The sequence below is a fragment of the Phycicoccus avicenniae genome (assembly GCF_018139485.1).
GTDB classification, from domain to species: domain Bacteria; phylum Actinomycetota; class Actinomycetes; order Actinomycetales; family Dermatophilaceae; genus Phycicoccus; species Phycicoccus avicenniae.
Window position 1 is genome coordinate 228,384 of the sequence record NZ_JAGSNF010000004.1, and the last position, 108,948, is coordinate 337,331.

90 protein-coding genes (1 of these 90 cut by a window edge) are annotated in these 108,948 nt (G+C 73.1%); 45 read left to right on the forward strand and 45 right to left on the reverse strand.

All coding sequences use genetic code 11. The features are described 5' to 3' along the window. The 10 genes from KC207_RS05055 to KC207_RS05100 form a co-directional block, all read left to right on the forward strand. Nucleotides 1-462, forward strand: the 3' portion of a protein-coding gene (locus KC207_RS05055) for a glycosyltransferase family protein (protein WP_211601809.1). 873 nt of this gene lie to the left of the window's left edge; the window shows 462 of its 1,335 coding nt (coding positions 874-1,335); the start codon falls outside the window, past its left edge; its stop codon occupies nucleotides 460-462. Nucleotides 463-492: 30 nt separating this feature from the next. Continuing rightward, nucleotides 493-780, forward strand: coding sequence for a 30S ribosomal protein S6 (gene rpsF / locus KC207_RS05060; protein WP_211601810.1), 288 nt, complete (start codon nucleotides 493-495; stop codon nucleotides 778-780). Between the two features lie 47 nt (nucleotides 781-827). Beyond that, complete coding sequence (locus tag KC207_RS05065) at nucleotides 828-1,391, forward strand: single-stranded DNA-binding protein (RefSeq protein ID WP_211601811.1); 564 nt, start codon at nucleotides 828-830, stop codon at nucleotides 1,389-1,391. Nucleotides 1,392-1,492: 101 nt separating this feature from the next. After that, complete coding sequence (rpsR, locus tag KC207_RS05070) at nucleotides 1,493-1,729, forward strand: 30S ribosomal protein S18 (protein WP_030526145.1); 237 nt, start codon at nucleotides 1,493-1,495, stop codon at nucleotides 1,727-1,729. A 17-nt stretch (nucleotides 1,730-1,746) separates the two neighbouring features. Next, a complete protein-coding gene (gene rplI / locus KC207_RS05075; RefSeq protein WP_211601812.1) occupies nucleotides 1,747-2,193 on the forward strand; it encodes a 50S ribosomal protein L9 in 447 nt (148 codons plus the stop codon). A gap of 335 nt (nucleotides 2,194-2,528) precedes the next feature. Continuing rightward, a complete protein-coding gene (locus KC207_RS05080; protein ID WP_211601813.1) occupies nucleotides 2,529-4,229 on the forward strand; it encodes a BCCT family transporter in 1,701 nt (566 codons plus the stop codon). A 114-nt stretch (nucleotides 4,230-4,343) separates the two neighbouring features. Next, nucleotides 4,344-5,741 (forward strand): DNA repair protein RadA, encoded by a 1,398-nt coding sequence (gene radA, locus KC207_RS05085; protein ID WP_211601814.1) that lies wholly within the window; start codon nucleotides 4,344-4,346, stop codon nucleotides 5,739-5,741. A gap of 130 nt (nucleotides 5,742-5,871) precedes the next feature. Next, nucleotides 5,872-6,951 (forward strand): DNA integrity scanning diadenylate cyclase DisA, encoded by a 1,080-nt coding sequence (disA, locus tag KC207_RS05090; protein WP_437179121.1) that lies wholly within the window; start codon nucleotides 5,872-5,874, stop codon nucleotides 6,949-6,951. 1 nt (nucleotide 6,952) lies between these two features. After that, complete coding sequence (locus KC207_RS05095) at nucleotides 6,953-7,867, forward strand: HhH-GPD family protein (protein ID WP_249138567.1); 915 nt, start codon at nucleotides 6,953-6,955, stop codon at nucleotides 7,865-7,867. Nucleotides 7,868-8,070: 203 nt separating this feature from the next. Beyond that, nucleotides 8,071-8,652, forward strand: a complete 582-nt coding sequence (locus tag KC207_RS05100) for an MOSC domain-containing protein (protein ID WP_211601816.1) — start codon at nucleotides 8,071-8,073, stop codon at nucleotides 8,650-8,652. Between the two features lie 144 nt (nucleotides 8,653-8,796). Here the strand turns inward: KC207_RS05100 and KC207_RS05105 are convergent, their stop codons facing one another. Next, entirely contained in the window at nucleotides 8,797-10,188 is a 1,392-nt protein-coding gene (locus KC207_RS05105; protein ID WP_211601817.1) for an LVIVD repeat-containing protein, read from the reverse strand. Nucleotides 10,189-10,363: 175 nt separating this feature from the next. Between KC207_RS05105 and KC207_RS05110 the strand changes: the two genes are divergently transcribed. From KC207_RS05110 to KC207_RS05130, 5 genes are all read left to right on the forward strand, one after another. After that, nucleotides 10,364-11,050: a DUF305 domain-containing protein gene (locus tag KC207_RS05110; protein ID WP_211601818.1), complete on the forward strand. Its 687-nt coding sequence runs from the start codon at nucleotides 10,364-10,366 to the stop codon at nucleotides 11,048-11,050. 34 nt (nucleotides 11,051-11,084) lie between these two features. Continuing rightward, nucleotides 11,085-11,912: an Fpg/Nei family DNA glycosylase gene (locus KC207_RS05115; RefSeq protein ID WP_211601819.1), complete on the forward strand. Its 828-nt coding sequence runs from the start codon at nucleotides 11,085-11,087 to the stop codon at nucleotides 11,910-11,912. A 234-nt stretch (nucleotides 11,913-12,146) separates the two neighbouring features. Further along, the gene (locus KC207_RS05120) at nucleotides 12,147-22,874 is read left to right on the forward strand and encodes an Ig-like domain-containing protein (protein WP_211601820.1); all 10,728 of its coding nucleotides are present in this window, start codon (nucleotides 12,147-12,149) and stop codon (nucleotides 22,872-22,874) included. Nucleotides 22,875-23,148: 274 nt separating this feature from the next. Next, nucleotides 23,149-25,665: an ATP-dependent Clp protease ATP-binding subunit gene (locus KC207_RS05125; protein ID WP_211601821.1), complete on the forward strand. Its 2,517-nt coding sequence runs from the start codon at nucleotides 23,149-23,151 to the stop codon at nucleotides 25,663-25,665. A 495-nt stretch (nucleotides 25,666-26,160) separates the two neighbouring features. Then, entirely contained in the window at nucleotides 26,161-26,664 is a 504-nt protein-coding gene (locus KC207_RS05130; protein ID WP_249138578.1) for an amino-acid N-acetyltransferase, read from the forward strand. A gap of 57 nt (nucleotides 26,665-26,721) precedes the next feature. Here the strand turns inward: KC207_RS05130 and KC207_RS05135 are convergent, their stop codons facing one another. The 3 genes from KC207_RS05135 to KC207_RS05145 all read right to left on the reverse strand — a co-directional run bounded on the left by KC207_RS05135 (nucleotide 26,722) and on the right by KC207_RS05145 (nucleotide 30,513). Further along, a complete protein-coding gene (locus KC207_RS05135) occupies nucleotides 26,722-28,791 on the reverse strand; it encodes a hypothetical protein (RefSeq protein ID WP_211601823.1) in 2,070 nt (689 codons plus the stop codon). Nucleotides 28,792-28,898: 107 nt separating this feature from the next. Beyond that, nucleotides 28,899-29,873, reverse strand: coding sequence for a non-homologous end joining protein Ku (ku, locus tag KC207_RS05140; RefSeq protein WP_211601824.1), 975 nt, complete (start codon nucleotides 29,871-29,873; stop codon nucleotides 28,899-28,901). 73 nt (nucleotides 29,874-29,946) lie between these two features. After that, on the reverse strand, nucleotides 29,947-30,513 hold the full coding sequence (locus tag KC207_RS05145) for an ATP-dependent endonuclease (protein WP_211601825.1): 567 nt from the start codon (nucleotides 30,511-30,513) through the stop codon (nucleotides 29,947-29,949). A 52-nt stretch (nucleotides 30,514-30,565) separates the two neighbouring features. On the opposite strand from KC207_RS05145, the gene ligD (KC207_RS05150) reads away from it, so the two are divergent. Together ligD (KC207_RS05150) and ligD (KC207_RS05155) are read left to right on the forward strand one after the other, a co-directional pair. Next, nucleotides 30,566-31,522 carry a non-homologous end-joining DNA ligase gene (gene ligD / locus KC207_RS05150; RefSeq protein ID WP_211601826.1) on the forward strand — a complete coding sequence of 319 codons (957 nt, stop codon included), beginning with the start codon at nucleotides 30,566-30,568 and terminating at the stop codon, nucleotides 31,520-31,522. After that, nucleotides 31,512-32,390: a non-homologous end-joining DNA ligase gene (ligD, locus tag KC207_RS05155; RefSeq protein ID WP_211601827.1), complete on the forward strand. Its 879-nt coding sequence runs from the start codon at nucleotides 31,512-31,514 to the stop codon at nucleotides 32,388-32,390. Before ligD (KC207_RS05150) ends, ligD (KC207_RS05155) begins: the two co-directional genes overlap by 11 nt. A 98-nt stretch (nucleotides 32,391-32,488) precedes the next feature. Here the strand turns inward: ligD (KC207_RS05155) and KC207_RS05160 are convergent, their stop codons facing one another. Together KC207_RS05160 and KC207_RS05165 are read right to left on the reverse strand one after the other, a co-directional pair. After that, complete coding sequence (locus KC207_RS05160) at nucleotides 32,489-34,579, reverse strand: glycosyl hydrolase family 28-related protein (RefSeq protein WP_211601828.1); 2,091 nt, start codon at nucleotides 34,577-34,579, stop codon at nucleotides 32,489-32,491. 119 nt (nucleotides 34,580-34,698) lie between these two features. Beyond that, the gene (locus tag KC207_RS05165) at nucleotides 34,699-36,540 is read right to left on the reverse strand and encodes a right-handed parallel beta-helix repeat-containing protein (RefSeq protein WP_211601829.1); all 1,842 of its coding nucleotides are present in this window, start codon (nucleotides 36,538-36,540) and stop codon (nucleotides 34,699-34,701) included. A 203-nt stretch (nucleotides 36,541-36,743) separates the two neighbouring features. Between KC207_RS05165 and KC207_RS05170 the strand changes: the two genes are divergently transcribed. Continuing rightward, a complete protein-coding gene (locus KC207_RS05170) occupies nucleotides 36,744-38,876 on the forward strand; it encodes a glycosyl hydrolase family 28-related protein (protein WP_211601830.1) in 2,133 nt (710 codons plus the stop codon). A 27-nt stretch (nucleotides 38,877-38,903) separates the two neighbouring features. After that, nucleotides 38,904-40,766 carry a glycoside hydrolase family 3 protein gene (locus KC207_RS05175; RefSeq protein ID WP_211601831.1) on the forward strand — a complete coding sequence of 621 codons (1,863 nt, stop codon included), beginning with the start codon at nucleotides 38,904-38,906 and terminating at the stop codon, nucleotides 40,764-40,766. A gap of 72 nt (nucleotides 40,767-40,838) precedes the next feature. Here the strand turns inward: KC207_RS05175 and KC207_RS05180 are convergent, their stop codons facing one another. The 3 genes from KC207_RS05180 to KC207_RS05190 form a co-directional block, all read right to left on the reverse strand. Beyond that, on the reverse strand, nucleotides 40,839-42,014 hold the full coding sequence (locus KC207_RS05180; protein ID WP_211601832.1) for an ROK family transcriptional regulator: 1,176 nt from the start codon (nucleotides 42,012-42,014) through the stop codon (nucleotides 40,839-40,841). An 82-nt stretch (nucleotides 42,015-42,096) separates the two neighbouring features. After that, nucleotides 42,097-43,881, reverse strand: coding sequence for a sulfatase-like hydrolase/transferase (locus KC207_RS05185; RefSeq protein ID WP_211601833.1), 1,785 nt, complete (start codon nucleotides 43,879-43,881; stop codon nucleotides 42,097-42,099). Nucleotides 43,882-43,911: 30 nt separating this feature from the next. Then, a complete protein-coding gene (locus tag KC207_RS05190; RefSeq protein ID WP_211601834.1) occupies nucleotides 43,912-45,075 on the reverse strand; it encodes an ROK family transcriptional regulator in 1,164 nt (387 codons plus the stop codon). A 281-nt stretch (nucleotides 45,076-45,356) separates the two neighbouring features. Between KC207_RS05190 and KC207_RS05195 the strand changes: the two genes are divergently transcribed. The 6 genes from KC207_RS05195 to KC207_RS05220 are packed head-to-tail and all read left to right on the forward strand — an operon-like array spanning nucleotide 45,357 to nucleotide 53,941. After that, the gene (locus KC207_RS05195; protein WP_211601835.1) at nucleotides 45,357-46,898 is read left to right on the forward strand and encodes an ABC transporter substrate-binding protein; all 1,542 of its coding nucleotides are present in this window, start codon (nucleotides 45,357-45,359) and stop codon (nucleotides 46,896-46,898) included. Between the two features lie 10 nt (nucleotides 46,899-46,908). Continuing rightward, the gene (locus tag KC207_RS05200; protein WP_211601836.1) at nucleotides 46,909-47,853 is read left to right on the forward strand and encodes an ABC transporter permease; all 945 of its coding nucleotides are present in this window, start codon (nucleotides 46,909-46,911) and stop codon (nucleotides 47,851-47,853) included. 5 nt (nucleotides 47,854-47,858) lie between these two features. After that, nucleotides 47,859-48,740, forward strand: coding sequence for an ABC transporter permease (locus KC207_RS05205; RefSeq protein ID WP_211601837.1), 882 nt, complete (start codon nucleotides 47,859-47,861; stop codon nucleotides 48,738-48,740). Further along, the gene (locus tag KC207_RS05210) at nucleotides 48,737-50,842 is read left to right on the forward strand and encodes a dipeptide ABC transporter ATP-binding protein (protein ID WP_249138568.1); all 2,106 of its coding nucleotides are present in this window, start codon (nucleotides 48,737-48,739) and stop codon (nucleotides 50,840-50,842) included. Before KC207_RS05205 ends, KC207_RS05210 begins: the two co-directional genes overlap by 4 nt. Beyond that, nucleotides 50,839-52,395: an arylsulfatase gene (locus KC207_RS05215; protein WP_211601838.1), complete on the forward strand. Its 1,557-nt coding sequence runs from the start codon at nucleotides 50,839-50,841 to the stop codon at nucleotides 52,393-52,395. Before KC207_RS05210 ends, KC207_RS05215 begins: the two co-directional genes overlap by 4 nt. A 58-nt stretch (nucleotides 52,396-52,453) precedes the next feature. Beyond that, nucleotides 52,454-53,941, forward strand: coding sequence for a sulfatase family protein (locus KC207_RS05220; protein WP_211601839.1), 1,488 nt, complete (start codon nucleotides 52,454-52,456; stop codon nucleotides 53,939-53,941). A 25-nt stretch (nucleotides 53,942-53,966) separates the two neighbouring features. Here the strand turns inward: KC207_RS05220 and KC207_RS05225 are convergent, their stop codons facing one another. From KC207_RS05225 to lysS, 5 genes are all read right to left on the reverse strand, one after another. After that, nucleotides 53,967-54,377 (reverse strand): hypothetical protein, encoded by a 411-nt coding sequence (locus KC207_RS05225; protein WP_211601840.1) that lies wholly within the window; start codon nucleotides 54,375-54,377, stop codon nucleotides 53,967-53,969. Nucleotides 54,378-54,427: 50 nt separating this feature from the next. After that, on the reverse strand, nucleotides 54,428-55,021 hold the full coding sequence (locus KC207_RS05230; protein WP_211601841.1) for a (2Fe-2S)-binding protein: 594 nt from the start codon (nucleotides 55,019-55,021) through the stop codon (nucleotides 54,428-54,430). Nucleotides 55,022-55,073: 52 nt separating this feature from the next. After that, nucleotides 55,074-55,412 (reverse strand): histone-like nucleoid-structuring protein Lsr2, encoded by a 339-nt coding sequence (locus KC207_RS05235; RefSeq protein WP_211601842.1) that lies wholly within the window; start codon nucleotides 55,410-55,412, stop codon nucleotides 55,074-55,076. Between the two features lie 127 nt (nucleotides 55,413-55,539). Further along, a complete protein-coding gene (locus KC207_RS05240; protein WP_211601843.1) occupies nucleotides 55,540-55,737 on the reverse strand; it encodes a hypothetical protein in 198 nt (65 codons plus the stop codon). Nucleotides 55,738-55,739: 2 nt separating this feature from the next. Further along, nucleotides 55,740-57,242: a lysine--tRNA ligase gene (lysS, locus tag KC207_RS05245; protein WP_437179122.1), complete on the reverse strand. Its 1,503-nt coding sequence runs from the start codon at nucleotides 57,240-57,242 to the stop codon at nucleotides 55,740-55,742. Between the two features lie 78 nt (nucleotides 57,243-57,320). On the opposite strand from lysS, the gene KC207_RS05250 reads away from it, so the two are divergent. Next, the gene (locus tag KC207_RS05250) at nucleotides 57,321-58,007 is read left to right on the forward strand and encodes a DUF2238 domain-containing protein (protein WP_211601844.1); all 687 of its coding nucleotides are present in this window, start codon (nucleotides 57,321-57,323) and stop codon (nucleotides 58,005-58,007) included. On the opposite strand, the gene KC207_RS05255 is transcribed toward KC207_RS05250, so the two are convergent. From KC207_RS05255 to KC207_RS05310, 12 genes are all read right to left on the reverse strand, one after another. Then, the gene (locus KC207_RS05255; RefSeq protein ID WP_211601845.1) at nucleotides 57,934-59,190 is read right to left on the reverse strand and encodes an NAD(P)/FAD-dependent oxidoreductase; all 1,257 of its coding nucleotides are present in this window, start codon (nucleotides 59,188-59,190) and stop codon (nucleotides 57,934-57,936) included. The two genes, KC207_RS05250 and KC207_RS05255, sit on opposite strands and share 74 nt — an antisense overlap. Nucleotides 59,191-59,224: 34 nt before the next feature. Next, a complete protein-coding gene (locus tag KC207_RS05260; RefSeq protein ID WP_211601846.1) occupies nucleotides 59,225-59,716 on the reverse strand; it encodes a CAP domain-containing protein in 492 nt (163 codons plus the stop codon). 158 nt (nucleotides 59,717-59,874) lie between these two features. Next, nucleotides 59,875-61,173, reverse strand: a complete 1,299-nt coding sequence (locus KC207_RS05265) for a fatty acid desaturase family protein (protein WP_211601847.1) — start codon at nucleotides 61,171-61,173, stop codon at nucleotides 59,875-59,877. An 83-nt stretch (nucleotides 61,174-61,256) separates the two neighbouring features. Continuing rightward, entirely contained in the window at nucleotides 61,257-62,414 is a 1,158-nt protein-coding gene (locus tag KC207_RS05270) for a ferredoxin reductase (protein WP_211601848.1), read from the reverse strand. Nucleotides 62,415-62,685: 271 nt separating this feature from the next. Then, entirely contained in the window at nucleotides 62,686-64,344 is a 1,659-nt protein-coding gene (locus KC207_RS05275; RefSeq protein WP_211601849.1) for an ABC transporter ATP-binding protein, read from the reverse strand. Then, nucleotides 64,344-65,351: an ABC transporter permease gene (locus tag KC207_RS05280; protein ID WP_211601850.1), complete on the reverse strand. Its 1,008-nt coding sequence runs from the start codon at nucleotides 65,349-65,351 to the stop codon at nucleotides 64,344-64,346. The genes KC207_RS05275 and KC207_RS05280 overlap by 1 nt, the downstream gene beginning before the upstream one ends. A 1-nt stretch (nucleotide 65,352) precedes the next feature. Next, entirely contained in the window at nucleotides 65,353-66,504 is a 1,152-nt protein-coding gene (locus tag KC207_RS05285; protein ID WP_211601851.1) for an ABC transporter permease, read from the reverse strand. 178 nt (nucleotides 66,505-66,682) lie between these two features. After that, nucleotides 66,683-67,783, reverse strand: coding sequence for a BMP family ABC transporter substrate-binding protein (locus KC207_RS05290; protein WP_211601852.1), 1,101 nt, complete (start codon nucleotides 67,781-67,783; stop codon nucleotides 66,683-66,685). 116 nt (nucleotides 67,784-67,899) lie between these two features. Continuing rightward, nucleotides 67,900-68,658, reverse strand: coding sequence for an SDR family NAD(P)-dependent oxidoreductase (locus tag KC207_RS05295; protein ID WP_211601853.1), 759 nt, complete (start codon nucleotides 68,656-68,658; stop codon nucleotides 67,900-67,902). Then, nucleotides 68,655-69,155, reverse strand: coding sequence for a cupin domain-containing protein (locus KC207_RS05300; protein WP_249138569.1), 501 nt, complete (start codon nucleotides 69,153-69,155; stop codon nucleotides 68,655-68,657). The genes KC207_RS05295 and KC207_RS05300 overlap by 4 nt, the downstream gene beginning before the upstream one ends. After that, nucleotides 69,152-70,558: an amidohydrolase family protein gene (locus tag KC207_RS05305; protein WP_211601854.1), complete on the reverse strand. Its 1,407-nt coding sequence runs from the start codon at nucleotides 70,556-70,558 to the stop codon at nucleotides 69,152-69,154. Before KC207_RS05305 ends, KC207_RS05300 begins: the two co-directional genes overlap by 4 nt. Next, nucleotides 70,558-71,355 (reverse strand): S-methyl-5'-thioinosine phosphorylase, encoded by a 798-nt coding sequence (locus KC207_RS05310; RefSeq protein ID WP_211601855.1) that lies wholly within the window; start codon nucleotides 71,353-71,355, stop codon nucleotides 70,558-70,560. Before KC207_RS05310 ends, KC207_RS05305 begins: the two co-directional genes overlap by 1 nt. An 81-nt stretch (nucleotides 71,356-71,436) precedes the next feature. On the opposite strand from KC207_RS05310, the gene KC207_RS05315 reads away from it, so the two are divergent. Next, nucleotides 71,437-72,975, forward strand: coding sequence for a gamma-glutamyltransferase (locus KC207_RS05315; RefSeq protein ID WP_211601856.1), 1,539 nt, complete (start codon nucleotides 71,437-71,439; stop codon nucleotides 72,973-72,975). A gap of 145 nt (nucleotides 72,976-73,120) precedes the next feature. Here KC207_RS05315 and KC207_RS05320 read toward each other — a convergent pair whose 3' ends face one another. From KC207_RS05320 to KC207_RS05330, 3 genes are read right to left on the reverse strand one after another with little or no spacing between them, the layout of a single operon-like run. Next, nucleotides 73,121-74,488 carry an MATE family efflux transporter gene (locus KC207_RS05320; RefSeq protein ID WP_211601857.1) on the reverse strand — a complete coding sequence of 456 codons (1,368 nt, stop codon included), beginning with the start codon at nucleotides 74,486-74,488 and terminating at the stop codon, nucleotides 73,121-73,123. A 60-nt stretch (nucleotides 74,489-74,548) separates the two neighbouring features. After that, nucleotides 74,549-75,775: an acetyl-CoA hydrolase/transferase family protein gene (locus KC207_RS05325; RefSeq protein ID WP_211601858.1), complete on the reverse strand. Its 1,227-nt coding sequence runs from the start codon at nucleotides 75,773-75,775 to the stop codon at nucleotides 74,549-74,551. Nucleotides 75,776-75,795: 20 nt separating this feature from the next. Next, on the reverse strand, nucleotides 75,796-77,784 hold the full coding sequence (locus KC207_RS05330) for a phosphatase PAP2 family protein (protein ID WP_211601859.1): 1,989 nt from the start codon (nucleotides 77,782-77,784) through the stop codon (nucleotides 75,796-75,798). Nucleotides 77,785-77,941: 157 nt separating this feature from the next. Here KC207_RS05330 and KC207_RS05335 point away from each other — a divergent pair, with 157 nt between their 5' ends. From KC207_RS05335 to KC207_RS05345, 3 genes are all read left to right on the forward strand, one after another. After that, complete coding sequence (locus KC207_RS05335) at nucleotides 77,942-78,217, forward strand: DUF2277 domain-containing protein (RefSeq protein ID WP_211601860.1); 276 nt, start codon at nucleotides 77,942-77,944, stop codon at nucleotides 78,215-78,217. 473 nt (nucleotides 78,218-78,690) lie between these two features. Beyond that, the gene (dnaB, locus tag KC207_RS05340) at nucleotides 78,691-80,055 is read left to right on the forward strand and encodes a replicative DNA helicase (RefSeq protein ID WP_211601861.1); all 1,365 of its coding nucleotides are present in this window, start codon (nucleotides 78,691-78,693) and stop codon (nucleotides 80,053-80,055) included. A 397-nt stretch (nucleotides 80,056-80,452) separates the two neighbouring features. Further along, the gene (locus KC207_RS05345) at nucleotides 80,453-80,623 is read left to right on the forward strand and encodes a hypothetical protein (protein WP_211601862.1); all 171 of its coding nucleotides are present in this window, start codon (nucleotides 80,453-80,455) and stop codon (nucleotides 80,621-80,623) included. A gap of 473 nt (nucleotides 80,624-81,096) precedes the next feature. Here KC207_RS05345 and KC207_RS05350 read toward each other — a convergent pair whose 3' ends face one another. Next, on the reverse strand, nucleotides 81,097-81,711 hold the full coding sequence (locus KC207_RS05350; RefSeq protein ID WP_211601863.1) for a class I SAM-dependent methyltransferase: 615 nt from the start codon (nucleotides 81,709-81,711) through the stop codon (nucleotides 81,097-81,099). A gap of 209 nt (nucleotides 81,712-81,920) precedes the next feature. After that, the gene (locus KC207_RS05355; protein ID WP_211601864.1) at nucleotides 81,921-82,250 is read right to left on the reverse strand and encodes a hypothetical protein; all 330 of its coding nucleotides are present in this window, start codon (nucleotides 82,248-82,250) and stop codon (nucleotides 81,921-81,923) included. Between the two features lie 91 nt (nucleotides 82,251-82,341). Between KC207_RS05355 and KC207_RS05360 the strand changes: the two genes are divergently transcribed. Beyond that, on the forward strand, nucleotides 82,342-83,283 hold the full coding sequence (locus tag KC207_RS05360; RefSeq protein ID WP_211601865.1) for a GlxA family transcriptional regulator: 942 nt from the start codon (nucleotides 82,342-82,344) through the stop codon (nucleotides 83,281-83,283). Here the strand turns inward: KC207_RS05360 and KC207_RS05365 are convergent. Together KC207_RS05365 and mraY are read right to left on the reverse strand one after the other, a co-directional pair. After that, on the reverse strand, nucleotides 83,259-84,014 hold the full coding sequence (locus tag KC207_RS05365) for a transporter substrate-binding domain-containing protein (RefSeq protein WP_249138570.1): 756 nt from the start codon (nucleotides 84,012-84,014) through the stop codon (nucleotides 83,259-83,261). The genes KC207_RS05360 and KC207_RS05365 overlap by 25 nt on opposite strands. A 44-nt stretch (nucleotides 84,015-84,058) precedes the next feature. Next, the gene (gene mraY, locus KC207_RS05370) at nucleotides 84,059-85,171 is read right to left on the reverse strand and encodes a phospho-N-acetylmuramoyl-pentapeptide-transferase (protein WP_211601867.1); all 1,113 of its coding nucleotides are present in this window, start codon (nucleotides 85,169-85,171) and stop codon (nucleotides 84,059-84,061) included. A 197-nt stretch (nucleotides 85,172-85,368) separates the two neighbouring features. On the opposite strand from mraY, the gene KC207_RS05375 reads away from it, so the two are divergent. Further along, nucleotides 85,369-86,052, forward strand: a complete 684-nt coding sequence (locus KC207_RS05375) for a Type 1 glutamine amidotransferase-like domain-containing protein (protein WP_211601868.1) — start codon at nucleotides 85,369-85,371, stop codon at nucleotides 86,050-86,052. Nucleotides 86,053-86,055: 3 nt separating this feature from the next. On the opposite strand, the gene KC207_RS05380 is transcribed toward KC207_RS05375, so the two are convergent. Next, nucleotides 86,056-86,385 (reverse strand): VOC family protein, encoded by a 330-nt coding sequence (locus KC207_RS05380; protein ID WP_211601869.1) that lies wholly within the window; start codon nucleotides 86,383-86,385, stop codon nucleotides 86,056-86,058. A gap of 308 nt (nucleotides 86,386-86,693) precedes the next feature. Here KC207_RS05380 and KC207_RS05385 point away from each other — a divergent pair, with 308 nt between their 5' ends. Next, nucleotides 86,694-87,074 (forward strand): hypothetical protein, encoded by a 381-nt coding sequence (locus KC207_RS05385; protein WP_211601870.1) that lies wholly within the window; start codon nucleotides 86,694-86,696, stop codon nucleotides 87,072-87,074. 18 nt (nucleotides 87,075-87,092) lie between these two features. Here KC207_RS05385 and KC207_RS05390 read toward each other — a convergent pair whose 3' ends face one another. Further along, nucleotides 87,093-87,677: a hypothetical protein gene (locus KC207_RS05390; RefSeq protein WP_211601871.1), complete on the reverse strand. Its 585-nt coding sequence runs from the start codon at nucleotides 87,675-87,677 to the stop codon at nucleotides 87,093-87,095. Between the two features lie 909 nt (nucleotides 87,678-88,586). Between KC207_RS05390 and KC207_RS05395 the strand changes: the two genes are divergently transcribed. The 5 genes from KC207_RS05395 (at nucleotide 88,587) to KC207_RS05415 (ending at nucleotide 93,181) form a co-directional block, all read left to right on the forward strand. After that, nucleotides 88,587-90,176, forward strand: coding sequence for an alpha-amylase family glycosyl hydrolase (locus tag KC207_RS05395; RefSeq protein ID WP_211601872.1), 1,590 nt, complete (start codon nucleotides 88,587-88,589; stop codon nucleotides 90,174-90,176). An 89-nt stretch (nucleotides 90,177-90,265) separates the two neighbouring features. Next, the gene (locus tag KC207_RS05400; RefSeq protein WP_249138571.1) at nucleotides 90,266-91,432 is read left to right on the forward strand and encodes a WD40/YVTN/BNR-like repeat-containing protein; all 1,167 of its coding nucleotides are present in this window, start codon (nucleotides 90,266-90,268) and stop codon (nucleotides 91,430-91,432) included. 107 nt (nucleotides 91,433-91,539) lie between these two features. After that, on the forward strand, nucleotides 91,540-92,055 hold the full coding sequence (locus KC207_RS05405) for a mycothiol transferase (RefSeq protein WP_211601873.1): 516 nt from the start codon (nucleotides 91,540-91,542) through the stop codon (nucleotides 92,053-92,055). 20 nt (nucleotides 92,056-92,075) lie between these two features. Then, nucleotides 92,076-92,834, forward strand: a complete 759-nt coding sequence (locus tag KC207_RS05410) for a VOC family protein (RefSeq protein WP_211601874.1) — start codon at nucleotides 92,076-92,078, stop codon at nucleotides 92,832-92,834. 32 nt (nucleotides 92,835-92,866) lie between these two features. After that, nucleotides 92,867-93,181, forward strand: coding sequence for a hypothetical protein (locus KC207_RS05415; RefSeq protein WP_211601875.1), 315 nt, complete (start codon nucleotides 92,867-92,869; stop codon nucleotides 93,179-93,181). Nucleotides 93,182-93,212: 31 nt separating this feature from the next. On the opposite strand, the gene KC207_RS05420 is transcribed toward KC207_RS05415, so the two are convergent. Both KC207_RS05420 and KC207_RS05425 read right to left on the reverse strand, forming a co-directional pair. Next, nucleotides 93,213-93,728, reverse strand: a complete 516-nt coding sequence (locus tag KC207_RS05420) for a GNAT family N-acetyltransferase (RefSeq protein WP_249138572.1) — start codon at nucleotides 93,726-93,728, stop codon at nucleotides 93,213-93,215. Continuing rightward, nucleotides 93,725-94,258 (reverse strand): DinB family protein, encoded by a 534-nt coding sequence (locus KC207_RS05425; protein ID WP_211601876.1) that lies wholly within the window; start codon nucleotides 94,256-94,258, stop codon nucleotides 93,725-93,727. The genes KC207_RS05420 and KC207_RS05425 overlap by 4 nt, the downstream gene beginning before the upstream one ends. Before the next feature lie 78 nt (nucleotides 94,259-94,336). On the opposite strand from KC207_RS05425, the gene KC207_RS05430 reads away from it, so the two are divergent. Genes KC207_RS05430 through idi form a run of 3 tightly spaced genes read left to right on the forward strand, consistent with a single transcriptional unit; the run spans nucleotide 94,337 to nucleotide 97,002 of the window. Then, on the forward strand, nucleotides 94,337-95,416 hold the full coding sequence (locus KC207_RS05430; protein WP_211601877.1) for an aromatic acid exporter family protein: 1,080 nt from the start codon (nucleotides 94,337-94,339) through the stop codon (nucleotides 95,414-95,416). 19 nt (nucleotides 95,417-95,435) lie between these two features. Next, nucleotides 95,436-96,425, forward strand: coding sequence for an aldose epimerase family protein (locus KC207_RS05435; protein ID WP_211601878.1), 990 nt, complete (start codon nucleotides 95,436-95,438; stop codon nucleotides 96,423-96,425). Continuing rightward, complete coding sequence (idi, locus tag KC207_RS05440; protein ID WP_211601879.1) at nucleotides 96,418-97,002, forward strand: isopentenyl-diphosphate Delta-isomerase; 585 nt, start codon at nucleotides 96,418-96,420, stop codon at nucleotides 97,000-97,002. Before KC207_RS05435 ends, idi begins: the two co-directional genes overlap by 8 nt. Before the next feature lie 33 nt (nucleotides 97,003-97,035). On the opposite strand, the gene KC207_RS05445 is transcribed toward idi, so the two are convergent. The 4 genes from KC207_RS05445 to arsB form a co-directional block, all read right to left on the reverse strand. Continuing rightward, on the reverse strand, nucleotides 97,036-97,854 hold the full coding sequence (locus tag KC207_RS05445; protein WP_211601880.1) for a hypothetical protein: 819 nt from the start codon (nucleotides 97,852-97,854) through the stop codon (nucleotides 97,036-97,038). Nucleotides 97,855-97,907: 53 nt separating this feature from the next. Continuing rightward, complete coding sequence (locus KC207_RS05450) at nucleotides 97,908-99,911, reverse strand: cation:proton antiporter domain-containing protein (RefSeq protein ID WP_211601881.1); 2,004 nt, start codon at nucleotides 99,909-99,911, stop codon at nucleotides 97,908-97,910. Between the two features lie 137 nt (nucleotides 99,912-100,048). Then, nucleotides 100,049-100,465, reverse strand: a complete 417-nt coding sequence (locus tag KC207_RS05455; RefSeq protein WP_211601882.1) for an arsenate reductase ArsC — start codon at nucleotides 100,463-100,465, stop codon at nucleotides 100,049-100,051. Further along, nucleotides 100,462-101,571, reverse strand: coding sequence for an ACR3 family arsenite efflux transporter (gene arsB, locus KC207_RS05460; RefSeq protein ID WP_211601883.1), 1,110 nt, complete (start codon nucleotides 101,569-101,571; stop codon nucleotides 100,462-100,464). Before arsB ends, KC207_RS05455 begins: the two co-directional genes overlap by 4 nt. Before the next feature lie 111 nt (nucleotides 101,572-101,682). Here arsB and KC207_RS05465 point away from each other — a divergent pair, with 111 nt between their 5' ends. Both KC207_RS05465 and KC207_RS05470 read left to right on the forward strand, forming a co-directional pair. Then, a complete protein-coding gene (locus KC207_RS05465; protein ID WP_367616030.1) occupies nucleotides 101,683-102,030 on the forward strand; it encodes an ArsR/SmtB family transcription factor in 348 nt (115 codons plus the stop codon). Between the two features lie 92 nt (nucleotides 102,031-102,122). Next, nucleotides 102,123-102,812, forward strand: coding sequence for an HAD family hydrolase (locus KC207_RS05470; RefSeq protein WP_211601884.1), 690 nt, complete (start codon nucleotides 102,123-102,125; stop codon nucleotides 102,810-102,812). Nucleotides 102,813-102,944: 132 nt separating this feature from the next. On the opposite strand, the gene KC207_RS05475 is transcribed toward KC207_RS05470, so the two are convergent. After that, nucleotides 102,945-103,844, reverse strand: a complete 900-nt coding sequence (locus KC207_RS05475; protein ID WP_249138573.1) for a trypsin-like serine peptidase — start codon at nucleotides 103,842-103,844, stop codon at nucleotides 102,945-102,947. A 163-nt stretch (nucleotides 103,845-104,007) separates the two neighbouring features. On the opposite strand from KC207_RS05475, the gene KC207_RS05480 reads away from it, so the two are divergent. Continuing rightward, entirely contained in the window at nucleotides 104,008-104,397 is a 390-nt protein-coding gene (locus KC207_RS05480) for a hypothetical protein (protein ID WP_211601885.1), read from the forward strand. Between the two features lie 10 nt (nucleotides 104,398-104,407). Here the strand turns inward: KC207_RS05480 and KC207_RS05485 are convergent, their stop codons facing one another. Beyond that, nucleotides 104,408-105,520 carry an aminotransferase class V-fold PLP-dependent enzyme gene (locus KC207_RS05485; RefSeq protein WP_211601886.1) on the reverse strand — a complete coding sequence of 371 codons (1,113 nt, stop codon included), beginning with the start codon at nucleotides 105,518-105,520 and terminating at the stop codon, nucleotides 104,408-104,410. A gap of 141 nt (nucleotides 105,521-105,661) precedes the next feature. On the opposite strand from KC207_RS05485, the gene KC207_RS05490 reads away from it, so the two are divergent. Then, nucleotides 105,662-106,507 carry an aldo/keto reductase gene (locus KC207_RS05490; RefSeq protein ID WP_211601887.1) on the forward strand — a complete coding sequence of 282 codons (846 nt, stop codon included), beginning with the start codon at nucleotides 105,662-105,664 and terminating at the stop codon, nucleotides 106,505-106,507. 80 nt (nucleotides 106,508-106,587) lie between these two features. Here KC207_RS05490 and KC207_RS05495 read toward each other — a convergent pair whose 3' ends face one another. Both KC207_RS05495 and KC207_RS05500 read right to left on the reverse strand, forming a co-directional pair. Then, the gene (locus tag KC207_RS05495; RefSeq protein ID WP_211601888.1) at nucleotides 106,588-107,382 is read right to left on the reverse strand and encodes a class I SAM-dependent methyltransferase; all 795 of its coding nucleotides are present in this window, start codon (nucleotides 107,380-107,382) and stop codon (nucleotides 106,588-106,590) included. Nucleotides 107,383-107,435: 53 nt separating this feature from the next. Further along, nucleotides 107,436-108,680 (reverse strand): DUF3754 domain-containing protein, encoded by a 1,245-nt coding sequence (locus tag KC207_RS05500; protein WP_211601889.1) that lies wholly within the window; start codon nucleotides 108,678-108,680, stop codon nucleotides 107,436-107,438. Between the last annotated feature and the right edge of the window lie 268 nt (nucleotides 108,681-108,948).

A 108,948-nucleotide genomic window follows, 5' to 3' on the forward strand; every position in this document is an offset into this window, starting at 1 on the left:
CTCGTCCTCGCGGCCGTCATGCTGCTCGTCCTCTCCCGGCGCCGGCCCCGTCCGGCGACGGCGGACCTCGCGCTCCTCGGGCTCGTCGTCGCCGTCGGCACCGGGTCGTCCGCGCCGGTGTCCGCGGCGCTGTGGCTCGTGCCCTTCGTCGCCCTCGCGGGCATCGGGTGGCGCGACCACCTGCTCTGGGCGGGTGTCGAGGCGGTGCACGCCGTCGCCTGGTTCGGCCTGCTCACGGGCGAGGACGACCCGGGCCGCGGGCTGCCCGCGGGGTGGTACACGCTCGCCCTCGTCGGCCGGCTCCTCGTCCTCGGCCGGCTCGCCTGGGTCGTGTGGTCCCGCGCGAGTTGGGGACCGGGCGCGCTGCCCGGTACGCTTGACCGGTTGCCCACCGTGCCTGTGGACAAGGCCCGGGCCGATGTGGGCGGCAATGCATACCCTCCTGTCACGGAAGGACCGTGACCGTTCAGACCGAAGGAGGCGGGGTAACGCATGCGTGAGTACGAACTCATGGTCATCCTCGACCCGGAGCTCGACGACCGGACCGTCCAGCCCCAGCTGGAGAAGTTCCTCAAGGTCGTCACGACCGACGGTGGCTCCGTCGACACGATCGACGTCTGGGGCCGGCGCCGCCTGGCCTACGAGATCAAGAAGAAGGCCGAGGGCATCTACGCCGTCGTCAACTTCACCTCGGAGCCGGCCACGGCCAAAGAGCTGGACCGCCAGCTCGGCCTCAACGAGCAGGTCATGCGGACCAAGCTCCTGCGCCCCGGCGCCTGAGCCTTCCGTCACCAGCCCACCGAGAAGACCCACGAAGGGGACCCGTCATGGCAGGCGACACCATCATCACGATCGTCGGCAACCTCACCGCCGACCCCGAGCTGCGCTTCACCCCGTCCGGGGCGGCCGTCGCGAACTTCACCGTCGCGTCGACCCCGCGCCAGTTCGACCGCCAGAACAACGAGTGGAAGGACGGCGAGACGCTGTTCATGCGCTGCTCCATCTGGCGCGACGCGGCGGAGAACGTCGCCGAGTCCCTCCACCGGGGCACCCGGGTCGTCGTGACGGGCCGGCTGAAGTCGCGCTCGTTCGAGACCAAGGAGGGCGAGAAGCGCACCGTCATGGAGCTCGAGGTCGACGAGGTCGGCCCGTCCCTGCGGTACGCCTCGGCCAAGGTCACCAAGGCCGAGCGCGGCGGTGGCGGCGGCTTCGGCGGTGGTGGTGGCGGCGGCTTCCAGCAGAACGACCCGTGGGCCACCGGCGGCCAGCCCCAGCAGGGCGGCGGCCAGGGCGGCTACGGCGGTGGCCAGCAGCCCCCGCAGCAGCCGCAGGGTGGTCAGCAGGGCGGCGGCTGGGGCCAGGCGCCGAACTACGACGAGCCCCCCTTCTGACCGTCGGCCGCACGGCCTGACGGCACACCACACGACAGACCCCATCCCTGGGAGACCAGGGCTCATCCGCCGGGAGCCCCCGGCAGAAGGAGAGCACCACGATGGCCAAGCCCGCCATTCGCAAGCCGAAGAAGAAGGCCAACCCGCTCAAGGCGGCGAAGGTCGAGAACATCGACTACAAGGACGTCGCGCTGCTGCGCAAGTTCATCTCCGACCGCGGCAAGATCCGCGCGCGTCGGGTGACCGGCGTCTCGGTCCAGGAGCAGCGCCTCATCGCCAACGCGGTCAAGAACGCCCGCGAGATGGCGCTCCTGCCCTACTCGAGCTCGTCCCGCTGAGCGAAGGAGCCAGAACGATGAAGGTCATCCTCACCCACGAGGTCTCGGGTCTCGGCACCGCCGGTGACGTCGTCGACGTCAAGGACGGCTACGCCCGTAACTTCCTCTTCAAGCGCAGCCTCGCCACGCCGTGGACCAAGGGCGGCCAGAAGCAGGTCGACGCGATCGCCAAGGCCCGCGCCAGCCGCGCCGTGAAGTCCCTCGAGGAGGCGCAGTCCATCAAGGGCAACCTCGAGGCCGACGCCGTGCCCGTCACCGCCCACGCCGGGAGCAGCGGCCGCCTCTTCGGCGCCGTCTCGACCGCCGACATCGCGGCGGCCGTCAAGGAGAACGGCGGCCCCGACCTGGACCGTCGCACGATCGAGGTCCCGACCCCGATCCGCCAGGTCGGCACGCACACCGCCTTCGTCCGCCTCCACCCGGAGGTCCGGGCGACGGTCGCGCTGGACGTCGTCGCCGGCTGACGGACGACACGTCCTCGACGAGGGCCCCGGACCGGCACGGTCCGGGGCCCTCGTGCGTCGCCGGATGTCGAGGGATTGTCGAAAGTCGTGACCTTCCCGTGACCTTGCTGCAAAAACCCTGTGCGACAGCGTGTCCCGGTTGCGCGAGTGCTCTTCGGGGATCCGGGGGTGGTGGGGGCGGCTGGTCAGGCGGTCACCCGCTGACCTACCGTGGGCGGTTGACCGAGTGCTGTCTTCCGACCTCGTGAGGAGAACGACCCGTGTCCGTCACAGACCGACCCGACGCGCGATCCGCGGAGCCCGATCCGCCGACGCCGCCCACCTCGGGTGACAAGATGATCACCGCGCCCAGGGTCTTCTGGCCCGCGCTCGGCATCCTCGTCGCCTTCGTCGCCTTCGCCCTGATCTTCCCCACCGCGATGGGCGACACCTTCTCCGCCATCAGCGACGCCGTCGTCGGTGACCTCGGCTGGTACTACATCCTCATCGTCAGCGGCTTCATCGCCTTCTCGATCTGGGTGGCCGTCGCCCCCATGGGCCGCGTCGTCCTCGGCAAGGACAACGAGAAGCCGGAGTTCGGCCTCGTCCCGTGGTTCGCCATGCTCTTCGCCGCCGGCATGGGCATCGGCCTCGTCTTCTGGGGGGTCGCCGAGCCGCTGAGCCACTTCGCCTCGCCCCCGCCCGGGACCGGTGAGAGCGCCGCCGAGCGCGCCCGCGCCGCGACGGACGTCACCTACCTCCACTGGGGCCTGCACGCCTGGGGCATCTACGTCGTCGTCGGTCTCGCGATGGCCTACGCGATCCACCGCAAGGGCCGCCCGGTCTCCATCCGCTGGGCCCTCGAGCCGCTCCTCGGCGACCGCGTCAAGGGCGTCCTCGGCGACGTCATCGACGTCATCGCCGTCGTCGGCACCCTCTTCGGTGTCGCGACCTCCCTCGGCTTCGGCGTCTCCCAGGTCGCCGCGGGTCTGGACTTCATGGGCGTCGTCGACGGCGCCGGGACGGGCCTGCTCGTCGCGCTCGTCATCGGCATCACCGCGATCGCGACGATCTCGGTCGTCACCGGTCTCGACAAGGGGATCAAGATCCTCTCGAACGTCAACATGGGGCTCGCCGGAGGGCTGCTGCTCTTCGTCCTGCTCCTCGGCCCGACGGTCTTCCTCCTCGGTGACTTCGTGTCCTCCGTCGGCAGCTACGTGTCGAACTTCTTCCGCCTGTCGTTCCAGACCCTCGCCTTCGAGGGCGAGGACGGCACCTCCTGGGTGTCCGGCTGGACGACGTTCTACTGGGGCTGGTGGATGAGCTGGGCGCCCTTCGTCGGCGTCTTCATCGCCCGCATCTCCCGCGGCCGGACGGTCCGCGAGTTCGTCGCCGGCGTGCTCCTCGTCCCGACGGTCGTCACCTTCCTGTGGTTCGCCGTGATGGGCGGGTCCGGCATCCACCGCGAGATCTTCGGCGAAGGCGGCATCATCGCCGAGGACGGCACCGTGTCGACCGACGCCGCGCTCTTCCAGCTGCTCGACGGCCTGCCGCTGTCCGGTCTGCTGAGCGTCGTCGCGCTCGTGCTCATCGTCGTCTTCTTCGTCACGAGCTCGGACTCCGGCTCGTTCGTCGTCGACATGCTCTCCAGCGGTGGCGACCCGCACCCGCCGGTGTGGAGCCGGGTCATGTGGGCCGTCCTCGAGGGTGCCGTCGCGATCGCCCTGCTCCTCGCGGGCGGTGGCGGGCTCGACGCCCTCCAGACGGCGGCGATCCTGCTGGCCCTGCCGTTCTCGTTCGTCATCATCGGCATGGTCGTCGCCACGACGAGGGCGCTGCTGCGCGAGAACGGACGGATGGACCGCGCCGAGCGCGGCCTGCTCGCCGACGAGATCGCCGGGCAGATCGCCCGTCGCTCGGACTTCCGCGACGCGGTGCAGACGCCGCCGGACGAGAAGGTCCCGGAGAGCGCTCTCGACCGGGCCGGCCACGACCGCCGGACCCCGGAGGGTGCGGCGCCGCCCGCCGCCACCCGGGACGCTCCCGAGAAGCCGTGACCTGACGGTCGCCCCACGTGGCCCCGCCGACGTCCTCGTCGGCGGGGCCACGTGCATGTCCGGGTGGGCCCGGCGGGTGGGCCGGCTGTCGGGGGCGCCACCTATCGTGGCGGCATGGCTCGGACGGCGACACGCAGCAGCTCCCGCGGTGCGGCGACGTTCCGCTGCACCGAGTGCGGCTGGCAGACCGCCAAATGGGTGGGCCGGTGCGGTGAGTGCCAGGCGTGGGGCAGCGTCGCCGAGGTGGGCACGGTCACCGCGCGGACGGCGGCCGCCCCGGTCACCCGGCCCGCGGTCCCCATCGCCGAGGTCGACGCCAGCCACGCGACGGCCCGGCCCACCGAGGTCGCCGAGTTCGACCGGGTGCTCGGCGGCGGGCTCGTCCCCGGGGCGGTCGTCCTCGTCGCGGGCGAGCCGGGCATCGGGAAGTCCACGCTCCTCCTCGACGTCGCCGGCCGCGCCGCCCGGTCGGGGGTCGCCGGCGAGCGACGTGTCCTCTACGTGAGCGGCGAGGAGTCCGCGGCCCAGGTCCGGGCCCGGGCCGAGCGCATCGAGGCGATGGCCCGCACCCTCTACCTCGCGAGCGAGACCGACCTCGCGACGCTCCTCGGCCAGGTCGAGCAGGTCGACCCCGAGCTGCTCGTCGTCGACTCCGTCCAGACCGTCTCCAGCGCAGAGGTCGAGGGCGCCGCCGGCAACGTGGCACAGGTCCGCGAGGTCGCGGCGTCGCTCATCGCGCTCGCCAAGGCTCGGGGCATCGCCGTGCTCCTCGTCGGTCACGTGACGAAGGACGGCTCCATCGCAGGACCACGCGTCCTCGAGCACCTCGTCGACGTCGTCGTCCAGTTCGAGGGCGACCGGCACTCCCGCCTCCGTCTCGTGCGGGCCGTGAAGAACCGCTACGGACCGACGGACGAGGTCGGTTGCTTCGACCTGTCCGACGTCGGGATCGTCGGGCTCGCCGACCCCAGCGGCCTGTTCCTCTCCGGCCGCACCGCCCAGGTGCCCGGCACCTGCGTCACCGTGACCCTCGAGGGGCGCCGGCCGCTCGTCACCGAGGTGCAGGCCCTCGTCACCCAGTCCTCGCTGTCCACCCCACGTCGGGCGACCAGCGGTCTCGACGCGGCGCGGGTCAGCATGGTCCTCGCCGTGCTCGACAAGCGGGCGTCGGCCCCGATCGGCGGCAGCGACGCCTACCTCTCGACGGTCGGCGGGGTCCGCCTCACCGAGCCGGCCGCCGACCTCGCCGTGACCCTCGCCCTCGCCGGGGCCATCACCGACCGACCGCTCCCGGACGGCACGGTCGCCTTCGGCGAGGTGGGCCTCGCCGGCGAGATCCGCCCCGTGACCGGGGCTCACCGCCGGCTCGCCGAGGCCGCGCGGCTGGGCTTCCGCCGCGCCGTCGTGCCCACCGGTGTGCTCGGTGCGGGGCCGGTCCCGGACGGCATCGACGTCCTCGAGGTCGGGACCGTCCGCGAGGCGGTGGGCCGCGCCCTGCACCCCGGCGGGTGAGCGGGCCCTCGCGGCGCCGGCCGCCGGATCGAGACCACGTCGTGACCTCGGCGGCGGTTAGGATGCGCGGGAGAATGGCCTGGCGTTCCTCGCCGGCCGCGGGGCCGAGGAGCGGTGAAGGAGCATGAGCGTGCCCGTCCAGTCCGACGACGAGCTGCTGCGCGCCACCCTGGCCGCGGTCGCCCCCGGGACCGAGCTGCGGGACGGTCTCGAGCGCATCCTCCGCGGCCGCACCGGCGCCCTCATCGTGCTCGGCCACGACAAGGTCATCGAGCAGATCGCGACGGGCGGCTTCCCCCTCGACATCGAGTTCTCCGCCACCCGGCTGCGTGAGCTCGCGAAGATGGACGGCGGGGTCGTCATCGACCGCGACGTCACCCGCATCCTGCGCGCAGCGACCCAGATGCTCCCGGACGCCGGCATCGAGACGAGCGAGTCCGGCACCCGGCACCGCACCGCCGAGCGGGTCGCGAAGCAGTCCGGCTTCCCCGTCGTCTCGGTGAGCCAGTCGATGCGCATCATCCAGCTGTACGTCGCCGGCCGACGCGTCGTCCTCGAGGACTCCAGCGCGATCCTGTCCCGGGCGAACCAGGCCCTCCAGACCCTCGAGCGGTACAAGGCCCGGCTCGACGAGGTGACCGGCACGCTGTCGGCGCTCGAGATCGAGGACCTCGTCACCGTCCGGGACGTCGCGAACGTCCTGCAGCGGCTGGAGATGGTCCGGCGGATCAAGGACGAGATCGCGGAGTACGTCGTCCAGCTGGGCACGGACGGCCGTCTGCTGAGCCTCCAGCTCGAGGAGCTGACCGGCGGTCTGTCCGACGACCTCGGTCTCGTCATCCGCGACTACCTGCCCGAGGCCAAGGCCGGGTACGCCCACGCCGAGGCCGTCGCCAACCTCGTCGCCATGGACAACACCGAGCTCCTCGACCCGGCGGCGGGCGCGAAGGCGATGGGCTTCACTGTCGTCGGCGACGCCCTCGACTCCTCGGTCAGCCCGCTCGGGCACCGCCTCCTGTCGAAGGTGCCGCGCCTCCCCGGCGCCATCGCCGGTCGGCTCGTCGAGCACTTCGGCTCGCTGCAGAAGCTCCTCGCCGCCAACGTCGACGACCTGATGACCGTCGACGGGGTCGGTGAGGGCCGGGCGAGGCTCGTGCGTGAGGGCCTCTCGCGGCTCGCCGAGACGAGCATCCTCGAGCGCTACGTCTGACGTGGCGGGCCTTCCCACCGCGCCGGCCGACCTCCACGAGCGGGTCCTCGACTGGTTCGCCGTCAACGCACGGCCCCTCCCGTGGCGGGACCCGGCCTGCACGCCGTGGGGGGTCCTCGTCTCCGAGGTGATGTCCCAGCAGACCCCGGTCGCCCGGGTCGAGCCGGTGTGGCGGACGTGGCTGGAGCGCTGGCCGACGCCCGCGGACCTCGCCGCCGAGTCGCCGGGCGAGGTCGTGCGGGCGTGGGGCCGGCTCGGCTACCCGCGCCGGGCGCTGCGCCTGCGCGACGCGGCGGTCGCCGTCGTCGAGCGGCACGCCGGCGAGGTCCCGGCCGACGAGGAGAGCCTGCGCGCGCTGCCGGGGGTCGGGGCGTACACGGCGGCGGCGGTCGCCGCGTTCGCGTTCGGCCGGCGCAGCGTCGTCGTCGACACCAACGTGCGCCGGGTGCTCGCGCGGGCGGTCGAGGGGCGGGCGCTGCCGTCGCCCGCCCTCACCGCGGCCGAGAGCCGGCTCGCCGCGACGCTCGTGCCCGAGGACCCGGAGCGGGCCGCCCTGTGGAACGTCGCCGTGATGGAGCTCGGAGCCCTCGTCTGCCGTGCCCGTGGGCCGGAGTGCGACCGCTGCCCCCTGCTCGACCGGTGCGCCTGGGTCGCCGCCGGCAGCCCTCCGGACGACGGGCCCGCGCGTCGAGGCCAGGCGTGGCACGGCACCGACCGGCAGGTGCGCGGCGCGCTGGTGCAGGCCCTGCGTGAGCAGGCCGACCCCGTGCCGCGCCCCGAGCTCGAACGGACGGTGACCTCCCGGCTCGGGATCGTCGGGGCCCCGGCGGTCGAGCAGGTCGACCGGTGTCTCGCCTCCCTCGTCGAGGACGGCCTCGTCGAGCCGGTCGAGGACGCCTTCCGCCTCCCCGCCTGACCGCCGCCCGCCGCCGGTCTCGACCATCCCGACCCGCGCGGAGTGGCGTCGAGATCGGGCAACACGCACAGGACGCGGCCCAGTTCCCTGCGTCTTGCCCTATCTCGACGGAGCGGTGGCGGGTGTCCGGACTCCGCACGGGCAGCACCGGGGTCCGTGGAACGTCGTGGCGTCTCCGGCCCGTCGCCCGGGACAATGACGGCATGACCGACACCGTGACCCACCGCACCGCCGAGGAGCTGGAGGCGTTCCTCCCGCAGCTGCACGCGGCCCCGCAGGACCGCGGCACCCTGGACCTCGTGGTCCGCCGCCCGCGGGTCGGCGAGCGGGAGGTGCTCGACGAGGGCGAGCTCGACCTCGAGCTGGGGCTCGTCGGCGACTCGTGGAAGGACCGGCCGAGCAGCCGCAGCGCCGACGGCGGACCCCACCCCGACATGCAGCTCAACGTCATGAGCACACGGATGATCGGCTTCCTCGCCGGCGACGCGGACCGCGTCCCCCTCGCGGGCGACCAGCTCTACCTCGACCTCGACCTCTCGCACGACAACCTCCCGGCGGGCAGCCGGCTCGTCATCGGCGACCCACGGGCGCGCGGCGCGGTCGTCGAGGTGACCGACCAGCCGCACACCGGGTGCGCGAAGTTCGTCGAGCGGTTCGGCGCCGAGGGGATGCGCTTCGTCAACGGCAGGGTCGGCCGACCGATGCGGCTGCGCGGCCTCAACGCGAAGGTCGTGGTCCCGGGGCGGGTGCGCCCGGGAGACCTCGTCGTCGTCGAGCGCCCCTGACCGGGGACCCGCGCCGGCGGTGCGGTCCCCGCACGGGGCCCTGAGGCCGCACCCGGCTGCGCAGGCCCGTGGCCGGCCCGCACACGACGACGGCCCGCCCCCGGGTGGGGACGGGCCGCCGTACGACGTCGGTCGCGGTCGCGGTCAGCGGTAGACCGGCTGCGCCTGCGGGTTGAGCTCCTCGAGCGTCACCTTCTTCGCCTGCTTGAGGCTGGGCTCGGTGATGTCGAGGACGTCGAAGCCCTTCTGGATGTCGGAGCTGAAGACGTGGCCGTTGTAGTAGTACGCCGACCACGTGCCACCGACGGTCGCCGGGGCGAGCGGACCGCGCTCGAACCACCCGAGCTCACGCGGCTTCTTGGCGTTCGTGAAGTCCCAGAGCGAGACCCCGCCCTGGTACCAGGACTGCACCATGACGTCCCGCCCGTTGACGGGCACGATCGAGCCGTTGTGGGCGACGCAGTTCTCGCTGTCGTCCTGGTGGCGCGGGATCTTGAAGTACGACGCGAAGGTTAGCTCGTTGTCCTTGCTCAGCGTGTAGATGGCGTTGGCGCCCCGCGTCGGGCCGATGTCGGCGTTGCACGTCGCCGCGCCGCCACCGCCGAGCTCGTCGGTGAAGACGACCTTGGTGCCCTTCTGGTTGAACGTCGCCGAGTGCCAGAACGCGAAGTTCTCGGTGTCCTGGACCCGCTCGACGACGACCGGGTTCACCGGGTCCGAGATGTCCATGATGATGCCGTCACCCATGCAGGCCCCGGCGGCGATGTCCCGCGACGGGAAGGTCGTGATGTCGTGGCAGCCGCTCGTCGCGGAGTAGCCGTGCCCCTCGGAGTCCGTGCCGCCGGGGTTGCCGCCGTCGGGGAAGAGGTTCGGGACGTTGACGACGGCCGCGGACGCCGGGTCGGCCTTGGGGACCTCGACGATCGAGATGCTGTCGTGGGGGGTCGTGCAGTCCGGGTAGCTGTCCCGGGGGCCGTAGCTCGAGACGTAGACGTAGTCCGAGTCCTCACCGGGCACGAGCGAGTTCGTGTGCGAGCCGCAGTCCGTCTCGACGGCGGTGACGTAGGCGGGGGCGGTCGGGTCGGAGACGTCGAAGACCTTGATGCCCTCCCACGAGTCCTTCACCGTCGCCGACTGCGTCGTCGAGGAGCACGAGTCGTCCGAGCGCGAGCTGTCCGTCGACAGGTAGAGCAGGTCGCCGGAGACCGTCACGTCGTTCTGCGACCCCGGGCAGTTGACCTGGCTCAGGGTCTGCGGGTCCGAGGGGTCGGAGATGTCGTAGATGACGAAGCCCTGGTAGTTGCCGACGTACGCCCGGTCCCCCTGGAAGGCGATGTCGGTGCCGAACTGACCGACGAACGGACCGGTGTGCGGCACGTTGGCCAGGTGCTCGATGTTCGCGCTGCGCCCGACCTGGTCCGGCGCGAGGTCGGTGCCGGACAGCCCGACCCCGTCCCCGGCGGAGGCCGCGCTCACCCCGCCCCCGAGCACGAGCGCCGCTCCGGCCACGGTGGCGGCGAGACGGAACCGTCGCATGTCCACTCCCTCTCCTCGTCGGCCGGCGCCAGGTGGTGGTGCCGGTCCGGTGGTCGCCCCACTGTGCCGTCGCCAGGGCCACCGGTCGGTCTGGCGTGGGTAAAGACTCGGCAAGGGAGTCGCCGGGGTCGCCCCGGGCCCCCCGTCCTGCCCGCCACCGACCTACAGTGACGCGATGCGCCCGTCCCGACCCTCCCTGGCGCCGGCCCGCGCCGCGGTCGTCGGCGTCCTGCTCGCCGCCCTCGCCGCCGGCTGCTCCGGCGACCCGGTCGCCACCCCGGAGCCCAACCCCGGCAGCGTGCCCGTGCTCCAGCCGGGACGCCCCGGCGAGCCGAACGCCACGCTCAGCGGGCCGGGGGCGACCTCGGTACCGGTCCCGACCGCCTCGAGCGAGGACGCGCGGTTCCTCCAGGAGATGATCGCCCACCACGCCCAGGCCATCGTCATGGTCGAGAGCGTCGGCGACCGGTTCGGCGACGACCGGGTCGCGAGCCTCGCCTCCCGGATCCGGGACGAGCAGGGGCCGGAGATCGAGGCGATGGCGACGTGGCTGCGCGGCCACGGCGAGGACGTCCCCCCCGAGGCGACGAACCCGCGGCTGTCGGACCACTCCTCGCACGCGGGGATGCCCGGCATGGCGTCCCGGGCCGAGCTGACCCGGCTGTCGGGTCTGTCCGGGGCCGAGGCGGACACCTTCTTCCTCGCGATGATGATCCGCCACCACGAGGGTGCGCTGACGATGGTCGACGAGCACGCCGAGGCCGCGGCGGACGAGCGCGTCCAGGAGATCTCGGCCGACATCGCCGTCGTCCAGACGAAGCAGATCGCCCAGATGCAGGAGATGCTCTCCGGGGGCTCCTGACCCGGGGCGGTCCCCGGCGCGGCAGGATGCCCCCATGCCCGAGGGACACACCCTGGCCGCGCTCGCCCGCGACCTCCACGCCGCCTTCGCCGGGACGACCCCGACGGTGACGAGCCCCCAGGGGCGCTTCGCGCAGGGCGCGGCCCGCGTCAGCGGACGGCCCTTCGTCGGCGCGACCTCCCGGGGCAAGCACCTCCTCCTCGAGTTCGGGGACGAGCAGTGGGTCCACGTCCACCTCGGCCTCATCGGGACCTTCACCGTCGACGCGGGTGACTGGACCGCCGAGGCGCCGGTCACCGGGGCCGTCCGGATGCGGCTCGCCACCCCCGAGCACGTCGCGGACCTGCGCGGCCCGATCGTGTGCAGCGTGCTCACCCCCGAGGAGGTCGCTGCGGTCCTCGCGCGGCTCGGACCCGACCCGCTCCGGCCCGACGCCGACCCGGAGCGTGCGTGGCAGCGGATCCACCGCTCCGGGCGCAGCGTCGCCGAGCTGCTCATGGACCAGGCCGTGCTCGCCGGGGTCGGCAACGTCTACCGGTGCGAGGTGCTCTGGCGGCACCGCCTCTCGCCGACGACCGCGGGCCGCGACCTACGGCCGGCCTCGTGGAGCCTGGTGTGGGACGACCTCGTCCGGCTCATGCCGCTCGGGGTCGCGACAGGACGGATCGTCACCGTCGAGGAGCAGGTGCTCGAGGTCGAGGCGGCGCTCGGACGCGGCGAGCGGCCGCGGCTCACGCGGCGGACCTCCTCGGTCTACAAGCGGGAGGGGCTCCCGTGCGAGCGGTGCGGGTCCCGCATCCGTGCCCGGCTCGTCGCCGGGCGCACGCTCTACTGGTGCGGCCGCTGCCAGCGGCGACGGTGAGTCCGGGTCGTCCGTTCGGCCGAGGCGTCCCTCGGCCGTCCGGTCAGGCTCGACGAGGTGGCCTGGGATTTCCTCCCGCGGAACGGCGCTGGGGATGCGGACCGGCCGATGTCTTCCTAGGCTGTGACCGCTCTCAGGAGCATTCACCCTGCTCACAGGTGACATCCAGCACGTGTTGCCGCTCCCGAACCCCCTGCATCAGGAGCCCCGGTGGACTCGCATCCTCCTCGACCCATGTCCGTGCGCCGCTTCCTCGGCGCCCTGCTCGCCGCGACGCTCACCGTCGTCGCGCCGGCGGGTGTCGCCGTGGCGTACGAACGACCGACCGTCGCCTTCTCCGGCGGCACGGCCACGATGCCCGGGTCGGGGCTGGCCCAGACGTGGACCGCGACCGGACAGTCGGCCCTGAGCACGACCTTCACCACCGTCGACTCGCGGGACGTCGTCGGGCAGTACTCCCCGAGTCTCGACGGCTCCACGCCCACGCAGTCGGTGACGACGTCGATGGCGGGCTGTCCCGTGAGCGGCGGCTGCACGAACCGGGGCACACTGTCCGTCGCGTTCGCGCAGCCGGTGACGGATCCCGTGATCCACGTGGCGGGCCTCGGCGGCTTCACCAGCTCGGGCACCAACGCGTCCGCCTTCCACGCGGTCCTCACGGCGACCACCCCGGGGGTCACGCTGACCCGGGTCGGCTCGAGCACGAACCTCCAGGTGACGAACGCCGGACGGACGGTCACCACGGTCAACGACTCGACGTCCGTCAACTGTGGCAGCACGGCCAACGGCGCCGCCGCGGTGGCGGGGTGCGGCTCGGTCCGGGTCAACGGGACGGTGACGACGCTCGAGTTCGCCGTCACCGGCGCCGCCGCCGTCACCTCCGGCACCGGTTTCGTGAGCAGCACCGCGGGGGACGCGTTCTTCGTCGTGGCGACGACCGGTGAGGACTTCGGCGACGGCCCGGCCTCCTACGACGGGTCGGACGCCGCCCGCGCGGCGGTGAGCGACGTCCGCCTCGGGACGCAGGTCACGGCGGACAACACGAACACCGCGAACTCCGCCACGAGCCCGCTCGCCTCCGCGAGCGCGACGAACGACTCCGGCGACGACGGCGTGACGATGGCGCCGATCACCCGCACCCAGACGTCCTACTCGCGCACGGTGGCGATCTCCGGCGCGAGCAAGGCGGGACAGGTCTGCGGGTGGATCGACCTCGACCGCAACGGGGTCTACTCGGCCGGCGAGCGGGCCTGTGCGCCGGTGTCCGCCGGTCAGACCTCCGCGACCCTCACGTGGTCCGGGCTGTCCGGCCTCTCGGCGGGCACGAGCTACGCGCGCTTCCGGGTCGGCTACACCGACGCCACCGCCTCGCCCCGCGGCGCCTCCCCCGCCGGCGAGGTCGAGGACCACACCGTCCAGATCGTCCAGCCCGCCCCGCCGACCGCGCGGCCGGACACGGCGAGCACCGCCCAGAACACCGACGTGACGCTCGACCCGGTCGTCAACGACGCGGCCGACCCGACGCTCACCCTCGTCCGCTCGAGCGTCCGTCTGCTCGACCCCGCGGACGGCCAGTACAAGACGTCCGTGACGGTCCCCGGGCAGGGGACGTACACCGTGGACACGGCGACGGGACGGGTCACCTTCGACCCGCTGCCCTCGTACACCGGGACGAGCACGGTCACCTACCGCGTCACCGACTCCGACGGCGGCACCGCGACCTCGACGATCGCCACGACGGTCACCGCCGTGACGCCGGTCCTGCAGAACGACACGCGCACGACCCCCTACGACACGACCACGACCGTCGGCGTGCTCGGCAACGACGCCCCCGGCGCGGCGAGCGCACCGCTGGACCCCACGACCGTCGTCCTGCGCGACCCCGCGACCGGCGCCTTCGGGCGGACCCTCACCGTCCCCCGGGAGGGCACCTACACGGTCTCCCCGACGACCGGTGCGGTGACCTTCGACCCGCTGCCGACGTTCTTCGGGACCGCGACCCCGGTGACCTACCGGGTGACGGACGCCAACGGGACGACCGCGACGGCGACCCTCACGGTGACCGTGACCGAGCCCGGTGACACGGTCGTCCGCCCGGACACCGCGGAGACCGTCCAGGACGAGCCGGTGACCCTGTCGCCGCTCGAGAACGACACGACGACGGCCGGGGTCTCCCTCGTCCCGTCCTCGATCCGCCTGCTCGACGCCGGCGGCGACCCCGTCATCACGCTCACCGTCCCCGGTGAGGGCGTGTACACCCTCGACCCGGCGACCGGGGTGGTCGCCTTCGACCCCGAGCCCGGCTTCACCGGCGAGGCGACGCGCGTCGGGTACCAGGTCCGCGACACCGCGGGCCGCACGGAGTCCTCGACGATCACCGTGACCGTCACGCCCGTCACGCCGCTCGCCCGTCCGGACTCGGCGACGACCCCCTACCTCACCCCCGTGACCGTGCCGCTCCTCGGCAACGACGCCGCGGGCGACCCCACCGCGCCGCTCGTCCTCGGCTCCGTCGAGATCCAGGACCCCGACTCGGGCGACTGGGTCACCGAGCTGACCGTGGACGGTGTCGGCACGTACACCGTCCAGGGGGACGGCTCCGTCGCGTTCGTCCCGGCGGAGGGCTTCGAGGGGACGACGGACCCCGTGGCCTACCGGGTCGCCGACGACAACGGCACCCTTGCGGAGTCGACCGTCACGGTCACCGTCGGCGCGGCCCCCGACGCGACCGACGACGAGGGCGCGACGATCCAGGACGAGCCGGTGACGGTCCCCGTCCTCGACAACGACGAGGCCGGCACCGACGCCACCCTCGACCCCGCGAGCGTCGTGCTCTACGACCCGGTCGCCGAGGCGTACGCCGACACCGTGACCGTCGAGGGCGTCGGGACCTGGACGGTCGACCCCGCCACCGGTGACGTCACCTTCGACCCGGAGCCGCAGTACACGGGGACCGCCTCGATCGGCTACCGGGTCACCGACAGCGACGGCAACACCGCCACCGCGAGCGTCTCCGTCGTCGTGGACCCGGTGGTGCCCGTCGCGACCCCCGACACCCGCACGACCCCGTACGAGACCCCCGTCGTCGTCCCGGTCCTCGGGAACGACGCCGCCGGCGACCCGAGCGCCCCGCTCGTCCCCGGCTCGGTCGAGATCCAGGACCCGGACACCGGCGCCTGGGTCACCGAGCTCGTGGTCGACGGACAGGGCACCTACACCGTCGACCCCGACACCGGGGCGGTCCGCTTCGTCCCCGCCCAGGGCTTCACCGGCGCCGCGACGGAGCTCGCGTACCGGCTGCTCGACGACAACGGCACCCGTGCCGCCTCCACGCTCCAGGTCACCGTGGCGACCCCCGACGTCCCCGTCGCGTCCCCGGACACCCGCACGACGGTGCAGGACGAGCCGGTGACGCTCGCCCCGCTGGCGAACGACACCTCCGACCCGCGCGCGCCCTTCCAGCCGGGCACGCTGCAGCTGCTCGACCCGTCGGACACGACGTACAAGGACACCGTGACCGTCGCCGGCGTCGGCACCTGGACGGTGTCGGCCGGCCGGGTCACCTTCGACCCCGAGCCGGACTACACCGGCGAGACGACGATCGCCTACCGCGCCCTCGACGAGGCCGGCCAGACCGCGGCGTCCACGATCACCGTCACCGTCACCCCGGTGACCCCCGTCGCGAGGCCGGACACCGCGACGACCCCGTACCTCACGCCGGTGGCCGTGCCGCTGCTCGCGAACGACGAGCCCGGCGACCCGTCGGCCCCCCTCGTCGTCGGCTCCGTGGAGATCCAGGACCCGGAGACCGAGGAGTGGAGCACGAGCGTCACGACCGACGAGGGCGTGTGGACCGTCGACGACGCCACCGGCGCGGTGATGTTCGAGCCCGCCGACGGCTTCGAGGGTCCGACGACCCCGCTGGCCTACCGGGTCGCCGACGACAACGGCACCCTCGCCGAGTCCACCGTCACCGTGACCGTCGGCGACGCCCCGGAGGCGAGCGACGACGCGGCGACGACGATCCAGGACGAGCCGGTCACCGTCCCCGTCCTCGACAACGACGACCCCGGCACCGGCGCCTCGCTCGTCCCGAGCAGTGTCGTGCTCCTCGACCCCGACACCGGGGAGCCGGCCGGCGGTGAGCTCGTCGTCGCCGGCGTCGGACGGTGGACGGTCGACGCCTCGAACGGTGTCCTCACCTTCGACCCGGAGCCGCAGTACCTCGGCACCGCCGAGATCGACTACCGCGTCACGGACTCCGACGGCAACACCACGTCGGCCACCGCACGCGTCGAGGTCACGCCCGTCACGCCGACCGCGAACCCCGACACCACGACGACCGGGTACCAGCAGCCCGTCACGGTCCCCGTCCTCGCCAACGACGAGGCCGGCGACCCGACCGCCCCGCTCGTGCCGGGGTCGGTCGAGCTGCGGGACCCCGACTCCGGCGACTGGGTCACGGAGGTCGTCGTGGCCGGCGAGGGCACCTACACCGTCACCGACGGCGGTGCCGTGGACTTCGTCCCGGACCCGGACTTCCTCGGGGCGGGCACCCAGCTCACCTACCGGGTCGCCGACGGCAACGGCACGCTGACGCAGTCGACCCTCCGGGTCACGGTGAGCGACCCCGACGCCCCCGTCGCGGACCCCGACTTCGCCGAAACCCTCCAGGGGGTCCCGGTCACCGTCACCCCGCTCGACAACGACGCGGCGGACCCGCGCACCGCGCTCGACGTCGCGACGCTCGCGCTGCTCGGGCCGGACGGCGAGCCCACCGACACCGTCACGGTCGACGGCGTCGGCACCTGGACCGTCGACGGCGGCGGTGAGGTCACCTTCACGCCGGAGCCCGGCTTCGTCGGCGACGCGAGCGTCGGCTACCGCGTCGAGGACGCGACCGGCCAGGAGGCGACGTCGGAGATCACCGTGACCGTCGCCCCCGTGACGCCGGTCGCCGCGCCGGACACCGAGCGCACCGACGCCTTCGTCCCGGTGACGATCGACGTCCTCGCCAACGACGCGGCCGGCGACCCGAGCGCCCTGCTGGACCCCGCGAGCGTCGAGCTGTTCGACGAGTCCACGGACACGTGGGTCACCACCCTCACGACGTCCGAGGGCACGTGGACCGTCGGCGGCGACGGGCAGGTCGAGTTCGTCCCCGCGGACGACTTCACGTTCGGCACGACCGCGCCGGTGACCTACCGGGTGGCCGACGGGAACGGGACCTTCGCGACGTCGACGATCACCGTGGACGTCGACCCGGTGCCCACGGTCGAGGACGACACGGTGAGCACGCCGCAGGGCGTCCCCGCCCGGGTCGAGGTCCTCGCGAACGACACCCCGGGCAACGGCCAGCCCTTCGTCTCGCCGGCGGTCGCCCTCCTGGACCCGCTGACGGGCGAGTACGTCGACGAGGTGACGGTGGCCGGTGTCGGCACGTGGACCGTCGAGCCGGACGACGCCGTGGTCTTCACCCCCGAGCCCGGGTACCGCGGGCCGGCGGCGATCGGCTACCGGGTGACGAACTCCGTCGGCAACACCGCCAACGGCACCGTCACCGTGGACGTCGCCGCGGTCGAGCCGGACCTCACGCCGGACTCGGCGAGCACGCCCTACGAGACGCCCGTGGTCGTCCCGGTCCTCGGCAACGACGAGCCGGGCGACGCCGACGTCGCGATCGACCCGACGACGGTCCAGCTGCGCGACCCCGCGACCGGTGAGTGGGTCACGACCCTCACGACCCGCGCCGGGACGTGGACGGTCGACCCGGAGACCGGGGAGGTCGGGCTCCTCCCGGCCCAGGGGTTCACGGGCTCGACCCAGGCGATCGCCTACCGGGTCGCGGACGCCAACGGCACGTTCGCGTCGTCGACCGTCACGGTGCTCGTCGGGACCCCCGACGTCCCCGTCGCCGTGCCGGACCCCGCGACGACGATCCAGAACGTGCCGGTGACGGTCGACGTGCTGGACAACGACCAGGCGGACGACCGTGCGCCGCTGCAGCCCGGCACGGTCCGGCTGCTGGACGTGGCGGACGGCACCTTCAAGACCAGCGTCTCCGTCGCGGGCGTCGGGACGTGGACGGTCGACCCGGCGACCGGTGCCGCGACCTTCGACCCGGTCCCGACCTACACCGGCACCGCGGGCATCAGCTACCGCGTCGCCGACGAGGCCGGCCAGGTGACGACGTCCACCGTGTCCGTCACGGTCGACCCGGTGACGCCGGTCCTCGCGCCCGACACCGCCTCCACGCCGTTCGCGACCCCGGTCAACATCCCGGTCCTCGCAAACGACCTGCCGGGCGACCCGAGCGCCCCGCTGCGCCCGCAGACCGTCCAGCTGCGCGACCGCGTCACCGGTGAGTGGGTGACGACCTACGAGCCCGAGAGCGGGCTGTGGCGGGTCAACGTCGTCGACGGCTCGGTGACGGTCACGCCCGCCGAGGGCTACACCGGCCCCATCCCGGACATCACCTACCGGGTGGCCGACGCCAACGGCACCTTCGCCACGTCGACGATCACCGTGACCGTCGGCTCGCCCCCGCAGGCCGCCGACGACCCCGCCGAGACGCTCCAGGGCGTCCCGGTCTCCCTCGACCCGCTGGCCAACGACACCCCGGGCACGGACGCCTCCTTCGTGCCGCCGGTCGTGCGGCTCGTCGACCCGATGGACGGCGCGCAGAAGGCCTCCGTCACGGTCCCCGGCGTCGGCACGTGGTCCTTCGACCCCGAGACCGGCCTCGTGACGCTCGACCCGGTCCCGACCCTCGTCGGCGACGCGAGCATCGACTACGTCGTCGTCGACTCCGACGGCAACGAGGCGTCGGCGACGATCACCGTCGCCGTGGGGGCGGTGACCCCCGTCGCGACGCCGGACACCGAGGACACGACCTACCTCACCCCGGTGCGGGTCGCCGTCCTCGACAACGACGAGCCGGGAGACGACAGCGCCCCGCTCGTGCCTGGGACCGTGCGGATCCAGGACCCGGGCACCGGTGCCTGGGTGACGTCGGTCTCCACCGACGAGGGCACGTGGACCGTCGACACCGCCACCGGCGAGGTCCTCCTCGCCCCGGCGGACGGCTTCTCCGGCGAGACGGCCCCGCTGGCCTACCGGGTCGCGGACACGAACGGGACGCGCACGGCGTCGACGGTCACGGTGACCGTCGGCACCCCGCCGGTGGCGGTCGACGACCGCGCCGAGACGATCCAGGACGAGCCGGTCACGATCGACCCGATCCTCGACGACGACCCCGGCTCGGGCACGACGTTCGACGCCGACAGCGTCGCCCTCGTCGACCCCGTGACCGGGCTGCCGACCGACGCGGTCGTCGTCGACGGCGTCGGGACGTGGAGTGTCGGGGACACCGGTCTCGTCACCTTCGACCCCGAGCCGGCGTACACCGGGACCGCGACCCTGCGGTACTCCGTGACCGACGGTGCGGGGAACACCGCGACGGCGCTCCTCGAGGTCGAGGTCTCGCCCGTCGTGCCGGTCCTCACTCCCGACACGGCGACGACGCCGTACCTCACCCCGGTCGTCGTCGACGTGCTCGACGACGACGAGCCCGGCGACCCGAGCGCGCCGCTCGTCCCGGCCGGACTGCAGCTGCAGGACCCGGAGACGGGCGAGTGGGGCACGTCGGTCACGACCGGGGCGGGGACGTGGACGGTCGACGGCGACACCGGCGAGGTGACCTTCGAGCCCGCCGAGGACGTCGAGGGCCCGCAGGAGATCGCCTACCGCGTCCCCGACGACAACGGCACCTACGCCGCGTCCACCCTCACCGTCACGGTGGGTGTCGCCCCGGTCGCCCGGGACGACGAGGACACGACGATCCAGGACGAGCCGGTGACCTTCGACCCGCTCGTCAACGACGACCCGGGCACCGGAGCGGCGTTCGAGACCTCGACGCTCGCGCTCGTCGACCCGGCCGGCGGCACCGCACAGGTCGTCGTCGTCCCCGGTGTCGGGCTCTGGACCACCGAGAACGGCCTCGTGACCTTCGACCCCGAGCCGCAGTTCCTCGGTGAGGCCGCGCTCGACTACGTCGTCGAGGACTCCGACGGGAACCCGGCGACGGCGACCATGGTCGTGACGGTCACCCCCGTGACGCCGACCGCCGAGCCGGACACCCGGTCCACGGCGTACGAGACGCCCGTGACGGTCGACGTGCTGACGAACGACACGGCCGGGGACGACACCGCCCCGCTCGTGCCCGGGTCCGTCGAGGTGCAGGACCCCGACACCGGGGCGTGGGTCACCGAGCTGACCGTCGACGGCGAGGGCACCTACGTCGTCGACGTGGGCGCCGGCACGGTCGTCTTCACGCCCGCGGACGGCTTCACCGGTGTCGGCACCGAGATCGCCTACCGGGTGGCCGACGACAACGGCACGCTCGCCGCCTCGACCCTGCGGGTCGTCGTCGACCTGCCCGACCCGCCGACCGCGGCCGCCGACACGGCGACGACCGTGCAGGACGTGGCGGTGACCGTCGGGACCCTCGGCAACGACACCGCGGGACCGGGCTCGGCCCTGCTCCCCGCCACCGTCGAGCTGCTCGACCCCGCCGACACGACGTGGAAGGACGCGGTGACCGTCGACGGCGTCGGCACGTGGACCGTGGACCCCGCGACGGGCGAGGTCACCTTCGACCCGGTCCCGACCTTCGTCGGCGACGCCGTCGTGGCCTACCGCGTCCAGGACGAGGTGGGCCAGACCGTGGCCTCGACGGTGACCGTCACCGTCGAGCCGGTGCGCCCCGTCGTCGTCGACGACACCGCGACGACACCCTTCGGGACGCCGGTCGAGGTCCCCGTCCTCGCCAACGACACCCCTGGGGACCCGAGCGCGCCGCTCGTCCCGGGCTCGGTCGAGATCCAGGACCCCGCGACCGGGGACTGGGTCGCGACGGTGACGACCGGTGAGGGCACGTGGACCGTCGACCCGGACACCGGCACGGTGACGTTCGAGCCGGCGGACGGCTTCTTCGGACCGTCGACGCCGCTCGGCTACCGGGTCGCCGACGAGAACGGGACCCGGGCGGGCGGCACGGTCACCGTGACCGTCGGCGCCGCGCCGGTCGCCGCGGACGACTCCGGGTCGACGATCCAGGACGAGCCCGTGACGCTCGACTTGCTCGGGAACGACGTGCCGGGCACCGCCGCGGACCTCGTGCCGGGCAGCGTCCGGCTCCTCGACCCGGCGACCGACACCTACGGCGACACCGTCACGGTGGACGACGTCGGGACGTGGACGGTCGACCCGGACACCGGTGCCGTCACCTTCGACCCGGAGCCGGGGTACACCGGCACGGCGTCGGTCGACTACCGCGTCGAGGACTCCGACGGCAACACCGCGGACGCGACCGTCTCGGTCGTCGTGACGCCGGTGGTCCCGGTGGCGGTCGACGACTCCGCCCGGACCCCCTCCGAGACGGCGGTCGACCTCCCCGTCCTGGACAACGACACGGCGGGTGACCCCACCGCGCCCCTGGACCCGACGACGGTCGAGCTCTACGACGTCGCCCGGGGGGCCTGGGTCACGACCCTCGTCGTGCCGGGCGAGGGGGAGTACACGGTGGACCCGGGCACGGGTGTCGTGTCCTTCACCCCGGCCGACGGGCTCCAGGGCGTCACCGAGGCGCTCGACTACCGGGTCGCCGACGGCAACGGCACCCTCGCCCGGGCGTCGCTCACGGTCTCGGTCGGTGACGCACCCGTCGCCGCGGACGACACGGCGACGACGTCGCAAGCCCGCCCGGTCACGGTTCCGCTGCTCGACAACGACACCCCGGGCACGGACGCGACGTTCGACCCCGCCACCGTCGTCCTCGTCGACCCCGACACCGACGAGCGGGTGACCACCCTCGTCGTCGACGGGGAGGGCACCTGGGAGGTCGACCCGGCGACGGGCTCGGTGACCTTCACGCCGGAGCCCGGCTTCACCGGGCGGACGACCCCGGTCGACTACGAGGTCACCGACAGCGACGGCAACACCGCCGGGGCGTCGGTCGCCGTCGAGATGACGCCCGTCGTCCCGGTCGCCACCGACGACACGGCGACGACGCCGTACCTCGTCCCGGTGACCGTCGACGTCCTCGCGAACGACCGGGGTGGTGACGGCGCGACCGCGCTCGACCCGACCACCGTGCGCCTCTACGACCCGGAGGCCGAGGAGTGGGTCACCACCCTCGTCGTCGACGAGGTCGGGACGTGGACCGTGGGCGACGACGGCACGGTGACCTTCACGCCCGCCGAGGGCTTCTCGGGCCCGGCTCCGGCGGTCCGGTACCGCGTCGCCGACGTCAACGGCACGACGACGACCGCCTCGGTCACCGTCGTCGTCGCGGCACCGCAGGGTGCCGCGGCGGAGCCGAACGTCGTCACCGGGCGGCCCGGCCAGCCGGTGACCCTCGACCCGCTGGCGAACGACGTGCCCAGCGACGGGGCGGCGTGGGACCGCTCCTCCCTGCAGCTGCAGGACCCCGTGACGGGGGAGTGGAGCCGTCGGGTCGTCGTCGAGGGCGTCGGGACGTGGGTCGTGAACGACGACGGCACGGTGACGTTCACGCCGGTCGAGGGCTTCTCCGGCACCGCGGCCGTCCCGTACCGGGTGACCGACACCGCCGGGGTCACCGTCGTGTCGACGCTCACGGTCGTCATGCCGGCCGGGCCGGGCGATCCGGGTGACCCCGGCGATCCGGGCGACCCCGGTGACCCCGGCGACCCCGGCGATCCGGGTGAGCCGGGTGACCCGGGTGACCCCGGTGACCCGGGCCGCCCCGGGGCCCCCGGTGCGCCGGGCCGCCCCGGCACCCCGGCACCGCCGATGGCCGGTCCGGGCCGGCTGGCGCAGACCGGGACCGACCCCGCCGGTCTCCTCGGCCTCGGGCTCCTCCTGCTCGTCAGCGGCGCGGGAGCGGTCCTGGCCGCCCGGCGGCGCGGAGAGGCCGGCTGAGACCGCAGCGACCGGGCCTCCGACCACCTCCCGTGGTCGGGGGCCCGTCCGTGTCCGGGCTGTGTCGGGCACCCCGCAGGGACCACGGTGCGAGCGTCGCCCGGACCCGTGTACGCCGAGGGCGAACGGGCGCGCCGACCGGAACATCGGGGCGCACGATGGACGTTGGCACCCCCGTAGATGCGCTCCGCCCGACGTTCAGCCCTCGACAGGGGCCCCGGGTCGTCGGACGGCGCGACTAGCATCGAGGGGACTCGACGTCAGGAGTAGCACCATGTTCGAACGGTTCACCGACCGGGCCCGCCGCGTGGTCGTCCTCGCCCAGGAGGAGGCCAGGGGGCTCAACCACAACTACATCGGGACCGAGCACATCCTGCTCGGCCTCATCCACGAGGGTGAGGGCGTGGCGAGCAAGGCCCTGGAGAGCCTCGGCATCAGCCTCGAGGCGGTTCGCGAGCAGGTGCAGGAGATCATCGGTCAGGGCCAGCAGGCCCCGACCGGTCACATCCCGTTCACGCCGCGGGCCAAGAAGGTCCTCGAGCTCAGCCTCCGCGAGGCGCTGCAGCTCGGCCACAACTACATCGGGACCGAGCACATCCTGCTCGGCCTGATCCGCGAGGGCGAGGGCGTGGCCGCTCAGGTCCTCGTCAAGCTCGGGGCCGACCTGTCCCGGGTGCGCCAGCAGGTCATCCAGCTCATCTCCGGCTACCAGGGCAAGGAAGGCGCCACCCAGGGCGCCGGTGCCCCCGCCGGTGGTCCGGCCGAGGGCACGCCGTCCGGCTCCCTCGTCCTCGACCAGTTCGGCCGCAACCTCACCCAGGCCGCGCGCGAGGGCAAGCTCGACCCGGTCATCGGTCGCGAGAAGGAGATCGAGCGGGTCATGCAGGTGCTGTCCCGCCGCACGAAGAACAACCCCGTCCTCATCGGCGAGCCCGGTGTCGGCAAGACCGCGGTCGTCGAGGGGCTCGCCCAGGACGTCGTCAAGGGCGAGGTTCCCGAGACCCTCAAGGACAAGCAGCTCTACACCCTCGACCTCGGTGCGCTCGTCGCCGGCAGCCGCTACCGCGGTGACTTCGAGGAGCGGCTGAAGAAGGTCCTCAAGGAGATCCGCACCCGCGGCGACATCGTCCTGTTCATCGACGAGATCCACACCCTCGTCGGGGCCGGTGCGGCCGAGGGCGCCATCGACGCCGCGAGCATCCTCAAGCCGATGCTGGCCCGGGGCGAGCTCCAGGTCATCGGGGCGACGACGCTCGACGAGTACCGCAAGCACATCGAGAAGGACGCCGCCCTCGAGCGGCGGTTCCAGCCGATCCAGGTCGCCGAGCCGTCGCTCGCCCACGCCATCGAGATCCTCAAGGGCCTGCGCGACCGCTACGAGGCCCACCACCGCGTGTCCATCACCGACGCCGCGCTCGTCGCGGCGGCGAACATGGCCGACCGGTACGTCAACGACCGCTTCCTCCCGGACAAGGCGATCGACCTCATCGACGAGGCGGGCGCGCGACTGCGCATCCGCCGCATGACCGCTCCGCCGGACCTGCGCGAGTTCGACGAGAAGATCGCGGGCGTCGTCCGCGAGAAGGAGTCGGCGATCGACGGGCAGGACTTCGAGAAGGCCGCGCGGCTGCGCGACGACGAGAAGAACCTGCGCAACGAGAAGTCCAAGCGCGAGGCCGAGTGGAAGGCCGGCGACATGGACGTCATCGCCGAGGTCGACGAGGAGCTCATCGCCGAGGTCCTCGCCGCGTCCACGGGCATCCCGGTGTTCAAGCTCACCGAGGAGGAGTCGAGCCGGCTGCTCCACATGGAGGACGAGCTGCACAAGCGCGTCGTCGGCATGGACGACGCCATCAAGGCGCTCTCCCAGGCCATCCGGCGCACCCGGGCCGGCCTGAAGGACCCGCGCCGTCCCGGTGGCTCGTTCATCTTCGCCGGCCCCACCGGTGTCGGGAAGACCGAGCTCGCGAAGACGCTCGCCGAGTTCCTCTTCGGCGACGAGGACAGCCTCATCCAGCTCGACATGTCGGAGTACAGCGAGAAGCACACCGTCTCGCGCCTCTTCGGCAGCCCGCCCGGGTACGTCGGCTACGAGGAGGGCGGCCAGCTCACCGAGAAGGTGCGGCGCAAGCCGTTCTCGGTCGTCCTCTTCGACGAGGTCGAGAAGGCCCACCCCGAGATCTTCAACAGCCTCCTGCAGGTGCTCGAGGACGGCCGGCTCACCGACTCCCAGGGTCGGATGGTCGACTTCAAGAACACCGTCATCATCATGACGACCAACCTCGGCACCCGGGACATCTCCAAGGGCACCCTCGGCTTCTCGGCCGGTCAGGACTCGCGCAGCGACTACGACCGGATGAAGGCCAAGGTCAACGACGAGCTGAAGCAGCACTTCCGGCCCGAGTTCCTCAACCGTGTCGACGACACGATCGTCTTCCCGCAGCTGACGCAGGCGGAGATCGTCCAGATCGTCGACCTCGAGATCGCCAAGCTCGACACGCGACTCAAGGACAAGGACATGGGCATCGAGCTCACCCCCGCGGCGAAGAACCTCCTCGCCACGAAGGGCTACGACCCGGTCCTCGGCGCCCGGCCGCTGCGCCGCACGATCCAGCGCGACATCGAGGACGTCCTGTCCGAGAAGATCCTCTTCGGCGAGCTGAAGTCCGGCGAGATCGTCGCGGTGGACGCCACCGGAGAGACCAAGGACGACGGCTTCACCTTCGAGGGCGCGCCGCACAGCCGGGGGATCGACCTCCCGGTCGTCGCGGCGGAGGCCGGCGAGAACTGACCCCCACCGAGCACGCACCGAGGCCCCCGACCGGCGACGGTCGGGGGCCTCACCCGTGGTCGCCGTGGGCACGAGAATGGCATCGACGCCCGACGAAAAGGGCCGCGGCGCGGGTGCGCCACAAATCCCCGCGGATCGGTGGGAATCGCGAAACGGGCCCCGACCTGCATCGACGTTCGCGCCTCCTCGTCACGCGGCGGCCCGCTGCCGCAGCCGATCCCGCAGGTCCGGGCCCGGCAATTCCGCCGGGATGGAACACAAAAGTGTCGGAACTTTGCACGTTCTTTACCCGCCGGACGCCATTCGTGCCCCATGATTGGGAATGCAAGGGCCTCCGGGGCACCTTGCAGGGCGGCCCGCTACCACCCCTGCGGTGGCGGGCCGCCGCCATGTCCGGACGCGGCGGCCCGTGCCTCGCCCCGCGACTACGCTGCTGCGGTGACGTCCGAGCCCCCGCCGCCCACGGCGTCCCCGGCACCCGCGACCGGTGACGACCTGCCCGACCGGGTCCTCGTCCGCCCCGCCCGGACCGCCGACGTGCGGGCCATCCGGGCGCTCGTCAGCCCGCTCGCGGAGACGCGGGTGCTCCTGCAGAAGGAGGCCGTCGGCTACTACGAGACGGTCGGGGACTTCGTCGTCGCGGAGCGGGACGGCGTCGTCGTGGGCTGCGGGGCGCTGCACGTCCTGTGGGAGGACCTCGGGGAGGTCAGGACGTTGGCCGTGGAGGCAGCCCTCGAGAACCGGGGCATCGGCTCCGTCATCCTCGAGCGTCTCGTGACGCGTGCACGCGACCTCGGCGTCTCCCGACTGTTCTGCCTCACGTTCGAGACCGCGTTCTTCGCCCGACACGGCTTCGAGCCGATCGAGGGCCAGGCCGTCGAGCCGGACGTCTACGCCGAGCTGCTGCGCTCCTACGACGAGGGCGTCGCGGAGTTCCTCGACCTCGAACGGGTCAAGCCCAACACCCTCGGCAACACCCGCATGCTCCGCCGGCTCTGAACCGCGGACGGCCGCACGCGGTCGTCCGGCGGGTCCTGCCGCACCGGGGGCCGGCGGTCAGCCCGGGCGCTCCGAGGACGTCGCGGGCTCGGGACGCTCGTCCGAGCCGAGCGGGTCACGTGGCCCGACGGCACCTCGGTCCTCGCGCGACCGCGCGTCGCGTCCGGTGCCCGCCCGGGGGCGCCGGAGCGCACGGACCGCGCACCACCCGAGCCCGACGAGGAGCAGCAGAGCGAGGACGACGACCGCGGCGCCGAGGGGGAGCGCCCAGTCCGCCCGGGACAGCACGTCGTCGGCGACCGCCCGGGCCGGGTCGACCTCGCCGGCATCGAGGAGGGCGACCGCCTCGTCCGCCGACGCGTCGACCCCGAGCAGGCCCGCGCCGAGCGTCGTGAACGGGTCCCGGTCGGCGCTCGCGACGTCCCGGGCGGCGCCCACGGCCGTGATCGTGCGGGCCGCGGCGGGCAGCGTGTCCGCGAGCGCTGTGTAGTCGTCCTCGTACTCGGCGTCCTCGTAGAAGTCACGGACGGCGTCGGGCACCCCGAGCCCGGTCGTGCCGGCGGCGTCCTGGACCGCCATCGCCTGCGGCGCGAGGTCGGCGACGGCCTCGCGCACCGCCCGGGAGCGGTCGAACTCCCACTCGGTCATCGCGTCCCGCAGTCCCTCCGGGGGCAGCCACGCCCCGTCGGCGGCGTCGAGCTCGGCGTACGCCTCACGCTCGCGGGCGCGGGGCTCGAGGAGCTCCTGCTGACGCTCGGTGAGCACCCATCGGGCGTAGGTGTCGGGCCCTGTCGTGACTCCTCCCCGGGTCTCGACGAGGTCGAGCCAGTCCTGCCACGAGGTCCTGCCGGCCCCGGGGTCGACGACGCCGTCGGGGTCGTAGGCGCGCTCGCCGCGGACCGCCGCCCCGACGACCGCGGCGAAGGCGTCGTCGTCGAGGTCGCCGAGGAGGTCGGTCATCACCCGGTGGGCCGCGGGGTAGGCGTACTGGTCGACCTCCCCGGACCGGGCCCCGGCGTCCCCGGACCAGGCGTTGAGCGGGACGGCGAGGTCGGAGCCACGGGACACCGACGGACGCTCGGCCCGGTCCCGGTCCGTCGCGACGACGGCCCGCTCGGCGACGACCTGGGCCAGCCCCTCGTAGACCCACCGCTCGTCGAAGCGGTCGCCCGACAGCCAGGCGTGGGACAGCTCGTGGAAGATGAGGTCGGCGTCGAGCTGCTCGCCGACGACGATCTCGTCGCCACCGGGGTCGAACCAGCCGTCGTAGCCCTGCACGGAGGGGCCGGCGTCCTCCCGGATGCGCTGGAGCCCACCGGGCCACTCGTTGCCGACGAGGCGCTCGAGGGTCGGGATCCCCTCGGACACGGCGTCGGAGACGAACTCCGCCCACCGGTCGTCCCCGGGGAAGGCCTCGAGGACGAACGCGAGGTCGCCGACGTCGACGGTCGTCTCGCTGACGACGCTGGTGTCCCGCAGCGACACCAGGGCCCACAGGCCGCCGTCCTCGTCGGGCGCACCGGTCGCCTCGTGCGTCGTCGTCTCCCCGTCCGAAGGCTGGGACGAGAACCCGTCGTACGTGCTCGTCAGGGTCATCGCCCGGGGGGCGACGACCCGCACCGTGTTGTCCCCGGCGTCCCCGGGGCCGTACGCGACGAACGTCGCGAAGCCCGGACCGACGCGGGTGAAGTCCTCCGAGCGCGGCTCCTCGCCGGGGACGTCGAAGGTGAGGGTGATGTCGCGCGACTGCCCGTAGAGCAGGTTGGGGAACCCGATCCGGGCGATGGCGACGCCGGGGTCCTCGGTGCCGCTCAGGGAGACCGACAGCGCGGTGCCGCCGCTCACGGCGCCGAGGTTCTCCGCGCCCGCCGGCACCGGGAGGGTGAAGGCGTCGAAGTAGTACTGGTAGACCCCGTCGGACTCCCGCTGGTCGGGGGTGACGTTCGCCAGCTCCATGTCGATGCGGGCGCGGACGAGGCCGGACTCGTCGTCGACCGTGTAGGTACTGCTCGCCCCGACGGTGAGCCCCTCGGTCGCGGCGGCCGGCCCGGCGGGCACGACGAGGCCCACGACGGCGACCGACGTGACGACGACGGTGCCGACGAGGCGGCGGACGGCTCGCGACATGGGACCCTCTCGGATGCGACTCGTCCGGCGCGTGGCACACGGACGTCCCCCGTCGATGGTAGGTGGTCGGGGGCCGCGCGTCCGCCGGTCGGAACCCGTGGGCGCCCTCAGCTCGCCTTCTTGGCTCCGGATTTCTTGGTGGCGGGCTTCTTCCCGGTCGTCTTCTTCGCCGTGCCCTTGCTCGTCGTCTTCTTGGCGTCCGACGAGCCCTTGCCGCCGCTCTTCGACGCGGCGGTCTTTTTCGTCGTGGCGCCCTTCGTCGACGACGTCCCCGAGCCGGAGGTCTGCGAGCCGCTCGACTCGCCGCGTGAGGCCTTCGCCTTCTCGACCGACCGGGAGAGCGCCGCGAGGAGGTCGACGACCTCGCCGCCCTCGTCCTCCTCGGCCGCGGCGACCTGCACCTCGCCACCCTCGACCTTGGCCCGGACGAGCTCCTTGACGGCGATCGCGTAGTCGTCCTCGTACTCGCCGGGGTCGAAGTCGCCGGCGAGCTGGTCGATGAGCATCCTCGCCATGTCCATCTCCTGGGACGAGGCCGACTGGTCCTCGTCGAGGAGGCCGAAGTCGCCGCTGCGGACCTCGTCCGGCCACAGCATCGTCTGCATGACGATGACCCCGTCGCGCACGCGCAGGACCGCCATCGTCATGCGGGTGCGAATGGACACCGTGACGATGGCGACCCGCTTCTCGGTCTCGAGGGCGTCGCGCAGCAGCACGTACGGCTTCGTCGCCGACTTGTCGGGCTCGAGGTAGTACGACTTGTCGAGCCACATCGGGTCGATCTGGTCGGCGGGGACGAACTTCGTGACGCCGATCTCCTTCGACGTCCTCGACGGCAGGTCGGCGAAGTCCTCGTCGGTGAGCACGACCATCTCGCCGTCCTCGGTCTCGTAACCCTTGGCGATGTCGTCGTAGCTGACCTCCTCGCCGTCGATCTGGCACACCCGGCGGTAGCGGATCCGTCCCCCGTCCTCACGGTGCACCTGCCGGAACTGGACGTCGTGGTTCTCGGTCGCGGAGTAGAGCCGGACCGGCACGTTGACGAGGCCGAAGGAGACGGCGCCCTTCCAGATCGCTCGCATCGTGACTCCCTGTCTCGCTCGCCCGCCCGGTCGCGACGGTGCTGCCCAGCGTAGGCCGCCGGAGGACGGGACGTCAGCCCCGCGGTGACCCGGCGGCGGCCAGGGCCCGCCCGACGACGGCGTCGAGCGGGGCCGGCGGGTGCTCGGGGTCGAGCAGGTCCGCGAGCCGGGCGGCGAGCCGGCGCTTGCGGCCGGACCCGGACCCGGCGAACCGGTGCAGCTGCTCGCGCGGGTGACGGTCGCGCCACTGCGGCATCTGCGCGAGGCTCTCGAAGGCGCCGATCTCGCCCATCGCCCGCACTTCGGCGAGGACCGCCCCCACCCCGAGCCCCCGGATGAGCACCTCCTCGAGGTCCCGGTCGCAGACGAACACCCCGTACCAGCCCAGCTCCTCGGGTGACTCCGCGCGCACGCCGTGCCGCCGCAGCGCCCCGGTGGCGAACCGCGACTCGGGGGCGTCGACGAGGACGAGGACGTCGGGCGCGGGGCCGCCGAGCGCGTCGAGGTGCCGCGCGAGGTTCGTCACCCCGGCCATGGGGACGACCTCGACCACGTCCGCCCCGGTCCGCGCCGCGAGGAGGCGGCGCACGACGACGGCGTCGCTCTCGCCCTCGACGAGGACGACGGGACGGCGCTCCATGCGGGGACGCTACCGCCGTCCCCTCCGGGGCGGGGGCGGGCAGGATGGGGGCATGCGCCCGATGCTCGCGACCGCCGCCGACGCCCCGCCGGCCGGTCCCGACTGGGTGCACGAGGTGAAGTGGGACGGGATGCGCGTGCTCGTCGACGTCCGCGACGGCCGGCTCACCGTGACCAGCCGCACCGAGCGGGACGTCACCGCCGCCTTCCCGGAGCTCGACGGGATCGCCGACACCTACGACGACCTGCTGCTCGACGGCGAGGTCGTCGCCCTCGACGAGGGGTTGCCGAGCTTCCACGCCCTCACCGAGCGGATGCACGTGGGCGAGCGTCGCCGTGCCGAGACCCTCGCCAGGAGCCGGCCGGTGACGCTGTTCGTCTTCGACCTGCTGCGGCTGTTCGGCCAGGACCTCACCGGTCAGCCCTGGACCGCGCGGCGCCGGCTGCTCGAGGAGCTCGAGCTCGACGGCCCGTCGTGGCACGTGCCGCAGGTCCACGACGACGGCGAGGCGCTGCTGCGGGTCACCGCGGACCAGGGACTCGAGGGCGTCGTGAGCAAGCGCCGCTCGGCCCGGTACCTCCCGGGCCGCCGCTCGCCCGACTGGCGCAAGGTCCCGCACCGACGGACGTACTCCGTCGTCGTGGGTGGCTGGCGGCCCGAGGCCGGGTCGGGCGCGTCGTCGGCGGGACGGCTCGGCGCGGTCCTCGTCGGCCTGCCCGACGGGGCCGGCGGCTGGCGCTACGCCGGTCGGGTCGGGTCGGGTCTCGCGGGGTCGGCCGGGGTCGCCCTGCTGCGCAGGGTCCGCGCGGCCGGGGCGGGGTCGTCGCCGTTCGTCGACGAGGTGCCCCGCGTCGACGCGGACGGGACGCACTGGGTGGAGCCCCGCGTCGTCGTCGAGGTCCGCACCCTCCAGCTGACGAGCGGGCACCGCCTGCGCCAGCCGACCTACCTCGGGGTGCGGTCCGACCTCGCCCCGGACGACCTCCAGGAGGTCGGCGATGGCGGGTGAGCCGACGGTGACGCGGGTCGAGGTCGGCGGCCGCCGGCTCAAGCTCACGAGCCTGGACAAGCCGATGTACCCGGCGACCGAGACGACGAAGGGGGAGGTGCTCGACTACTACGCCCGGGTCGCCGACGTCCTGCTGCCGCACCTCGCCGGGCGCCCGGTGACCCGGGTGCGGTGGCCGCACGGGGTCGAGGACCAGTCGTTCTTCGAGAAGAACCTCCCGAGCGGCGCGCCGTCGTGGCTGCCGCGGGTCCCCGTCGACGACGTCACCTACCCTCTCGTCCCCGGGCTCGCCGAGCTCGCGTACCTCGTCAACCTCAACTCCCTCGAGCTGCACGTCCCGCAGTGGACGGTCGACGACGACGGGGCACGGCGCAACCCGGACCGGCTCGTGGTCGACCTCGACCCGGGGAAGCCCGCGGGCCTGCACGAGTGCGCGACGGTGGCCCTGCTCGTCCGGGACCGGCTCGCCGCCCTCGGGCTGGAGCTGTACCCCGTGACGTCCGGCAGCAAGGGGATGCAGCTGTACGCGGCGCTCGGCGGGGACCTCACGTCCGACCAGGTCCGGGACCTCGCGCAGCAGCTGGCCCAGGAGATGACGAGGAAGCATCCCGACCTCGTCCTGTGGCGGATGACGAAGTCGCTGCGGCCGGGGAAGGTCTTCCTCGACTGGAGCCAGAACGTGGCGGCGAAGACGACGATCAGCCCGTACTCCCTGCGCGGACGGGAGCTGCCGCACGTCGCGGCCCCCCGGACCTGGGAGGAGGTCGAGCGCGGCGCCGAGGACCCGGGGGCCCTGGAGCAGGTGATGCTCGACGAGATGCTCGACCGGCTGGAGGAGCACGGCGACCTCCTCGCCGACCTGCCCTGACGTCGGCCGGCCGGAACGGGGACGGCCGCATCGAGATCGGCAGCACGCAGAGGATCGTCGTGCGTCACCTGGGTGCTGCCCGATCTCGACGAGTCCGGTCAGGGGGTCCCGACGTACGACGGGACGAAGAACTGGCCGTTGTTGAGCCGGAACGGCAGGTCGGCGCCCGCGAGCAGCCGGGTCTCGCCGTCGCGGGTCTCCGCGACCGCCGTCTCGAAGACGTTGGCTCCCTCGTGGAAGGTCGACAGCGACGCCGACACCGAGGACTCGGTGTTGCGGACGACCGGCCTCTCCGGGTCGAGGTCCCAGCCGCCGTGGTAGACGTTGAAGATCGCGCCGAGGATCTCGGTGCGCCCGCCCTCCTCGGTCTCGAAGACGGTCCACGGGCCTTCGGCCTTCACCCCGAACAGCCACACGTCCCCGCCCCGGTTGAGGATGTTCGGCTGCCCGTACGCCGGGTTCGCGAAGCGGACGAACGCCGTGACGTGGTCGAAGACGAAGGCGGTCTTGCCGAGCTCGGGCTTCTTGAAGGCCGTCCGCGCCGAGCAGCTGTCGAGGAACACCGTGCCGCCGCGCACCGAGTTCCGGTACATCGGCCCCTGCTGGAGGTGGACGTCCTGGAGGACGAGGGTGCGGGTGGAGGCGTGGTCGACGAAGTACGCCAGCTTCGTCTCGTTGGCCCAGCCGAAGTGCCGCTCGAGCATGAGCGGGGACGAGCCGTCGCCGACCGCGAACATCCCCTGGTCCTCCGCGAGGCCCGCGCCGGCCAGCACGTGCGTGTACATGAAGTTGACGCGCTCCACGGACCCCGGGATCGTCACCGTCCCGTCGAGCTTCCAGACGTGGTTCGGCGGGAACCAGACGACCGGCTTCCCGGCGTCCATGGCCGACTGGACCGCCGCCGTGTCGTCGGTCTCGCCGTCGCCGACGGCGCCGTGGTCGAGGACGCTCTCCCACTGCGAGAGGTCGTCCGGCCACGGCCCGCGGGGGCTCTCCTGCACCGGGAGGGCGAGCGAGGTCGTCCGCGACTGCTCGAACAGCGTCGCGACCGGTGAGGAGACGTACTCCGAGACGTTGTTGCCGGCCACCGCGACCGAGCCCGCACGGCGGACGGCGTAGGCGTACCCACCCGTCGTGAGGTCCCGGGCGAGCAGCTGGCCGTCCTGGGAGTCGATCGCCGGCAGCGAGCCGTCGCGCCCCTGGAGGAAGGACTCGACGATGACGAGGTGTCCTCCCTCTCCGGTGACCCGCGCCGCCGCGCCGGGCATGTCCCCGACGATCCGTCGGGCGGAGACGCACGAGTCGACGCACTCGATGCCGGAGACCCGCTGACCGGTCATCCGCACGCCGTCGAGGACGACGAGGTAGCCCCGCGGGGTCTCGCAGTGGAAGCCGTGGTCGAAGCCGACGAGGTCGAGGTCCTCGTAGGTGCCCTGGGTGACCCAGATCGGCAGCGACACCGCCTTGACACCCTCGCCCTCGGCGGCGCGGATCGTCACGTGCCGCACCGAGGCGTTGTTCGCCCCGCAGAAGAGCAGGCCGGTGGCTCCGGGGTTGCCGGACCCGGTGTCGATCGTGAGGTTCTGGACGTAGTTCGAGGCCACGGTGCCGTTCCGGTAGCCCTTGGCGAACGAGAGGACCGGCTTGTCGGCGCCCGGTCCGAACCCGGCCGAGCCGTCCGCGAGCCGGATCGTCACGCCGTCGCGGCTCTGGCCCTGGAACCGGATCCGGGCGTTGTTCTCGTTGTCGTTCGGCATCGTGTCGTACGGCCCGGAGTAGACGACGGTGTCCGACACGAGGTACTCGCCGTCGGGCAGGTAGATGATGTTCTGGCTGGCGTCCGGGTCGTTGCGGGTGTCGAGGTAGCGCTCGTGCACGAGGTCGTAGGCGGCGACGAGCGCGGCGGTGTCGTCGGTGACGCCGTCGCCCTTGGCGCCGAAGAGACGCTTGACGTCGATGACACCCACGTCGTCGACGGTCTTCGCGTACGCCTCCTCGGGGAAGACGACGTTCTCGGACCAGTCGCTGCGACCGGTCACCCAGTCGCGCCGGCCACGGCCCGGGCTCGGGGGCCGGTCGGCGGCGGCAGGACCGGCGGCCGCCACGACGGCTCCGCCGGCGCCGAGCGCACCGAGGAGCAGTCGCCGGCTGGGTCGCGGGCCGCTCGTGGTGAAGATGGGGACGTTCATGGTCGGACCTCTCCGTCCTGTGCGGTGGTGCGGTGCGGGATGCCGGGTGGGCAGAGGCGGGCGCCTCGCGAGGGGCGCCGCGGGGGCGGCGCGAGACGAGCCGCCCCCGCAGCCGTTGCTCACTCCTCGTCGTCGTCCGGGCCGTTGTCCGGGACGGGGCACTCGGTGGGGGAGTCCCCGGGGTAGAGGTCCCGGGTCGAGTAGTCGTAGCAGGTGATGTCCTCGTCGTCCCCGGGCACCCGCAGGACGAGGTCGGCCGGGACGCCGAGCTCCGCGGCCTCCTCGCTGCCGGGAGCCGGCCACGTCGCGATGACCCGCTCGGTGATCATGTCCTTGTAGTCGTCCGTCACGACGTCCGGTGCCGCGTCGACGACGAGCCCGTACTCCGCGACCCAGCCGGCGATGCGGTCGAGCGTCTCCTCGGAGGCCCCGTAGCCGCTCGGGATGCCTTCGGCGGGGCGGAAGTCACCGTTCTCCGGGTCGACGAAGACCGAGTCGACGGCCGTGATGCCGTCGGGGAGCTCGTCGCCGGGGACACGGACGGCGTAGTTGTCCTCGACACCCGTCGCGGGGTCGTCGAAGGACTGGAGCGTCAGGTGACCGTCGGTGGCGTGGAAGAGGTTGTGCGTGATCGAGTCCGAGACCGACGACTGCAGCGACAGCTCGCCGTTGGCCGGGACGGCCTGGGTGTTGTGGAAGAAGCTGTTGTTCCGGATGACGCTGCCGTCCACGGTGTTGAGCCCCAGGCCGGCCTTGCCGTTGAGGACGGCGACGTTGTCCTCGGCGAGGAACCTCCCGATGAAGGTCCGGGCGTTGTTCTGCATGTGGAGGCCGTTGCCCTCGTCGATCTCCATCGTCACGAACCCCTTGCGGAAGACGTGCGAGATGTTCGAGGACTGGTTGCCGAAGACGAAGTTCCCCGTCATCCGGATCCCGAACGTGTCCGGATTGTCGCCCTCCTCCGAGGCCGGCTTGGAGTTGCTGAAGCCGTGGGTGCCGGCGGTGGAGTACCAGGCGTTGTCGTAGACGAGGTTGTCCTCGCTGAACACGTACGTGCCGCCGTTGTTGCTCACCCCGGCGCCGGGGAAGTGGTGTACGACCATGTCGCGCACGGTGATCCGGCGTGAGCCGTTCATCGCCAGACCCCGGGCGCCGACCGGGGTCGAGAGCGCTTTGCCGTTCCACCAGGTCTCGAGGGCCTCGTCGATGCTCAGGTCGGCCGCGGTGCCCTCGAGCTCGAGGCCCTGGATGGTCCAGTGCTGCGACTGACGGACGAAGATCCCGTTGACGTCGGACTTGAGGGTCGCGTACTCGTTGCCCCAGTTGCGCAGGGCGAACGGCTTGGTGAACGTGCCGTTCTTGCCGTTGATCCGGATGAAGTTGTTGTCCCGGGTGCCGTCGAACGGCTGCCCGTACTCGGGGTTGGTGTACGTCCCGCCGCGGACGTAGATCGTGTCCCCGGGCTCGGCCTTGCCGACGGCCTTCTGGATGTCGCCGAGCGGCTCGTCGGGAGTGCCCTTGCCGCTGTCGGCGCCCCCGGGCGCGACGTAGATGCCGTCCGGCATGGCGTGGTCACTCGTGCGGACCTTGAGCTTGAGCGTCTTCGTCTTGCCCGAGGGGTAGGTCACCGTCATCTCGTGCTCCCCGACCTGGTCCGGCCACGGGGTCCAGCGCAGGTACCCGCTGCGGTCCTGGGCGCGCAGACCGGTGGGGGCGCCGTCGACGCCCCACGTCCCGTCCGCACTCGCGTAGGCGTCACCCGGAGGGACCAGGACACAGGCGAGCTCCGAGCCCGCCGGGATCTCGAGGTTGTTCTCGCACGGCGGAGGGGCGCCCTCGTCGAGGGCGACCGCGCGGTCGGGTGCGGTGACGAGCACGCCGCCGGCGAGGGCCACGCCGAGGGTCAGTGCCAGGGGACGACGGGTGACCGTCGCGGACGGTCGTGGACGGGTGGAGAACATCGTTGTTCCTTCCGGGAGCCGGTGGCAGAATTACTTATCCTGATGTAGAAAGTATTGATGCAACACGCCGAGGTCAAGAGCAGTCCGGTTTTCCAGGGTCGATGAGCACGGTCGCAAGACCCTTTCGCCGCACGGTTGACGGCGTTCCGCAGCAGTGTCTATTTTGTTCCTCCGAAGAGTAAAGAAACGACAGAGAGGTCGTCGTGAAGCGCCGTCACCCGTCAGGCCGCCCCGTCATCGACCGCCGCGGTGTGCTTCGCGGCCTCGGAGCCGCGGGGCTCGGCGTCGCCGGCTCCTCGGTGTTCGCCGCCCCGTCCGCCGCAGGACGGACCCCGCCGTCCGGGCGGCCGGGCTCGCCCCCCGGGCAGGCGCGCAAGCCCACCTCGCCGTACTTCGCCGAGCGGGTCGTCTACCCGCAGGCGGTGTACGCCGACGGGCTCGACGGGGTGGGTGTCTTCGACGTCCGGCGTCACTTCGGGGCCGTCGGGAACGGCGTCACCGACGACACGGCCGCCTTCGTCGCAGCGTACGACCACATCGTCGACCGGTACCAGGCGGAGAGGGACGACGTCGCGAGGTCGAGCCAGAACATCATCTACGTCCCGGACGGCGACTACCTCGTCAGCGACACGATCCTCTACACCGCCGCGCTCCTGGAGAACGGCAACGGCCAGGAGCAGATCGCGCGCGTCCGGTTCCAGGGTGAGAGCCGCGACGGGACCGTCATCCGCCTCCGGGACGAGGCGCCGGGCTTCGGCGAGGGTGCGCACAAGCCCGTGCTCAGCCTCGCCAAGGGGGTGCAGAACGGCTCCGTGGCGTCGAACTACGTCCAGAACCTCACGATCGACACGGGGTCGGGCAACCCGGGGGCGGTCGGCCTCGTCCACGCCGGGGCGAACAACGGCGGGGTCCGTCAGGTGACGATCCGGTCCGGCGACGGGACGGGTGACACGGGTCTCTCCCTCGAGATCCAGGTGACCCAGGGCAGCTACCGCAACCTCGTCGTCGAGGGCTTCGACACGGGGATCTTCGCCGGTCCGCCCCGGGGCTTCAGCGTGGCCTTCGAGCACGTCGCGCTCACCGGCCAGCGGGTCGCCGGCATCCACGTCGAGGACGCCGTTCTCTCGGTCCGGGACCTCGAGAACCGCAACCGCGTGCCGGCCGCCGTCGTGAGCGGTGACGACGGGCTGCTCGTCCTCCTCGAGAGCCGGCTCGTCGGCGGAGCTCCGGCGGAGGTCGCCGTGGAGTCCCGCGCCGGCGGGCTCCTCGTGCGGGACGTCGTCGTCGGGGGGTACGCGGGGGCGGTCTCGCGGGCCGGTGAGGTCGCCGTCCCGACCGGCCGGGTCACCGAGTACTCGGCCCAGGGGGTGCAGACCCTCTTCCCCACCGCCGAGCACACCCTGGGACTCGCCGTCGAGGAGACGCCGCTGCGCGCGTGGCCCGAGGACGTCGAGGCGTGGGCCAACGTCCAGGACTTCGGGGCGGTCGGCGACGGCGTGACCGACGACAGTGCCGCCATCCAGGCGGCGATGGACTCGGGTGCGGCCGTCGTCCACTTCCAGCCGGGGCACCGGTACGTCGTGGAGGCGACGGTGACGGTCCCCTCGTCCGTCGAGCGGGTGAACTTCATGTACACCCACGTCGTGCAGGGGCCCGCCCTCGACCGGCTCGACATCGAGGAGGGCCTGCCCATGTTCCGGGTCGGTGGACGGGCCGACGACGTGCCGCTCGTCGTCGAGGACCTCTTCGGCTGGATCCAGGGCGAGGAGCGCAGCCCCGTGATCGACCACGCGTCGCGCCGCACGCTCGTCGTCCTCGACTGCCACCACCAGCACGCGCCGATCTACCGCAACTCGGTCACCGGGGGGTGCGTGTTCCTGGAGTCGGTCTCGTGCCGCACCGGGCGCCACGAGCCGCACAAGGGTCTCCCGGGGTTCGTCTTCACCGGCCAGAAGGTCTGGGCGCGGTTCCTCGACCCCGAGTACGGCGACCCCAACCTCGTCAACGACGGGTCGGACCTGTGGGTCATGGCCTGCAAGTTCGAGGGGGGCTGGACGATGATCGACACGGTCGGCGGCGGTCGCACCGAGATGCTCGGCGGGATGAACAACGTCTTCCACGGCGGCTGGACGATCGACGCCGACCGCCCGATGCTGCGCACCGTCGACAGCGACGTCTCGTACACCCTCGGCACGTTCGGGTTCGGCAACCACTACGTGACCCTCGCGGAGGAGACCCGGGGCGAGGAGACCCGGACGCTGCAGCTGTCCGACGTCCCTCGCCGGTGGAACGACACCCACTCCTTCCTCCCGCTCTACGTCGGCCGCGGCCGCTGACCCCCACCACCGACCGAGAAGGACACGATGAAGCCCACGCTGAGCACCGCCGACGACGGCACCCGCTACCGCGACCTCGACGGCAACGGCCGGATGGACCCGTACGAGGACCCCCGGCTGACCGCCGAACAGCGCACAGAGGACCTCGTCGGTCGCCTGTCCCTCGAGGAGAAGGTCGGGCTGATGTTCCACCCGGTCATCCACGCCGGCCCCGAGGGCACCCTCGCCGAGACGGAGGTGGGGGGCCGTCCGACGACGTCCGACACCGTGAGCGGGCGGCTCATCACCCACTACAACGTCCACACCCTCGGCGGCCCCCGCCTCGGCGCCCGGTGGATGAACGCCCTCCAGGAGCTCGCGGAGCGGACCCCGCACGGCATCCCGGTGACGATCTCGACCGACCCCCGGCACGCCTTCGTGGAGAACAGCGAGGTCTCGTTCAAGGCGTCTGGCTTCTCGCAGTGGCCCGAGCCGCTCGGGTTCGCCGCCATCGACGACGTCGACCTCGTCCGGCGCTTCGCCGAGATCGCGCGGCAGGAGTACCGCGCGGTCGGGATCCGCTCGGCGCTGCACCCGCAGATCGACCTCACGACCGAACCGCGGTGGGGCCGTCAGGTGCAGTGCTTCGGCCAGGACGCCGGCCGGGCGGCGGAGTACGTGCGCGCCTACCTCGAGGGCTTCCAGGTGGGCCCGCAGCTCGGTCCGGACAGCGTCTCGTGCATCACGAAGCACTTCCCCGGCGCGGGGCCGCAGCTCGACGGCGAGGACGCGCACTTCCCGTACGGCCGCGAGCAGGTGTACCCCGGCGACATGTTCGAGTACCACCTCGAGCCCTTCCGCGCGGCGATCGAGGCCGGGACGGCCGGGATGATGCCGTACTACGCGATGCCGCAGGGCCTGGTCCGGGGCGGCGAGCCGATCGAGGAGGTCGGGTTCGGGTACAACCGGCAGATCCTCACCGGCCTGCTCCGCGAGGAGCTCGGGTACGACGGCGCGGTCGTCTCGGACTGGAAGCTCGTCATGGATCGCGACATGGACGGCCGGGTCTTCCCGGCCCGCGCGTGGGGCGCAGAGCACCTGACGGCCCGCGAGCGCATCGTGAAGATCCTCGACGCCGGGGTGGACCAGTTCGGCGGCGAGGACTTCACCGACCTCCTGCTGGCGATGGTCCGCGACGGTGAGGTCGCCGAGTCCCGGCTCGACGAGTCGGTCCGTCGCCTGCTGCTCGTGAAGTTCCGGCTCGGGCTCTTCGACGACCCGTTCGTCGACGAGGACGCCGCGGCCGAGCTCGTGGGGAACGACGGGTTCGCCGCGGAGGGCTTCCGGGCCCAGGCGCGGTCCTTCACCGTGCTCAAGGTCGACCGCGACGACGAGGAGGCTCCCGCCCTGCCGATCGGGTCCGGGCAGCGCCTCTACGTCGAGGGCGTCGACCTCGCCGTCGCCGGACGGTACGGCACGGTCGTCGAGCACCCGGAGGACGCCGACCTCGCCGTCATCCGGGTCAAGGCACCGTTCGAGCCGCGGGACGACATCCCGATGGAGAGGAAGTTCCACCAGGGGAGCCTGGAGTTCCCGCCCGGGCTGGCCTACCGTCTGCGCCGGATCGCCGACCGCGTGCCGGTCGTCCTCGACGTCGAGCTGGAGCGCCCCGCCGTGCTCACGCCCCTCGTCGACCTCGCGACGGTCCTCGTCGGCAGCTTCGGCGGCGGCGACGAGGCGTTCTTCGCGGCCCTGACCGGTGCGGTGGACCCCGACGCGACGCTGCCGACGGAGATCCCGCGCTCCATGGAGGCGGTCCGCGCCTCGCGCTCCGACGTCCCGTCGGACACGGTCGACCCCGTGTTCCCCGTGCGCTCCGGTCGGGTGCACCAGCAGGTGCCGACCGCCTGATCCGTCCGCCCGGCCGGCCCGGAGCCCGGTCCCTGTCCCGGGGGGCCGCCGGCCGGGCGGCGCCCAGTGGGATCAGGCGTAGTGGAGCATCTCGAGTGCGGTGGCCGCCCCGCTGCGCACGACGGCGTCGTCGTTGCCGGGGGCCCGCTCCAGGCGCAGGTCGTCCCGGAGCACCGGCACGAGCCGTGACCGGGTGCTCTCGCGGAGCTGGCCGAGCAGTGCGTCCGACGCGCTGGAGAGGACCCCGCCGACGAGGAGGAGGTCCGGGTTCCACAGGTTGGCGACGATGCCGAGCCCACGGCCCAGGTAGTCGACGAGCTCGCGCTCGACCTCGAGGGCGAGGGGGTTCCCGGCGGCGGCGAGGGCGTGGAGGGCAGGCAGGACGTCGGTCGTCGTCGGCGGGTCCAGATCGGGGGCGATCTCCCGCAGGCGCGCCCGCAGCCGACCCTCGCCCACCGCGCTCTCGAGACACCCGCGGGCGCCGCACGAACACAGGTGCCCGTCCTCGACCACCTGGATGTGGCCGAGGAAGCGCTCGCCTTCCGGAGCGCGGAAGTCCGTGGCGCCGTGACGGCTCACGATCCCCAGCCCGACGCCGCTGCGGACGTAGACGTACGCGAGCAGGTCGGCGCCGATCGGACCGTACTTCGCCTCGGTGAGCGCGAGGGCCTGGACGTTGTGCTGGACGACGGTGGGGATCCCGAGCGCGCGCTCGAGGACGTCGCTGACCTCGAGGTCGTGCCAGTCGAGGCCGATCGCGAGGCGGACGCTGCGCTGGTCCCGGCTGATCCGCCCCGGTGAGGCGACCCCGATCCCGACCACCGGGGCGCCGCTGTCCTCGCTCACGAGTCGGGCCAGGTGCTCGGCGATGCGGTCGAGGACGACGCTCGCCGGGGTGTCCGGGTCGGTCGTGAAGGAGTCGCGGGTGCGGACCCGCGCCATGGCGTCCGTGATCGCGAGGCGCACGAGCCCGACGCTGATCTGGACCGCGGCGACGGAGACCTGGTCGGCGACGGGGGTGAGCATCTTCGAGGGACGGCCCAGCCCGTCGGACGGCCGGACCGTCTCGAGCAGCACGCCGCGGTCGACGAGCGGTCCGACGACCTTCGAGATCGTCGCGATCGACAGCCCCGTGACCTCGGCCAGGCTGGTCCGGGACATGGGTCCCTCGTCGCGCAGGGTCCGCAGGACGAGCCCCTCGTGCGGGCTGCGGCCGTCGGGCCTGCCCGCGACGCCGATCAGGCTCATGCGTCCCCTCGTTCCGTCCTGCCGTCCTCGCAGCGGACACCCTACCGATGGGCGAGGGGATGGCGCCGACGTCGCCCGCGGATCAGGGTGCCCCGCGGTCGAAGACCCGGGACTCGGGGGTGTAGGAGCCGTCGAGCACGGCGGCGAGGTAGCGGCCGGCGTTGCGGAGGTACTGGTCGTCGGTCTGCGTCGCGGCGAGCCCGACGACCTCACGCGCGGCGTGGGCGGCCTCCCCGACGTACGTGAGCGCGTTCACGGCCTGCAGCCGCAGCCGGAGATGCTCACCGGGGGCGGCCAGCTCGCCGAGGACTGCCACGGACACGTCGGCGTTCCCGATCCGCGCGAGCAGCTCGGCGGCAGGGACCCGGACGTGCGGCGACGGGTCGTGCAGCGCGGTCCCTTCGACGACGTCGAGGGCCGGGGCGGCGTCCGCGCCGAGGGCGAGCAGGCCCTGGGCGCCCCAGAAGCGCACGACCTCGCGTGTGTCCCCGAGGGCGTCGACGAACCGCTGGACGTGCGCCGGGTCCCGGTCCGAGGCCGCCGTCGCGAGGGCGAGCACCTCGGGCAACGGGTAGTCGTCCGCGGACGGCGGCCCGTCGTCGACGGGCGAGCCCTCGGGCGCGAAGCCGCGGTCGCCGCACGCGAGGATCCACGCGTCGAGCGCGGCCTGCATCGTCGCGACCCGCTCGGCGTGCTCGGGCTCGGCGGCGAGGTCGACGAGGTGGTCGGGGTCCGCGACGCAGTCGTAGAGCTCGACGCCGGGTCGCGGCTCGAAAAACCGCCGCTGGACCGGGTCGAGCCGGCCGGCGCGCAGCTCGGTCTCCCACGACCGGTACCCGGCGGCCTGCCAGGCGAACGCCTGGTGCTGGCCGGCCGGGCGGTGCGGCAGGTAGTTGCGCAGCAGCCGGTACCGCTCGTCGCGGACCGTCCGCACGAGGTCGTAGCGCTCGTCCATCCGGTCGCGGGCCCCGAACGCGTAGGCGTGCGGGTCGCGGTCCCGACCGACGAGCGGGCGGCCGTCCATCGTCGGCGGGACCTGCGCCCCGCCGAGCGTGATGATCGTCGTCGTGACGTCGAGGTGCGTCACGGGCTCGTCGAGCCGTGACCCGGGGTCGGCCGGCAGCAGGTGCTGCCAGCGCGGTGGCGCCCACACGACGAGGGGGACGCGCAGGCCCTGGTCGTGGCAGTACCGCTTGCTCCACGGGGCGCATCCCCCGTGGTCCGAGGAGTACAGGACGACGGTGTCCTCCGTGAGCCCGTCCTCCTCGAGGGCCGCGAGGATCTGAACGAAGCGGGCGTCCGTCTCCTCGACCGCGGTGTAGTACCGCGCGATGTCGCCGCGGATCTCGGGGGTGTCGGGCAGGTACGGCGGGACGCGGACCTCGTCGGGCCGGACGGGCCCGACCTCGGTGCGCCACAGGGTCGACTCGTGGGTGGCGTTGGCGTTGAAGACCGCGAGGAAGGGCCGGTCGTCGGGGCGGTCGCGCCAGTCCCCGGAGGTCCCGTCGCCGTCCCAGACCGCTGCCGGGTCGACGTCGCAGTTGTAGTCGGTCTTGGGGTTGTTGGTGCAGAAGTACCCGGCCTCGCGCATCACCTCGGGGTAGGTCCGCAGCGACGGGTCCAGGTGCGGGCGCGACCGCATCTGGTGGGCTCCGTGCCGCTGTGCGGGAGCCCCCGTGAGGATGGCGAACCGCGCCGGGGCGCAGACGGGGTAGGTCGTGAACATGTTCTCGAACACGACGCCCTCACGGGCCAGTCGGTCGATCGTCGGGGTGCGGGCGAGACCGTCCCCCAGCTCGGCGCCGTGTGGCGAGCAGTCCTCGCTCACGAGCCACACGATGTTCGGACGACGGCCGGCGGTGGACACGGTGGGGCTCCTCCTCGGTGGAACGGCTGGTCAGGCGAAGTGCAGCATCTCGAGCGCCGACGCGGTGGCGCCCCGGACGAGGGCGGTGTCGCTGCCGTCCGCCTGCTCGACGCGCAGGTCGTCGCGCAGCAGGGGGAAGATGCGGTCGCGGGTGCGCTCGCGCAGGGTGGTGACGAGGCGCTCCGGGGCGGTGGACAGGATGCCGCCGAGCAGGACGAGGTCGGGCGTGAAGAGGTTGACCACCCCGCTCAGCGACCCGGCCAGGGCGTCGAGGTAGGCGTCCTCGTACGCGACGGCGTCCCGGTTCCCCGTCGTGGCCAGCTCGTGGACCCGGCTCAGGGCCTCGCCGCGGGGCGGGTCGGTCGCGTCGCCCATGGCGCGGAGGGCCCGGCGCACGGCAGGCTCGGACACGATCGTGTCGAGGCACCCGCGGGACCCGCAGCTGCACAGCTCGCCGCGGTCGACGACGCGGGTGTGCCCGAGGTAGCTCTCACCGCCGGACCCGCCGTAGAAGGCCTGGCCGCGGACGGCGATGCCGAGACCGACGCCCGTGCGCACGTACAGGTAGGCGACGTCTCCCGCGCGGCGGTAGGTGTGGCGCGACTCCGCGAGGGCCATGGTGCGCACGTTGTGGTCGACGACCACGGGCAGGCCGAGCCTCGCCTCGAGGACGTCGGCGATGGGCACGTCGCGCCACCCGAGGTGGACGGACACGGCGAGCGCCCGGCGGGCGGGGTCGACGGGGCCGGGCACGCCGACGCCCACCCCGACGACCGGGCTCCCGGTGTGGTCGGCGACGAGGGACTCGAGTGCCGCGCCCACGAGGTCGCAGACGGTCTCGGGGGCGGCGTCGACGGGGAAGGAGAGCGACTCGGTACGCGTCACGCCGTACCCGGCGTCACCGACGCCGAGGTGGACCGTTCCGGCGCCGATCTGGACACCGAGGACGGTGACGGCCTCGTCGACCGGGGTGAGCGTCACGGCGGGGCGGCCCACCGCCCGGGCGGCGACGACGCTCTCCGCGACGAGACCTTCGGACACCAGGTTGCCGACGACCTTGCTGATCGTCGTCGGGGACAGCCCGGTGGCCTCGGCGAGGCCGGTCCTGGAGGTGGGGCCGCCGTCGCGCAGGATGGTGAGCAGGCTCCGCTCGTGCGGAGTCCGCCGCGGGGCGCTCTGCAGGACGAGGCTCATGAGGATCTCCGGGCTGGACGGGGTGTCTGACCGCCGAACGTATCTTATTTTTCGTTGCGAGGGAAGTAATGGAATGACGACGCCACGGTGGCCGACCCAGTCGGCTGAAGGCCTGCAAAGACAGCGTGAAGTGGCCGTCCTCGGGGCGCGGTGTCGCGTGCGCCACGGGCGGATGACCGCGGCGGGGGGTTGACAGCGACGGGTGGGGGTGATTACTTTCCCAACTGAAATTATGAATCCCCGACCCCGGGGACCGACGCCTCAAGGAAGAGAGCAGTCAGATGCCTGCACCCAGTCGTACCGCCCGTCGCCGCATCCTGGTCCCGGGGGTGGCCCTGCTCGCCGCCGGTGCCCTGGCCTCCTGCTCGTCGGCGGTGGACGCCGGGAGCTCGGGCGGTGAGGCGACCGACGGCGGTACCGTCACCTTCGCCGTCGCCCTCGACGCGAACCCGGCGAACGCGCTGTCGCACCTCGCCCGCAACGACCCGTGGGTCGGCAGCGTCTACGACTCGCTCGTCCGCAAGGACGAGAACGGCGAGCCGCAGCCCCGCCTCGCGACCGAGTGGACCGTCTCGGAGGACGGCACGCAGGTGAGCGTCATGCTCCGCGACGACGTCACGTTCCACAACGGCGACCAGTTCGACGCCGAGGACGTCGTCTTCACCTTCGACGCCGTCGCGAACCAGACGGAGGGGTCCAACCTCAAGTACCTCACGCCCACGAGCGTCGAGGCCGTGAGCGCGACCCAGGTCGACCTCACGTTCGACAACCCCCCGGGCGACGCCCTCTTCGACTGGTTCGAGGCGGTGCCCATGCTCGACAGCGAGCAGTTCTCCGCCACCGACGACGGCACGACCGTCAACGGCACCGGCCCCTTCGCGTTCACCGACTGGCAGCCCGGCGCCGGCTACACGCTGGTGAAGAACGAGGACTACTGGGAGGGCGACGTCAACCTCGACTCCATCGACTACATCGTGACCGGTGACCCGACGGCCCAGCTGTCGGCGCTGCGCAGCGGCCGGGCCCAGATGGCGTGGGGGCTCACGGCCTCCGACGTCACGTCGATGACGAGCGACCCGCAGTGGGAGGCGATGGACGCCGGCGGCACGATCTACTCCTTCAACGTCAACCTCACGAAGAAGCCCTTCGACGAGGCCAAGGCCCGCGAGGCGATCGGCTACGCCATCGACTACGAGCGCATCAACGAGCAGGTGTTCGGCGGGACGGGCACCATCTCGAACGTGTTCTGGGACCCGGAGCTGCCGGGGATGACGGACGACCTGGTCACCCACTACAGCTACGACCCCGAGCGTGCGAAGGAGCTCATCGAGGAGGCCGGGGCGACCGGTGCGTCGGTGCCGATCTCCTTCGGTCCCAACCCGGCGCTGAAGGCCCAGTTCGAGATCGTCCAGAACAACCTCGCCGACATCGGTCTGAAGCCGAGCGCCAACCAGCTCGACAACGGCGCCTTCGGTGCCGGCCTCGCCGAGGGCGACCTCGGCCCGGCCTACATGCACCTCAACGGCCAGGTCGGCCTCTCGCCGCGGACGATGCTCGACTCGCTGCCCCAGATCCGCAAGGGCAACGCGTCGCAGCTGTGGAACGACGAGTACGTGGCCAAGCGCGAGGCGATCAAGACGGCGACGGACGACGCGGGTTTCGAGAGTGCCGTCGTCGACCTCACGGAGTACCTCCAGGAGGAGGCCGTCGCGTTCCCGCTCATCCAGGCCCCCATCCAGGTCGTCCACCAGGCGAACATCGAGGGCGTCACCGCCGACCGCGGCGGTCCGATGCACTTCGAGGGCGCCGCCATCACGGAGTGAGTGACCCACGATGCTGCGCTACCTCGTCCACAAGATCCCCTCCGTCCTCGGAGTGACGGTCGTGGCGTCGATGGTCGCGTTCGCCCTTCCTCGACTGGCACCCGGTGACCCCGCCGTGGCGCTGGTCGAGGGGGACGCGGACCCCGCGACGATCGAGGCCCTCCGTGCCGAGATGGGACTCGACCTCCCGCTGTGGGAGCAGTACCTGCGGTGGGTCGGCAACCTCCTCCAGGGCGACCTCGGGAACTCGTACCTGCTCAACCGGCCGGTGAGCCAGCTCATCGGCGCCCGGATGGAGAGCACGATCGAGCTCACGGTCGCCGCGACGCTCCTCATGATCGTCGTCGGGCTGGTCTTCGGCATCCTCGGCGGCTCCCGCCTCACCCCCTGGGCGCGCACCGCCGTCGACGCCTGGAACACCTTCTTCATCGCGGTGCCGGCCTACCTCGTGGGTCTGCTCCTCATCCTCTTCTTCGGGATCTACAACCGGGTCCTCCCGGTGAGCGGTGAGGTCGCGGTGCTCGACGACCCGAACTTCGGGCTCCAGTACCTCATCCTCCCGGCGCTCGCGCTCTCGCTGCCGGCGGCCGCGACGGTCTCGCGGCTCGTGCAGACGTCGATGCTCACGAACCGGGGCGAGGACTTCGTCGACCTCGCGGTCTCCAAGGGCGTGTCCCCGCGCCGGATCACGACGCGGCACGTCGCCCGCAACAGCCTCGGCACCGCCGCCGTCGTCGTCGGCCTGCGGATCGGCGACCTCCTCGCCGGCTCGCTGCTCATCGAGCTGATCTTCGCCCGCAACGGGCTCGGGTCGCTCGCCGTCGGCGCCGTCCAGCAACGCGACTACCTGCTGGTCCAGGTGCTCATCCTCTTCGCGGTCGTCATCGCGATCCTCGCGCAGCTCGCGTCGGAGATCACCCTGGCGGCCCTCGACCCCCGCATCCGATTGGGCTGACCGTCATGTCCACGACAGACCTCGACAACGCCGCCGCACCCCCGGCCGCACGCCGCTTCACCGTCCCGGTGTCGCTCGCGCGGTACGGCGCGGCCCTGCGCACGCCGCGCGGGATGATCGCGGCCGGCATCCTCCTCGCGCTCACGGCGATCGCCCTGCTCGCACCGGTGATCTTCCCGCAGGGCTACGACGTGCAGAGCCGGGACCGGTTCCTCGGGATGAGCACGCAGCACCTGTTCGGCACCGACGAGTACGGCCGGGACATCTTCGTCCGCACGGTCTACGGGCTGCGCACCGACCTGGCGCTCGTCGCCATCGCCGTGCCCGTCTCGGGGGTCATCGGCAGCCTGCTGGGCCTGTCCGGCGCGGTGTGGCCACGCTTCGGCAACCTCATGCAGCGGGTCTTCGACGTCATCATCGGCTTCCCGAGCTTCATCCTCGCGCTCTGCGTCGTCGTCGTCATGGGCGTCGGCTTCGCCTCGACGGTCGTCGCCATCACGATCCTCGGTCTGCCCGGCTTCGGCCGGCTCGCCCGGTCCGGCGCCCTCGAGCAGCAGAACCGCGAGTACGTCGTCGCCGCCCGCACCCTCGGGGTGAGCCGGCGCCGGATCCTCACCCGGCACATCGTGCCGAACACGGCGGACCCGCTCATCGTCCACGGCGCGATCTTCGCCGTGAACGCCGTCTTCATCGAGTCAGGGCTCGGCATCCTCGGCCTCGGGGTGCAGCCGCCGCAGCCGTCGCTGGGCTCCCTGCTCAACGTCGGCATGCGGTACGTCCGGGAGGCCCCGACCTACCCGGTCGGCCCGATCCTCGTCCTCCTCCTGCTCGCCCTCGCGCTGAGCATGCTGTCCGACTCGCTCAACGAAAGGGTGAACCGTCGATGATGACGACGTCCGAGAGCACCGACACCCCCGCCGCCGCCGACCGTCCGGCGCGCATCCCCGACCCCCGTCCCGGGTCCCGGAACCTCCTCGACGTGCGGGACCTCCGCGTGTCCTTCCCGACGCCCCGTGGGGTCGTCGAGGCGGTGAACGGCGTGTCCTTCTCGCTGGAGCAGGGCCGCATCCTCGGGATCGTCGGGGAGTCCGGGTCGGGCAAGTCCGTCACCGCGCGTGCCGTCATGCGGATGCTTCGCGAGCCCGGCCGTGTCGACGGCGGCTCGGTGACCCTCGACGGCCGCGACGTGCTCGCCGTGCCGGAGAAGGAGATGCGCGGGCTGCGCGGCGGGGAGGTCGCGATGGTCTTCCAGGACCCGCAGGCCGCCCTCAACCCCGTCATGAAGGTCGGCGACCAGATCGCCGAGGCGCTGCGCGTCCACGGGGTGCCGAAGGCGGCCGCCCGGGACCGGGCCCTCGAGCTGTTCCGCCAGGTCGGGATCCCCGACGTCGAGCGGACGATCGACCAGTACCCGCACGAGTTCTCCGGGGGCATGCGCCAGCGCGTCGTCATCGCCATCGCGCTGGCGAACAAGCCCCGGCTGCTCATCGCCGACGAGCCGACGACCGCGCTCGACGTGACGATCCAGGCCCAGATCCTCGAGCTGCTCGTCGAGCTGCGCAACGATCTGGGCGTCGCGATCGTCATGATCACGCACGACATGGGCGTCGTCGCCGAGCTGTGCGACGACCTCGTCGTCATGTACGGCGGCCGGGTCGTGGAGAGCGGCTCGGTGAAGGACGTCTTCGCCGAGCAGCGGCACCCTTACACGAAGGCCCTGCTCACCGCCGTGCCGCGCGCGGACGCCGGCGGCGACCAGCTCGTCGCCATCCCCGGGTCGCCCCCCAACCCGGCGGACCTGCCGCCGGGCTGCTCGTTCGCCCCCCGCTGCCCGGTCGCCCGCCCCTCCTGCTCCGAGGCGGTCCCCCCGCTCGAGGAGCTCGCCCCGGACCACCGCGCCGCCTGCTTCGTCAGTGCCGAGGGCGGGGACCTCTCGATGCCTCCGGCCGTCCAGGCACGGCACCGCGCGGCCCGCGCGGCCGAGGGCGAGCCGGTCCTCTCGGTCGAGAACCTGCGGACCAACGTGAGCCGGCAGCGCTCGCTCATCGGGCGGATCCAGCCCGTGTACGCCGTCGACGGGCTCTCCCTCGAGGTGCGCCCGGGCGAGACCCTGGGGCTCGTCGGTGAGTCCGGCTGCGGCAAGTCCACGCTGTCCCGGACGATCGTCGGGATCAACGAGGTCTCCGCGGGGACCATCACCGTCGACGGCCGGGACGTGACCCGGATGACGGGCGCGGACCGACAGCACGTCGCGAACACGATCCAGTACATCTTCCAGGACCCGTACGCGTCGCTGAACCCGCGTCGCACGATCGGGCAGTCGATGGACGAGGCCCTCGAGATGACGGGTGTCACGGGCTCCGCCGCCAGGAGCCGGGCGGCGGAGCTCATGGACACCGTCGGTCTCGCCGAGGGTCATCTGGCCCGCTACCCGCACGAGTTCTCCGGCGGCCAGCGCCAGCGCGTCGGGATCGCCCGGGCGCTGGCCAAGGAGCCGAAGCTGCTCATCTGCGACGAGCCGGTCTCCGCGCTCGACGTCTCCATCCAGGCCCAGATCATCAACCTCCTCGAGGAGCTGCGCGAGCGGCTGACGATCGGTCTGCTGTTCATCGCCCACGACCTCTCCGTCGTCCGGCACCTCTCCGACCGCGTCGCGGTCATGTACCTCGGGCGGATCGTGGAGACCGGGACGGTCCAGGAGGTCTACGACGACCCGCAGCACCCGTACACGAAGTCGCTGCTGTCGGCGACGCCCGAGCCCGTCGTCGACGACCAGGGGAGGCAGCGGATCGTCCTCACCGGTGACATGCCGAGCCCGGCGAACCCGCCGAGCGGCTGCCGCTTCCGCACGCGCTGCCCGATCGGCCCCCTCTTCCGGGAGGGCCGGGAGGTCTGCGAGCAGGAGGTCCCGGAGCTGACCCTCACTCCGGTCGGCCAGACCGCCGCCTGTCACTTCCCCGGCGAGCTCACCGAAGGAGCCCCCGCATGACCGATCGCCCCAACGTCCTCCTCGTCCTCGCCGACGACCTCGGCTACTCCGACATCGGCTGCTACGGCGGCGAGATCGAGACGCCGAACCTCGACCGCCTCGGGCGGGCCGGGGTGCGGTGCAGCAGCTTCTACAACACGGCACGGTGCAGCCCGTCCCGGGCGAGCCTGCTCACGGGCCGCGACCCGCACGAGACGGGCATCGGCATCCTCACCGAGAACGACGCCCCGACGGGCTACCCCGGCACGATGAGCCGGGAGTGGCCGACCCTCGCCGAGCACTTCAAGGACGCCGGCTACGCGACCTGCCTGTCGGGCAAGTGGCACCTGTCGAACGACGTCAAGGAGGCCAACGACTCCTGGCCGACCCGGCGCGGGTTCGACGAGTTCTACGGGATCCTCATGGGAGCCGACCACTACTTCCACCCGGTCGGGCTCTTCCACAACGAGGAGAAGCTGCCCTCCCCGGAGGAGCCGGGCTACTACTTCACCGACGCCGTGAGCGACCACGCGAGCGAGTGGGTCGCCGGCCGGGACGAGGACGACCCGTTCTTCCTCTACCTCGCGTACACGGCCCCGCACTGGCCGCTGCACGCGTCGCCCGAGGACATGGAGCGCTACGACGGCGTGTACGAGGAGGGCTGGGACGCGCTGCGCGCGGCCCGGCTCGAGCGGCTCCGCGAGGAGGGGCTGCTCGGCGAGTCCGCGCGGCTCTCCGAGCGGGACCTCAGCCAGCCCGCCTGGGACGAGGTGACCGAGACCTCGTGGGAGGCCAGCCGGATGGCGGCCTACGCCGCGATGGTCACCGCGATGGACCGCGGGATCGGGCGCATCCTCGACACGCTCGAGGCCCGGGGCGAGCTCGAGAACACGATCGTCGTCTTCCTCGCCGACAACGGCGGATGCGCCGAGATCCCCGGGGGCGCCGCGAAGTTCCGGGCACGGAACCGGGTCGAGATGCCGGACGGACGACCCGTTCGGGTCGAGAACACCCCGGACGTCCCGCCCGGCGGACCGGACACGTGGTGCGCCTACGGCCCCGCGTGGGCGAACCTGTCGAACAGCCCGTTCCGCCTCTACAAGCGGTGGACGCACGAGGGCGGCATCGCCTCGCCCTTCGTCGTCCACTGGCCGGCCGGAGGTCTCGCGGAGGGGGCGGTCGTCGACACGCCCTTCCAGCTGACCGACGTCATGCCGACCTTCCTCGAGGCCGCGGGTCTTCCGCGCAACGACGGGCGCGGGTCGAGCATGCTCGAGACGCTCCGCGGCGGCGAGGGCCCTGCGGCGCACACCCTCTACTGGGAGCACATCGGCAACTGCGCCGTCCGCGAGGGCGACTGGAAGCTCGTCCGCGAGGCCGAGCGGCCGTGGGAGCTCTACGACCTGGGGACCGACCGCTCCGAGCTCGACGACCTCGCACCCGCCCACCCGGAGCGCGTCGAGGCCATGGCCGCGGCGTGGCAGGAGTGGGCCGACGGCGTCGGTGTCCTGCCCTGGCCGGCGTACCAGGCCCCCTGGGACCCCGAGACCGACCGCCACCAGCACGCGCAGTGAGCGCGACCGCCGGACACCCGAGACCCCGCCCGACCGAGACGACCGGAGAAGCGACCCGATGAGCACACACACCCCGGACCCGACGACCGACGCCGGCCGCCGTCCCAACATCGTCATGATCCTCACCGACGACCACGCCGCGCACGCCGTCGGCGCCTACGGGTCGGTCGTCAACGACACGCCTCGCATCGACGAGATCGCGGAGGAAGGTGCCCGGCTCGACCACTGCTACGCGACGAACTCGCTGTGCGCCCCGAGCCGGGCGAGCATCCTCACCGGCACCTACAGCCACGTCAACGGGGTCAAGGGCCTCAAGACGCACATCGACGCGAGTCAGCCGACGTTCGTCACCCAGCTGCGCGAGGCCGGCTACCGGACGGCGATCGTCGGCAAGTGGCACATGGGCGACGGCGAGACGGACGGGGTCGGTCACGACCCGCAGGGGTTCGACTACTGGGACGTGCTCATCAACCAGGGCGAGTACAACGACCCCCGGTTTCTCTCCGCCGACGGTCTGCGCATCGAGCCGGGCTACGCGACGAACGTCATCACCGACCTGTCCCTGCGCTGGCTCGACGAGCAGGTCGCGCAGGACGAGGACCGCCCCTGGTGCATCCTCATCCACCACAAGGCCCCGCACCGGACGTGGATCCCGGACGAGGCCCACGCCGACCTCTACAGCGACCCGATCCCCGTGCCGTCGACGTTCTTCGACGACTACTCGAGCCGGACGACGTCCTCGCGCCGGGCCGCGATGCGGATCGCCGAGGGCCTGCACCTGCGCGACCTCAAGATGCTGCCCCCCGAGGGGCTCTCCTACGAGGAGCTCTCGCTGTGGAAGTACCAGCGCTACATGGAGGACTACCTGCGCTGCGTGCACTCCGTCGACGTCAACGTCGGCCGGGTCGTCGACTGGCTGCGCGAGAAGGACCTCTTCGACGACACGATGCTCATGTACTCCTCCGACCAGGGCTTCTTCCTCGGTGACCACGGCTGGTACGACAAGCGGTTCATGTACGAGGAGTCGATCAAGATGCCGTTCGTCGTCTCCTACCCGCGCCGCGTACCCGCCGGCACGGTGTACGAGGGCACGGCGAGCAACGTCGACATGGCCCAGACGATCCTCGACGCCGCCGGCGTGGCCCACCACCCCCGGATGCACGGCCGGTCCTTCTTCGGCGACCTCGTCGGCGCGCCGACCTCGCCCCAGGCGGACGGCCTGTACTACCGCTACTGGGAGAACGACGACTACGACCACCGGGCCCCGGCCCACTACGGCTGGCGCACCGAGCGGTACAAGCTCATCTACTTCTACAACGACGGGATGGGCATGCCGGGCACGACGAACCGGCAGTACCCGCCGGAGTGGGAGCTGTACGACATGCAGGAGGACCCGGAGGAGGTGCGCAACGTCTACGACGACCCGGCGTACGCCGAGGTCCGCGAGCGGCTCAAGGCCGAGATGTGGCGGGCGCAGGCGTCCTTCGACGACGTGCCGCACCCGAGCCAGCCCGTCCCCGCCGGGTGCGAGCCGGTCCCGGTGTGACCTCTGACGGGACGACCCGCCGGGGTCAGTCGGTCGTGGCGTCGTCCTGGTGGCCGCGGCGGCGGAACACCCGGCCGATGAGCGCACCCGGCAGGGCGCCGACGAGGGTGAGGACGAGACCGTACAGCGCGTCGGACGGGACGTCCTCGAGGTACTCGGCCCACGAGAAGAAGCTGTCCGACCCCACCTGCGGGAAGACCGCGAAGACGAGACCGACGAGCACCCCGACGAGCGCCCACCGGACGAGCACGTGCCCCAGGCCCGCGTGGCGGCCGTCGCGCAGGGCCCACACGAAGGCCCCGACGACGACGGCGAGCAGGGCGAGCACTCCGCCGCCGATGTCGGCGCCGTCGCCGGCGTCGAAGAGCAGGCCGAGGCCGAACCCGACGAGAGCGGCGAGGAGGGAGAGGACGACCCAGCGGACGATGACCTTCATGTAGGCAGCCTTCCACGGGTGGGTCCCCCGCGGAAGCCCGGAACGTCGGCTCACGAGCCCCCGGGGACGCGGCGTCCTGCGAGCCGAGGGCAGCCGGCGCACTCGCCGCAGTCGGGGAGGGCGTAGATGAGGCAGCAGGAGGCCCGGGCGGGCACGCCGGGCCGGACGATGCCGGCGACGGTCTCGGCGTCGCGTCGGGCGGCGGTCCACATGTCGTCGACGAGTCCGCCTCGGACCCGCGGGCCGAGGCGCACGGGGCTGGCGTAGGACGCCGCGAGCGGCTCGGCCACCGCGCGGTAATCCTCCTCGGCCCGGTCCAGCCGGGCACCGAGATCGCCGTCGTCGGCGACGAGACCGGACAGGGCGACCCTCTCGGGGACGAGGGCGTTCCCTCGGACGAACGTCAGCCCGTCGAGCCGGGCCCGCCACGGGCCGGTGGCGGCGGCGTACGCGGCGGTGTGCGCCCGGACCTGGAGGACCCACTGGAGCACGAAGACCGCCGCGACCGCCGGCGGCGCGACGCCGTCGTACCACCGCGCGTGAAGGGCGGACAGGGCCCGCTGCCAGTCGTGGGGGTCGTCGGTGGGGCGGTGCCCGAGGGCCGGGCCGGCGGTGAAGGTCAGCCACGCGTGCCGGGCTGACATGCGCGCGGCGGGGGGGGGCCCCCCCCCCCCGCGTCCGAGCGGACCTCGGGGGTCAGGAGTTCGCCTTCTCGTAGGCTTCCTGGACCTCCGTGGAGATCCGGCCGCGCTCGCTGATGTCGTAGCCGTTGTCGCGGGCCCACTGGCGGATCTGGCTCACGTCGCGACGGGCGGAGCGCCCACCGTTCTTGCTGCCGCCGCCGCTGCTCCGGCGTCCGCCCGTGCGCTCGGCGTGGCCGATCCACACGGCGAGGTCGTCGCGCAGCTTCGAGGCGTTCTCGCTCGTCAGGTCGATCTCGTAGGAGATCCCGTCGAGGGCGAAGGTGACCGTCTCGTCGGCGCTGGACTCCTTGTCGACGTCGTCGACGAGCAGGACCTGGACCTTCTTGGCCATGGGTGTTCCTCCGTGTGTCGTGATGCAAAGGCTGCGGGTGTGCTGCCCGTGCTTCTCTTTAGTCAGAGTATAGAGAAGGTAAAGCCTGTGTAAAGACAGATCCGAGGAAATCGGACCGATGGCGATTCTAGGGGGTTCCGCCGGAATTCTCTTCCGGACCATTCCGCGATTCCCGGGACAGCCGGTCCTCGTCCTCCTCCAGGCGCCGCTGGGCGAGGCGCTCGGTGCGGTCGCTCTCGACGATCCGCTTGATGATGGCGTAGAAGAATGCCGCGACGACGATCGTCGGCAGGAGGCCGGCGACGTAGGGCCACAGGGTCTGCACGCTCAGGCCTCCGGCTTCAGGTGCGGGAAGAGGATCGTCTCCCGAATGCTCGCATTCGTGAAGAACATGACGAGGCGGTCGACGCCGAAACCCAGGCCGCCCATCGGCGGCGCGCCGTACTCCAGGGCCCGCAGGAAGTCCTCGTCGAGCTCCATCGCCTCGGGGTCGCCGCCGGCGGCCCGCATCGACTGGTCGGTGAGGACCTGGCGCTGGACGACGGGGTCGACGAGCTCGGAGAACCCGGTACCGCGCTCGACGCCGCCGATGACGAGGTCCCAGGCCTCGATGAGGCCCTCGGCCGAGCGGTGCGGCCGGGCCAGCGGCTGGGCGATCGCGGGGTAGTCGCACAGGAACGTCGGCTGGAGCAGCGTGGGCTCGACGACCTCCCCGAGCAGCTCGAGGAAGACCCGGTCCTTCTCCAGCCCCGGGTCGACGTCCACGCCGTGCCGCTCGGCGTGTGCGAGGAGGGTCTCCTTCGGGGTGTCGATGGTCACCGGCTCCCCGACGGCCTCGCTCACCGCGTCGTAGACCGGCAGCCAGCGCCACTCGGTGTCGAGGTCCACGGTGCCGGCGGGGGTCTCGACCTGCCGGGAGCCGAGGGCGTCGGCGACGCCGAGGTAGATGTCGCGCAGCAGGGCGGCGATCGAGGTCTGGTCACCCCAGGCCTGGTAAGCCTCGAGCATCGTGAACTCGGGGGAGTGGGTGGCGTCGACGCCCTCGTTGCGGAAGATCCGGCCCATCTCGTAGACCCGGTCGACGCCCCCGACGACCGCCTTCTTGAGCGGCAGCTCGAGGGCGATCCGCAGGACCATGTCCTGGTCGAAGGCGTTGAGGTGGGTCCGGAAGGGGCGTGCGGCGGCGCCGCCGTGCACGAGCTGGAGGACGGGCGTCTCGACCTCGAGGTAGCCCTGGTCCTCGAGGACACCGCGGATCGCCCGGAGGGCGCTCGCCTTGGTCCGCACGAGGTCGCGGGCCTCCTGGCGCACGACGAGGTCGGCGTAGCGCTGGCGGACCCGGGACTCCTCGGAGAGCTCCTTGTGCAGGACCGGTAGCGGGCGGAGGGCCTTGCTCGCCATCTCCCAGCGGGTCGCCATGACGGAGAGCTCGCCCCGGCGGGACGAGACGACCCGGCCCTCGACGAAGACGTGGTCGCCGAGGTCGACGTCGCTCTTCCACGCCGCGAGGGCGTCCTCGCCGACCTCGGCGAGGCTGAGCATCACCTGGAGGCGGGTGCCGTCGCCCTCCTGGAGGGTGGCGAACGCGAGCTTGCCGGTGTTCCGGACGAACACGACCCGCCCGCCGACGCCGACGACGTCCTGGGTCTCCTCGCCCGCCTCGAGACCGGTCCAGCCGGCGCGGACCTCGGCGAGGCCGTGGGTGCGCGCGACGCTCACCGGGTACGCCTGGCCACCGGCGGCGATGATGCGGTCGCGCTTGTCGCGGCGGATCCGCATCTGCTCCGGCAGGTCGGCCTCGGGGGCGGCGGGGGTGGGTGCGTCGGTCACGAGCACCAAGCCTACGATTTAGCCGCCACGGGCCCGAATCCGTGACCGTGGTGATCGCGCGGTGCCACACTGCCGTCCATGACGAGGCCGCCGTGGCGCTGCCCTCCGTGGGTGCCCGTCGTGCTGCTCGTCGCCACCGTCGGTCAGCTCGCCGTCGCCCAGTGGTGGCCCGGCATCGACCGTTTCGCCGACAAGGCGTTCGGGGCGCGGCTCGTGCTCTACCCCGTCCTGATGCTCCTCGCCCCGGTCCTGTGGCGCGTCGTCGTGGGCCGCCGGCACCCGGGGGCACGGCCGCCCTTCGGGGCGTTCGCCCTCGTCATGGCGCCCTTCCTCGTCGACGTCACCGGCAACAGCCTCGACCTCTACGACACGGTCGTGTGGTGGGACGACGCGAACCACTACGTCAACTGGCTGCTCCTGCTCGGGGGGATCGGCCTGCTCGTCACCGACCGGGTCGAGCCGCCGTGGGCGGTGGTGGCGCTCGTCGCGGGGCTCGGAGCCGTGCTGGCGATCGGGTGGGAGCTGGGGGAGTGGTACACGTTCATCCGGCAGGGGACCGAGCTGGGGTCCGCCTACGAGGACACGCTGGGGGACCTCACCCTCGGCACGCTCGGGGCGACGACGGCCGGGCTCCTCGTCGTGTGGTCCCGTGGTCGCCGCCGACCACCGGGGACCGCGACGGACGAGGGCCTCAGCCCCGGCTCGCCTCCCGCAGCAGGCGGGCCAGGGCGGCGAGGTCGCCGCCGACGGCCCGGAGCGCACTGACGTCGAGCGGCACGCCGTGGGCGATGACCGGTCCCGCTGCCCGCACCGGCCGGGCGATGCCGGGTCCGGTCGTCACGCCGCAGGCGGCGACGGGACGGTCCCCGACGAGGGAGAGGACGAAGGGGGCATCCGCGTCACCGAGCAGGACGTGCTCGGCGTCGACCGGCGGGACGCCCATCGACTGCATCGAGGCGTCGTACTGGTCCGACCAGGACCACGGGACGTCGGTGAAGGCGTCGTCCTCGCCCAGGGCGACGGCGGCGGCCACCTCGCCCTGACGGCCGGCGGCGGTGAAGGACTCGAGCCGGACGCCGCGGGAGCCGCCGGGCCCCCGGACCCGGACGGCGTCGCCGGCGGCGAGCACGGCCGGGCGCGAGGTGCGCATCGAGGGGTCGACGACGATCCCGTCGTCGACGATGAGGCCGGCGGCCTCCGCGAGGTCGGTCCGGGGGCGGACCCCGATGCCGACGACGACGGTGTGCGCCGGGAGCACGCGGTCGTCGGACAGATGGACGCCGCGCACCGCACCGTCGTCCCGGAGGACCTCCTGGGGAGTCACACCGGTGTGGACCCGCACGCCGTTCCGCTCGTGGAGGCGGGTGAGCCAGTCGGCGACCGCGGGCGGGGCCACGCGCCCGAGGACGCGTGGGTCGGCCTCGACGACGTCGACCTCGACCCCGCGCTGTCGGGCGGCGGCGGCGACCTCGAGCCCGATGACGCCCCCCCCGACGACGACGAGCCGCGAGCCCTCGGTGAGCGACGCCGAGACCCGGGCGGCGTCCGCGGCGTCGCGCAGGTGGAGCACCCCGGGCCCGTCGGCCCCGGCGACGGCCAGGCGCCGGGCGGCGGCCCCCGGGGCGAGGACGACGGCGTCGAAGGCCCACGTGGTGCCGTCCTCCGTCGTGAGCACCCCGCGGCCGGGATCGAGGGCGACGACGGGCGTCGAGCGCCGGACGAAGATCCGCTCGCGCCAGCCGGCGTCGGGGGGCCACACCTCGGGGACGGGCGCGGCGGGGTCGAGCAGGACGCCCTTGGACAGCACGGTGCGGTCGTAGGGGGCGAGCGGCTCGTCGGCGAGCACCGCGACCGCCTCGCCCGCCTCGGCGAACCGCCGTGCGGCCGCCCCGGCGGCGGGCCCGCCGCCGACGACGACGAACCGGGGGGTCAGGCGCGAGGTGCTCACGCCTCACCCTCGCACGGCGGGCCGACCGGCGAGGTCAGCGGCTGCCGAAGTCCTGCGTCCAGTAGATGCCGTACGGGGAGGCGCCCCGGGAGACCCCGACCCCGACGGCCTTGTTCCGGCAGTTCAGGATGTTCTTGCGGTGCCCCGGGCTGTTCATCCACGCCCGGACCACCCCGGCCGGGGTGCGCTGGCCGGCGGCGATGTTCTCGGCGCTGCCGTAGCGGTAGCCCTCGGCGCGGATCCGGTCCCACGGGGTGCGGCCGTCGGGGGAGGTGTGGCTGAAGAAGCCCTTCGTCCGCATGTTCCAGCTGTGCTTGCGGGCGGCGGTCCACAGCCGCTCGTCGACCCGGAGGTTGGCGCACCCGGCCTTGCGACGCTCGGCGTTGACGAGGGAGACGACCTTCCGCTCGAGCTCGGCGCTCGTGACGGCCGACGCGGGGGCCGCGCCGACGACGGCGGCGGTCGGGGCGAGGAGGGCGGCCGCGAGCGCGGCGCGGACGAGGACGGAGCGGGCGGGAGCGGGCACGGGGTCACCTCTGGAAGGTCGGGAACCGCGTCGAGGATGCGTCGACGCGGGTGGTGGGCCGCCGCCCCCTGTCGCCGACCCGGGACCAGGGTGACACAGCACCGCGCCCCGCGGGGCCCGTCGGTGACGACGGGTCCGCGGGGCGCGTGCCGAGGCTGTCAGAGGCCGAGCTTGCGCTTCTTCTTCCGCCACGCCTTCGTCAGCTCGAGCCGGACGATGTCGCGGCGACGCCGGCCCTCGACCTTGTTCGGGAGCGAGAGCTGGACGACCTTGCCGTAGACGGACGCCGACTGCTTCCACAGCGTGCCCGTGACGTAGGGCAGGTCGTTGCGCTCCATGAGGTCGCGGATGCGCGGGGCGATCTCGGCGTACCGGTTGCTCGGCATGTCCGGGAACAGGTGGTGCTCGATCTGGTGGCTGAGGTTGCCCGTCATGACGTGCATCGCCTTCGAGCCGCGGATGTTGCCCGAGCCGAGCATCTGGCGCAGGTACCACTCGCCGCGGGTCTCCCCGTCGATCGAGGTCTTCTCGAACGTCGAGATCCCGGGCGGGAAGTGGCCGCAGATGATAACGGTGTTCGTCCAGACGTTGCGGACCAGGTTGGCGACGAGGTTCGCGGTGAGCGTCGTGCGGGCCGAGCCGGTGACGGCCGACATCGCCGGGTGGACGACGTAGTCCTTCGTCGCCTGTCGCTTGATCTTCTGAAGGACCTCGTCCCGGTTCCTCATGAACTCGGCCTTGTCCTCCTCGCTCATCCGGTGCTTCGTCGCGACGTACCGGCCGAGCTCGAGGTCGTACGCGGCGATCGAGTACTCGAAGAGGAGGGCGTTCCCGACGTGCCAGATCGGCTGGAAGAGGTAGAAGAGGCTCCACTTCTGGTCCTCGTCGACCCGCAGGATCCCGTAGCCGAGGTCGTTGTCGCGGCCCAGCACGTTCGTGAACGTGTGGTGGATCTCGTTGTGGCTGTGCTTCCACTGGCTCGCCGGCGAGGCGTTGTCCCACTCCCACGCCGTCGAGTGGATCTTCGGGTCACGCATCCAGTCCCACTGGCCGTGCATGACGTTGTGGCCGATCTCCATGTTCTCGAGGATCTTCGCGACCGACAGGCCGGCCGTCCCGAGCCACCACGCGGGGCGCACCCCCTTGACCTTGACGTTGCTGAAGAGCAGGAGGGCCCGGCTGCCCATCTCGAGGTAGCGCTGGGTCTTGATGACCTTGCGGATGTACGCGGCGTCGCGCTCGCCGCGGGAGTCCATGACCTCCTTGCGGAGGGCGTCGAGCTCGTGACCGAGCGCCTCGATGTCCTCCTGGGACAGGTGCGCGGCCGGGTTCGGCTTGCCGGACTTCTTGAAGGCCGGGCGCTCGGGGCGCGGGGCGTCGCTGGCGACGCGCAGGCGGGGGTTGATGCCGCCGGGCTTCGTGGACGCGTGGGCGGGGCGCTGGGGGGCGAGGGTCATGGGGATCGGGTCCTTCCGGGTCTCGCGGGCGGGGGCTGGTCGTCGTGGCGTCGGGTGGGCGGCGGCCGGCCCGACGCGGCAGGTCAGTGGTCGATCTCGCAGGAGCCGGCGACGGCGTTGATGCACGTCTGGATCGGCAGGGGTTCGTCGGACTCGTGGACGGTGACGTCGCCGGTGCGCAGGTCGCGCACGGCGCCGGCCCGCATCGGCAGGACGCAGCCGAAGCAGATGCCCATCCGGCAGCCGCTCGGCATGATGAGGCCGGCCTCCTCGCCGGCGTCGAGGATCGGGGTGGAGCCGTCGGCGTCCACGGTGACCCCGCTCGCGCCGAAGCTCACGGTGCCGCCCTCCCCGGGCTCGACGACGCTCGGGCGGAACCGCTCGACGTGCAGCCGCTCGGGGACACCGGCGTCGGCCCAGTGCTGCTCGGCCGCGTCGAGCAGGGCGGTCGGGCCGCAGAGCCACGTCTCACGCTCGCGCCAGTCCGGCACGAGCGTCTCGAGGCTCACGAGGTCGAGGACGCCGTGCTCGTCGTCGAGGTTGAGCCGCAGGTCCAGGCGCCCGGTCTCGTGGTGGGCGGCGAGCTCGCGGTGGAAGATGACGTCGCCACCGCTCGGCGCGCAGTGGACGTGCGCGACGTCGGCGAGCTCCGTCAGGTGGTTGCGGAGCATCCCGATGACCGGGGTGATGCCGCTGCCGGCCGTGAGGAAGAGGACCTTGGCCGGCGCGGGCGTCGGGAGGGTGAAGTCGCCGGTCGCCTGGTCGAGCATGACGAGCGTGCCGGGGCGGGCGTTGCGGACGAGGTGGTTGCTGACCTTCCCCTCGGGGATGGCCTTCGTCGTGATCGCGATGCAGCCCGCGGGGATGCCGGCGGCGGCCGAGCCGTCGGCGCGGTGGGTGAGGCTGTAGGCGCGCCAGTGCCGGACGCCGTCGATGTCGACGCCGATCCGGATGTACTGACCGGGGACGTGACCCAGCCAGCCGCGACCGGGCCGGATGACGACGGTGGCGGCGTCGGCGGTCTCGGGGCGGACCTCCACGATCCGCCCGCGCAGGTCGGCGCCGGTACGCATCGGGTCGATGAGGTCGAGGTAGTCGGCCGGGACGAGCGGGGTGGCGAGGGCCTCGGCCACCTTGCGGGCGCCGCGGACGACGCCGCCGAGGGGGCCGTCGGTGTGGGCGCCCAGGCGCGGCCTCGTGGCCCCGTCGGGGGTCGCTCGGTCGATGCTCGGTGCCGTCATGCATGCCAGCGTAACCTACGCAGCCGTAAGTTACGACTCCGTAGGTTTCTCTTCTCAGGAAGGGAACAGCGTCGCGTGTCCGAGGGTCGAGGTGGTCCTGGGCGAGGATCCGTGCGGCGTCACCTCGACCCGCGGAGGGCGGCAGCGGCTGGAGGCGTCCTCGCGCGGGGATCCGTGCGGTGGCACCTCGACACACACGTCGGCCGGGGTGACCGGGCGCGTGGTCGCGTCCCGTGTCACCCCGGCCGGTGGTGGCGCAGAGGGCTCGGGGTCAGTGGTCTCCGGCCATGAGGCGACCGATCTCCGTCCGGTCGGCGTCCTCGACCCGCATCTCGGCGACGACGGTGCCGCCGTGGACGACGGCGATCCGGTCCGACAGCGAGAGGATCTCGTCGAGCTCGGCCGACACGAGGAGCACGCCGGCGCCCTCGTCCCGGGCCTCGACGATCCGCCGGTGGATGAACTCGATCGACCCCACGTCGACGCCGCGGGTCGGCTGCGCCGCCATGAGCAGCTTCGGCTTGAAGGCCATCTCGCGGGCGACGACGACCTTCTGCTTGTTGCCGCCCGACAGCGACCCGGCGGTCTGGAACACCCCCGAGGAGCGGATGTCGAACTCCTCGCGCAGCCGTTCGGCGTTCTCGCGGACGGCGTCGAACTGCCGCACGCCGCTCTTGGCGTAGGGAGCCTGGTCGAACTCGTTGAGGACGAGGTTGTCGGCGATGGAGTACGACCCGACGATGCCGTGCTTCTCCCGGTCCTCCGGCACGTGGCCGAGGCCCGCGTGGTGGGTCTGGTACGGGTTGGCCGTCGTGAGGTCGAGGTCGCCGAGCCGCATCCGGCCCGAGACGACCTTGCGCATCCCGGCGAGGGCCTCGACGAGCTCGCGCTGGCCGTTGCCCTCGACCCCGGCGACCCCGACGATCTCGCCCGCGTTCACCGTGAGCGAGAAGCCGTCGACGGCGGCGAGGCCACGGTCGTCGCGGACGTGCAGGTCCTCGATCTCGAGCACCGGCTCGCCGGGCGTCGCAGGCTCCTTGTCGATCGACAGCACGACCTCGCGGCCCACCATCATCGTCGCGAGGCCGGTCGCGTCGGTCTCCTTCGTCGCGACCTCGCCGACGACCTCGCCCTGGCGCAGGACGTAGACCCGGTCGGCGACGGCGAGGACCTCCCGCAGCTTGTGCGTGATGAAGACGATCGAGGTGCCGGAGTTGGCGAGCTCGCGCATGACGCCGAGCAGCTCGTCGGTCTCCTGGGGGGTGAGGACGGCGGTCGGCTCGTCGAGGATGAGCAGGTCGACCCGGCGGGAGAGCGCCTTGAGGATCTCGACCCGCTGCTGGGTGCCGACCGGCAGGTCGTCGACCTCGGCGTCGGGGTCGACGGCGAGGCCGTGCTTCTCGGACAGCTCGCGGACCATCCGTCGGGCGGAGTCGAGGTCGAGGACGACGCCCGCCCGGGTCGACTCGTGCCCGAGCACCATGTTCTCGGCGACCGTCATGACGGGGACGAGCTGGAAGTGCTGGTGCACCATGCCGACCCCACGGCGGATGGCGTCCCGCGGGTCCTTGATCGGCGTGCTGTCGCCCTTGACCGACACCGTGCCCCGGTCCGGCGTGATGAGCCCGAAGATCTGGTTGACGAGGGTCGACTTGCCCGCGCCGTTCTCCCCGAGCAGGGCGACGATCTCGCCGCGGCGGACGTTCAGGGTGATGTCCCGGTTGGCGTGGACCGACCCGAACGACTTCGACAGTCCCTCGATGTCGAGGAGGACCTCGCCGATGACGCCCTCGCCGAACCCGGACTGCTCCGGGGGCAGCTCGAGCGCGGCGTCGGTCGTCGCGATGTCGGCGAGGTGGGACTGCGAGGTGTCGCCGCGCGTCGGGTGCGGGGTGCCCTCGGACTCCGGGCGGGAGGTGCTCTCGCTCATCACTGGTCCTTCTTGACGTAGGGCTGGCCGACGGCGCCCGGTGGCCGGACCCGTCCGGCCGCCACGGCGAGCACGACGAGCGTCGCGACGTAGGGCAGGGTGGCGGTGAGCTGCGGCGGGATGGAGAACCCGCCGGTCTGCTGCAGCTGTGAGGCCGTCGCGTTGACGAACCCGAAGAAGAGCGCCATCGAGAACGCCCGCAGCGGCCGCCACGCACCCATGATCATGATCGCGAGGGCGAGGAAGCCGCGGCCGGCCGTCATCTCCCGCTCGAAGGTGCTCGAGGCGTCCATCGAGAGGTAGACACCGGCGAGCCCGGCGAGCGAGCCCGCCAGGGTCACGTTGACCATCCGCAGCCGCTCGACCTTGATGCCGGCCGTGTCCGCCGCCGACGGGTACTCGCCGACCGCGCGGGTCCGCAGGCCCCACCGGCTGTGGAAGAGGGCGAGGTGGACGAGCACGGCGGCGAGGATCGCGATGAGCGCGATGACGCTGCGCCCGCTGAAGAAGACCTCCCCGAGCAGCGGGATCTGCGACAGCAGCGGCACCGAGACGTTCGGGATGACGCCGGGCAGCGACTGGCCGGACACGAGGTAGAACGACGTGAGCCCGGTGGCGATGATGTTGAGCACGACACCGGCGATGATCTGGTCCATCCGCCACCGCACCGCGGTGACGGCGAGGAAGCCGCCGGCGACGAGCCCGGTCCCGATGCCCGCGAGGACACCGACGATCATCGAGCCGCTCACGGCGGCGACGAAGAAGCCGGCGAACGCCGCGAGGAGCATCTGCCCCTCGATGCCGATGTTGACCACGCCGGAGCGCTCGCCGATGACGCCGACGAGGGCGGCCAGGACGAGGGGGATGGCGTAGCCCCAGGCAGCGCCGAACATCGACGGCGCGATGTCCCCCCGCACGAGGTTGAAGGCGTACGCCGCGACGAGCACGGCGGCGGCGATGACGAGGGGCGTGCGGTTCTTCGACGCCCAGGTCGACAGGCGCTCCATGTCAGTTCCCCCAGCTCGTCGTCGCGACGGACTGCTTGTCGGCGCGGCTGCGGAACAGCCACTTCCCGAGGACCGGGATCGAGACCATGAGCAGGATGAGGGCGAGGAGCAGGTCGACGATCTCCGGGGCGATGCCGGTCTGGAACTGCAGCCCGGCGGCGCCGGTGCGCAGGATGCCGACGAGGAACGCGGCGGGGATCGTCGCGAGCGGGTTGGCCCGGGCGAGGAGGGCGATCGTGATGCCGTCGAAGCCGAGCGAGCCGACGATCGCCGGCTCGAAGCGGTGCAGCGTGCCGAGCGCTTCGAGGGCCCCGGCGAGACCGGCGAGCCCGGCACCGGCGAGCATCGAGAGCACGACGACGCGGTTGATCGGGACGCCGGCGTAGCGGGCGGCCTCCTTGTTCGCGCCGACGGTGTTGAACCGGAAGCCGAAGGTCGTCCGGCCGAGCACCCACCAGCAGACGGCGGCGAGCACGACGGCGACGGCGAACCCCACGGGGACGCCGGCGACCGTGTCGAGCCGGGCGGCCTCGGGGATGCTCTCGGTCTGCGGGATGCCGCTCGTGCGCGAGGACTCGCCCTGGAGCGGCCCGACGACGAGCCAGAACGTCACCCCGGCGACGATGTAGTTGAGCATGATCGTCGAGATGACCTCGTGGACGCCGCGGTAGGCCTTGAGGACGCCGACGAGCAGCCCGACGACCGAGCCGAAGACGATCCCGACGAGCATCCCGAGCACGGCCCCGAGGAACCCGGCACCGCCGGCGACGTACGCGACCCAGGCGCCGAAGATCGCCCCGAGCTGCAGCTGGCCCTGGGCGCCGATGTTGAACAGGCCGACCCGCAGCGGCAGGACGACGGCGAGCCCGGTGAGGACCAGGGGGGCCGTCTTCTGGAGGGTGCGGGTCAGCGCGCCGTCGTTGACGAGGGCCCCGCGCAGCAGGACCTCGTAGGCGTACCAGGGGTTGACGCCCTGGTAGCGGATGAGGGCGGCGCCGATGAGCAGCGCGATGACGAGGGCGACGACGATGACGACGCCGCTCTGGTGGCCGATGAGGTAGGCGAGCAGCCCGGCGCGGTCCTTCGGCGCCTCCGGCTCGCGGGGTCCTCCGTCGGACGGCGGGGGCGCCTCTTCGGTTCTCGTGTCGGACATGCCTCTCCAATGGCTCGGGGTGCCCACAGTGTGCCGGTCGGGTCACGCGGGCGGAAGGGAGGCCCGGCGGCTCACGTGGGCGCCGGGAGGGATGGGGACGTGGTGAGGGGGCGGGCATCCGAGCGGATGCCCGCCCCCTCGGGGTCGGCCGGTCACCCGGGGTGACCGTCGGGACGGGTCAGAGGGTGACGCCGGTCTCCAGCGAGCCGTCCTGGAGCTGGGCGACGATCTCCTCGACCTGGCTCTTCACGTCGTCGGGGATGGTGTCCTCGAAGTCGTGGTAGGGCGCGATGCCGGCCTCGCCGACCGTCTGGACGCCCTCGAACTCGCCCGACTCGGCGGTCATGAGGGTGTCGGTGACGCCCTTGGTGATGAGCTTCATCGCCGAGGTGATGAGGCACGGCTGGGCCTGCGGGACGGTGTCCCACTGGTCGGTGTCGACACCGATGCAGTAGACGCTCTCACCGGCGCCGTCGGCCTTGGCGACCTCCTGGAGCGCACCGTTGCCGGTGTTGCCGCCCGCGCCGAAGACGACGTCGACGTCCTGGGCCAGCTGCTTGCGGGCCTCGCCGGCGCCCCACACCGGGTCGTTGAAGGCGTTGTCGCCGGCGGGGTGGTACACGGTCTGGACCGAGACCGCGTCGTTCGCGGCCTTCGCGCCGTTCTCGAAGCCCTTCGCGAACTTCTGGACCGGCGGGATCTCCTGGCCGAGGACCTGGCCCAGCTTGTCGGTCTCGGTCATGAGACCGGCGAGGAAGCCCGCGGCGTAGCCGGCCTGGTCCTCCGGGAAGATCAGGCCGGTGAGGTTCGTCAGCTCGGTGCCCTCGGGGTAGCCCTGGTCGACGCCGATGAACTTGGTCTCGGGGTTCTCCTCGGCGGCGGCGACGGTGGCCTCGGTCATGAGGAAGCCGACCGTGACGATCGCGTCGTAGGAGTTGTCCGTGAACTGCGCCATGTTCGCGGCGTAGTCCTTCGCGTCCTGGGTCTCGATGTACTTGTAGACGCCCTCGAGCTCGGTGGCCGCGGCCTCCGCGCCCTCGTGGGCGGACTGGTTGAAGGACTTGTCGTCGACGTTGCCGGTGTCGGTGACGAGGCCGATGCAGAAGACCTCCTCGTCGGCGCAGTTCGAGTCGTCGGTCGAGTAGCCGGCGGTGTCGCCGGAGCCCGTGTCCGAGCCGGTGTCGCCCCCGGCGCCGGAGGTGCCGGTGCTGCCGCCGCAGCCCGCGAGGGCCAGGGCGAGCGCCGCGGGGACCGCGACGAGGTAACGCGTGGACTTCATGGAGGATCTCCTCGTGGAACGTCGGGTGAGACGTGCAGATGCTACGTCCAGATCCGGCGCCCTCAGGACGTGGCTCGCAGTTGTGACGCAGCCGTTACCGACGGGTTCGGGAGGACTCACCACCCGGGTGCGGCGGACCATCCGGCGTCGATGGTGACGGTGGTGCCGGTGATGCCGGATGCGACGGGCGAGGCGAGGAACGCGACCGTCCCGGCCACCTCGGCGGCCGTCACCGGACGGCCGAGCGAGGCGGTGGCGCGGTACCTCGCCACGCCGTCCGGCCAGGCGTCCTCGAGCCCCTCCCGGTCGACCAGGCCCGGGGCGACGCCGACGACCCGGACCCCACGCGGACCGACCTCGTGGGCCGCGGCGGCGACGAGGTGGTGCAGGGCGGCCTTGGCGACGGCGTACGCGGCGTGGCCGGGGGCGGCCCGCAGGCCCTCGATGGACCCGACGACGACGGCCGCGCCGCCCGGGCCCATCCGGTCCGTCGCCTGCCGGAGCAGGACGGCGGTGGGCCGCAGCCCGGCACGGTGGTAGCCGTCCCAGGCGGCGGCGTCGAGGTCGGACCACCCCTGCTGGTGCTGGGGGAACGCGCTGAGGACGACGACGTCGGGGGTCCCGAGGTCGTCGGCGCAGCGGTCGAGGAGGCCCGCGCACGCGGCGTCGAGGGCCTGCGGGGTGTCGAGCGGCACGTCGAGGTCGGCCTGCAGGGTGCTCGCGCGGCGCCCACGGGCGGCGACGGCGGCGGCCACGTCCCGGGCGCCGGCCTCGTCCCCGCGGTAGTGGACGGCGACGTCGTGCCCGGCGTCGGCGAGGGCGAGCGCGACGGCGGCGCCGAGCCCGCCGCTCGCGCCGGTGACGAGGGCGGTCATCGCATCCGGCCGACGGGGCGGTCGCGCGTGAGCGTCGCGATCTCCGTCGCGAACTGCGGGTACTCGGTGGTGAGGGCGTCCCGGTCGCCGAGCTCGAAGTGCTCGGGTCGGAACGCGGGGGCGCACCAGCACGACAGCAGGGTCCAGTACCCGAGCGGCGTCGCCCCCATCCACGTGCCGCGACGGACGAGGACCTGCGGGTGCTCGGCGCCGAGGTAGCCCAGGACCCCGCTGCCCCCGGGGCGCAGCCGCAGCAGGGCCGCGGGGGCGCCGCCGAGCCACTGCCAGCCCTCGTCGACGGCGAGGCGGTGCATCGCCGAGAAGCCGTCCGCCTGGTCGGTGAGCAGGACGGTGATCCCGTTGAGGGCCTGGGTCCGGGGCCCCGCGACGTAGAAGCCGCCCTCCTCGGGGATCGGGACCATGCCGAGGCGCTCGACGACCTCGGCGGCGCTCTCCTCGGGTGGCTCGACGGACGGGATCTCCGGGACCTCGCTCACGACGCGTCCTCGGCGGCGGCGCGGGCGAGCGCGCCACGCTCGGCGGCGCGGGCGAGCACGTCGGCGGTGTCGAGCCGCGTGCTGCGCCGGTCCCGCACGACGAGCTCGCCGTCGACGAGGACGTGCTCGACGTCGGAGCGGCCGGCGGCGAAGACGAGGAGAGCGGTGACGTCGTGCACCGGGGTGAGGTGCGGGGCCCGCAGGTCGAGGACGACGAGGTCGCCCCGCTTGCCGGCCTCGACCGACCCGATGCTGCCGCCGAGCCCGAGGGCGCGGGCGCCGTCGATCGTCGCCGCCCGGAGCACCTCGTGCGCGCTGCCGACGTCGGGACGGCCGCTCGTGAGCCGCGCGAGGAGGGCGGCCTGGCGCATCGCCTGCCACATGTCGAGGTCGTTCGAGGACGAGCACCCGTCGGTGCCGATGCCGAGACGCACCCCGGCGCCGCGGACCTGCTCCCAGTGCAGGGCCCCGCTCGCGAGCTTCTGGTTCGAGCCCGCGCAGTGCGCGACGGCCCCGCCCCCGGCGACGAGCAGCTCGTGGTCGGACGGGCTCGTGTGGACGCCGTGACCGGCGACGAAGGGGACGTCGCCGGCGAGCCAGCCCGCGCGGTCGAGGATCTCGGTCGGCGTCGCGTCGTACCGTTCGCGGACGTCGGCGTTCTCGGCGGCGTTCTCCGACACGTGCGTCGTGAGCAGCGGCATCGCCGCGGGCGACCCGGGCGCGGGCTGGGCGGCGACCTCGCGCAGGACGAGGGCGACCTCGGCGAGGTGCTCGGGGGAGCAGGTGTACGTCGCGTGCGGCATCGCGGGGAGCGGGACCTCGGGGCCGCCGATGTCGAGCAGGCCGGTGCGCCACGCCCGCAGGAGGGCGATCCGTTCCTCCCAGGCGAGGCCGTCCGGGCCCGGGCCGTCCATGAAGACCGGGCCGATGACGTGCCGGCTGCCGGCCGCGACGGCGCCGCGGTGGGCGGCGTCGTGGTGGAAGTACATGTCGAGCTGGGTCGTGCAGCCCCCGAGCAACGACTCCAGGGCACCGAGCGTGGCCCCGAGCTCGACGGTGTCCGGGTCCATGACCGCGCCCTCGGCGGCCCAGACCCGGGTGAGGAAGCCCTGGAGGTCGACGTCCTCGGCGAGGCCGCGCAGCAGGGTCATCGGCAGGTGGGTGTGCAGGTTGACCAGGCCCGGCATGACGAGCCGGCCCCGTCCGTCGAGGACGGTGACGTCGTCCGAGGGCACGGTCGCCGCGGAGCCGTCCGCCCCGCCGGCGAGCTCGCCGCCGTCCCGCTCGTCGCCGACCCGGGTGACGACGCCGTCCTCGACGACGACGTCGACGTCCCGCAGGACGGTGTCGGCGTCGTCGACGGTGACGACGTACGAGACGCTCTCGATGACGACGGTGGCCATCAGGCCTCCTCCTCCGGGGCTGGGTCGGGGGCCGGGTCCGGTGCGGCGGCGCGGGCGGCGACGAGCGCGTCGAGGATCGCGAGGACCGCGGTGCTGGAGCGCGCGAGGACGGCCTCGATCTCGGCCATCGTGATCGGCTCCGTCGCGTCGCCGACCCCCGTCGCGGGGTTGACGACGAGCGAGATGGCGGCGTAGCGCAGGTCGGCCTCCGCGGCGAGGGTGACCTCGGGGACCCCGGTCATCCCTGCGACGTCGCCGCCGGCGAGCCGGGCGAGCCGGATCTCGGCCGCGGTCTCGAAGCGTGGCCCCTCGAAGGCCGCGTACACCCCGCCGTCGCGGATCGGTTCGCCCGCGGTGGCCGCCGCGGCGAGCACCTCGCGGCGCAGGTCCGGGTCGTACGCGGCGGAGACGTCGGTGTGGACGACCCCCTCGCGGGTCGAGCCGTCGAAGAAGGTGAGCGGCCGCTGCTTCGTGAAGTCGACGAAGTCGTCGAGGCAGAGCAGGTCCCCGGGGGCGAGCTCCGGGTCGATCGAGCCCGTGACGTTGACGGCGAGGACGTCGCGCACCCCGAGGTCGGCGAGGGCGCGGATGTTCGCGCGGTAGTTCACGAGGTGCGGCGGGACGGAGTGGCCGGAACCGTGCCGGGTGAGGAAGACGACGGGCAGGCCGTGCCAGGCTCCGTGGACGACGCGGGCGTCACCGAACCGTGTGGTGACGGTCTCCTCGCGGGGGTCCTGGAGGGCGTCGAGGTCGTAGAACCCGGTCCCGGCGACGACGGCGAGCGGCGGACGGGTCATGCCCCGCAACGCTACCCGTAGCCGTGCGGGGGCGGCGAGACGAGTCAGGGAGCCGCGGCGGGCGGCTGGCAGGATGCGGGCATGGCTGAGGTGGCGCTCGCGGCGACCGGCAGGGTCTCGCTCGATGCCGGGCGGGCCGTCGCCGGCGCGGGCGGGAACGCCGTCGACGTCGCCGTCGCGGCCGCCGTCGCGGCGATGGCGTCCGAGCCGGGGATCGTCTCGCTCGCCGGCGGGGCGTTCGTGTCGGTGTGGCCGGCGGACGGCGACCCGGTCGTCCTCGACGGCAACGTCGAGATGCCCGGGCGCGGGCTGGAGGCGTCGGCGTTCGGCGGCGGCGTCCGCGAGGTCTTCACCGCCTACGGGGGCGGGGTGACGATGTTCGCCGGGCACGGGTCGGTCGCGACGCCGGGGGCGGCCCTCGCCTGCGAGGAGGCCGTCCGGCGGTTCGGGGCGTCGGGGGCCTCCGGGTGGGCCGGGGTCGTCGCCCCGGCGGCCGCGGCCTGCCGAGAGGGATACCCCGTCAACGGGGCGGCGGCGCGCTACCTCGGGTTCGTCGGGGAGGTGCTCTTCGGGGAGGACCCGGAGGCGCTCGCGCTCGTCACGCGGGCCGACGGGACCCCGGTGACCGTGGGGGAGACGGTGACGAACGGGGCGCTCGCCGACGTCCTCGACCTCGTCGGGCGCTTCGGGGCCGCGGTGCTCACGACGGGTGAGGTCGGGCTGGCGATGGCCCGGGACATGGCCGCACGGGGCGGGCTCGTCACCGCAGACGACCTCGCGGCCTACCGGGTGCTCCCGCGCGACCCGGTCCGCCGGCAGGTCGGGGCGTGGGACCTCGCGCTCAACCCGCCGCCGTCGGTGGGCGGGCCGATGCTCGCGGTGATGCTCGGCGAGCTCGCCCGGCGGGGGACGTACGACTGGTCGGACGTCCTCGAGGTCCAGGAGGCGGTGCTGCGGTACCGGCTGGAGGTGCACGACGTCGCGACCGACCTCGACGCCGCAGGGCACGCGCTGCTGGCGTCCGTCGAGCGGCTGGGGCTCGCCGGGCTGCCGACGTCGGCGTCGACGGCGCACGTGTCGGCGGTCGACGCGGACGGGCTGGCGTGCGCGGTGACGATGTCGGCGGGCTACGGCGCGGGGATCACGGTGCCGGGGACCGGGATGCTGCTCAACAACGCGCTCGGGGAGCCCGAGCTCAACCGGCTCGGGCTGCACCGGCTGGAGCCGGGCACGCGGCTCGCCTCGAACATGGCGCCGACGACCGGGCGGACCGGGGACGGTCGGGTCATCGCCGTCGGGTCCCCGGGGGCCGACCGGATCACGACGGCCCTCGCCCAGGTCCTCGGCCAGGGGTGCCTGCGAGGAGCCGACCTGCAGGAGGCGATCGCGGCGCCGCGGGTGCACGTGCGCTTCGCCGACGACGGCGCGGCGGTCGTCGAGCACGAGTCGGACCCCGCCATCGCGGCCGCGGTCGTGGCGTCCGGGCTGGCCTCGACCGACCACGGCGAGACGTCGATGTACTTCGGCGGCGTCGGGGCGGCGTACCGGCGCGAGGACGGGATGCTCCAGGCCGCCGGTGACCCCCGTCGCGAGGCCGCCGTCGCCGTCCTCCCGGACTGACGCCAGACCTCTCCCGCCACTGTCGCTCTCGTCGGACGACGTCGAGATCGCCGAGCCCTGGTGTTGTGGCGACATGATCCGGCGAGGTCGGCATGGCCCGGCGACGTCGGCAGCGGTCGGAGAGGTCTGGCCGGGCCCGGCGACGTCAGCGGGTGGCGCCCGTGACCATCCACCGGTCGGTCCGCACCCGCAGCCACATGAGGGTGCCGCGGATCGCCATGAAGGCGGTGAACGCGACCCACAGCCACATGACGGCGTCGTTCGTGCCCGTCGCGGACCCACCCTGCAGCAGCCAGTCGCCGGCGAGGTGCACCCCGAGGACCAGCGGCAGGTAGAGCACGAGGTTCACGACCATGGCCCGCGCCAGCCACGCCCCGTCCCCGGCACCGATGAGGACACCGTCGACGACGAAGACGAACCCGGACAGCGGCTGCGACAGGGCGACGACGACGAGACCCGCGGCGATCGCGGCCTGCACGGCGGCGTCGGGGGTGAAGAGCGGTCCGAGCCAGGGACGCACCCCGAGGAGCACGATGCCCACGACGATGCCGGACACGACTCCCCACCGGACCATGAGCCGGGTGGCCGACCTCGTCGTCGCGAGGTCCCCGGCCCCGAGCGCCCGACCGGTGATGGCCTGCGCGGCGATCGCGATGGCGTCCAGGGCGAAGACGAGGAAGGACCAGACCGTCGCCGTCACCTGGTACGCCGCGAGCGGCACGTCGCCGAGCCCGGCCGCCACCCAGGTCGTGACGAGCAGGGCCCCGCGCAGCGCGAGCGTCCGCACGAGCAGCGGCACCCCGCCCCGGGCCGCCGCGAGCACCCGCCCGGGGTGCGCCCGCAGGGTCACCTCGGTCCGCGCGGCCTCCCGGACGAGGACGACGACGAGCGCCACGGCCATCCCGGTCTGGGCGATGACGGTGCCCCAGGCGGACCCGGCGATGCCCCAGCCGAGCCCGTGGACGAACCACCAGCTGAGCCCGGCGTTTGCGGAGAACCCGAGGACCGCCGCGACGAGCGGGGTGCGGGTGTCCTGCAGCCCGCGCAGCACCCCGGTCGTCGCGAGGACGACGAGCATGCCGGGGAGGCCGAACGCCGACACCCGCAGGTAGGTCGCCGCCTGCTCGAGGGCGGCGTCGGAGGCCCCGAACAGGCCGGCCAGGTCCCGCGCGCCGACGGCGACGACCGCCGTCGTGACGAGCCCGAGGGCCACGGCGAGCCACGTCCCGTCGATGCCCGCCGAGATCGCACCGGAGCGGGAGCCTGACCCCAGCTGGCGGGCGACGACCGACGTCGTGCCGTAGGCGAGGAAGACGAACACGTTGGCGGCGGTGAGCAGGACGGCGCTCGCCACCCCGAGGCCGGCGAGCGGGGCGACCCCGAGCCGGCCGACGATCGCGGAGTCGACGAGGAGGAAGAGCGGCTCGGCGACGAGCGCGAGGAACGCGGGGACGGCGAGGCGGAGCACCTCCCGGTGCTGTCCCACCTCCCGCGTCTCGCCCACGTCAGGCATTGAACCCGACGGCGGCGACGACCGCCCCACGGCCCGCCGGTCGGACCACCGTCCGGGTCCTCAGGCGAGCCCGAGGCCGCGGGCCTCCTCCCACAGCTCGTCCCGCACCCGGGGGTGGGCGACGTGCTCGACGAGCCGGCGGCACTGGTCGCGTTGGTCGTGACCGAGGAGCTCGGCGGTGCCGTGCTCGGAGACGACGGCGCTCTGCTGGACGCTCGTCACCGGCTCGTCGAGGAGCGGCACGACGGTCGAGACGTCGGCCTTGGGGTGCCAGGACCGCAACGCGATGACCGCCTGCCCGCCGGGCGAGTGCAGGGCGCCGACGACGAAGTCGGTCTGCCCGCCGAAGCCGGAGTGGATCCGCGCGTCGATCCGCGAGGCGTTGGCCTGCCCGAAGAGGTCGACCTCGAGCGCGGTGTTCACCGACGTCATCGCGCGCTGCCGGCTGATCGTCCCGGGGTCGTTCGTCACCTCGGTCCGAGTCATCCGCAGCCGAGGGTTGCCGTCGAGCCAGGCGTAGAGCTCCTCGGTGCCGAACGCGAAGGACGTCGTGAGCGGGTGGTCGGGGTCGAGGGCGCCGGCGTGGTCGAGGGCGAGGACGCCGTCGGAGAACATCTCGGTCCAGACCCGCAGCCCGCGCCGGTCGCGCAGGGCGGCGAGCGTCGCGTCGGGGACGCCGCCGATGCCGGCCTGCAAGGTCGCCCCGTCGCCGACCCGGGCGGCGACGCGCTCCCCGATGAGCCGGCTGTCGTCGTCCGGCGCGAGCGGGGTGTGGACGGGCAGGTCGGCCGGCACCTCGACGGCGAGGTCGACCGCGTCGAGCGGCACGAGGGCGTCGCCGAGCGTGTAGGGCATCCGGTCGTTGACGACCGCGACGACGGTCCCGGACCGCACCCGGCACGCCTCGAGCGCGGCGGGCAGGACGTTGACCTCGATGCCGAGCGACAGCATCCCGTCACGCGGTGGCGCGCAGTGCACGACGACGACGTCGGGGGCGAGCGGTCCGCCGAGGAGCAGCGGCACCATCGACAGCCGGCTCGGGACGTAGGACAGGTTCCGGTGGTGGCGCATCCCCGGGCCGACGAAGCACGTCTCGGCGACGACCCCGGGCCGGTCGGGGACCCCGGCCGGGGCGTTGAGGGCGTGCAGGACGTACCGCTCCCGGGCGGCGTCGAGCACCCGCACCGCCTCCCACGGCATCGCCGCGTTGCCGGACACGACGACCCGTGGGGTGTCCGGCAACGCGGCGAGGTGGCGTCCGAGCTCCTCCGGGGTCACCGTCCGCATGACCCCATCGTCCCCGATGCTCAGGAGGAGTAGCGGCCGAACCAGTCGGCGGCGGTCACCGGGTCCCCGTCGGCGTCGCGGACCCGGACCTGGGCGAGCGAGCCGTCGGCGACGACCTCGACCGTGTCGCCGTCGAAGCTCGTGAAGGACACCGAGACCGGCTCCGCGTACATCCCGAGCTGCTCCTCGAGGATCGAGGTCGCGACCCGCTCGCCGAGCCGGACCGACTCGTAGTAGTCGGTGAAGTAGTGCACCCCGGCGATGTTCCGGGCGATGGAGATGTTCGCCGCCAGCTTGTCGAGCTCACCCTGCACGGTCAGCCCCGGCGTGGGCTGCGGCGAGGCGGGCGCGAGGTGGGCCGTCCCGTCGGCGTCCGGCTCCGCGACGAAGGCCGGGTACGGCCAGGCGCGCGCCGACCCGTCCGCGTCGTGCATGTCGAACATCGCCTCGAGGACGGTGACGCACGCGCCCGCGACCGTGGCGTGCCCCGCTCCGTAGGCGGGGTGCGTCGGCGAGCCCTCGGGGAAGGCCATCGGGAGGAGGAAGTTCGCCGAGTCCTCGATCGTGGGCAGCCCGGCGGCCGCGGCGGCGTCCTGCACGACGTGGCCGTCGGTCCGGGCGTTCTGCGCCGCGTTGTGCGCGCTCACCCGGGCCAGGAGCCCGGGCGGGATCTTCCCCCGCAGCTCGTCGAGGGCGTCGCGCAGGTCCTGCTGCGGCAGGTGGGTCGCGGCGTCCGCCGTCGCGTTGAGGGTGAGCAGCGCCGCGACCACCTCGGGGCGGGCCCGGCGGTGGTGCATCCACTTCTGCCGCCACACCGCCTTGAGGGCTCGGCTCGACACCTCGGTGACGAGCGCGAGGACGTGCGGCCCGCCGAAGGACGCGAACGCGGACCGGGTCCTGCTGTCGGACTCGGGGAGCCCCGGGTCCTTCGGGAACCGCGTCCCGTCGGCGAGCATGATGAGGCAGGCGACGAGGTAGGCCTGGTAGAGCGCGTCGTAGTGGACGTACGTCGCGACGTCGCGGGGCGTCGTGAGGAACCGGCGATCGGGCCGGAAGACGTCGAGGCCGTTGAAGTCGACACCGTTCTGGCAGTCCAGCCACGAGGCCCACGTCGTCATCCAGTCGACGCCTTCCACCGCGACGATGCTGCGCTGGTCGACGACCTGGGTGCCGAAGAGGACGAACCCGTCCTCCTCGGAGAGGTTCGCCCGCTCCCCGGGGAACGTCGACGCCGCCGAGTTCCCGACCGCGCCCTCGACCGTGGCCGCGCTGTTGTCCGACCCGACGAGGAGGTACTGCGAGAGCCACGGCCCGCTCCGCGAGCCCGGCGTGGAGCCGCGGAAGAGGTCGGCCCCGGTGACGACGGGGGCGCGTCCCGCGAGGTGGTTCCGGCCGGCCCGGGTCCGGGGCGTCGCCGTCCCCGCGAGGAAGGGCATCGAGTCCAGCTCCTGGCGGATCGCGGTGACGTCCGGGCCGGACTCGTCCGCGATGGCCGTGAAGGGGACGTCCCGCAGGAGCGCCATCGCGTACAGCTCGGCCATCTCGGCGGCGAGCTCGTCGGTGGCCAGGAGCGGCGCCGGGGCGATGGCGAACGCGCCGGCGTCGGCTCCCTCGACGTCGTACACGTGGCCGGTGAGCGGGCTGGTCAGCCTGCGGTAGGTCGTCGGGCTCGGGGCACCGGTCGTGTAGCGGGGCGGGTCCTCGGGGGTGGCGCCCGAGCCGGTGCGGTTGCGGCCCACGGGGAGGGTCTCGAGGGCGCCCTCGTCGTGCCGGGTGACGGCCCGCACCATCGCGGCGTGGCTCGGCCGGTGGACGGCGCCGGTCGGGTCGTGCGGCAGCGTCTTGTGGAAGCTCAGGGCGTGGTCGTCGTAGTGGGTCTCCTCGCCGTTGGGGCGGGTGACGCCGTCCCCGCGTCCGCCGGCGGCGGCGGTGAGGGCGGCGCGGCGGGTGGCCGCGGCGTCCCGGCGGTCGTGGCAGTCCGGGACGGGACGGCCGATCGAGAGGGTCATGCTGGCCTCCTTCGTCGCGGAGGCCGATGCGTCGCCCCCGATGGAGCCAGGAGGCGGCGGTGGGAGGTGCTGATACCGGCGCCTCATACCGGCGCCCGTCGCCGGGGGCCGCGCTCGCGGACCGCACCGGACACGTCCGCGCCCTACCGTGGTCGGCATGTGCCGCAACATCCGTCAGCTCCACAACTTCGAGCCCCCCGCGACGACCGACGAGGTGCGGGCCGCCGCGCTGCAGTACGTCCGCAAGGTCAGTGGGTCGACGAGGCCGTCGCAGGCCAACGAGGAGGCCTTCGCGCGGGCCGTCGACGAGGTCGCCGAGGTGACGCGGCGCCTGCTCGACGGGCTCACGACGGCGGCACCGCCGAAGGACCGCGAGGTCGAGGCGGCCAAGGCGCGGGCCCGGGCCGCCGAGCGGTACGGCCGCACGGGCTGAGGACCCGCGCGTCGTCATCGGGGGTCGCCGGGGCGTCGCCGCAGGTGGGACGCGCGGGAGCGCCCAGGGCGGCGGTGCGGCGCTGTCGCGGGCCGGGCACCGCTCCGCGGGGTCGGCCGAACGGTGTCGCGCCCTGTGGACGGCAACACGCCCGACACTTTCTCGTGTGCACATCCGGTGGATGGTGAACCTGCAGGTCAGCGCCTCGACGAGGACGGTCCGTGACGCTCGTCCACAGGGTTACCCACCGACGGTGCACAACCGGCCCGGGCGTTTTCCACCGCTCGTCCACAGGCTGTCCCCAGCCGTTCGGCCGATGTGCCCCGTCCGGGTTGGAGGGGTCCCCGGGGGCGACCTACGGTTACCCGGCGGACCCGCTGTCGGTGGCCCCTGGTGGACTCTCCGGCACCGGTGGGGTCGCCGGGTCGCAGTGGGTGTCGTGGTCGTCGTCGCGTCGTCGGAAGGGTTGTCGGGTGAGCATCGCCGAGATCGGGTTCTCCGCCCCTCCGGAGCCCCCGGACGAGCGCGTCCCTCCCCAGGACCTCGGTGCCGAGCAGTCGGTCCTCGGCTCGATGCTCCTCGACAAGGACGCCATCGCCGACTGCCTCGAGGAGGTCAAGGCCCAGGACTTCTACCGCCCGGCGCACGAGGCCATCTTCGACGCCGTCCTCGACCTCTTCGGACGCGGTGAGCCCGCCGACGCGATCACCGTCGCCGACGAGCTGTCCAAGCGGGGCGACCTCGCCCGGGTCGGCGGCCAGGCCTACCTCCACCAGCTCATCCAGTCCGTCCCGACCGCCGCGAACGCCGGCTACTACGCCGAGATCGTCCACGAGCGGGCGGTGCTGCGGCGCCTCGTCGAGGCCGGCACCCGCATCGTCCAGATGGGGTACGCCCAGGGCGAGGGCGACATCGACGACATCGTCAACCGGGCCCAGGCCGAGGTGTACGGCGTCGCCGACAAGCGCGGCGGGGAGGACTACCACGCTCTCGGCGAGATCCTCGACGAGACCCTCACCGAGATCGAGGCCGCCTCGGGACGGACCGACGAGCTCATCGGCGTGCCGACCGGGTTCATCGAGCTCGACGAGCTGACCCACGGCCTCCACCCCGGCCAGATGATCGTCGTCGCGGCGCGCCCCGCGGTCGGGAAGTCGACCCTCGGCATCGACATCGTCCGGGCGGCGGCGATCAAGCACAACATGGCCGCGGCCGTGTTCTCGCTCGAGATGAGCCGCACCGAGATCACGATGCGCATCCTGTCCGCCGAGGCGACAATCCAGCTCCAGGACCTGCGCCGCGGCCTGAAGAACCAGGACCAGTGGAACAAGCTCGCGCGGATCATGGGCAAGATCAGCGACGCCCCGCTCTTCGTCGACGACAGCCCGAACATGTCGCTCATGGAGATCCGGGCCAAGTGCCGGCGCCTGAAGCAGCAGCACAACCTCAAGCTCGTCGTCATCGACTACCTCCAGCTCATGACGTCCGGCAAGAAGGTCGAGTCGCGCCAGCAGGAGGTCGCGGAGTTCTCCCGGGCCCTGAAGCTGCTCGCCAAGGAGATCGAGGTGCCCGTCATCGCGATCAGCCAGCTGAACCGTGGCCCCGAGCAGCGCACCGACAAGCGCCCCCAGATGTCCGACCTGCGTGAGTCCGGATCGATCGAGCAGGACGCCGACGTCGTCATCCTCCTGCACCGCGACCGCGGCGACGTCGAGCGGGAGGGGGAGGCCGACGTCATCGTCGCCAAGCACCGGAACGGGCCGACGAAGGACCTCGTCCTCGCCTTCCAGGGGCACTACTCGCGGTTCAACAACATGGCCAAGGACGGCGGCTTCTAGTGCCGACGACCAGAGAGTTTGCATCCTGGGCGGGAACAATGCGTCCTGACGCGTCCTCATCGTCGAGGGGTACCTGGACGGACGTCAGTCGATTCGATGGCGGGCGATAGGGCGCAAGCGGACCACAGCTCCCCAGGGCCAGTTGCTGGCTACAACGCGCTGTCAGCACATTGGGCCCGCAACGACTCGTAGACCCACGTCACAAGCCTCAGTCTTGCGACCGTCAAAGGGACTTTGGGGCGAGGGCTCCGTTCCTGTGGCGTGACCGTCCCGGCCCTGTCATAGTTCGTGCACCGGGAGGCTCAGGGCCTCTTGGGGGGCGGAGGAGTGGGGTGTGGACACTTCTACGGATGTGCGAAGCCGGATGCGATTTGTCGCTTCGCGCCAGGTTCCGGTGATGTCTGTGATTGCCTTCTTCATCATCGTTCTTCTGGACACGCGCCGGGAGCAGATGATCGTGACGGCCGGGGCCTTGGTGATCCTCGCGATCGGCATCGCCATGGACTGGAAGCGATTCGGCCGCGCACCGAAGCCCGAGGTCATCCGGCCGCGCTACGGGCAGGACTAGGCCTGACCCGGCCCCTTCGGCGCTCTTGCACGACTTCGACTACGAGGCGTGGCGGAAGAAGCAGCGGAAGGAACGGGGACGCTGTGGTGGAGGTGACCGTGGTCGGCCCGGTCCCTGACCTCATGGATCACGTCGTCCAGGTTCGCCACTGCCCGGGTCCGGACCTCCTTCAATCGTCTCCCTGGGGGCTGGTGGCCTGTCAGGCATCTTCGACCCGGAGTGCCACGCAAGTGCTGTGAGCGCCTCGCAGCGGCTCCTCATCCGCTTGGCCAACATCTCTGTGTCCTCTGCAGTCAAGCATGCCGCTCGGTTTGCACCGTCCTTGGCCTCTCGGCCCGTGACGGTTGGCCACGAGGGACTGGCTGCGAGCGATGCAAAGCTCAACTGTGGACGCAGGCGAATTCGCCTTGCACAGTCGGCTGCTGATGCACAGTCGATGGTCGTCGGCGTCTAGCGAGGACGGGCGCCTCGGCTCAGGGCAGGGTGCCGACGCTGACCCGGACGTGCCCGCCACGCCGGCTCCAGGATCGGACGCCGGCGAGGTCGCGCTCGACGACCTCCCAGGGATGGGCGTCGATGTCGGCGCCGCCGAGCGCGCAGGCGGCCCGGGCCAGCGGCGCGGCCCACGCCCACGGGCCGGTCGGCACGGCCATGTCGACGACCGCCACCCGGGCGGTCGGGGCGAGGACGCCGCGGACCGCCCGCCAGACAGCGGCCGGGTCGGGCATGAGCGACAGGCTGTAGGTCGCGAGGACCGCGTCGAACGGGGTGTCGCCGGCCGCCTCGTCGAGGGCCGCGGGGTCCGCGGCGTCCCCCGCCACCAACCGCACCGACGGGTGGCCGCGGGCCTTGCGCCGCGCCACACGGAGCATCGCCGCGCTGCGGTCGAGCCCGACGACCGTCCCCTCGGGGCCGACCGCGTCGAGCAGCAGCGGGAGGTTCAGCCCGGTACCGCAGCCGACGTCGAGGACCCGGTCGCCGGGCCGGAGGCCGAGCGCCCGGACGGCGACCCGTCGGCCGACGCCGTAGACCGGCTCTCCGGACAGCACGTCGTAGGTGCGGGCCATGAGGGTTCCGTACCGTGCCATCGCACCTCCGTCCGTGGGCTCCGTCGCCGCTGTCGGGTCGGGCTCCATCGTCGCCCACCGTGCGGCGAGCCAGGAAGGTGGCGTCGAGCCGGAGTCGCCGTGGCGAGCCGGGAAGGTGGCGGTGGGCCTCCTGCAGCGGGCTCATCACGCCGAAGCAGGCTCGGCGTCACAGAGAAGGCTCCGGGCAGGCCCCGACCCCGAGCCCGGTGTCAGGAGTTCGGGCGGCAGCCGTCGGACGTGCGGTCGCCCGGCGTGCCCGGACCCTCGTCGTCGCACGGGGCGGCCACGGGGCGCGGTCGCTCGTCCGGCCCGGCCCACGGGGTCGCGGGGCGTCCGCGCCGGTGCAGCTCGGCGAGGCGGGCGGCGCCCCGGCGGACCCGGTCGAGCCGGCCCCGTCCGTCGAGCTCGCGCCAGCGCATCCGCTCGTGCCGGGGCGCGGCCGACGTGCCGAACCACGCGAGGACGACCGTGACCGCGGCCAGCCAGACGCCGATCGTGCCGACGGTCCAGAGAGGGGCGAAGGCATCACCGAAGCTCATGGATCCATCGTTCTCCCGCGCCCTGTGACCTGGCGAGTGGCAGATATGACCCGTATCGTGTGATTTCTGCCAAACGGACGGGAGGCGAACGATGAAGACGGTGGCGGTCGTCGTGCAGGACGGGGTCGAGGCGTTCGGTCTCGGCTGCATCGTCGAGGTGTGGGGGGAGCCGTACCACCCCGAGGACGACAACCCCGTCTTCGACCTGCGCGTCTGTGCCGCTACCCCCGGCGTGGTCCGCGGACGCAGCGTCGACGTCGTCGTGCCGGAAGGGCTGGACTGGGCGGCCGGCGCCGACCTCGTCGCGATGACGTCCCGGCGTCCCCACCTGCCGGACCACCCGGCCGTCCTCGAGATGCTCCGCGCGGCGTACGACGGCGGCAGCGACGTCTTCGCGCACTGCTCGGGGACCTTCACCCTCGGCGCCGCCGGCCTGCTCGACGGGCGGGAGTGCACGACGCACTGGCGCTACACCGACCTCCTGCGCCGGCAGTACCCCGAGGCGGTCGTCCGCCCCGAGGTCCTCTACGTCCACGACGGGACGGTGCTCACCGGCGCCGGCTCGGCGGCCGCCCTCGACGCCTCGCTCCACCTCGTGCGCGACCGGCTCGGCAGCCGGCACGCCGCCGCCGCCGCCCGCCGCATCGTCATCCCCCCGCACCGCGACGGCGGCCAGGCGCAGTTCGTCGACCGCCCCGTCGTACCGACCGCCGCCGAGAGCCTCGCGCCGCTCCTCGAGTGGGCGACGAAGCACCTCGACGAGGACCTCGGCGTGCGGGCGCTCGCCCGCCGGTCGGCACTCTCCGAGCGGACGCTGGCCCGCCGCTTCCGGCAGGAGACCGGGATGACCCCGCACGCCTGGGTCGTCGAGCAGCGGGTGCGACGGGCCGAGCAGCTGCTCGAGCGGACCGACCTGTCGGTCGACGCCGTCGCCCGCGACGTCGGCTTCGGCAGCGCCGCGACCCTGCGCCACCACGTCCGGCGCGTGCGCGAGCTGAGCCCGACGGCCTACCGGTCCCGATTCGCCGTCTGAGATGGCGCGACCCGACCCGTCACGCCCCCCGCCGGAGCGACGGACGCGTCGGCGCGGCCGGAGCGCGCCAGGGACTCGGCGACGAACCCGGTCCGCTTCAGCTCCTCGACGACGTCGTCGAGGAACGCGACGCTCTGCGGCGACCTCGTGCGCGTCGTGCCCACGGCCTGACGGATCTCCATGAACGCCGGCTCCAGCACCCGCAGGTCCGGACGGCCCCCGGCGAGGTCCAGGACCGGTTGCCGGATCCCCGCGCCGACCTCGAGCCGCTCGGTCTCGAACACCGTCGTGCCCTCCGCTCCGCGGACGAGCTCGGCGTGTTCGAGGGTGCGGGTGAGGAACAGGTCGTACGCGGACCCCTCCTTCACGCCGACCCGGACACCCGGTCGGTCGACGTCGGGCACGGTCGTCGGACCTCCGTCCTCGCGGGTCACGAAGACCCCCTCGATGACGACGTAGGGCGCCGAGAAGGCCACCTCCTCCTCGCGGGCGGGATCGACGGCGAGGAAGCAGACGTCCGACTCCCCGTCGACCATCGACGCGAAGGACAGGCGAGCGGCGTCGAAGCACCGAAGCTCCACCGGGACGCCCAGTCGCGCCCCGATCTCCCGGGCGATGTCGACGGTCACGCCGCGCGGGTCGTCCGGGGTGCCCTGGGCCAGGACCGGGTTGCCGAGGTTGATCGCCGCGCGGAGGGTGCCCGTCGGTGCCAGGTCGTCGGTGATGTCCACGGCGTGATCCTGCCATCGGTCGCGGCGACCGCCCGGCGACGGCGTCATCCGCTGGCGAACCACTCGCTGTAGAAGAGGGCGAGCCCGGCGAGGACGCAGATGCCCGACACGATCCAGAACCGGACCACGATCGTCACCTCGCCCCAGCCGACGATCTCGAAGTGGTGGTGCAGCGGGGCGATCTTGAACACCCGCCTGCCGGTCAGCTTGAAGCTCGCGACCTGGATGATGACCGACAGGGTGACGATGACGAAGAGCCCGCCCAGGACCACGAGCAGCAGCTCTGTGCGGGTCAGGATCGCCAGCCCGGCGAGCGCGGCGCCCAGCGACAGCGACCCGGTGTCGCCCATGATGATGGCGGCGGGGGAGGCGTTCCACCACAGGAACCCGAAGCAGGCCCCGGCGACGGCCGCCGCGACGACGGCGAGGTCGAGGGCGTCCGCCACCGGATAGCACCCCGGCCCCGGGGCGACGGTGCACGCCTCGTTGTGCTGCCAGAGGCTGATCATCGTGTAGGCACCGAAGACCATGACCGCCGCACCGGTCGCGAGCCCGTCGAGCCCGTCGGTGATGTTGACCCCGTTCGAGGCGCCGGTGATGAGCAGGTTGGCCCAGAGGAGGAAGAGCACCGCGCCGAGCACCGGCCCGGCGAAAGCGAGGTCGACCGGGGTGTCGCGGACGAACGAGATCGCCGTCGACGCCGGTGGCCGGCCGCCGCTGTCCCGGGTCCACAGGGCGAGGGCGGCGAAGGCGACGGTGACGACCGACTGCCCGAGGAGCTTCTGGCGCGAGGTGAGCCCGAGGTTGCGTTCGCGGCGGATCTTCGTCCAGTCGTCGAGGAACCCGACGAGCCCGAGCCCGACGAGGAGGAAGAGGACGAGACCCGCGCCCACCGTCAGCCGTCCCCGGGACACCCCGAGGACGCCGGTGGCGTCGAAGAGCAGGAGCAGCAGATGCGAGCCGAGGTATCCGACGAGCGTCGCCCCGATGATGACCGTGCCGCCCATCGTCGGCTTGCCCCGCTTCACCTGGTGCAGGGCGAGGTCGTCGTGGATCGGCTGCCCCCAGCCGCGCCCGACGAAGTAGCGGATGAACGCGGGCGTGCCGAGCAGTGACACGACGAGGGCCAGGCCCCCGGCGAGCATCACGTTGACCATGGGTCTCCCGGTCCGTCGGCGAGGGGTGCGGGGCGTGTACCCGCCCCGGGGATGCCGCGACGGCACCGACCACGGACTGTAGTCCGCCGACACGAGGGGGGCCCGGGGGCCACGCCGGAGGGTCGCCGTCGGCCTAGTCTGGCGAGCGGTCCCGGTGGCGCCGGGGCCGGAGTCCGGACACGACGGAGGGGGACGAGATGAAGATGCTGCTGACCTCGGGGGGCGTGAGCACCCCGCTGCTCCGGTCGACCCTCGTCGACCTGCTCGGCCGTCCCCTCGAGGAGTGCGACGCGCTGTGCATCCCCACGGCGTCCTACGGGCACCCGTGGACGACGCCGGTCAACGCCTGGCGCTTCGTCACCGGGACCACCCCGGCCCCGATGGTCGAGCTCGGCTGGCGCTCGGTCGGGATCCTCGAGCTCGCGGCGCTGCCGAGCCTCGCGCGGGAGCGATGGGTGCCGTGGGTCGAGGCGGCCGACGTGCTGCTCGTCGACGGGGGCGACGCCCTCTACCTCGCGCACTGGATGCGCGAGTCCGGTCTCGTCGACCTCCTGCCCGACCTGCCCGGGGTCTGGGTCGGCCTCAGCGCCGGGACGATGGTGATGGCCCCGCAGGTCGGCGAGGAGTTCGTCGGCTGGCCACCCCCGGACGGGGCGGACCGGGCGCTCGGGATCGTCGACGTCGCGGTCTTCCCGCACATCGACAACCCCGACCTCCCGGAGAACACGATGGCCGCCGCCGAGCGCTGGGCCGCCGCCCTCGACGGACCGGCCTACGCCCTCGACGACCGCAGTGCCCTCGTCGTCGACGGCGGTCCGCCGCGGGTCGTCTCCGACGGCACCTGGCGGTTCTTCCCGGGCCCGGGCGCGGGGACGGCGTGAGCCTCAGCGACTGGTGTCGATGACGCAGAAGAGCGTGCCGCCCGGGTCCTCGAGGACGACGAAGTCCGCGTCGTCGGGGTAGTCCCACGGGACGCGGCTCGCTCCGAGCCCCACGAGCCGGTCGACCTCGGCCGCCTGCTCCGCCGCGCTGTCGGTCCACAGGTCGAGGTGGGTGCGGTCCGTCGTGTCCAGGTGCAGGCGCGGCCCGGAACCGTCGGGGGAGTGGAGGAACTCGGGGTTCGCTCCGCGCTCGTACCCCAGAGCGCCGACCCAGAAGTCGCCGGAGCGCCCGGTGTCCGAGACGTTGATCACGAGCGACCCGATCCGCAGCATGTCCGGCAACCTACGCCCCGGGCCGTGCCCGTGGGGCCGCACGGCCGCCCGGAGAGGGGGAGTGTGGTGGGCCCCAGCCCCTGCGTAGGGCCCACCACACGGGGCAACGCCCCGATGACCGGCGCGGGACGGAGGGCCCCGCCGCGGTCACCAACTTTTCATTGCTGAAAAGGTACTCCCCACCCTGACAGGTGCGGAGCGACACGCAGGTAAGGAGTGGGTCAAGTTTTCGTAAGGTCCTGACCAGAGCCGTCGGGAGCGGCGCGGGCGTAGGATCGGCGCGTCCACCCCACGCCGAGGAGCCTTCGATGAGCGCCCGGACCGAACGGGCCCTGCCCGAGCCCGCCCCGGACATCGCCGGTGCCCTCAACCGGTTGCTCACGACGGTCAAGTGGGTCGACGACGACGGGGTGCTGCAGGACCTCGACAACAACGTGCACCTCGCCGCGGCGGTCTCCCAGCTGAGGGGTCCGACGCCGCACGTGCAGATCCAGCGGATCCGGCAGGGGACCCAGACCGACCCACGGGTCAGTGTGCTGTGGGCCATCTGCCGGGTCCTCAACCGGCACACGACGGTCGAGGTGACGCCCGACTACTTCTTCGTCCCCGCCACCCGCGCGAGGGTGCAGCGCGAGCTCGACCTCGAGCTGGAGCGGGTCACGATGCGGGCCCGGGGACAGCGCGGTTGAGCGGACGGCCCGCGGACGTCACTCGTCGTGGCTCAGCGGGAACGCCGAGCTCGTGACGAACACGAGGCGCACCCCACCGTCCTCGGCGTCCCCGTCGGCCCGGCGCTCCTCGGAGCGGACGCGGAACCGCTCGAAGACGGCCACGAGCTCGTCGTCGAGCTCGTGGACGTCGTCGACGGTGAGCCACAGCGAGTAGTCGCGGCCGATCGTCGCCCCGACCCAGTCCTCCGGCCACTCGCCGGTCTGTCGCTCGGCGTCGAACCGGCGGATCCGGTTGATCCGCCGCTGCAGCGAGATCCAGTAGAGGTCCTCCTTGGCCCGGGCGATCGCCGGGTCGGAGTCGTCGTCGTCGGCCCACTCGATCGGCACCTGGCGGGCCTGCCACCGAGCCGTGCGTCCCTCGCCGTCGAGGTGCTCGATCCACTCGCCGTCGGCGAGGGCGGACAGATGGGCCTGGATGCCGCGGCGTGCCTCGGGGACCGCTCGCCCGAGCTCGAGGGTGCTCATCGGGCGGTCGCGCACCCTCAGCTGCTCGAAGAGGTCCATACGTGCAGGGTCGGCCGCCATCGCGTGCAGGTGACGCAGATGACGCTGCAGATCCATGCTGTCCAGCGTAGGGCCGGTTCGGAGAGGCCACAGGAGGTGTCCCGCACGGGATGATGGCGATGCCCCGGGAAACCCTGTCGAAAGGAACCATCATGCGCCGTCTGTTCGCCGTCCTCGGTCTCGCCACCATGCTCTTCGCCGTTCCGGCCGGGGTGGCCTCCGCCGCCTCCGGCCCGACCGCCGCGAAGCTCGGCCACTGCGCCGTCTGCTGACGCGACCGTCCTCGAGCACGACCCCGGGCTCCTGCGGGAGCCACCGATCCATCGCCATCACGCAGCACCCTCTGGAAGGAACCACCATGCGCCGTCTGTTCGCCGTCCTCGGTCTCGCCACCATGCTCTTCGCCGTTCCGGCCGGGGTGGCCTCCGCCGCCTCCGGCCCGACCGCCGCGAAGCTCGGCCACTGCGCCGTCTGCTGACGCGACCGTCCCCGAGCACGACCCCGGGCTCCTGCGGGAGCCACCGATCCATCGCCATCACGCAGCACCCTCTGGAAGGAACCATCATGCGCCGTCTGTTCGCCGTCCTCGGTCTCGCCACCATGCTCTTCGCCGTCCCGGCGGGAGTCGCCCAGGCGGGCTCCACGCCCTCCGTCCCGCTGGCCGGTCACTGCGCCGTCTGCTGACGCGACCGTCCCCGAGCACGACCCCGGGCTCCTGCGGGAGCCACCGATCCATCGCCATCACGCAGCACCCTCTGGAAGGAACCACCATGCGCCGTCTGTTCGCCGTCCTCGGTCTCGCCACCATGCTCTTCGCCGTCCCGGCCGGGGTGGCCTCGGCCGCCTCCGGCCCGACCGCCGCGAAGCTCGGTCACTGCGCCGTCTGCTGAACCGGTCGCCGAGGCCCGGGTCGCAACCCCGCGACCCGGGCCCCGGGTGTGCCCCGCCGCGACCTAGGGTTGCCGGATGCCGACCCCGCGCCACCAGCCGTCCTGGCTGGCCGACTCCGTCCTCTACCAGGTCTACCCGCAGTCCTTCGCGGACGGGAACGGCGACGGCGTCGGTGACCTGGCGGGTGCCCTCGAGCACCTCGACCACCTCGCGTGGCTCGGGGTCGACGCCGTGTGGTTCAGCCCGCTGTTCGCCTCGCCCTTCGCCGACGCCGGCTACGACGTCAGCGACTACCTGAGCGTCGCGCCCCGGTACGGCACGAACGAGGACCTCGTCGCGTTCGTCGACGCCGCCAGCAGCCGCGGGATCCGCGTGCTGCTCGACCTCGTCGCCGGGCACACGAGCGACCAGCACCCGTGGTTCCGGGAGTGGGCCGACGACCCCGCGGACGGCCGGTACATCGGCCACGACCGGGTCGGCCGCCCCGCCGGTATCTGGTGCCCGGTCCCCGGCGCCCGCGGCGGGTACTACCAGCTGAACTTCTACCCCTGCCAGCCGGCGCTGAACTTCGGCTACGCCCGGCAGGACCCCGCCGAGCCGTGGCGCGACCCGGTCGACGCCCCCGGTCCGCTCGCCAACCGTCAGGCGCTCAAGGACGTCATGGCGCACTGGTTCGACCTCGGCGTCAGCGGGTTCCGGGTCGACATGGCCGCCTCGCTCGTCAAGGACGACCCCGGCCACGTCGAGACCGGCCGGCTGTGGACCGAGATGCGCTCGTGGCTCGACGCGACGTACCCCGACGCGGCGCTCCTCTCGGAGTGGGGCGAGCCGGCGACGTCGGTCCCCGCGGGCTTCCACGCCGACTTCTTCCTCCAGTTCGGCAACCCCGCCCTCCGGGCGCTGTGGCACACCGGCACCGGCACGTCCGACGCGGCGTGGGGCCACGACGGCCGGTTCTTCTTCGACCCCGAGGGCAGCGGCGGCATCGACGTCTTCCTCCGCGAGTGGCGCCGGGCGACCGAGGCGATCGGCGTCGGCGGCGGGCACGTCGCCCTGCCGAGCGCGAACCACGACTACGCCCGGCTCGTCGCGGGGCCCCGGACCGCCGAGCAGGCCCGCGCCGCGTTCGCCTTCCTCCTCACGTGGCCGTCGCTGCCGACGATCTACATGGGCGACGAGATCGGGATGCGGTACGTCGAGGACCTCCCCGACGTCGAGGGCAGCATCCTGTCGCCGACGAACAACCGCACCGGCTCCCGCACGCCGATCCAGTGGGAGCCCGGCCCGGGCGCCGGATTCTCCACGGCGGGCGAGGCCGACTTCTACCTCCCGCTCGACCCCGACCCGCACCGCCCGGACGTCGCGACCCAGCGAGCCGACGAGTCCTCGCTCCTGCGCCTTGTCCGCCGGCTGGTCGCCCTCCGGCGCGAGACCCCGGCGCTGCGGCCGGGCGGCGACCTCGAGGTCCTCACCGAGGACTACCCGTTCGCCTACGTCCGCGGCGGCACCCACCTCGTCGTCGTGAACCCGCGCCGGGCCGAGGCGTCGACCGCGCTCCCCGACGGCTGGGCGGCCGCCGACCCCGTGCTCGTCGAGGGTGTGCGGACCGAGGGTGGACGCGTCGTCGTCGACGGCTTCGGCTTCGGGGTCCTCACCCGCGCCTGACGTACCCCCTTGCCGGGCGCCCCGGACCTCAGCACACTGGTCGCGACCCCGCCCGGCGCGAGCGGGACGGCTCGAGAAGGGGGCCCGCCATGGCCGCGATCCAGGTACTCGTGGGGACGACGAAGGGGGCGTTCGTCCTCGACGGCGACGACTCCCGGTCGGGGTGGTCGGTCCGGGGTCCGTACTGCGACGGCTGGCCCGTCAACCACGTGGTCGGCGACGCGGAGACGGGGACCATGTGGGCCGGCGGCGGTGGCGACTGGTCCGGTGCCGGGGTGTGGCGCTCGGGCGACGGCGGGCACACGTGGACGCTCGCCAAGCTCACGACGGGCGAGGTCGACACGTGGGCGGCGAACGACCCGGACCTCGCGGCGATGATCGGTTGGGAGGAGGGGGCGGCGCCGTTCGGCGACGACTTCAGCCAGGTGTGGTCCCTCGCCCGCGTCGGGGAGAGGCTCTACGCCGGGACGAAGCCCGCCACGCTGCTCGTGAGCGACGACGGCGGCGCGACGTGGTCGGTCGTCAAAGGCCTCACCGACCACCCGTCCGCCTCCGAGTGGGGGCCCGGGGCGGCCGGACTCGTCCTCCACACGATCATCAGCGACCCCGACGACCCCGAGGCGATGTGGGTCGGCATCTCCGCGGCAGGGGTGTTCGCGAGCACCGACGGCGGTGTCACGTGGGAGCGGCGCAACGACCTCGACGCCGAGGCCGGGGACGTCGCCGCCGACCACCCGGCCGGCCCGTCGGACGGCCACGTCGGGTTCTGCGTCCACCACGTCGAGCGCGCCCCGGGACGGGAGCGGCACGTGCTCTACCAGCAGAACCACCACGGGGTCTGGCGCTCCGACGACGGCGGCCTGCACTGGCGGTCGGTCACCGACGGCCTGCCGTCGACCTTCGGCTTCCCGCTGCTCGTCCACCCCCGCGACCCGGAGACGGTGTGGACCCTGCCGCTCAACGGCGACATTGAGGGCCGCTACCCGCCGGACGCCGCAGCCGCGGTGTGGCGCTCACGCGACGGGGGCGCCACGTGGGAGGCCGGGCGGACCGGGCTCCCGCAGGAGGCGTGCTACTTCACCGTGCTGCGGCAGGCGATGGCCGGCGACACCCAGGAGCCGGCGGGGGTGTACGTCGGGACGAACACCGGCTCGGTCTTCGTGAGTGCCGACGAGGGGGAGAGCTGGCAGGAGGTCGCGCGGCACCTGCCGACGATCCTGTCCGTCGAGGTGCTCGAGCCCGCGCCCACCGGATGACGCCCCCGGCGCCCGCCCGGCGACCGATGGCCGGCCCACCGGACGAGGACCGTCCGCTTCCGCACCTAGCCTGACGCTGACGCCGAGGAAGACCTGGAGGGGACGAGATGACCGACGCGACGGAGACGGACGACCGGCTGCCACAGCCCGAGGACGGTGACGAGCGCTCGCTCGCCCTCGGCTGGCTCGACTACTACCGCGACGCCGTCCGTGCGAAGTGCGCCGGCCTGTCACCGGAGGACCTCGCCGCGCGCTCGGCCCCACCCTCCGTCCTGTCCCTGCTCGGCCTCGTCCGCCACCTCGCCGAGATGGAGAACGCCTACGGCGCGTGGCCACTCTCGACCGGGACCCCGTTCGCGTGGGTGTGGGGCGAGTACGCGGACGACCACGAGGACGACGTCGACTGCGGCCCGCAGGACGTCGAGGTGTCCTTCCGGGTCTGGCGTGAACGGTGCGCCGCGACGGACGCCGCGCTCGCCGACGTCCCCGACCTGGCGGCCGTCGCCCCCGCGAACGGCCGCTCCGTCCGGTGGAACCTCGCGAAGCTCGCCGGCGAGTACGCCCGGCACTGCGGCCACGCGGACCTGCTGCGCGAGCGGATCGACGGCGCGACCGGGGAGTGATCGCGCGGCAGGATGGGCGGATGGACCTGACACCCGGGTGGATGCAGCTCTTCCTCGACGTCCCGCGGCGCGACGTCGAGGTGGCGACGGCGTTCTGGTCCGAGGTGACGGGGTGGTCGGTCTCGCCGACCCGCGGGGAGGAGGGCCAGTTCGTCACGCTGCTGCCGGGCTCCGCGCCGGCCTGGGTGAAGGTGCAGGCGGTCGGCGGCCCCGGAGGCGTGCACCTCGACCTCAACTCCGCCGACCGGGAGCGGGCCGTCGCGCGGGCCCTCGACCTCGGGGCCCGCGTCCTGCGCACCTACCAGGACGTCGTCGTCATGGCCTCGCCCGGCGGCTTCACCTTCTGCCAGACCCTCGTCGACCCCACCGACCCGGCACCGCGAATGACGCGGAGCCCGGTGAGCGTCCTCGACCAGGTCTGTCTCGACGTCCCCGCGGACGCGTGGGACGCCGAGACCGCCTTCTGGCGCGACCTCACCGGGAGGGGGTACCGGCGGGGCCTGCGCCCGGAGTTCGAGTTCCTCGATGACGGTGCCGCCGACGGGCCGCTGCGGATCCTGCTCCAGCGGCTCGACGATCCGGGCGGTCCGGTCCGCGCGCACCCCGATCTCGCCGTCGCCGACCGGGCGGCCGAGGAGGCGCGGCACGTCGCCGCCGGTGCCGAGGTGCGGGCGCGGTTCGAGCGCTGGACCGTGCTGCGAGCGCCCGGCGGCCAGGTCTACTGCCTCACCGACCGCGACCCGCTGACCGGACTAGTCCGCCGTGCCGTGCAGGAATGACAGGCACGTCGTCGCGTGGGACGGTGCTCGGTGTGGACCTCGACGGTTTCGGGCGAGCGGCGACGTCGCTCGACGGCGTCCGTCGGCGCACGGTCGACGGACGTGCCCGCTGGACGTACGACGGACGGCTCGTCGCCCGCGCGCTCGACGCGGACCACGTCGTGGTCCGCGTGCCGTTCGAGGTGCGCGACGAGCTGTGCACGCGGGCGCCGACGGTCTTCGACGTCCCTCGGCGGTTCCGGAAGCACATGATGGTCGTCGCCGACCTGGTGGCCGGGGACGACGAGGCGGTCGAGGACGCCCTCGAGGCGGCGTGGTCCTTCCAGCGGTCGCAGTCCGACACCTGACGGACGGGGCGACGTGGCGCGGGCGGTCCCGTCAGCCCTTGAGGTCGAGGTGCATGACGTGCAGCCCGACGAGCCCGTGGGATGCCGAGTCGAAGGCCCACGGCACCGTCCCGACGATGCGGAACCCGAGTGAGCGCCACAGGCCGACGGCGGCCGTGTTCGTCTCGATGACGGCGTTGAACTGGATCGCCCGGTAGCCCTGCTCGCGGTGCCACGCGACGACGTGCTCGCCGAGGCGCCGACCGACGCCGCGGCCGCGGGCGTCCGGCGCCGTCATGAACGACGCCGTCCCGACGTGGCTGCCGCGCCCCGGTCGGTTCGGGCCCATCGTCGCGCTGCCGAGCACCCGCCCGTCCTCCTCGAGGACGACGGTCCGTCCCGGTGCCGGGCGCATCCACAGCGCGCGGGCCTCGTCGGACGTCAGGTCCTCCGGGTAGGCGTAGGTGTCGCCCGCGGCGACCGTCGCGGCGAAGAACGGCCAGATGTGCGGCCAGTCCTCGTCCGTGGCCGTCCGGATCGCCTCGTCGGTGAGCAGGCCGTCGCTCACTCGCCGACCTGGCCGTCGATGGACTGGCGGAGGAGGTCGGCGTGCCCGTTGTGCCGGGCGTACTCCTCGACCATGTGCGTGACGATCCACCGCATGCTGAACGGCCGGCCGCTGCGCCGCCCGGTCCGCTGCGACAGGGTGCTCCAGTCGTCGACGGCGTCGAGGACCGCGTCGGCGCGGGCGACGTGCTCGTCGAAGAGGTCCCGCAGCTGCTGCGGGGTGTGGTCGGTCGCGTAGTGCCAGTCCCCGTCGTCGTCGGCGTCCCAGTCGACGGACGCCCAGGGCTCCGCCTCGTCATGCCCCGCGAAGACCTGCTCGAACCACCAGTGCTCGACCCAGGCCAGGTGCGAGACCATTCCGCCCAGGGTCATGTCCGACGGGGGAAGCGTCGTCGCGAGCTGCTCCGCGTCGAGACCGGCGGTCTTGCGGCGCAGCGTGGCGCGGTGGAAGTCGAGGAAGCCTCGCAGGGTGGCCCGCTCGTCGCCGTCGAGCGGCGGGTCGACGCGGTCGTCGGTCACGGGGTCGCTCACGGCGGTGACGCTACCGGGGTCGGGGACCGCGCGTCCGCCGACTTTCGCGCGGGCCCCCGGCCCCGGTTGACTGGACCGATGCGTCCGCCCAGCCCCGCCGACCTGCGCGCCCGGCTCGCCTCGCCCGCCACCCAGACCGACCTGCTCCAGGTCCTCAAGGCGGTCGTCGCGGCCGTCGTGTCCTGGGTCATCACGGAGGAGGTCCTGGACCTGCACCAGGCGTTCCTCGCGCCCTGGGTCGCCCTCCTCACCGTCCACGCCACGGTCCACCGGACCCTCTGGCGCGGGGTGCAGACGGTGCTCGCCGTCGGCGTCGGGGTCGTGCTCTCGCTCGTCGTCGTCCTCACGATGGGGTCCTCCTCGTGGTCGCTCGGCGTCGCCCTCCTCGTCGGTCTGCTCCTCGCCCGCCTGCCGCTCGTGCGCGACGAGGGCGTGACGATCGCGACGACGGCGCTCTTCGTCATCGCCGCGGGGTACGACGCCTCCGAGCAGCAGGCCGTCGCCTTCCTGCCGGACCGGCTGCTCGCCACCGGGATCGGCGTCGTCGTCGCGCTCCTCGTCAACGCCGTCGTCCTCCCGCCGCTCAACGACGCGAGCGCGCAGCGCCAGGTCGACGACGTCGACCGGCGGCTCGGCGACCTCATCGTCAAGATGGCGGGGCAGATGCGCCACCCCTGGCAGGAGCAGCAGGAGGACGACTGGGTCGAGGAGACCCGCTCGATCGACGAGGACGTCGACCACGCGTGGTCGCTCGTGCGGCACTCACAGGAGAGCCGGGCGTGGAACGTCCGGCGCCGCCGACACCGGGGCCTCGACGACGCGGGGTACCCCGAGGTGCTCACCCGGCTCGAGGAGGGGGTGTCCTACGTCCGGGCGATCGCTCGCCAGACCCGGGAGTCCAGCCGTGAGGCGCACGAGTGGGACCCCGTCTTCCGGGACCGGTTCGTCGACCTCCTCGAAGAGGCCGGGCGACGGGTCGCCGACCCGGACGCGCAGGTGGCCGACCTGCGTCAGGACCTGGAGTCGCTCGTGCGGGACCTGTCCCGGGAGGACCTGCCGGCGCTGCGCTGGCCGCTCTACGGGGCGCTGCTCGCCAACCTGCGCCTCATCGTCGAGATCGTCGACGACGTCGCGACCGCCCGGCCGGTCCGGACCTGACGTGCGCGAGGATGAGGCCATGACGGCCCCACGGACCATCGACCTCACGACCGACGGGCTGCGGCTCGAGCTCGTCACCGCGGGCGCCGCGGTGCGCCGCCTCGTCCTCGACGACGGGGACGGCCCGGTCGACGTCGTCCTCGGCCTCGCCGACGTCGGGGAGTACGTCGCCGACGGCGGTTACCTGGGGGCGACGATCGGGCGCTTCGGCAACCGGATCGACGCCGGCCGTTTCACCCTCGACGGCACCGAGCACACCCTGACGACCAACCAGTTCGGCAACACCCTGCACGGTGGGGCGACCGGCTTCGACCGCCACGACTGGACCGTCGCCGAGGAGTCGCCGACGCACGCCACGTTCTCCCTGACGAGCCCCGACGGCGACCAGGGCTTCCCGGGCACGCTCGAGGTCACCGTCACCTACCGGGTCGCGCCCGGCGAGGTGACGATCGAGTACACGGCGAGGACCGACGCGCCGACCGTCGTCAACCTCACCAACCACGCGTACTTCCACCTCGACGGAGCCGCCGGACCGGTCGACGACCACACCCTCGAGGTGGCGGCGACGGCCTTCCTCCCGGTGCGTGAGGACCTCGTCCCCACCGGCGAGGTCCGGCCCGTCGAGGGCACGACGTTCGACCTGCGCACCCCGACCCGCCTGGGCGACGCCCTCTCGGGCGACGACGAGCAGCTGGGCTTCGCGGGCGGCATCGACCACGGCTACTGCCTCGACGGGGACGGGCCACGGCGTGCGGCCCGGCTCACCGGCACCTCGGGCCGGTGGCTCGAGGTGGACACCGACCTGCCCGGCATCCAGGTCTACACGGGGGCGCACTTCGATGGCAGCCAGGTCGGCCTCGACGGACAGCCGCTGCGCGAGCGGGCCGGGGTCGCGCTCGAGACCCAGGGCTGGCCGGACGCCCCGAACCACGACGACTTCCCGAGCACCGTGCTGCGACCCGGTGAGACGTACCGGACGACCACCGTGTGGCGGGTCGGCCGTGGCTGACGTCCACGCGGACGGGTCGCGTGCCGACGACCCGGTTCCGGCGACGATCCTCCTCGAGACCGTCGACGAGGAGGGGGTCGCCATCGGGACGATGGAGAAGCTCGCCGCGCACGCCGCACCCGGCGTCCGGCACCGGGCGTTCTCGCTCTTCCTCCTGGGCGACGACGGACGGGTCCTGCTCCAGCGCCGGGCCGCGGTGAAGTACCACTCGCCGGGCGTGTGGTCGAACACGTGCTGCGGCCATCCCGCGCCCGGTGGTGACCCCGTCGAGGCGGCCGTGCGCCGCGTCGCCGAGGAGCTCGGCGTCGGCGCCCGAGACGTCGAGGAGGCCGGCGTCGTCGAGTACCGGCACGAGGACCCGCGGACCGGCCTCGTCGAGCACGAGTGGAACCACACCCTCGTCGGCACGGTCGTCGGCGAGCCCCACCCCGACCCGGACGAGGTCGACGCGTGGGCGTGGGCCGACGCGGACGCCGTCGCCCGCCACCGGGTGGCCGGTGAGCTGAGCGTCTGGTTCGACGACGTCTACGCCACCGCCCGGCCGGTCCTGGCCGCGCGCACCGGCCTCGCCTGGTAGCCGCGGGTCCGGGACGCGTCCGGGCGACGGTCGTCAGCTGCGGGAGACGACACGCACTCCGAGGGGGACGTCGACGTCCCGCGCGTCGAGCGGCGGGGTGTCGGAGAAGGGCATCTCGTCGGTGCACTGCGACAGGTCGACCGCCCGCGCGGCGAAGCCCGTGTCTGTGCCGGGTGCGGCCACCTGGACGCCGAGCCCGTCGCGACCGGCCCAGCGCACGGATTCCGCGAGCCGTCGGAAGGCGACGAGGCTCGCACCGCCACAGAAGGCGGGAGAGAAGACCGAGGAGCCGTTCGTGGCCTTTCTGACCTCGATGCACGAGATCCCGCACCCGTCGTCACGCAGGTCCGACCGCACCCGGGCCCGGGCCGACCGGGACGGGTTCGCCGTCCACGGCCCCGCCCACGCGAAGGTGCTCCCGCGGGACCACAGATCCTCGACGACCGCCTCGAGCACGGCGGGATCGAACCGCACGGTCTCGTGCAGGTGGGTCAGGAGAGCGACGTGCGCCTGCACGAGGAGGGCTCCGCGCTGCTCGGCGGTGAGGTCGAGGAAGGTGTCGGGTACGGACGCGTTGGCCCAGTACATCCCGTCGATCGGTCGGTCGAGGACGGAGACGACGACCTCGTCGGGTCCGGTCTCCATGAACCGAGGGCTCTGAAGGAGGACCCGCATCGTCGAGCCGCCGGCGAACAGCTCGGTGGTGGACAGCAGGGCCTCGAGGGACTCGGTGACGCGGCGAGCGCTCTTGGCGAAGGCGTCCTCGGCGGGACGGAGGTCGTCGCCCCACGGGGTGTGGGGGTGTCCGCCGTAGGGGTAGACCTCGATGCTGTGGAGCCGCCGCGTCGTCACGAGTGCAGTCTGCCCGCGGTCTCCGTCTCGCGCGCCGGTCCGGACGGTCCGGCTCAGCGCTGCGGGCCCTCGAAGGTCACGTCGTCGACGAAGCAATACGCCCAGTGCTCCCCGGGCTCCAGGCTGGTCATGATCGGGTGCCCCTTCTGGTCGTGGTGCGCCCGCGCGTGCTTGCCCGGCGAGGAGTCGCAGCAGCCGACGTGGCCGCACTGGGTGCACAGCCGCAGGTGGACCCAGTCCATCCCCTCGCGCAGGCACTCGGCGCACCCCTCGGTGCGCGGCAGCACCGGCACCGAGGCCGAGCTGTGCGCGCACCCGGCGTCCTCGGGAACCGGGACGAAGACGAGACGGGTCGTGTCGACCCACGTCATCGACCCGCGGCCGGGCTGCGGCACCTTCGGGCGCGGCATCGACAGCCGGTCCTGGACGGCCTGGAAGAGCCGTCCCCGGCTCACCGCGCGAGGGTCGACGACGTGGTCGACGCCTGCGGTCTGCAGCTCGACGAGGTCGGCGATCCCGTGGGCGCGGACGACGACGGGCGCCCCGGTGAGGTCGCGCACGACCGTCGCGATGCGGGCCACCTGCTCCGGCTCGTCCTCGGCGATGACGACGAGCTGGGCCTTGGACACGGCGACCGCCTCGAGGACGCCCTGACGCAGCGAGTCCCCGCTCACGACGGGCAGACCGATCCGCTCGGCGGCGGCGAGGCCCTCGGGGTTGAGGGTCGTCATGACGGCCTGGACGCCACGGGCGCGCAGGTCGCGGCCGAGCTCGATGGTGTCCTCCCCCCAGCCGAGCAGGACGACGTGGTCGGACCACTCCCCGTCCTCGACGGGCGCGAGCCCGGTCTCGTCCTCCGGGGTGTCGACCGGGGTCCGGGCGAGCACCCGGTCGCCGGCGACGGCGAGCAGCGGGGTCGCGACCATGAGGAGCACGGTCGTCGCGACGAGGGCCTGGTAGCCGTCGTCGCCCAGTCCGGCGGGGCTGAGCCCCGCGCCCTGGCCGACGGTGAGCAGGACGAAGGAGAACTCGCCGACCTGCCCGACGAGCAGCGCCGCGGCGAGCGACTGCCGCCACCCGACGCCGGTCGGCAGCAGGGCGAGCGTCGTCGTCGCCGCCTTGAGGAGCAGGACGAGGACGGCGAGCCCGAGCACGAGCCCGAGGTTGCCGAGGAGGAAGCCGACGTCGAGGAGCATCCCGACGGAGACGAAGAAGACGGCGGAGAAGATGATCTTGAGCGGCAGCACCTCGGAGAGCGCCTGGGTGCTCTGCCGGCTCTCGCTGACGACGAGGCCCGCGAGGAAGGCCCCGAGCGAGACGCTGACCCCGGCGAGCGCGGTGAGGTAGGCCGTCCCGAGACAGATCGCGATGACGGCGAGGAGGAAGACCTCGGGCGAGCAGAGTGCGGCGACCCGGTCCAGGACCCGCGGCATGACCCGGCGCGCGACGACGAGGACGACCGCGACGACGGCGACCGCGGTGAGCAGCGCCCGGACCAGCGCCCCGCCGCCCCCGGAGGCGTCGGCGGACAGCAGCGGCACGAGGACGACCATCGCGACGACGGCGAGGTCCTGGAAGATGAGGACGGCGAGGGCGAGCCGGCCGCGGACGGTGTTCGTCTGCCCGCGCTCGCCGAGGATCGTCAGGACGATGGCGGTCGAGGAGAGGGCGACGAGGAAGCCGGTGAACAGGCCGGTGCGCCAGTCGCCCCCCGCGAGGAGGACGAGCGCGACGGTCACCCCGGTGGCGAGCAGCACCTGCCCGCCACCGCCGAGGACGATCCAGCGCCACACCCGGGCCAGCCGTTCGAGCGAGAACTCGATGCCGATCGTGAAGAGCAGGAGGATGACGCCGACCTCGGCGGCGGCGTCGACCATCTCTGTCGACGCCACGAGCCCCAGCTGGGCCGGGCCGATGATGACGCCGGCGAGGAGGAAGCCGACGATCGAGACGACGCGCAGCCGCACGCTGAGGTAGCCGACGACCGCCGCGGCGACGACGAGGCCCGCGGTGGGGGCCAGGTAGGCGGGGACCTCGGGACCGGCCATGACGAACATCGGAGCCTCCTCGGGAGCGGGTGTGAACGCGTGGACGCTCGCCGCCGCTCGGGAGCAGTCTGCACCGTGGGCGCCCGCAGCGCCTCAACCCGGGGCAGGCCCCGGCTTGTTCCCCCGGGGCCTCGGTCGACCGGGGGTCAGGCCCCGACCGGCCCGACCCCCAGCTCGGCGAGCAGGGTGAGGACCCGTCCGCGGATCTCGTCGCGGATCGGCCGGACCGCCTCGACGCCCTGGCCCGCGGGGTCGTCGAGCACCCAGTCCTCGTAGCGCTTCCCCGGGAAGATCGGGCAGGTGTCGCCGCAGCCCATCGTGATGACGACGTCGGAGGCGCGGACGGCGTCGGTCGTCAGCACCTTCGGCTGCTCGGCCGCGATGTCGATGCCCTCCTCGGCCATCGCCTCGACGGCCGCCGGGTTGACGTGGTCACCCGGCGCGGAGCCGGCGGAGCGGACCTCCACGGCTCCGCCGCCGAGGTGGGCGAGGTAGGCGGCGGCCATCTGGGACCGGCCGGCGTTGTGGACGCAGACGAAGAGGACGGAGGGGCGGTCGGTCATCGGGGTGCTTCCGAGGTCGTCGAGCCGGACGGTGAGGTGTCGCGGTAGCGACGGCGGAGCCACAGGCTGACGTAGACGAGGCCGACGAGGACCGGCACCTCGATGAGCGGGCCGACGACGCCGGCGAGCGCCTGGCCGGACGCGGCGCCGAAGGTGGCGATCGCGACGGCGATGGCGAGCTCGAAGTTGTTGCCGGCCGCGGTGAACGCAAGCGTCGTCGTCCGCTCGTACGACAGGCGCATGACGTGGCCGAGGAGGAACCCCCCGCCCCACATCGCCGCGAAGTACACCAGGAGCGGCACCGCGATCCGCACGACGTCGAGCGGGTTGGAGGTCACCGCCTCGCCCTGGAGGGCGAAGAGGACGACGATCGTGAAGAGGAGCCCGTAGAGCGCCCACGGTCCGACCCGCGGCAGGAACCGCTCCTCGTACCAGGCGCGGCCGCGGGCCCGCTCGCCGAGCCGGCGCGACAGGTACCCGGCGAGGAGGGGGATACCGAGGAAGACGAGCACCGAGCGGGCGATGTCCCCCGTCGAGGCATCGATGCCGGCCTGCTCCAGGCCGAGCCACCCGGGCAGGACCGACAGGTAGAACCAGCCGAGCCCGGCGAACGCGAGCACCTGGAAGACGGAGTTGAGCGCGACGAGGACGGCGGCCGCCTCCCGGTCGCCGCACGCGAGGTCGTTCCAGATGATGACCATCGCGATGCAGCGGGCGAGCCCGACGATGATCAGCCCGGTGCGGTACTCGGGCAGGTCCGGGAGGAAGATCCAGGCGAGGGCGAACATGAGCGCCGGGCCGAGCACCCAGTTGAGGACGAGGCTGCCGAGCAGCAGGCGCCGGTCGCCGGTCACCGTGTCGAGCCGGTCGTAGCGGACCTTCGCCAGGACCGGGTACATCATGACGAGGAGGCCGAGCGCGATGGGCAGCGAGACGCCGTCCACGGTGACGGCGGCGAGCGCGGAGCCGAGGTCCGGGACGAGCCGGCCGAGGAGCAGGCCGCCGACCATCGCGACGCCGATCCAGACCGGCAGGTAGCGGTCGGTCCGGGAGAGCCGCCCGGCGACGTGCTCGTCGGTGGGCGGGGCGGGTGCCTCGGTGGCCACGGGTCTCCTCGCGGTATCAATGGACGTCGATATGTGCCGCCACCATGGCCGACGACATCGGTGTCTGTCAATATGGAGGGTGACCCGCCGGGATGAACAGGAGGTGACCTCGTGACCGTCGACGTCGCGACGACCGCCGCCGGGGTGAGGACACCCTGCGGCAGCACGGCACCACCCCCGCTCGCGGGCGACGAGGCCCGGCGCCGCGCCGACCTGCTCAAGGCGCTCGCCGACCCCGTCCGCCTCCAGCTGCTGAGCGTCATCGAGGAGTCCGACGGGCACGAGGCCTGCGTCTGCGACATGACCGACCGGGTCGACGTCGCCCAGCCGACGGTGAGCCACCACCTCAAGGTCCTCGTCGAGGCCGGGCTGCTGCACCGCGAGCGTCGCGGCAGCTGGGCGTGGTTCCGGCTGGACACCGCACGTCTCGCCGAGATCCGCGCCTTCCTGCCCGGTTGACCCGGGTCCGCGGCGGCGCTGCCGGGGTGAGTCGCGGGACGAGCGGGTAGGCCACCGGGGTCATCGTCCGTCGCCGACCCCCGGAGTCTCCCGTGTCCGAGACCGCACCCGCTGTCCCCACCCGCCCCCGCGCCGTCCTGCTCGACGTCGACGGCACGCTCGTCGACTCCTCCTACGTCCACACCCTCGCGTGGTGGCAGGCGCTGCGCGAGCACGGGCGCATCGTGCCGATGGCCCGCATCCATCGCGCGATCGGGCTCGGCTCGGACCGCATCGTCGACCACCTGCTCGGCGAGCACCGCAGCGGCGACGACGAGGCCGTCGTCGCCTCGCACGGCGCGCTCGTCGCCGCGTGGCACGAGCGGATGGTCCCGCTCCCCGGGGCCCGTGACCTGCTGCGCCGGTGCCACGACGAGGGCCTGACCGTCGTCCTGTCGACCTCCGCCGGGGCCCGCGACGTCGCCGCCCTGCGGGCGGTCCTCGACGCCGACGAGTACGTGGACGCGGTGACGACGAGCGCCGACGCCGAGCACAGCAAGCCCGCCACCGACATCCTCGAGACCGCGCTCGAGCGGATCGGGGTCCCCGCGACCGAGTGCGTCTTCGTCGGCGACGCCGTGTGGGACGTCGAGGCCGCGCGACGCATCGCGATGCCGTGCATCGGCCTCGAGTGCGGCGGGACGAGCGCCCACGAGCTGCGCGAGGCCGGCGCCGTCGGGACGTACGCGACCCCGAGCGACCTCGTCGCGCACTGGCAGGACTCGGCGCTCGCCGGCAGCTGACGACGGTGCGCCGGCCTCCGACCGACTCGAGGCCCGCCACCCGCACGGCACGAGGCCCGGCCCCCTCCGGGTGCCGGGCCTCGCCGCTCGGTCGGCCCGCGGGTCAGCGTCGTCGGGCCGGTGGAGGGCGCGTCAGGACGAGGCGGCCGTCGTGTAGACGTCCTCCTCGACGGAGCCGAAGTACGGCCCGTACATGACGTCGGTCTCCCCGCGGTAGCCGAAGGAGTTCACCGAGTTCAGGGTCCCGTCGGTGATCCAGCCTCCGCCGGAGGACCCGCCGGTCATGCTGCACGGCAGGCGGTGGTCCGTCGTCCCACGGGTGTCGACCCCGGCCGTCCCCGAGCACTGCCACAGGTCCTGGCCGTCGTAGGGGCTCGCCGCCGGGTAGCCGTAGGCCTCGAAGGTGCGGTTGTAGCCGAGGTCGAAGCCGATCGGGTAGGACCCGACGACATCGGTGAGGCTCTGGCCGGAGGCGTTCTCGTTCATGACCGCGAAGCCGACGTCGTGGTTGTAGTCGCCGCTGTTCGCCCAGGCGGACGGCGTGAGCAGCGTCTCCGCGGTCCAGGTGCCGTAGGGGCGGCTGTCGTTGTCGTACGCGGGCACGAAGGCGAAGTTCGTCGCGTAGGCGCCGGGGCCCTCGTTCAGGCAGTGGCCGGCCGTCGTCACGACGTCGCCGTTCGCGCTGTCGGTGGCGGTGCCGGAGCACACGTAGTTCGAGCCGCCGAGGGTGAAGAAGACCTTGCCGAGCTCCGGCTGGACCGGGACCTGGACGGCCTCCGCGGCGGCGGCCTTCACCGGCTTGCCCTTGGCCGGGTCGACCTTCTGGCCACGGGGCGTCGCGTTCTTCATCCGCTCGGGCGTCCAGTAGTCGACGACGGCCTGCTGCTGGTCGACGGTGCGGGCGGCGGCGTGGCTGGCGACACCGTCCGGCGCGTTGCCGGGGGCGGCAGCGCTCGTCGGGGTGGCGACGAGCGCGAGGGCCAGGGCCGTGGCGCCGGTGAGGGCGCCGACGGCGGAACGAGGGGTGCGCATGGGTGCGGTCCTTCGGTCGGGGACGGGGTCGTCGGCGGCGCGGTGTGGCACGCCGTCGACGTGCTGCCCGACGCTAGGCGCGCCTCGGTAAGGCCCGGGTCAAACGGGTCTCCGAGGTCGCCCAAGTCTTCGTCAAGTCCGCCGGGGATGGTCCACTGGGGCGATGCAGGAGCGACCCGACCCCGACGTGGACGTCCTCGTCGTCGACGGCGCGAACGTCGTCGGGGCCCGTCCCGACGGCTGGTGGCGCGATCGCGCGGGCGCCGCGGCGCGCCTCCACGACCGGCTGGTGGGCAGCGACCTCGCCCCCACGGTCGTGCTCGTCCTCGAGGGGGCGGCCCGGTCCGGTGTCGTCGCGGGGCGGTCGGGGTCGGTGGTCGTCGTCCACGCCCCGGGGAGCGGGGACGACACGGTGGTCGACGAGGCGTCGGCCGCCGCCGAGGGCGGGACGGTCCTCGTCGTCACCGCCGACCGGGGCCTCACCGCCCGGGTGCACGAGGCCGGCGCCGAGGTCGTCGGCCCGGGGTGGCTGTTGGACCGGACGTCCCGGTGACCGCGGGTGCTCAGGCCGCGGCGGCCCGGGACAGCGCGGACCGCAGCACCCCGACGCCGCGCTCGACGTCCTCGCGCCGCACGTAGGGCGCGACGGACAGCCGCAGCACCGGCCCCTCGTCGGTGGCCCCGCACCACAGGTCGACGTCGTGCGCGTGCAGGGTCCGCAGGAGGGCCTCCGGCTCGACGTCCGGCAGCCGCACCGACACCATCGCCGGCGAGCGCGGAGCCGCCGCGAGGGTGCGGACGCCGGGCACCTCGAGGAGCAGCTCCTCGCCGAGCCGGGTGAGGTCGTGCCAGTGCTCGTGGAGGCCGTCGGTCTCGAGGTCGCGCTGGTAGCCCACGGCCTCGGGCCCGACGAGGTGGCCGATGACGTCGTCGGTGCCGGCCCAGGAGAAGCGGGACGGCAGGTCGTCGGACTCGGCGTACCAGCTGGTGACGACGGGTCGGAGGTCGTCGACCTCGTCCGGCGGCGCGACGAGGAAGCCGGTGCCCTTGGGCATGTGCATCCACTTGTGCAGCGTGAGGCAGGTGAAGACGCCGGGACGGGCGGCGGGCACCGGCAGCATCCCCGCGGTGTGGGCGCCGTCGACGATCGTCGTGACCCCTGTGCCGGACAGCGCCTCCGCGACGGCGTCGACGTCGTTGACCTGCGACCACGGGCTCGTCACGTGGCTGAGGACGACCGCCCGGGTCCGCGGGCCCACGGCGCCGAGCAGCCGGTCGACGAGCCCCTCGAACCGGCCGTCGACGGTCTCGACGTCGACCCCCCGCCGGGCGAGCATCCGCATGAGGACGACCGTCGCCTCGTACTCGCGGCTCGTCGTCAGGACGTGGTCGCCCTCGCGCAGGCCGAGGTGGTCGACGACGGTCTGCATCGCCGTCGTCGAGTTGCGTACGAAGACCCCGCGCGGCCTGGCGATGCCGAGGTGGTCGCACACCCGTACCCTCGACCGCTCGAGGAGGGGGAACATCCGCTCGTGGTAGAAGGCGGGGAAGTCCGCCTCGGCCTCGGCCCGCAGGCTCCGCGCGGCGCGCAGTACCGGCTCCGGGGTGGCGCCGAACGACCCGTGGTTGAGGAACAGCTTGCCCGCGAGCAGCGCGTAGTCGTCCCGTCGGTCCATGGCTCACATCCTGCCCCCGGGACGCCTCGTCGGCGCGGCGAGGCGTCCTGGGAGTCGCCACCGAGGTTCCTGACCGGGCGCTGGACGGTCGGGAGCGTCGCCGTCCGGAATACCGCGGACGACGACCGTGCTGGACCGACCATGACCGTTCCCACCATCACGCTCAACGACGGCTCGACGATCCCGCAGCTCGGCTTCGGGGTCTTCCAGATCGACCCGGACGAGACCGCCGCCGCGGTGTCGAAGGCGCTCGAGATTGGCTACCGCCACATCGACACCGCGCAGATGTACGGCAACGAGCGGGAGGTCGGCGAAGCCATCCGCGACTCCGGGATCCCCCGTGACGAGATCTACGTGACGTCCAAGCTCAACAACAGCTTCCACCGGCCGGACGACGCGAAGCGCGCGTTCGGCGAGACGATGGACAAGCTCGGGCTCGACCGGCTCGACCTGTTCCTCATCCACTGGCCGCTGCCGACCCGGTACGACGGCGACTACGTGTCGACGTGGCGCACGATGACCTCGTTCGTCGAGGACGGGCGCCTCACCTCCGCCGGGGTGTCGAACTTCCAGCCCGCGCACCTGCAGCGCATCGTCGATGAGACGGGCGTCGTGCCGGCGATCAACCAGATCGAGGTGCACCCCTACTTCGGCAACGAGGAGGCCCGCGCCGCCAACGCCGCCCACGGCATCGTCACCGAGGCGTGGTCCCCGATCGCGCAGGGCAAGGTCCTCGACGACCCGGTGCTGCAGGAGATCGCCGACGCCAAGGGGAAGTCCACCGCCCAGGTCGCGCTCCGCTGGCACATCGAGCGGGGCGACGTCGTCTTCCCGAAGTCGGTCACCCCGTCGCGGATGCAGGACAACTTCGACCTCTTCGACGTCGAGCTGACGCCGGACGAGGTGTCCCGGATCTCCGGCCTGGACCGGGGCGAGGAGGGCCGCACCGGCCCGAACCCGGACTCCTTCGACTACATCCCCGACTGAGCGCACGGGTCCGCGGACCCGACGCCGCACGACGACGCCCCGGCTCCGACGAGCCGGGGTGTCGTCGTGCGGGCGGACGGTCAGGCCCGGGCGACGAGGTCGCCGTGGAGGACGACGAACCAGCCGTCGGGGGCCTGCGCCCAGGTACGCCAGGCGCCCGCCAGGACCTCCAGCTCCGCCCGGGTGGCCCGCCCGTCCTCGACGAGCTGGTGGCCCAGCGCTGAGCCGGTGAGACGGTCGGCCCACGTGCCGCCCCACGATGCGCGCTCGTCCGGGGTCGCGAAGGACCACGTCGACGCTCCGACGTGCGGCTCGGCGAACCCGGCCGCCTGGGCCCAGCCGAGCAGGCGGCGGGCGGCATCGGGCTCGCCGCCGTTCGAGCGTGCCGTCTCCCGGTAGAGCGAGAGCCAGGTGTCCAGGCCCGGGACGGCCGGCCACCACGTGAAGGCGCCGTAGTCGGCGTCCCGGGCGGCGACGACCCCGCCGGGGCGGCAGACCCGGCGCATCTCGGTGAGGGCGAGCACGGGGTCGGCGACGTGCTGGAGCACCTGGTGGGCGTGGACGACGTCGAAGGTGTCGTCCGGGAAGGGCAGGTCGTGGACGTCGCCGACGACGAGGTCCGCCGCGACCCCTCGCCGGTGCAGCTCGGCGGCGGTGAGGCCGAGGGCCTCGTCGGTCGCCTCGAGCGCGGTCGTGCGACCCGGGGCAACGATCCCGGCGAGGTCGGCGGTGATCGTGCCGGGTCCGGAGCCCACGTCGAGCAGGGTGTCCCCCGGTCGCAGGAGCGGCAGGAGGGCGGCGGCCGAGTTCTCGGCGGTGCGCCACCGGTGCGAGCGCAGCACGGGCTCGGCGTGGCCGTGCGTGTAGGGCGTCATCGTCCCACGGTCCTCCCGGTGCGGACCGCTGTCGCCGCCCGCCCGCGATGTGGTCAGCGGGTGTCCGCCGGGGCGCCGCTGACGAGGCGGTCGCCGAGCTCCCGCCACCGCTCGCGCAGCACGCCCGGCGCCTCCTCGAGCGGCAGCGCCGACCACACCCCGTCCTCGTCGCGGGTCGCGAGACCGAGGTCGGCGAGGCGGTCCAGGGCGTCCGGCACCTCGAAGTCGACGCCGTCACCGCACCGCTCGTGCAGTCGGCCCTCGACCCGCTCGTCGACGGCGTCCGCACCGGCTGCCCCGTCGAGCAGCCCGCGGTAGGCGAGGACGGCCTCCTTGACGTCCTCCCGCTCTCCGGCGTCGAGGACGGTGAAGAGCACCCCGGGGCCGTCGGCCAGGGTGCGGACGTACAGCCCCTCGGACAGCGACTGGAGGTACTTCGTCCTCCGCTTCTCGTACTTCGACCACTGCCGCCACAGGAAGCTGCCGAGCGCCGCGAACGCGCCGAAGAGGGTCGCCAGGACGCCGGTGCTGATGTCCGGGGCGCTCTCGCGCAGCCCGAGGTAGGCCGCGGCGAGGAGGGCGAGGAAGCCGACGGCGCTCGCGAGCCGGGTCACGGCGACGACGACGCCACCGACTACGGCCGGGACCCCGATGAAGATCTTGTCGACCGTGCGCATCGAGACGCGGGTGCCCGGCAGGAGCATCTCGACGTCGGGGACCGGCACGTTCTGGAACAGCTTGACGTGCTCGCTGCCGGGGGTGAACGCGAGCTTGTCGAGATCCCGTCCGGACGCGGTGAAGTGCTCGGCAGGGCGGTAGCGGGCGTACATCGCGACCCGGTCGTACTCGTCGAACTCGATCGTCCGACGGCGCAGCCCCCACCACCGGCGGACGGTCTGGTCGGACCGGTGCACCCCGCGCCGCCACAGCCGCAGCACCTCGAAGTCGTCGAGGTCGACCTCGACGCGGACGGCGAAGACCGCCGACTCGCCGAGCGCGTCGTCGAGCACCTCCCGCGGCAGCTCGTCGTAGTTCGCCCGGTCGAGGAGGTCGGCGAGGTCGTCGAGGAGGGCGTCGCCGCCGGCCTCCGCGGCGCCTCGGGCCCGGACCCACCGCTCCCGGTAGCGGGCGTGGACGACCGCCCCGACCGCGTCGGACACGGCACGGACGTCGTCGGCGGTGGCGTCGTCGAGACCGTCGACCGCGAGGTCGACGGCGTCGGCAGTGGTCATCGGGAGGTACCGGGACCTCGGCAGGGAGGTCCCGGCGGCGGGCGCTGCAGCGGGCTCGTCCGACATCCGCCCAGTCTTGCGCACCCCCGCTCGGCCCCGAGGCCGCCCCGGGGAGGATCGACCCCGTTCCAGCGGGGTCGATCCTCCCGCGGGGCGGTCCGCCCTCGGACGAGATCGGGCAACACGCAGACGTTCGTGGCCATCCCCCTGCGTGTTGCCGGATGTCGACGGGTGCTGCGGGGACGGAAGTGGGGGGGCCCCCCCGGGCCGGGGGGGGGGCCCCCCCCCGGGGGGGGGCCCCGCCCCCCCCGCGGCGGGGGGGGGCGGGCCCGCC

Excerpts from the sequence above, each read along its gene's own strand:
- KC207_RS05475 (WP_249138573.1), bottom strand. The coding sequence starts at position 103,844 with ATGCGCACCCCTCGTTCCGCCGTCGGCGCCCTCACCGGCGCCACGGCC.
- mraY (WP_211601867.1), bottom strand. The coding sequence starts at position 85,171 with ATGGTCAACGTGATGCTCGCCGGGGGCCTGGCCCTCGTCGTGTCACTG.
- KC207_RS05290 (WP_211601852.1), bottom strand. The coding sequence starts at position 67,783 with ATGAAGTCCACGCGTTACCTCGTCGCGGTCCCCGCGGCGCTCGCCCTG.
- KC207_RS05485 (WP_211601886.1), bottom strand. The coding sequence starts at position 105,520 with ATGGACCGACGGGACGACTACGCGCTGCTCGCGGGCAAGCTGTTCCTC.
- KC207_RS05145 (WP_211601825.1), bottom strand. The coding sequence starts at position 30,513 with ATGGAGCGCCGTCCCGTCGTCCTCGTCGAGGGCGAGAGCGACGCCGTC.
- KC207_RS05430 (WP_211601877.1), top strand. The coding sequence starts at position 94,337 with ATGCGTCCGCCCAGCCCCGCCGACCTGCGCGCCCGGCTCGCCTCGCCC.
- KC207_RS05210 (WP_249138568.1), top strand. The coding sequence starts at position 48,737 with ATGATGACGACGTCCGAGAGCACCGACACCCCCGCCGCCGCCGACCGT.
- KC207_RS05410 (WP_211601874.1), top strand. The coding sequence starts at position 92,076 with ATGGACCTGACACCCGGGTGGATGCAGCTCTTCCTCGACGTCCCGCGG.
- KC207_RS05180 (WP_211601832.1), bottom strand. The coding sequence starts at position 42,014 with ATGAGCCTGATCGGCGTCGCGGGCAGGCCCGACGGCCGCAGCCCGCAC.
- KC207_RS05235 (WP_211601842.1), bottom strand. The coding sequence starts at position 55,412 with ATGGCCAAGAAGGTCCAGGTCCTGCTCGTCGACGACGTCGACAAGGAG.
- ligD (WP_211601827.1), top strand. The coding sequence starts at position 31,512 with ATGGCGGGTGAGCCGACGGTGACGCGGGTCGAGGTCGGCGGCCGCCGG.
- ku (WP_211601824.1), bottom strand. The coding sequence starts at position 29,873 with ATGCGAGCGATCTGGAAGGGCGCCGTCTCCTTCGGCCTCGTCAACGTG.
- KC207_RS05270 (WP_211601848.1), bottom strand. The coding sequence starts at position 62,414 with ATGACGGCACCGAGCATCGACCGAGCGACCCCCGACGGGGCCACGAGG.
- KC207_RS05455 (WP_211601882.1), bottom strand. The coding sequence starts at position 100,465 with ATGACCGACCGCCCCTCCGTCCTCTTCGTCTGCGTCCACAACGCCGGC.
- KC207_RS05450 (WP_211601881.1), bottom strand. The coding sequence starts at position 99,911 with ATGTTCGTCATGGCCGGTCCCGAGGTCCCCGCCTACCTGGCCCCCACC.
- KC207_RS05375 (WP_211601868.1), top strand. The coding sequence starts at position 85,369 with ATGAAGATGCTGCTGACCTCGGGGGGCGTGAGCACCCCGCTGCTCCGG.
- KC207_RS05225 (WP_211601840.1), bottom strand. The coding sequence starts at position 54,377 with ATGAAGGTCATCGTCCGCTGGGTCGTCCTCTCCCTCCTCGCCGCTCTC.
- KC207_RS05385 (WP_211601870.1), top strand. The coding sequence starts at position 86,694 with ATGAGCGCCCGGACCGAACGGGCCCTGCCCGAGCCCGCCCCGGACATC.
- KC207_RS05220 (WP_211601839.1), top strand. The coding sequence starts at position 52,454 with ATGAGCACACACACCCCGGACCCGACGACCGACGCCGGCCGCCGTCCC.
- KC207_RS05490 (WP_211601887.1), top strand. The coding sequence starts at position 105,662 with ATGACCGTTCCCACCATCACGCTCAACGACGGCTCGACGATCCCGCAG.
- KC207_RS05200 (WP_211601836.1), top strand. The coding sequence starts at position 46,909 with ATGCTGCGCTACCTCGTCCACAAGATCCCCTCCGTCCTCGGAGTGACG.
- KC207_RS05175 (WP_211601831.1), top strand. The coding sequence starts at position 38,904 with ATGAAGCCCACGCTGAGCACCGCCGACGACGGCACCCGCTACCGCGAC.
- ligD (WP_211601826.1), top strand. The coding sequence starts at position 30,566 with ATGCGCCCGATGCTCGCGACCGCCGCCGACGCCCCGCCGGCCGGTCCC.
- KC207_RS05280 (WP_211601850.1), bottom strand. The coding sequence starts at position 65,351 with ATGGAGCGCCTGTCGACCTGGGCGTCGAAGAACCGCACGCCCCTCGTC.
- KC207_RS05115 (WP_211601819.1), top strand. The coding sequence starts at position 11,085 with ATGCCCGAGGGACACACCCTGGCCGCGCTCGCCCGCGACCTCCACGCC.
- KC207_RS05205 (WP_211601837.1), top strand. The coding sequence starts at position 47,859 with ATGTCCACGACAGACCTCGACAACGCCGCCGCACCCCCGGCCGCACGC.
- KC207_RS05500 (WP_211601889.1), bottom strand. The coding sequence starts at position 108,680 with ATGTCGGACGAGCCCGCTGCAGCGCCCGCCGCCGGGACCTCCCTGCCG.
- KC207_RS05120 (WP_211601820.1), top strand. The coding sequence starts at position 12,147 with ATGTCCGTGCGCCGCTTCCTCGGCGCCCTGCTCGCCGCGACGCTCACC.
- KC207_RS05435 (WP_211601878.1), top strand. The coding sequence starts at position 95,436 with ATGACGGCCCCACGGACCATCGACCTCACGACCGACGGGCTGCGGCTC.
- rpsR (WP_030526145.1), top strand. The coding sequence starts at position 1,493 with ATGGCCAAGCCCGCCATTCGCAAGCCGAAGAAGAAGGCCAACCCGCTC.
- KC207_RS05305 (WP_211601854.1), bottom strand. The coding sequence starts at position 70,558 with ATGGCCACCGTCGTCATCGAGAGCGTCTCGTACGTCGTCACCGTCGAC.
- KC207_RS05310 (WP_211601855.1), bottom strand. The coding sequence starts at position 71,355 with ATGACCCGTCCGCCGCTCGCCGTCGTCGCCGGGACCGGGTTCTACGAC.
- KC207_RS05390 (WP_211601871.1), bottom strand. The coding sequence starts at position 87,677 with ATGGATCTGCAGCGTCATCTGCGTCACCTGCACGCGATGGCGGCCGAC.
- KC207_RS05160 (WP_211601828.1), bottom strand. The coding sequence starts at position 34,579 with ATGAACGTCCCCATCTTCACCACGAGCGGCCCGCGACCCAGCCGGCGA.
- KC207_RS05275 (WP_211601849.1), bottom strand. The coding sequence starts at position 64,344 with ATGAGCGAGAGCACCTCCCGCCCGGAGTCCGAGGGCACCCCGCACCCG.
- KC207_RS05250 (WP_211601844.1), top strand. The coding sequence starts at position 57,321 with ATGACGAGGCCGCCGTGGCGCTGCCCTCCGTGGGTGCCCGTCGTGCTG.
- KC207_RS05330 (WP_211601859.1), bottom strand. The coding sequence starts at position 77,784 with ATGACCCTCTCGATCGGCCGTCCCGTCCCGGACTGCCACGACCGCCGG.
- KC207_RS05360 (WP_211601865.1), top strand. The coding sequence starts at position 82,342 with ATGAAGACGGTGGCGGTCGTCGTGCAGGACGGGGTCGAGGCGTTCGGT.
- KC207_RS05405 (WP_211601873.1), top strand. The coding sequence starts at position 91,540 with ATGACCGACGCGACGGAGACGGACGACCGGCTGCCACAGCCCGAGGAC.
- rpsF (WP_211601810.1), top strand. The coding sequence starts at position 493 with ATGCGTGAGTACGAACTCATGGTCATCCTCGACCCGGAGCTCGACGAC.
- KC207_RS05350 (WP_211601863.1), bottom strand. The coding sequence starts at position 81,711 with ATGGCACGGTACGGAACCCTCATGGCCCGCACCTACGACGTGCTGTCC.
- KC207_RS05065 (WP_211601811.1), top strand. The coding sequence starts at position 828 with ATGGCAGGCGACACCATCATCACGATCGTCGGCAACCTCACCGCCGAC.
- KC207_RS05325 (WP_211601858.1), bottom strand. The coding sequence starts at position 75,775 with ATGCGGACGGTGACCCCGGAGGAGCTCGGACGCCACCTCGCCGCGTTG.
- KC207_RS05100 (WP_211601816.1), top strand. The coding sequence starts at position 8,071 with ATGACCGACACCGTGACCCACCGCACCGCCGAGGAGCTGGAGGCGTTC.
- KC207_RS05080 (WP_211601813.1), top strand. The coding sequence starts at position 2,529 with ATGATCACCGCGCCCAGGGTCTTCTGGCCCGCGCTCGGCATCCTCGTC.
- KC207_RS05335 (WP_211601860.1), top strand. The coding sequence starts at position 77,942 with ATGTGCCGCAACATCCGTCAGCTCCACAACTTCGAGCCCCCCGCGACG.
- KC207_RS05285 (WP_211601851.1), bottom strand. The coding sequence starts at position 66,504 with ATGTCCGACACGAGAACCGAAGAGGCGCCCCCGCCGTCCGACGGAGGA.
- KC207_RS05165 (WP_211601829.1), bottom strand. The coding sequence starts at position 36,540 with ATGTTCTCCACCCGTCCACGACCGTCCGCGACGGTCACCCGTCGTCCC.
- KC207_RS05190 (WP_211601834.1), bottom strand. The coding sequence starts at position 45,075 with ATGAGCCTCGTCCTGCAGAGCGCCCCGCGGCGGACTCCGCACGAGCGG.
- KC207_RS05480 (WP_211601885.1), top strand. The coding sequence starts at position 104,008 with ATGCAGGAGCGACCCGACCCCGACGTGGACGTCCTCGTCGTCGACGGC.
- KC207_RS05345 (WP_211601862.1), top strand. The coding sequence starts at position 80,453 with ATGTCTGTGATTGCCTTCTTCATCATCGTTCTTCTGGACACGCGCCGG.
- KC207_RS05265 (WP_211601847.1), bottom strand. The coding sequence starts at position 61,173 with ATGACCCTCGCCCCCCAGCGCCCCGCCCACGCGTCCACGAAGCCCGGC.
- KC207_RS05395 (WP_211601872.1), top strand. The coding sequence starts at position 88,587 with ATGCCGACCCCGCGCCACCAGCCGTCCTGGCTGGCCGACTCCGTCCTC.
- KC207_RS05495 (WP_211601888.1), bottom strand. The coding sequence starts at position 107,382 with ATGACGCCCTACACGCACGGCCACGCCGAGCCCGTGCTGCGCTCGCAC.
- KC207_RS05380 (WP_211601869.1), bottom strand. The coding sequence starts at position 86,385 with ATGCTGCGGATCGGGTCGCTCGTGATCAACGTCTCGGACACCGGGCGC.
- KC207_RS05135 (WP_211601823.1), bottom strand. The coding sequence starts at position 28,791 with ATGTCGCGAGCCGTCCGCCGCCTCGTCGGCACCGTCGTCGTCACGTCG.
- KC207_RS05105 (WP_211601817.1), bottom strand. The coding sequence starts at position 10,188 with ATGCGACGGTTCCGTCTCGCCGCCACCGTGGCCGGAGCGGCGCTCGTG.
- KC207_RS05400 (WP_249138571.1), top strand. The coding sequence starts at position 90,266 with ATGGCCGCGATCCAGGTACTCGTGGGGACGACGAAGGGGGCGTTCGTC.
- KC207_RS05295 (WP_211601853.1), bottom strand. The coding sequence starts at position 68,658 with ATGACCGCCCTCGTCACCGGCGCGAGCGGCGGGCTCGGCGCCGCCGTC.
- KC207_RS05355 (WP_211601864.1), bottom strand. The coding sequence starts at position 82,250 with ATGAGCTTCGGTGATGCCTTCGCCCCTCTCTGGACCGTCGGCACGATC.
- KC207_RS05320 (WP_211601857.1), bottom strand. The coding sequence starts at position 74,488 with ATGCCTGACGTGGGCGAGACGCGGGAGGTGGGACAGCACCGGGAGGTG.
- KC207_RS05125 (WP_211601821.1), top strand. The coding sequence starts at position 23,149 with ATGTTCGAACGGTTCACCGACCGGGCCCGCCGCGTGGTCGTCCTCGCC.
- rplI (WP_211601812.1), top strand. The coding sequence starts at position 1,747 with ATGAAGGTCATCCTCACCCACGAGGTCTCGGGTCTCGGCACCGCCGGT.
- KC207_RS05230 (WP_211601841.1), bottom strand. The coding sequence starts at position 55,021 with ATGTCAGCCCGGCACGCGTGGCTGACCTTCACCGCCGGCCCGGCCCTC.
- KC207_RS05110 (WP_211601818.1), top strand. The coding sequence starts at position 10,364 with ATGCGCCCGTCCCGACCCTCCCTGGCGCCGGCCCGCGCCGCGGTCGTC.
- KC207_RS05315 (WP_211601856.1), top strand. The coding sequence starts at position 71,437 with ATGGCTGAGGTGGCGCTCGCGGCGACCGGCAGGGTCTCGCTCGATGCC.
- radA (WP_211601814.1), top strand. The coding sequence starts at position 4,344 with ATGGCTCGGACGGCGACACGCAGCAGCTCCCGCGGTGCGGCGACGTTC.
- KC207_RS05215 (WP_211601838.1), top strand. The coding sequence starts at position 50,839 with ATGACCGATCGCCCCAACGTCCTCCTCGTCCTCGCCGACGACCTCGGC.
- KC207_RS05195 (WP_211601835.1), top strand. The coding sequence starts at position 45,357 with ATGCCTGCACCCAGTCGTACCGCCCGTCGCCGCATCCTGGTCCCGGGG.